The sequence below is a fragment of the Aeromonas sp. D3 genome, assembly GCF_027705025.1.
GTDB lineage: Bacteria > Pseudomonadota > Gammaproteobacteria > Enterobacterales > Aeromonadaceae > Aeromonas > Aeromonas salmonicida.
In genome coordinates this window covers 1-96,865 of sequence record NZ_JAPDBE010000015.1, presented here as the reverse complement: position 1 = coordinate 96,865, position 96,865 = coordinate 1, and the positions used below count along the sequence as shown (strand labels likewise).

The following is a 96,865-nucleotide window of genomic DNA, read 5'->3' as shown; positions in this document are numbered from 1 at the left end:
GAAAATCAACAAAATTGTTTGATGTTCGATGCTGTGAGTGCCCACACAGATTGCTTGATTCAAATTGTTAAAGAGCGACGCAACAGTGTGTTGCTGCGGGAGTGGAATTCTACTCAACCGCCTTCTCGAGTCAAGCCTTATTTTCAAAGGCTTTTCGAGGTTATCGACGAGGTTGTTTGCGTTGCCGCTTGCCCTGTCGATGTGGCGCATTATAGGGATCTGGATCACGCTTGCAAGGGGCGTTTCGAATTAAATTCGAATTATTATCTCAACAGCTCATCAATTCACCAAAAAGACTGTTTATCCCGCAACAACACACTCATATGGCGACATATGTCTATCTTCAATGATGTCTTGGCAGCGATAGATCAAACTTGTAGCGAATTGGCACCGCCCACTTCCATATGCATGGTGATCGAGGTCACGCCTTCGGGTAACATAGCGCCCCTTTGCGATTCACACACTCTTGGGCTTTGGAGAGTTTAATGCCTTTTGCACTTGGCCAGCGTTGGATTAGTGATACAGAGACGGATCTGGGGTTGGGGACTGTCGTTGCTGTTGAAGGACGCATGGTTACCCTGTTGTTTCCGGCTACCGGTGAAAACCGCATGTATGCCAAAGAAGAGGCTCCGGTAACCCGGGTCAGCTTCAATGTGGGCGATCAGATCGCCACTCACGAAGACTGGACCATGACGGTCGAAGAAGTGCAGGAAAAAGACGGTCTGCTTATATATGTAGGTGTACGCACCGACAATGATGAGCCCGTTGCCCTCAAGGAAGTGTTTCTCAGCAACTTTATCAAATTCAACAAGCCGCAGGATCGCCTGTTCGCCGGTCAGATTGACCGTATGTCCCGCTTTACCCTGCGTTACGAAGCGCTGATCAACCAGCATAAACGTCGCCTTAACCCGACTCGCGGTCTGGCCGGTGGCCGGGTCAGCCTGATCCCGCACCAACTCTATATCGCCCATGAAGTGGGTCACCGCTATGCTCCGCGCGTACTGCTGGCCGATGAAGTGGGCCTGGGCAAGACCATCGAAGCGGGCATGATCATCCATCAGCAGCTGCTCTCCGGTCGCGCCCATCGCGTGCTCATACTGCTGCCCGAGACTCTCCAGCACCAATGGCTGGTCGAGATGCTGCGCCGCTTCAACCTGCACTTCTCGCTGTTTGACGAGGAGCGATGTATCGAGGCCTTCGCCGATGCGGAGAACCCCTTCGAGACCGAGCAGCTGGTGATCTGCAGCCTAGACTTCCTGCGCAAGAAGCGTCGTCGTTTCGAGCAGGTGCTGGAAGCCGAGTGGGATCTGCTGGTTGTCGACGAGGCGCATCATCTTGAGTGGAGCATCGATGCCCCAAGCCGCGCCTACGAAATGGTGGAAGCGCTGGCCGAACAAGTGCCGGGTGTGCTGCTGCTGACCGCCACCCCGGATCAGTTGGGCCACCAGAGCCACTTTGCCCGTCTGCGCCTGCTCGACCCGGAGCGCTTCTACGATTACGAGGCCTTCCTCGCCGAGGAGCAAGCTTATGGCAAGGTCGCCAGCGCGGCGCAAGAACTGCTGGATGGCGAGACCCTGAGCGATGAAGCCAGGCAGATCCTTGCCAGCCAGCTGGAAGGGCTGGATATGAGCGATGCGGCTGCCCGCCAGCAGGCAGTTGCCAAGCTGCTGGATCAGCACGGCACCGGCCGGGTGCTGTTCCGTAACAGCCGCGCCAATATTCAGGGCTTCCCCGAGCGCCACCTCAACGTCTACCCCATGCCACTGCCGGAGCAGTACAAGACTGCTATCAAGGTGATGGGTATGATGGGTGGCAATGGCGGCGATCTGCAGACCCGCGCCCTGCGCTATCTCTATCCCGAGAAGATCTTCCAGCAGTTCGAAGGGGAAAACGCTACCTGGACCCAGTTCGATCCCCGCGTCGACTGGTTGCTGGAGCTGCTGCTCTCTGCTCGCCAGCAAAAGGTGCTGGTGATCTGCTCCGAAGCGGCCACCGCCATCGCGCTGGAAGAGGCGCTGCGCACCCGTGAAGGGATCCGCGGCACTGTATTCCATGAAGGGATGTCCATCCTCGAGCGGGATAAGGCCTCTGCCTATTTTGCGCAAGAGGATGGTGGCGCCCAGGTGCTGCTCTGCTCCGAGATTGGTTCAGAAGGTCGCAACTTCCAGTTTGCCAGTCATCTGGTGCTGTTCGATCTGCCCCTCAATCCGGATCTACTTGAACAGCGCATCGGTCGTCTGGACCGTATCGGTCAGCAGAATACCGTCGAGATCCACGTTCCTTATCTGGAAGGGACTGCCCAGCGCGCCCTGCAGCTCTGGTATCACGATGGTCTGGATGCGTTCGAGCAGACCTGCCCGACTGCCCGCCCGGTATTCGAAGCTGTGCGTGACGAGCTGTTCGAGCTGCTGGCCGCCAACACCGGCGAGCAGGCGACCCTCGACGCCCTGCTGATCAAGACCCGCGAGCTGCACGAGCCGCTCAAAGCCAGACTGGAGCAGGGTCGCGATCGCCTGCTGGAGATCCACTCCAGCGGTGGCGCCGCAGCCCAGCAACTGGTTGACAAGCTGGCCGCCGAAGATGATGACACCGGCATGGTCTCCTTCGCCCTCAAGATGTTCGACGAGATCGGCGTCAATCAGGATGACAGAGGCGAGAACGCGCTGGTGCTGACTCCGGGTGATCACATGCTGGTATCCAGCTTCCCGGGCCTGCCGCAGGATGGCATGACCATCACCTTCGATCGCCCGACCGCCTTGTCACGGGATGACATGGCGCTGCTCTCCTGGGATCACCCCATGATGCGCGGCGGTATCGACCTCATTCTGGGCTCCGAGATCGGCGCAACGTCTGTGGCCCTGCTCAAGAACAAGGCGCTGCCCATCGGCTCCATCCTGCTTGAGCTGATCTTCGTCGCCGAGTCTGCGGCCCATCCCCAGCTCTATCGCTTCATGCCGCCGACACCGATCCGCCTGCTGATGGACAAGAACGGCCAGAATCTGGGCGAGAAGGTGGCATTCGATGCCTTCAACCGCCAGCTGACCCCGGTCAACCGCCACCTTGGCAGCAAGTTGGTCACCGCCTCCCAGCCGGTGATTCACGGTCTGATTGGCAAGGGCCAGGTCATTGCCGAAGAGCTGAAAGCCGGGATTGTCGACAAGGCCCGTGCCCGGATGGCGCAGACCCTGCAGCAGGATCTGGATCGTCTGGAAGCGCTCAAGGCAGTCAATCCGAACGTGCGTGACAGCGAGCTGGATTATCTGCGCAATCTGCAGGCAGAATTGCACCACCTGATCGATCAGACCCAACTCAAGCTGGATGCAATCCGCTTTATCGTGGTCACCCATAACTGACGCGGCAATGAAGAGACATGACCTGATCCGGCTCAGGCTGGATGCCATGCACTTTATTATCGTGGTCATCCATAACTGACAAGTCAGTGAAGAGGCATGACCGGCTCCGGCTCACGCGGGATCCCATGCCCTTTATGATTGTGGTTACCCATAACTGATGGGGGGCTTGCCCCACCTTTTGATGCGAGACATTTATGTTTGAATACTCACCGCCTCTGGAACCCTGGCTCGATATCCTGTTCAAGGACAAGGACATCATGGTGGTCAACAAGCCCACCGGCCTGCTGAGCGTCCCCGGGCGCGGCCCCGAGAATGAAGACAGCGTCCTGCATCGGGTGAAGCAGCAGCACCCCAAGGCGGCAGCCGCCCATCGCCTCGACATGTCCACCACGGGCGTCATTGTCATTCCCCTCAATCCCAATTCTCATCGGGAGCTGAGTCGGCAATTTCGCGAGCGGGAGACCGAGAAGCACTACCTCGCCTGGGTGTGGGGCGAGCCAGAAGCAGACTCGGGTCAGGTCGACCTGCCGCTCTGCGTCGACTGGCCCAACCGCCCGAAACAGAAGGTGGATTTTGAGGAGGGACGCCACGCCCTGACCCTGTGGGAAAAACTGAAGGTGCAGAACGGCAACAGCCTGATCAAGCTGACCCCCATCACGGGTCGCTCCCACCAGCTGCGCGTCCATATGCTGGAGCTGGGGCACCCCATTCTGGGTGACAACCTCTATGCCCATCCGGATGCACTGGCGGCAGCGCCCCATCTTTACCTGCATGCGGCCATGCTGACCATCAGCCACCCCCGCAGTGGCGAGCGGATGACCTTCGAGGCGCCAGCGCCCTTCCCGCTCTGACCTGAAGGGATGCGAAGCAAATCGCAGATATAAAAAAGCCCCCATCGCGAGATGGGGGCTTTTTCATTAGGGTCAGACGCGAATATCGATCTTGCTTCCCAGCGAGCCGCTGGCCGATGTCGGTGCAACCGGCGCGGATTGGGCTGCATTTTGCAACAGCTTCAGCGCAGCTTCGCCCTCTTGAGTCTGCTGTTTTTTGGCCAGACTGGCCGTCATCAACGCAGAACCAAACGACGCATTAGCAGAACTAGATATATCCATGGTGTACCTCCTGCCCTAAGACTATCGGCCATCTTGCGCCAAACATGAACTGTTTTGGCTAAATTAAATACGCCTTACCCGGCTGGCTCCACTTCAACCACGCCTCCTCCATCTCCAGAAGAGTCTGATATATCTTCTCGGCCTGCTCGGGGCGGCTGAACAGATAACCTTGTCCATACAGATGCATATCAGTGAGTGTACGCAAAACATCGAGCTGCGCCTGAGTTTCAATCCCTTCGCACACCAGACTCTTGCCCAGCATGGAACCCATACGGCAAATGTTGGCGACCAGTTCAGATGCTTCTATCGAGGTATCGATCCCCTGGATGAAGGAGCGATCGATCTTCACCTTGCTGACCGGCAATTTCTGCAGATAGCTGAGAGATGAGTAGCCGGTACCGAAATCATCCAGCGCCAACTGCACCCCTTGTTGATTCAGATCCTGCATCAGCTGCAGGGAATTCTTCACCTCGCGCATTGTGGTGTCTTCCGTCACCTCCAACACCAGGCTGGCGGCCGGGATATGGTGATCCATCAACGCCTTGGCGACCAGTTTCAACAAATTGCGCTGGTACATGCCAGGCGAGATATTCACGCACATTTGCAAGTCGACCAGTCCAAGCTGCTGCCACTGATAGAGCTGCTCACAGGCGGTGTTCAGCACCCAGCTGCCCAGTTTCTCGGCCAGCTGGAACTCTTCCGCCACCTGGATCACCTCGTTGGGCGGAATGAACCCCAATTCAGGGTGACGCCAGCGCAGCAGCGCTTCGACAGCCTCGCAGCGACCGCTTTCAAGATTGACGATGGGCTGGTAATACAGTTCGAGTGCGTTGTGCTCCAGCGCCATGATCATGTCGCTTGCCAGATGCTTGCGCCGCGCCGTTTCATTGAGCAGCGAGTTGTCATAGATGACATAAGGGACATGAGTCTTGCGACTGTGGAACAGCGCCTGCTCGGCCCGACTGAGCAGCTCCAGGGTCAGCTTGCTGTCCATCGGGAAGAAGGCGATACCTATCCCCACCTCCAGCCGGAAGGGGTAGTTGTCGATGATGATGTCCTGCTTGAGCGCATGAAGCAGGCGTACAACCAGCTCTCTCACCTGCCGCAGGTCACTGCTCTCACGCTGGATAATGGCAAACTGATCTCCACCCAGACGCGCCACCCACTCACCGTTTTCACACAGGCCGCGGACCCGCTTTGCCATCTCCTGCAGCAAAAAGTCGCCGGTGTTGTAGCCAAATTTGCTGTTGATATCCCGAAAATCGTTGATATCGACCAGTACCAAACCAAATGGTATCTCCTTGGTTGCGTACGATTCCATCTTCTCCAGCAACGCCAGCCGATTGACCAGCCCGGTCAGGGGATCGACTCTTGCAGCCCGGAAATGGCGGCGCGCCTCGCGGATCAGCAGGCCACTGAGCAACATCACGGACAACACCAGACCGGAAACCATAAACAGCAAGGCGTTGCGCAGCTGGCCAAAGCGTTTGTCATTACCGGAATAGACATTGATGTTCTTTTGCATCACAGAGGCGAGAGAGTAGGAGAGAGGTTCTTGCAGAGGGGCCAATCGCATCATGATTTGTTGATAATCTGGCGTACCCGACTTCAGATTGGAGATATTGGACTCCATCTCGCGGATATTGCTTTCAATCAGCTGCACCAGACGCAGGGTCTTTTGCTTGTCTTTCATGCTCTGGCGCAACTGCCCGCTGAGCAGGATTGGCGTGCGGCTCCAGAGGATGTCGTAACGCAGCATCAGAGTGTCGTGATCGATGCCACCATAATGGTAGATCTCGACGGAGTTGAGGAAGCGCCCCAACTCCAGCTGCAACTGCATCAGCGCCCAGGAGACGTCATAGGTGTACTTTTCCATCACCCGGGTCGCATTCTGTATCTGCGCGAGGCAATACAGGGTACTTCCCGTAAACAACAGGATGGATAGGTAAAGAACGACAAGTAAAGGCCACGCCTTGGTCTTTGCTTTCACTCGCACTCCCGCACGCCGTTATATCAATGTTGAACGTCAACCGCATTCAACTGCCAGATCATCATGTCAGTGAACTCTGATCGTTTCAGCTCCGGATGCTGATCCAGCGGTAGGATAAACCAAAGCGGCCCCTTATTCCGTACCCGCATGGTCACACCGTCATCTTGCCAGGCCAGAATGGGATCGTATTTGCTGACCTTGTCCCAGTTGATCCGTATCTGAAAACTGTTCAGGGCGGTCAGGGTAATGGATTTGCCATCCGCTCCGACGGCAGCCAACACATCTGCCAGCTTGGGCCCCACATACTTGTGCGGTTTGTCGACCCAGGGATTTCCCGTCACTATCTCATGCTGGGGCAAGGCCTTGAGCATGGCCAGATCGAAAGCCACCTCCCCCTCTGTTGCCTCGGCAGGCTTCACATTGCCGGTCACCGTCAAGATGACGGGACCCTGCGGCGCCTCAAGGGCCATGACCGGCATCGCCAGAGAAAACAGTAATGGAATCAAACCCAGTGCACGCATACTCACCTCAGAAAAAGTCACCAACAATAGACTCAGTTTAGTCGCCATAAAAAAAACGGCCCGCAAAAGCGAGCCGTTTGGTAACCAGGACTGAATTACATCATGCCCATGCCACCCATGCCGCCCATGTCAGGCATGGCAGGGGTATCTTTCTTCGGCAGCTCGGTGATCATGCACTCTGTGGTGATCATCAGGCCGGCGATGGAAGAGGCGAACTGCAGAGCAGAACGGGTAACCTTGGTCGGATCCAGGATACCCATGGCCAGCATGTCACCGTACTGTTCGGTGTAAGCGTTATAGCCGAAGTTGCCTTCACCATTTTTCACGGCGTTGGCAATGACGGAGGCTTCTTCGCCAGCGTTGATGACGATTTGACGCAGCGGGGCTTCCATGGCGCGCAAGGCAACCTTGATACCCACATTCTGATCTTCGTTGTCACCACGCAGGCCGGCCAGTTTGGCGGCAACGCGTACCAGCGCCACACCACCACCAGCAACAACGCCTTCTTCTACAGCAGCGCGGGTTGCGTGCAGGGCATCGTCAACACGGGCTTTCTTCTCTTTCATCTCGACTTCGGTCGCAGCACCGACCTTGATCACGGCAACGCCACCAGCCAGTTTGGCTACGCGCTCTTGCAGCTTCTCACGGTCGTAATCGGAAGAGGTCTCTTCGATTTGCTGACGGATCTGGGCCACACGGCTTTCGATCAGGGCAGCATCACCCACGCCATCGATGATGGTGGTGTTCTCTTTGGTGATGACGATACGCTTGGCACGGCCCAGATCTTCCAGGGTCGCTTTTTCCAGCTCCATGCCTACTTCTTCGGAGATCACGGTACCACCGGTCAGCATGGCGATATCCTGCAGCATGGCCTTGCGACGGTCACCGAAGCCCGGCGCCTTGACGGCAGCCACTTTCACAATGCCACGCATGGTGTTGACCACCAGGGTAGCCAGCGCTTCGCCTTCCACGTCTTCGGCAACGATCAGCAGCGGCTTGCCTGCTTTGGCAACGCCTTCCAGCACCGGCAGCATTTCGCGGATGTTGGATACTTTCTTGTCCACCAGCAGGATGAAGGGATCATCCAGCTCAACGGCACCGGTTTCCGGCTTGTTGACGAAGTAGGGGGAGAGGTAGCCACGGTCGAACTGCATGCCTTCTACCACAGCCAGCTCGTCGTCCAGGCCCTGACCATCTTCAACCGTGATGACGCCATCACGGCCGACTTTGTCCATGGCTTCAGCAATCAGCCTGCCCACTTTCTCGTCGGAGTTGGCGGAGATGGTGCCTACCTGAGCGATGGCGTTGTTGTCAGCGCACGGCTGGGACAGCACTTGCAGCTCGGCAACGGCGGCGATCACGGCCTTGTCGATACCGCGCTTCAGATCCATGGGGTTCATGCCGGCAGCAACGGCCTTCAGACCTTCGTTGACGATGGCCTGAGCCAGTACGGTTGCTGTGGTGGTACCGTCACCGGCAGCATCGTTGGCCTTGGAAGCAACTTCCTTGACCATCTGGGCGCCCATGTTCTGGAACTTGTCTTCCAGTTCGATTTCACGCGCCACGGAGACGCCATCCTTGGTGATGGTCGGTGCACCGAAAGACTTGTCCAGTACCACGTTGCGGCCTTTCGGACCCAGGGTAACCTTGACGGCATCGGCCAGGATGTTTACGCCTTCCAGCATCTTGATGCGGGCTTCGTTGCCAAATTTGACTTCTTTAGCTGCCATTTTCTTCAATCCTTCAATCAATTCGCAGGGGAAAGGGTGGATTACGCTTCGACAATCGCCAGGATGTCGGTTTCAGACAGGATCAGTACATCCTGACCATCCAGCTTCTCGGTCTTCACACCGTAGCCTTCGTTGAAGATCACCTTGTCACCAACCTTGACGGCGAGGGCTTTGACATCGCCATTATCCAGAATTCGGCCAGTCCCCACGGCAAGTACTTCACCACGGGTGGACTTCTGGGCCGCAGTACCAGTCAAGACAATGCCGCCAGCGGATTTGGCTTCAGCTTCGATGCGCTTGATGATGACGCGGTCGTGCAGTGGACGAATTTTCATCGATAACTCTCCCAAAATGAGTCTCTGTGTTGCTTTGAGGAATGGCCATTCCTGGCCAAATTAGATATGTCTCTGATGTGGGGCGTTTTTGTTAACCCTTCAAGGGCAAATACAAAAAAAATATTTTCACGTACTATGAATATCTTCGATGGATCGCCCGTGTCCCGGTCAGGAAACCGGGTTTGTGCTGCCTGCAGCCAGAACTCACTTCGCCAGATGTATAGAGACGAGCTCGTGACCCGACCCAACCCCCTGCTGACCGCCCCCATGACGTCCGTGCTGCTGCGCATGACGGGCCCCATGATCCTCGGCATCATCGCCATACTGGCATTCAATCTGGTCGATACCTTCTTCATCGGCATGCTGGGCACCCAGGCACTCGCCGCCATCAGCTTCACCTTCCCGGTCACCTTCGTGGTCACCTCGCTAGCAATGGGGCTGGGGGCCGGGCTCTCCGCCGTCATCGGCCATGCCCTCGGTCAGGGCAAACATGACGAAGCCGCCTGCATCACCACCGACTGCCTGTTTCTGGCCGTGGTGCTGGTCACGCTCCTCTCGCTGCTGGGAGCATGCACCATACAGTCCCTGTTTCGGCTGCTCGGCGCCAGCGATCAGCTGATCCGCCTCATCTATGACTACATGCTTATCTGGTATCTGACCGTGCCCATGCTGGTGCTGCCCATGGTGGGCAATGCCGCCATTCGGGCCACCGGGGATACCAAAACGCCCAGCCTGGTGATGACGGTGGCGGGGCTGGTGAACGGCGTGCTGGATCCCCTGCTCATTTTTGGCATAGGCCCCTTTCCCGAATGGGGGATCCGCGGGGCGGCCATCGCCACGTCGATCTCCTGGTTGATGGCCATGCTGGTCAGCCTCTACATATTGCGCCATCGGGAAGGCTTGCTGCGATGGCGCCTGTCCCCTCGCCCACAATTGCTAGCCCACTGGCGCGCCCTGCTGCACGTGGCCGTGCCGGCCTCTTTCACCAACATGCTCAACCCCCTGGCCAATGCGGTGCTGATGATCATCTTCGCCGGTCTGGGCACCGAAGTGGTGGCCGCCTACGGCGCCGCCTCCCGGGTCGAGGCACTGCTGCTCATAGTGATGATGGCGCTCTCCTCCGTGCTGGCCCCCTTCATCTCGCAAAACTGCGGGGCTGGCAACCCGGCCCGCGCCAGGGCCGCACTGCAATTTTGCATGCGCTTCGCTTTGCTGTTCCAGCTCGGGGTATACGGGCTGACCTGGTTGCTGGCACCGCTTATCGCCAACCTGTTCAGCGATCATCCACAAGTAGTGCGCCTCATCATTCTGTATTTGCACCTGGTACCCATAGGGTATGGCTTCCAGGGCATGGTGATGCTGCTGGCCTCGGCACTCAACGGCGTCAGGGCATCGAGTATCTCGTTTCTGTTCAACGGATTGCGGCTGTTTGTCTTCTTGTTGCCAGGGGCCTGGCTGGGGGCGGAGCTGGGACGGGAACAGGGAGTCTATCTGGGGATACTGCTGGCAAATCTGGCAGCGGGCACTCTGGCATGGTGGTATGCCCGCCACCGTTTCGAGCGATTGTGCCATCAGGGCAAACCCTGACAGGCACAGCTTCGCTACAGAGGCTTACTCTTTACGCTCGAATTCGCCTTCGATGGTGGTCCCGCCACGATTGACTTGACCCGGTTGTTCCTCGCCTGGACGCGCCTCGAATGGGGGCTGCTGGGCATGAAAACCGCCCATCTGCATCCGGAACTGATTGCTGCCAATGAGTTTGTCAGCCAGCTTGTTGCGCAGCCAGGGCTGCAGCAACAGGATACCGAAGAAGTCGGTCACAAAGCCCGGGATGATCAGCAGCAAGCCGGCCAGCGCCAGCATCATGCCCCCCATCACCTCACGACCCGGCATCTCCCCTTGCTGCATTTTTTGCTGCGCATTGAGCAGGGTCTTGATGCCTTCACTGCGAACCAGCGATGACCCGAGCACGGCGGTCAGCACCAGCAAGCCTACGGTTGGCAAGGCGCCAATCACGGAGCCCACCTCGATCATCACGGTGAGCTCGAGCAGCACCAGACCGACCAACAACAGAAATAACTTGCCCATAACAACCTCAGTGCGAGTGAATTTGGATGAACCCGTGAACTCTGATGCAGCAAACGCATATTTCGCTGCCAACACGCTACAAAGCCGGTTCCTGAATATTAAAGTGGGGGTCGACACCCATTTTTCAAGTGTGAAGGGTGACAGAGCGCCAGATATTCAGAAAAACCGGCATGGCAGACTGTGATTGAAGTCCTTGTTCTGTCAAAGTTAATCGCTCAATTGCAATATCTGTTTAATGACCACAAGTTATTTGAGGTTGTCTCAAATTTAGTGATCCAGGTCTAATATCAGATACCTCAATTGAGGTAATATCGACGCTAGTAATTAAGGGAGCAAAACACGCTCCCAACTGCCCCACTCGATGTGTGGTGCTTCAGGATGAGCCGTGCGTAAGGAACTCGCGACCACTCGGTGAGGATCGTTTCCATTTATCTGATTTCTGAGGCATTACAATGAGCGACATCAAGAACGTCCGCATTGAAGAAGACCTGCTGGGCACCAAAGAAGTTTCCAATGAGCTCTACTACGGCGTGCATACCCAGCGCGCAGTCGAAAACTTCAAGCTGAGCACTCAGAAGATTTCTGACGTTCCGGAATTTGTCCGCGGCATGGTGCTGACCAAGAAGGCCGCCGCCCTGGCGAACGGCGAACTGGGCACCATCCGTCCTGAAATTGCTGACAAGATCGTAGAAGCCTGCGACCTGATGCTGAACACCGGCAAATGTTTCGACCAGTTCCCGGTCGACGTTTACCAGGGTGGTGCAGGCACCTCCGTCAACATGAACACCAACGAAGTACTGGCCAACATCGCCCTCGAGATCATGGGTCTGGAGAAGGGCCGTTACGACGTCATCAACCCCAATGACCACGTCAACAAGTGCCAATCCACCAACGACGCCTACCCTACCGGCTTCCGCGTTGCCGTGGTAAACAGCACAGACACCACACTGCATGCCCTGGAAGCACTGATCGCCGCCTTTGATGGCAAAGCCAAGGAGTTCAAAAGCATCCTGAAGATGGGTCGTACCCAGCTGCAGGACGCGGTGCCCATGACACTGGGTCAGGAGTTCCACGCCTTCGCCGTTACCCTGCGTGAAGAGATCAAGTCCATCAAGCGTTGCCAGGAGCTGCTGCTGGAAGTGAACCTGGGCGCCACCGCCATCGGTACCGGCCTGAACACCCCGCCCGAGTACTCTGCCCTGGCCATCAAGCGCCTGGCCGAGATCACCGGTCGTGCTTATGTTCCGGCAGAAGACCTGATCGAAGCAACCTCCGACTGCGGCGCCTATGTGATGCTGCACGGTGCCATCAAGCGTCTGGCCATGAAAATGTCCAAGATCTGTAATGACCTGCGTCTGCTCTCCTCAGGTCCACGCACTGCTCTCAAAGAGATCAACCTGCCGGAAATGCAGGCGGGTTCCTCCATCATGCCGGCCAAGGTCAACCCGGTTATCCCGGAAGTGGTCAACCAGACCTGCTTCAAGGTATTCGGCAACGATGTCACCATCACTTTCGCCGCCGAAGCCGGTCAGCTGCAGCTGAACGTCATGGAGCCGGTGATTGGTCAGGCCATGTTCGAATCCCTGAGCCTGATGGAAAAAGCCTGTATCTCCCTGCGCGAGAAGTGTGTGGAAGGGATCACCGCCAACCCGGAAATCTGCATGAACCACGTGCTGAACTCCATCGGCATCGTGACCTACCTGAACCCCTTCATCGGCCACCACGAAGGGGATATCGTCGGCAAGATCTGCGCCCAGACCGGCAAGAACGTCCGTGAGGTCGTGCTGGAACGCGGCCTGCTGACCGCCGAACAGCTGGACGAAATCCTCTCCATCGAGAACCTGATGAACCCGCAATACAAAGCCAAGCGCTACACCCGCGAAGCCACCGTATAAGCGAGAAAATGGGCCGGGTTTATCCCGGCCCATAAAGTCAGTTCCCGATCGGTCTCACCCAGTCCCATCGGGAATTGGCTTTTCTGCCAAATAAAACCTAAAAAAACTGGAAAATGGAGTGTTCGCTATGATTGTTATCGAGTTACTTGTCGTGCTCGCCGCTATCTATCTGGGTGCCCGGATAGGCAGTATCGGTATCGGCTTTGCCGGTGGTCTGGGTGTGCTGGTGCTGACCTGGGGCCTGGGGGTACAAATTCCGAGCGACCAGCTGGTCACCTTCATCCCCTGGGACGTGATCATGATCATCGCGTCCGTCATCTGTGCCATTGCCTGTATGCAACTGGCCGGTGGCATGGACTACCTGGTTTCGCTGGCAGAAAAGGCTCTGCGCAAGAATCCCAAGTACATCACCTTCGCCGCCCCCATCGTCACCTATCTGATGACAATGCTGGCCGGTACCGGTCACACCGCCTTCTCCACCCTGCCGGTAATCGCCGAAGTGGCCAAGGAGCAAGGCATTCGTCCTTCCCGTCCGCTCTCCATCGCGGTCGTCGCCTCCCAGATTGCCATCACCGCCTCCCCGATCTCGGCGGCCGTGGTTGCCTTCTCCGGCATGCTTGAGCCGTTCGGTGTCGACTACCTGACCCTGCTGGCCATCTGCATTCCGTCCACCTTCATCGCCTGTATCCTGGGCGCCTTCATAGCCAACATGATGGGCAAACCGCTGGATCAGGATGAAGTCTATCTGGAGCGTAAAGCCAAAGGGCTGATCAAGCTGCGCGGCACCACCAAGCTGGAGCTGAAGCCTTACGCCAAGGTGTCTGTCTGGATCTTCATCGCCGCCATCGTGGCCGTCATGGCCTATGCCACCGCCATCTCAGGCAAAGTGGGGCTGATCACCAACCCGCCAATTCCCCGTGACGGTGCCATCATGGGCATCATGCTGGCTGCTGCCACCATCATGACCCTGGTCTGCAAACTGGACGCCACTCAAATCACCAACATGCCGACCTTCAAGTCCGGTATGTCCGCCTGTATCTGTGTACTGGGTGTGGCCTGGCTGGGCAACGTCTTCGTGAAAGGCAACATGGACACCATTCAGCTGATCGCTGGTGATCTGCTGAACCAGTACTCCTGGCTGCTGGCCGTGGTGCTGTTCTTCGCCGCCATGTTGCTCTACTCACAAGGCGCCACCACCAAGGCCCTGATGCCGGCCGCGCTGGCACTGGGTGTCAGCCCGCTGACCGCCATCGCCTCCTTCGCCGCCGTGAGTGCCCTGTTCGTGCTGCCGACCTACCCGACCCTGCTGGCAGCGGTCGAAATGGACGACACCGGCTCGACCCGGATCGGCAAGGCCGTGTTCAACCACCCCTTCTTCATCCCTGGCACCGCGACCATAGCTTTCGCCGTAGCACTGGGCTTCTTCTTTGGCGGTATGATGCTCTAATCAGCATTTAATGCCATAAAAACTCAAACGGCCCTCATTGGGCCGTTTTTTATTCCTCGTTTTTCCCTTTCTCCGCCAATTAATCCTCGACCGCTTCAGTTCCTATCAAGGTTCACAGATCTACTCTGGGCCATCGGAACAGCAACCGATCCTGCAGGACCGAGCACAGGTCCGACATTGTTTACACAGAGGAAAAAACGATGAAGAAGACAGCATTGACTATGGCCATCTCCAGCGTGCTGCTGGCTGGCGGCGCCCAAGCCGCGACCGTCTATGACCAGAACGACACCAAACTCGAGATAGGTGGCCGTGCTCAAGGCATGTACTACGGTACCGACAACAAGGATTCCGAGGGTGATCAGAGCTACTTCCGTCTGCACATTGCCGGCGAAACCAAGATCGACAACGAGCTGACCGCTTTCGGCTTTGCCGAGTACAACCTGCCGGTATCCGGTTCTGACAACGACGAACTGCGTTATGCCTTCGCCGGTATCAAGCACGATCGTTTCGGTGCCTTCAGCTATGGTCGTCAGGATGGCCTGTTCACCAAGGCGGTGAACAACTACACGGACGTACTGCCGGAATGGGGTGGTGATGGCCTGGGTAAAGACACCGAAGTATTCGGCACCGGCCGCACCAACGGTCTGGCTCAGTACATCTACACCTATCAGGGTCTGACCCTGGGTGCCCAGTTCACCGGCAACAACGATCCGCAGAACGCTGGCCGTTCCGAGATGACCGGCCCGAACAGCACCTGGAATTCAGAAGGGTCTGCGGAAGGTTTCGCCCTGTCCGCCAACTATGACTTCGACATGGGTCTGAGTCTGGGTGCCGCCTACAACCAGGCTGGCAAGACCGACGAGCAGGCTGACAACGCTGCCTTCGGTGGCGACCGCGATGCCAAGCTGTACGGTGTGGGTGCCAAGTACGAAGCCGGTGACCTCTACCTGGCCGCTACTTACTCCCACGGTGAAGACCACCTGTTCGTCAACAACGGCTACGCCGAGAAGATGGATGGCTACGAAGCCGTGGCCCAGTACACCTTCGGCAAGTTCAAGCCGTCTCTGGCCTACCTGCGTACCGACGTGAAAGACAATGCCCGCGGCATTGACGATACCGCCACCGAATATGTTTCCATCGGTGCCTGGTACAACTTCACCGACAACTTCAATGCGTACGTTGATTACAAGATCAACTTGCTGGACAACGTCAACGGTACCCACACCAACTCGCTCGGCAAGAACACCGACGACGTGGTCGCCGTGGCCCTGCAGTACAACTTCTAAGTCTTCCCTGAATTGCCTACTGTATTTACCGGCCGCCCTGCGGCCGGTTTTTTATTGCCTGTCAGATGTTGACCCGCGCCAGACTCGGCTCGCGGTGAAAGCAGTTCACCAGCAGCAACAAGGTAGTCACGCCAACCGTTCCCAACACCAGCCAGGGTAACCAGGGCTGCCCCTGGACATTGGCGTAGTCATGCAGGGCCCCGCCCCCCACGTATCCCGTCATGCCGCCGAGCGCCAACCCCAGCCGGCTGAATCCCATGTAACTGCCACGAGCCCCCGGCTGTGCCAACCTGGTCATGAGCGTCTCTCGCGCCGGCTCGGCGATGACGATCCCCAGATAGAAGCAGGCCAGCAATACGAAGACGGCGGGCAGCGTAGTGGCAAACGCCACCAGCCCGATCCCGGTTGTCATCAGCAGTACGCCCGCCATCAGGCGGTTTTCCAGCTTGAAGTGCTTCTCCCCATAGCGGGCAAGCGGATAGAGCAGCGTCAGCGAGATGGCGGTCTCCAGGGTATACATCCAGCCCACCGCCGTGGTGGTGCCCGCCATCTGTTTGACCAGGATGGGGAAAATCAGCATCACCTGCACCCAGAGCGCGTAGTAGCCGCTCAGGATCAGCACCAACCGGCAGAAGGCCTTGTCCGCCAGCACCTGGCCGAGACCGGCCCGGATAGGCGTCGGCCGCTGCGAGAGCTTGTAGGGGGGCAGGATCAGCAGGTTGCACAGGGCCGCACAGACAAACAGACCCGCCCCCAGCAGGCAGACATACTCGAAGTCGAAGTTGAGCAGCCAGCTGCCAAGCAGGGCCCCCACCACGGCGCCGGCGCTCTCCAGCATCATCAGCAAGGAGATGTAACGGCCCCGCTGACGCGGGCGGGTAAACTTGATCACCAGGGCGGCACGGGGTGGATCGAACAGGCAACCGCCCAGCCCCGAGATGATGCAGGAGAGGATCAGCTCAAGCCCGCTCTGGGCATAGGCCAGACTGGCAAACCCCGCGGCCCGCAACAACATGCCCCCCACTATGAGTGGCCGGGCACCGAACTTGTCTGCCAGCGATCCCCCCAGCACCCCCAATCCCTGCTGGGTCAGCTGGCGCAACCCCAGCGCCAGACCGACGACTCCGGCCGCCCAGCCCAGCTGATCCACGAAGCGCAGACTGATCATGGGCATCACCACGAAAAATCCCAGGATCACCAAGAGGGAATCCAACGCCAAAAACCACCGCCCCAACCGCCTCGCCCGCTCCACCATGACTGCCTGACCCCTGCTTTGCTAATGACATCCAACTCGCTCGTCTCATCGCCCGGATGACACCGTCGTCAAATCGGGCAAAGGGTAACTGCAACCCTCTGACCCGACATGGCAATATGCCAATTCGCAACAATTGAGACTGCTATTCTGGAAGGGCGCCAGATATAGTGGTAGCCGACAACTGGCTATATTTCATATTGGATTACGTTATGGCTATGACCCTGGATGACTTGCAATTACTACTGGATGTGGTCAATCGCGGCAGCTTCAGCAAAGCGGCAGCCATTCGTGGCTGGTCGCAACCCATGGTCAGCCAGCGGATCGCCGTACTGGAGCAGGCGCTGGGGCAGCCCCTGTTTCGCCGCCACAGACGCGGAGCCACGCCCACTCCGGCTTGCGAGCAGTTTTTGCCTGCGGCGGCAGCCGCCCTGAGTGCACTGGAAGGGGGACGCCTGGCGATGCAGGGAGCACCAGCCCTGCCGCGCATCAAACTCTCCTGCCTGCCCTCCCTGACCACAGTGGTGTTTGGCCCCCTGCTGCTGGCATTGGTAGACGAAGCATTCGAGATCCGCTGCAACACGGATCACTCCGGCATCATAATGCAGGAACTGCTGACCGGGGAAACCGACGTCGGCTTCATCCTCAAGTGCCCCGCCATAGCCGGTATCCAGCTCGAGCTGCTCTACCGCTCCCCCATCATAGCGGTGGCCTGCGCCACCCATCCGCTGGCAGGAAGACAAAGTTTGACCCTGCAGGATATCGCCAACGAGCGGCTGGCACCCCAGCAGTGGGGCATCGGCTGTGACGAGCTGATCCTGCAACTGCGGCTGCTGCGCCAGGTAACGAGCCCGCTGCACGCCATTCAGCCCGCCAGCGCGGCGCGGGAACTAGCGCTGGAGCACGGCTTCATCACACTGATGCCGGCACTCGCCATCAGCCGGGATCTGGAGTTTGGCCGCCTGGTCCAGCTGGATGTAGTAGACCTGCCGCCGGATCACTGGGATGTCATGATGGCCTGGCGTAGCGGCAAGCGGCCCAATCCGGCCAAGGAGCGGGTGCTGGAGGCAGCCAGAGCCCTTGCCCGGCGCTGGTCGGGCAAGTCTGCATAAAAAAGCGCCGGACAAGTCCGGCGCCAAGCACTCGATCACATAGCTCAGGATCAGTAGCTTGCCTTGAGGGTCACTCCCGAAAAGGCGCTGTAACCACTCAGCTGTACATACCAGGTACCCGCCTGGGGCGAGTTCAGGGTACAGGTCTCTGCATTACCCCCCTTGTAAGGACGGCAGTCATAGCTGGTGCTGGTCGGAGCCGAACCAAACTTGACGTAGAGATCCGCATCCCCGGTGCCACCACTGCTGGCGACCACCAGCTGGCTCTTGCCGGCCGGCATATCGATAGTGAAGTTCACCTTGCCACCCTTGGCGGCCGAGAGCCCGGTCACAGGCACCCCGTTTTGCAGCACGCTGCCGCTCGGCGGCGTGGTACCGCAGGAGGCATTGACCCCGACAGTAGTAAAGGCTGCCGCCACGTCAGTCAGGCTGTAGCCCAGGTCGGTGGCCGCCCTGGTCACGCCACAGGCGCCTTGATCGAAGGTGGTATTAGCGCCCCAGTAAAGCCGGTTGGCCAGCACGAACACTTCGAATGCCTTGCGGGTGTTCCAGCCACTGGTGTTGGCCAGCAGGTAGAAGGCGCGGTTGTAGACACCCGAGCTGTGGTGAACATCCATTCCTGCCCGGTAGTCGGCGGCATGACCGATGGAGCGGCCATCCCGGGTCGGATCCTCGAAGTAGCGCAGGGAGCCGTTACCCTTGAAGATCTGGGCGCCCACCAGCCAGTCATTGCTGCCCTTCATGAAGTTCTCGGCCGCCTCCCCCGCCATGTCGGAGAAAGCCTCGTTGATGCCACCCGACTGACCGGAATAGACCAGCCCGGAGTTCTGTTCGGTAAAGCCGTGGCTCACCTCGTGGGCCGCCACGTCCAGGCTCACCAGGGGGTAGAAGGTGGTAGCACCATCCCCGAAGGTCATCTGGCTGCCGTCCCAGAAGGCATTCTCATAGTTGCGACTGTAGTGCACCCGCATCTTCAGCTTGAAGTTGAGCGGCGCCGTGTTGTACCAGTTGCGATACATGTTGAACACTACGTTACCGAAGTAGTGGGCATCGTTGAGCGGCGAGTAGGCGCCATTGATCTCCTTGACCGTGTTCTCCGGGCAAGTGAACTGATGCACGGCGCCACCCGAGGTAGCGTGATTGAGGTTGATGGTATCCACGTTCGGGCTGGTCATGCGGCAGTTGTCATCCACCAGCAGGGGGCCGAAGTCCGCGCCATAGAAGTACTTGCCGGTCTTGATGTTGCCACCCGGGCCTGTGGCATCCTTGTGGTTGATCCCCTCCCAACGCTTGAGCTCGGCGCCGCTCTGGGCATCGATCACCACGAAGGGGCGGCTCGGCTCTTCGCTTGCCGCCAGCCAGGAGACCAGATAGACCAGACGGGCCTGACCTGCCTCATCCTGCATCACGAACAGCTTGACCCGCTCGTTGCTGCCCTTGGCCCCGGCACGGGCCTTGCCAGCAGCGTCAGCCGGCGACAGGGCGGCGGTAGGGCTGGCCACGTCGGCATCAATCTGGCGCAACATCTGGCCGGAAACCTGGCTTATCTGCCCACCGAGAGACTGTTCGGCCACCAGCACCTGACCCCACACCGGAATGCCGCGCCAGGTTTGCTCATAGCGAACCCGCTGCTGGCCATTGGGCAACTTGACGACCCGTACCTGACGAAACTCGCCATCCCCGGCCAGTGCGCTGACACCGGCAGCGCCGCTCGGTGCCCCCTGAATACCCGCGACCTGATGCACTTCTACCTGTTCTGCAGCCAAGGCTGCGCTTCCCCAGCAGGCCAATACCACGGCCAAATACACTTTGTTCATCTCGTCTTTCCTTAGGTCGATGAAGGTTACACGCCGGATCCGTTGCCCGGCGTTCCTACACTAGTTGTCGAGATCAAAATTGCTGCCTGTCATATGTGACAGAGCAGCATGAACCCGCAGCAGGATCTGCTGTTACACCTGTTCAGTAGCGAAAACAAAACCAGAAGTAGTGAATCGCGCTGAAAAAGGGCGGAGAATGGCAAGGCCTCGAACAACCCCGCATATGGGCCCCTCCATATGGGGATAGCGGACGCAGGCGAGAGGATGAAAGTCCTTGGCGAACAAGGGGTTGATTGGCTACATTGGCTGTTTGGCGGCCAGCAAAGGCCTATTTTCGGGTGGGAGGTAAGGATGTTTTCATGGCAACTGGACGACGAGTTGGCACTGCTGTTTTTGCAGCCCGACATGGCCAGCGAACTTTTCGGCCTGTGCCGGGAGAACCGCGACTACCTCACCCAGTGGCTGCCCTGGCCCCCCTACATACAGCAGCCAGCTGACAGCGCCACCTTCATCCGCCACGCCATCGAGAAATTTGCCCGGGGCGAGGGGCTGACCACCGCCATCGAATATCAGGGGGAAGTGGTTGGCGTCATCGGCTACAACCAGATCGATCAGGCGCTGGCCAAGGTCACCATAGGCTACTGGCTGGCAGAGCGCTGGCAGGGCAACGGCATCATCACCCGCGCCTGTCAGGCATTGATCCATCACGTCTTTGAAGAGATGGGAATGGAAAAGGTCGAGATAAGCGCGGCGGTGGAGAACGAGCCGAGCCGGGCGGTGTGCGAGCGACTCGGCATGCAGCAGGAGGGGATCACACGGCGGGCCGAGCGGCTGGCAGATCGGGTGGTGGATCACGTCCACTACGGTCTGCTGCGCGATGACTGGCTAAGACAACGGGATCACTGATGGTCGCAGGTGCCCTGTCCCCAGCGGCCGCCACCATGCTCATGAATCCACAGAGGGAACCTTGATGGCACTACCACACCTCAGCACGGCCCGCACCCGAGTCACAGTCCTGCCGCCCGAACGGGCCGACCTGATGCTGGATTTCTATCTGCGCAACCGCGCTCACCTCACCCCCTGGGAACCCAGCCGTGACGAGAGCTTCTATACCCTGAGTCACTGGCATGGTCGATTGCGCGACAGCTATGGCCAGTTCTTCAACGGCAGCGCCGTCCATCTGGTGGCGCTCGACCCCAAGGGCGAGCAGGTGATCGCCACCTGCAACTTCACCAACATCATGATGGGCATGTTCAAGGCCTGTCACCTCGGTTATGCCGTCGATAAAGCCCATGAGGGTCAGGGTCTGATGCAAGAGGTGGTCGGTGCCGGAATAGCGTATCTGTTTCGGGAACACGGCCTGCACCGCGTCATGGCAAGCTATATGCCAGCCAATCTGCGTAGCGCCGCCCTGCTCGAGCGCCTTGGCTTTGAGCGGGAGGGCTATGCCCGGGATTACCTGATGATCAATGGCCGCTGGGAGGATCATGTTCTCACCGCCCGGCTCAACCCGGCTGTCTGACAGGCCATAAAAAAACGGGCCCGGAGTTGCCTCCGGGCCCGTCTTCAGATGAGGTGCAGGCTTAGTTGGCCTTGGCATCGCTCACTGCGGCTTCAGCCTTGGTGGCTACGTCAGCAGCAGCTTTCTCAACAGTTGCAGTCGCTTCGGAAGCAGCCTTCTCTACAGTAGCAGTGGCTTCGCTAGCGGCTTTCTCAACAGTTGCAGCAACGTCGGCGGCCGGAGTCGCAGCCGGAGCAGCGGCTTCTTCTTTCTGACCACAGGCGGTCAACATCAGACCCAGGATACCGGCTACCAGTACTTTGTTCATGTGCATACCCTCAAAAAAATATGGAGAGATGGTTCATTCAACCATCACAGTGCGTCCTTTCACCCGGTTAGAAACCCATTAGGCCGGGAGCCAAGAGGCGCGCGAAATATATCCCCATACGCGGCCAATGGAAACGAGTATCACAATGATATTTTCTCGTTGGCTAGATGAAAAGAACTACTACAACTAAAAACATTAACACAAAACACTCACCAAACTGCCGCTTCGTATAATAAATCACCAAGAATGGCACATTCACTGGCAGCAAGTGGTGATTGCATCTGGCCGAATGATACCCACGACAGAAGTATCAATCAGACAAAACCTGACAAACCAGCCGTTTCCCCTGCTGGTGGCTATCACGGGCCAGATCCAGCAGCGCCATCACGGCCAGTGCCTCGCGGGCCGGGACGGGATTCTCTCCCTCCCCCAGGATGGCAGCGCAAACACCGCGATAGTAGGCACCGTAATCCCCTGCCTCACCGGCCACTGTCTCTTGCTGCAACTGGCCCTCCCGGATACGGCTGAGCTGACCGGGCGCATCATCCAGCCCCCAGTCGGCCGCCGGGGGCCGCTTGCCAAGTTTGAGCTGATCTTCCTGCACGTCCATGCCGAATTTGATGAAGGATCCTTCACTGCCGTGAATGACGAAGCGAGGCATGGTGGCCGACACCAGACAGCTGCCGTGCAATATCACTCTCAATTCGCCATAGCCCAGCGTCACGTGGAAGTAGTCATCGCTCAATGCACCCGGCCGCTGAAGGGCCAAGTCCGCCTGCAACCAGTCGGGCTGGCCAAACAGTTGCAGCGCCTGATCCAGAATATGAGGACCAAGATCGAACCAGAGACCCGAGCCGGGGCCGCCAGCTTCGCGCCAGCGCTGGCGCACTTCGGGGCGATAGCGGTCGAAGTGGGATTCGAACTGGGCAATTTGCCCCAGGGCCCCCTCCGCCAGCAGACGGCGCACAGTAAGGAAATCCCCGTCCCAGCGCCGGTTGTGGAAGATGCTGAGCAGCCGCTGCTGCTTCCCGGCCAGCTCAACCAGCGCCTTCGCCTCGGCCAGATCCAGCGCGAACGGCTTGTCGATCACCACGTGCTTACCGGCCAGCAGCGCCTGGCGGGCAATGGGGGCATGGGTGTCGTTGGGGGTGGCTATCACCACCAGATCCACAGCGCTGTCGGCCAACACATCTTCCAGCGATCCAACCCGGCAACCGGGCAGATCGGCCTGCACCTTGGCCGCATCCCGGCTCACTACCCAACCGAGGGAGAGGCCCGGGGTGCTGGTCAGGAAGGGGGCGTGAAAGGTCTTGCCTGCGAAGCCATAGCCCACCAGGGCGGCGTTGAGAGTCTGGCTCATCCGGTTTTCTCCACGGGTCTGTGTGTCATGAGAGTCAGGCGAGATGTCGCCTGCAAAAAGAACAGGGGGCTCATGGCCCCCTGAGTGTGCCCATCAGAGCACAGGATTTATTGCAAACACAAGCGCCGGCCCTGACGAGTCAGCAGCAACAGCAATGGCGGCAACAGCAGCCACATGTGCAGCGCCAGCTGGTTGAGCGGATCCGGCATCAACCAGCCCGTGATCCCAACCAGGGCGCCGGAGCCACTCATCTGGAACAGGCCGAGCAGGGCTGCTGCCGTACCGGCACAGTGGCCGAACGGTGCCAGTGCCATGCCGGCCGCAGCCCCCAGCACCATGGCAAAGCCGATACTGGAGAAGAACACGGGCCCCATCATGGCCAGCGGGTGATCGATATGCTGCACCAGAGTCAGCGCCATGGCTGACAATGTGATCACCAGCAGACCGATGCGCAGTGTGCGTCTCGGCCCGACTCTGGCGATGAAACGGGGAGCCAGGAAGCAGGCGAGGATATTCAGCGCCGCATTGGCCGTGAACCAGTAGCTGAAACCGCTCATGTCCAGCCCCAGTTTCACCATCAACTGCACAGGGGCGGCCGTGACATAGGCCAGGATCACCGCCATCGCCAACATGCACAGACAGGCGTTGAACAGGAAGCTCGGGGAGCGCAGCACAGGGCTGTAGCGGGACCAGCTGATGAGCGGACCACTGCTGCTAGTCTCGCCCGGGCGGGTCTCCGGCATCCGCCACAGCAGCCAGCTGCCAACGATGGCCGCGTAACCTGCCATGAACCAGAAGTTGGCAGACCAGCCCGCCTTGGCGGTGAGCCAGCCCCCCAGCAGCGGCGCCAGCGCCGGAATAAAGCAGATGGCGCCATTGAGATATGAGATCATCTGGCCGCTCTTCTTGGGACCATAGCTGTCACGCACCACAGAAAAAGCGGCGACCGAGGTGGCACAGGCGCCGAAGCCTTGCAGCACCCGCGCCAGCATCAGCTCACCCAGGCTGGCGGCAAAGCCGGCTCCCAGGGCGCTCAGGCCATAGAGCAGCACACCACCCAGGGCGATGGGCTTGCGGCCATAACGGTCGGCGAGCGGCCCCACCAGCAGCTGACCCAGCCCCATGCTGAACAGGAACCAGGTGATGGTGCCCTGCATCAGTGTCACTTCGGCACCTAGCTGCTCGGCCATCTGCGGAATGGCCGGCAGGTAGATGTCGATGGCCAGCGGACTGAACAGCACCAGTAGTACAAGCAGAAGAATCAATGGCATCAGTCACCTCATGGCTTACGGAAAATCGATTGGGGCGCGAGTCTACTGACTCACAGTAATGAATTGAAATGGTATTTAATCACTTTGGTTATTCCTATACGGAAACATGTATGTTATTCGCACATCCACTGGGGTCAAGGTAGCGGCAAGCCTCGGAGGTATTGAGGGCAATTGGCGCTTTTACTCAAGGCGTGCCCCGCATAGAATGCGCAGATTATTTTGCGGAGGTGCTCGATGAACAAGCTTGTCCTGGCAACAGGGAACCAGAAAAAGGTGAAGGAATTGGCCACCATGCTGGCCGATATGAAGATCCAGGTGATCCCGCAGAGCGAGTTTGCTGTGCCTGATGCCGACGAGACCGGCACCACCTTCGTCGAGAATGCCATCATCAAGGCCCGTCACGCCGCCCGCATTACAGGTCTGCCCGCCGTCGCCGACGACTCGGGACTGGAAGTGGATCTGCTGCACGGTCGCCCCGGCGTCTACTCCGCCCGCTTTGCAGGCGCAGGTGCCAGCGACAAGGAGAACATCGACAAGCTGCTGGCCGAGCTCAAGGGTGCCCCCGACTATCTCAAGAGTGCCCGCTTCTGGTGCGTGCTGGTCTACATGCGTCACGCCGACGATCCCACCCCCATCATCTGCCAGGCGAGCTGGGAGGGGATGATCATCGACGAGCCCCGCGGCCAGCACGGCTTTGGCTATGATCCCGTGTTCTTTGTCCCCGACCATGACTGCACCTCGGCCCAGATGCCGAGCGAGCTGAAAAACCAGCTGAGTCATCGCGGCCAGGCGCTGGCCAAGCTGAAAGCCGCTCTGGCTGCGACTCACTGAGTTCGCCGCCTCTCGCCAATCAAGCATTGTCATCTACAATGGGGGCCGTCAGCCCCCGTTTTTATTTTTGATTATTGGAAGCCCCATGCTGCAACTGCCGCCCCTCTCCCTCTATATCCATGTGCCCTGGTGCGTCCAGAAGTGCCCCTACTGCGACTTCAACTCCCACGCCCAGAAAGGGGAGCTGCCCCACCTCGAGTATGTGGCCGCTCTGCTGGAGGATCTGGATCTGGATCTGAAGTGGGCCCAGGGGCGTCCGCTCTCCTCCATTTTTATCGGCGGTGGCACCCCCAGCCTGCTGACGGTAGAGGCCATGCAGACCCTGCTGGACGGGGTGCGCGCCCGCATCCCCCTGACGCCGGATTGCGAGATCACCATGGAGGCCAACCCGGGCACTGTGGAGGCGGACAAGTTCGCCGGCTTCAAGCAGGCGGGCATCAACCGCATCTCCATCGGGGTACAGAGCTTCCAGCAAGAAAAATTGACCCGGCTCGGTCGCATCCACGGCCCCGAAGAGGCACGCAAGGCCGCCGAACTGGCCCACGCCATCGCGCTTCCCACCTTCAACTTGGACCTGATGCACGGCCTGCCGGATCAGAGCCTGGACGACGCCCTCTATGATCTGCAACAGGCCATCGACTGCGCGCCGCCGCATCTCTCCTGGTATCAGCTCACCATAGAGCCGAACACGGCCTTTGCCTCCAAGCCACCACGGCTGCCGGAGGATGACACCCTGTGGGACATCTACGAGCAGGGGCACGCCATGCTCACCGCCCGGGGCTATCAGCAGTACGAGATCTCGGCCTATGCCAAAGCGGGCTATCAGTGCCGCCACAATCTCAACTACTGGCGTTTCGGCGATTATCTCGGGATAGGTTGCGGCGCCCACGGCAAGATGACGGATCTTGCCAGCGGCCAGATACTGCGCAGCGCCAAGGTGAAGCACCCGAAAGGCTATCTGGATCCCGCCCGCCCCTACCTGGACAAGCAGTGGCAGGTGACCGAGGACGAACTGCCGCTGGAGTACTTCATGAACCGGTTCAGATTATTCGAGCCGGCCCCCAAGGCGGAGTTCGAGGCTTACACCGGCTTGGGCCTGGAGCGGGTGGAGACTATGCTCGCGATTGCCCAGACCAAGGAGCTGATCGAAGATCTGGGGGATTGCTGGCAGCTCACCTCTCTCGGCCATCGCTACCTGAATGTGCTGCTGGAACTCTTTATGGACGAGTAAAAACTTGTTCACGATCTTGCTGCGAAACCGTGATCAAGGCTCATGCGCTGCTCGGAATCCTCACGTATGCCTATACGCTCCGGTTCCTGCGCTGCTCTTCACCTTGTTGACTGTCTCTCGCGACAGGTCGTGAGCCAAGTATTGGCTAGCCGTTTTCTCCATAAAACAATCAGGGCGCCATTGGTGCCCTGATTGTTTTGAATCCTGCCGATGGCAGAAACCCGCTCAGCAGCAGACGCGTCTCATCTGCTGTTGGCCGGGCTCCCACCGCTTGCCATATTTGGCCTTGCGCTGGTAACTCCCCTTGCCCTTCTTGTTTTGCTCGACCCGGCTGCGAAACAGCGGATCCGTGAGCAGGGCTTGCAAGTGGTTATCCTTTATCTCCCCGCGCCTGTGGGCATAGCCTGCCTGAGCGGCGATATCCTGCACGATGACGGGCTCATCAACCCTTCTCTTGGCCATAGTGGCTCCTTCTCTTCTCTCTCGTTATTGGCTGGATTGCGGTTTTCTCTGCAGGCCCTGTGGCCCAGGTCAAAAACGCAGCGATTTTGTCACCAAATCGCCGCTGTCACAATGGCATCCTGGCAAACTGATCAGCCCCCTTGCTTGCGCTGGTAACTCACCTGAACTATCCCGCTTGGCAGCGTCTTCACCTGAGCTGGATGCCAGTGACTCACCGGGATATCAGTTCCGAACAGCGGAATGCCTTTGCCAAGCAGCACCGGGACGCTGGACAGCGTCAGCGTATCGACCAGGTCGGCCTGCAGAGCCTGACGCACCAGGTTGCCGCCATCCAGATAGACATGACGGGCCCCTTCATCCCACAGCGCGGCCAGTACCTGCCTCAGTTCACCACTGACAAATTGTTCCTGATAGCGAGGCTCGACGGGATTGTACGTCATCACCCTGACTCTCAGTCCGTCATAGGGCCAGACGCCGAACCCCATGATGGCATCATAGGTATTGCGCCCCATCAGCAGCGTATCGCAGTGCTCCATCAGCGCATTGAACCCGGTTTCATCGGGGGGATCGGAAGAATAAGGCGTCAACCAGTCGAGTGAGTGGGCCTCCCCCGCGATGAAGCCATCAAGGGAAAGCGCCAGGAAGACGGTGACTTCGGGTCTTGTCATCATGATGCTTGTCTCTGTGCGCAAACGGCTGATAGGGCGCTATCTGGATGCTCGCCACCAGCAACCGCTGTCGGGTCAATGGGTTTATTCATGAGCGTGGGCATGATGCTCATGCTGGGCGGGGGCGCCGGATTCGAGCACCTCCAAGATGGCACAGTGCTCCGCCGAGCGTGGACCGCCGCAGCAGATGTTGGAGAGCTCGCGCAGATTCTCGCGAAAGCGGGTCAGCTCCACGATTTTCTGCTCCACCTGGGCCAGCTTGGTGTCGGCCACCGCCTTCACCTCCTGACAGGTCACCTTGGCCTTGTGGGTGTCGAGATCGAGCAGCTCACCTATGTCGGCAAGGGAGAAGCCCACCGACTTGGCACGTATGATGAACTCGAGTCGCCGCCTGTCCTGCTCGCCGTAGAGGCGGTAGCCGGACTCGTTGCGGATCCCCGGCGAGATGAGGCCGTTCTTCTCGTAAAAGCGCAGGGTATCCGCCTTTACCCCGCACGCCTTGGCCAGTTCACCGATCCGATACATGCCCTGTCTCCCTTCTGGTTTGCCACTCGAAAAAACCGGAACCTACTATCGCCCCTTTGCCCCTTGATTGCCAGCCAAGGGCAGGAAAGGGGCAAGCAAAAGGTGAGTCCGCCGCTTTTTTTCATCAAAACACTGAAAAGACAAACGTTTCACAAAAAACAACCAGAAAACGTTTAACACCGCACCAGGCAAGGCTTTGTCACTTTAAAAAATCCACCACAGGTCACATTTTTTGTGTAGAATACGCGCCCACAAGAGAGCGTCGCGTCAAGCGGGCATTTCCTAAAACGCTTTTGCCAGAAACGGGTCTTTCAGGCGAGAGTGGTTTGCGAAATCCCCCACTTACATTTATTTGGGGACTCTCTGTGTTTGGTGCGACCCAGTGCGCTTGCCTGCCATAGAAGTTCCCGCATGCTGAGGACGATAGTGTGATGGAACAAGCTCGACCCATTCGCCGTGCACTGCTGAGTGTGTCTGACAAGACTGGCATCCTGGAATTTGCCAAGGCACTCAACGAACGTGGCGTGGCCCTGCTCTCCACTGGCGGCACCGCCAAGCTGCTCGGCGACGCGGGTCTGCCGGTGACCGAGGTCTCCGACTACACGGGTTTCCCTGAAATGATGGACGGTCGGGTCAAGACCCTGCATCCCAAGGTTCATGGCGGCATTCTCGGCCGTCGGGATCAGGATGACGCCATCATGGCCCAGCACAATATCTCCCCCATCGACATGGTTGTCGTCAACCTCTACCCCTTTGCCGCTACCGTGGCCAAAGCCGGTTGTACCCTGGCCGATGCAGTCGAGAACATCGACATCGGCGGCCCGACCATGGTGCGCTCCGCCGCCAAGAACCACAAAGACGTGGCAATCGTGGTCAAGGCAGCCGACTACGCACGCGTGATCGCCGAGATGGATGCCAACGGCAACAGCCTCAAACTGGCTACCCGTTTTGACCTTGCCATCGCCGCCTTCGAGCACACTGCCGCCTACGACGGCATGATCGCCAACTACTTCGGTACCATGGTGCCGAGCTATGGTGACAACAAGGAGGGCGATGCCGAGTCCCGCTTCCCGCGCACCTTCAACAGCCAGTTCATCAAGAAGCAGGACATGCGCTACGGCGAGAACAGCCATCAGGCTGCCGCCTTCTATGCCGAGGAGCATGCCACCCCGGGTTCTGTCGCAAGCAGCCAACAGCTGCAGGGCAAGGCGCTCTCCTACAACAACATCGCCGATACCGACGCGGCGCTGGAGTGCGTGAAAGAGTTCAGTGAGCCCGCCTGCGTCATCGTCAAGCACGCCAACCCCTGTGGCGTGGCCATCGGCGATGACCTGCTGACTGCCTACGATCGCGCCTACCAGACCGACCCCACTTCCGCCTTTGGCGGCATCATCGCCTTCAACCGCGAACTGGACGGGGCCACCGCAGCCGCCATAGTCGCGCGCCAGTTCGTGGAAGTGATCATTGCCCCGAGCGTGAGCCAGGAGGCTCGCGATGTAGTCGCCGCCAAGCAGAACGTTCGTCTGCTCGAGTGCGGCCAGTGGACTGCACCGGCTCAGGGGTTTGACCTCAAACGGGTCAACGGCGGCCTGCTGGTGCAAGAGCGGGATCTCGGCATGGTGACCCAGGGCGACCTGAAAGTGGTCAGCAAGCGCCAGCCAACCGAAGCCGAACTGAAAGATCTGCTGTTTTGCTGGAAAGTGGCCAAGTTCGTCAAATCCAACGCCATCGTCTACGCCAAAGAGGGTCAGACCATAGGCGTCGGCGCCGGCCAGATGAGCCGGGTCTACTCCGCCAAGATCGCCGGCATCAAAGCCGAGGATGAAGGGCTGACGGTGGCAGGCTCCGTCATGGCCTCCGATGCCTTCTTCCCGTTCCGCGATGGCATAGATGCCGCCGCGGCCGCCGGTATCGCCTGCGTCATCCAGCCAGGCGGCTCGATGCGCGATCAGGAAGTGATCGATGCAGCCGACGAACACGGCATGACAATGGTGTTCACCAACATGCGCCATTTCCGTCACTGATGAGTCAGGGTCGCCCTGGCGACCCTTTTGTTGTCTCTTTTCAACTGACTATTTTCAACCGGCGACGCGCCATCTGCGGGCCGAGCCGGTTACCACAAATAGAAGCGAGCGATACGATGAAAGTACTGATCATTGGCAACGGCGGTCGTGAACACGCCCTGGCCTGGAAGGCCAAACACTCTCCACTGGTGCACCACGTCTTCGTGGCGCCGGGCAATGCGGGCACCCAGCTGGAGCCTGGCGTCGAGAACGTCGCCATCGAGGCGACCGATATCGAGGGGCTGCTGGCCTTTGCCAAAGAGAAACAGGTCGGTCTCACCATAGTCGGGCCTGAAGCCCCGCTGGTGAAGGGGGTGGTCGACGCCTTCCGCGCCGCCGGTCAGCCCATCTTCGGCCCAACCGCCGCCGCCGCCCAGCTGGAAGGCTCCAAGGCCTTCACCAAGGATTTCCTGGCCCGTCACGCCATTCCGACCGCCGACTACCAGAACTTCACCGAGGTGGAGCCTGCGCTCGCCTATCTGCGTGAGAAGGGTGCTCCCATCGTCATCAAGGCCGATGGTCTGGCGGCAGGTAAAGGCGTGATCGTCGCCATGACCCTGCAAGAAGCGGAAGACGCCGTGCGTGACATGCTCTCCGGCAATGCATTCGGCGATGCCGGTGCCCGTGTGGTGATCGAAGAGTTTCTGGACGGGGAAGAAGCGAGCTTCATCGTCATGGTGGATGGCGAGCATGTGCTGCCCATGGCCACCAGTCAGGATCACAAGCGGGTCGGCGATGGCGACACAGGTCCCAACACCGGCGGCATGGGCGCATACTCCCCCGCACCCGTGGTCACCGATGCGGTGCACAAGAAGGTGATGGAGCAGGTGATCATGCCAACCGTGCGTGGCATGGCGGCCGAAGGCAATGTCTACACCGGCTTCCTCTACGCCGGCCTGATGATCGATGACCAGGGCAACCCCAAGGTGATCGAGTTCAATTGCCGCTTCGGCGACCCCGAGACCCAGCCCATCATGCTGCGGATGCAGTCCGATCTGGTGGAACTCTGCCTGGCCGCCTGCGAAGGCAAGCTGGATCAGAAAGAGGCCATCTATGATCCTCGCGCCGCCATCGGTGTTGTGCTGGCAGCGGGTGGTTATCCTGGCGACTACAGCAGCAATCACCCCATCAGCGGCTTGCCGGTGGATGAAGTGGCCGGTGAGAAGGTGTTCCATGCCGGGACCCGACTGGAAGGGGATACCAGCCTGACCCAGGGTGGCCGTGTGCTGTGCGCCACCGCACTGGGCTACACGGTTGCCGAGGCGCAGCAACGCGCCTATCAGCTGGCTGGTCGCATCAAGTGGAATGGCATCTTCTACCGCAAGGACATCGGCTGGCGTGCCATAGAGCGCGAGCAGGAGCAGTAATTCCCGCCTTCGCCACCACCATGATCATCAGGGCCTGCGGGCCCTTTTTTCTGCCCGGCACAGCCCGACTACCAGCAACGGGATTGTGATGTCGCTATTCCTCCCCTCGCCAACGTCCATCGTCTGACAAACCAGGTGCCATTCGGCGTGCTACATGTGATCAGCACAATGGACACACTTGGTCACAATTGGTCGTACTTTCTTCATACAATTGCCCAATCTTCATGGCATCATGTTAAATTAACCGCACTCAAAAGAGTGCCATAAGAAACCGCAATGTCGTCCAATAAGGAAATTCCATGTTGAAAACTGTTCGCCCCCTGTTGCTGCCCCTGATGTTTGGCCTAATGACCCTGCCTGCCATGGCGGGTGATCTGGAACAGCCGATGAAGAAGATCGGCTTCAACTACAAGCAGGCTGTCAAAGCTGACGATGCAGCCACCATGGAGAAGCACATCAACGAGATGAAGGCTCAGCTCGACGTCGCCAAGCAGAAGAACATGCCCACCGCCAAGAAAGAGAAGTTCCTGGAAGGCATGAACGAGGTGCAGACCGAGCTGGATGCCAGCCTGGCCGCCCTCAAGGCAGGTGACGAGGCCAAGGCGCGCGAGCACCTGGCCAAGGTCAATGACCTGAAGAAGGAGTACCACAAATATGCCAAGCAAAAAGGCTGATCCCTTTCACTGGGATAGTCTGGTCCGCCTCACCCATTGGGGTGTGGCGGCTGCCTGTATCGGCAATCTCTGGCTCAACGAAGCCGGGGAGGAGTGGCATGAATGGCTGGGGTACGCAGCCATGGCACTGATTGTCCTGCGCCTGCTGTGGGGGCTCTCTTTCGCCAAAGACCATGCCCGGTTGCGAACCCTGATCCCGAGCCGGGAAGATTTTCGCCAGCAGGCCGTGGAGCTGCGAGAACGAGCTCCGGCCGCCCCCGGTCATCATGGCAGCGGCAAACTGGCGGTATGGGCGCTCTGGCTGACCGTACTGGCCACCGCTGGTAGCGGCTGGTTCCAGAACACGGAGACGGGGTTTGAGCTGGGTGCCGATGACTGGCACGTCTGGTGCACCTGGGCGTTGCAGGGGCTGATTGCTCTGCACCTGACGGCCCTGGCGTTCACCTCCTGGCGTCAGCGCAGCAATCTGGTAGCTCGCATGTTGCCGATGCGCCAGCGTACCGCAACAGTCCGGCAAGAGCCGCACTCTTGAGCCAGACGGGCATCCTCCCCGGGTGCCCGTATCCCGACACAATTTAGATGCAGCCATGCTGCATCGGCAAACCCGCACCTGCTACCCAGTCATCCTTTCCCTGCTTAACGTCAGCGTCTATACCGGATGACTCCGGCGCTGGAAAGCCCCATACCTTGTCATCGATAACCGTTCAAACAGCGCATGAAAGCATTTTCATTCACAATTATTAACTAAATAAAATTGTTTGATTTTCAACCATATCGATTTCATTGATGCTACTGAGCCGAACGAGGATTGTTCGTTGTCCGTTCGACATTCAGACAGTGATACATCAATAACAGCAAAATCGAAGGGAAAATCGTCATGCACAACACACTGTTTCGAACTGCCATGCTCACTGCGGTGCTGAGCTCATTCAGCCACACTGCCACCGCCGAAGGCGTCATGGTTCACCTGTTCCAATGGAAGTTCAACGACATCGCCAACGAGTGCGAGAATGTCCTCGGCCCCAAGGGATTCGGAAGCGTTCAGATCACGCCGCCTGCCGAGCACAAGCAAGGAAGCCAGGTCTGGTGGACCGTCTATCAACCTGTCAGCTTCAAAAATTTCAATAGCCATGGCGGCAACGAGGCGGAGCTCAAGAGCATGATCGCCCGATGTAACGCCGCCGGGGTCAAGATCTACGCCGATGCCGTCTTCAACCAGCTGGCATCGGGCACGGGAACCGCCACCGGCGGCGGCAGCTACAACTCGGGGCAATATCAGTATCCCCAGTTCGGCTACAACGACTTCCACCATAGCGGTGACATCACCAACTACGGCGACAGCAACAACGTCTGGAATGGCGCGCTTTACGGGATGCCGGACCTGAAAACCGAGTCGCCCTATGTGCAGGATCAGATTGCCACCTATATGAAGACCCTGCTCGGTTGGGGAGTTGCGGGTTTTCGGGTTGACGCGGCCAAACACATGGCCCCTGCCGATGTGAAGGCCATCCTCGTCAAGGCAGGCTCCCCAAAAGCCTATCTGGAAGTGATCGGTGCAGGTGGTGAATCCGCCGAGATCCAGCCCAATCGCTACACCCATATCGACACAGTCACCGAGTTCAAGTACGGCACCGATCTCGCTGCCAACTTCAACGGCAAGATCAAGAATCTTAAGACCCTGGGAGAGAGCTGGGGCCTGCTCCCTTCCGACAAGTCCTTCATCTTCGTGGTCAACCACGACCGCGAGCGCGGTCACGGTGGCGGCGGCATGCTCACTTTTATGAACGGTGCCCGCTATGAGCTGGCCAACGTCTTCATGATGGCCTGGCCCTATGGCTGGAAGCAGGTAATGTCGGGATATCGCTTCGAGAACATGGGTACCTACGAAACCGACAAGGGCGCCCCCGGCAGCACACCTTGCTCCGATACCCAGTGGAACTGTGAACAACGCCGTCCACAGATCATGAACATGGCCATGTTCCACAACCAGACCAAGGATCTGCCGGTCAACAACTGGTGGGATAACGGCAACAATCAGATTGCCTTCGGTCGGGGTGACAAAGGTTTCGTCGCCATCAACAACGAAAGCGGCAACCTGGTGGCCTCAGTCCAGACCGGACTGCCCGCTGGCGAGTACTGCAACATCCTGAGTGGCAATGATTACTGCAGCGGCGCCTACATCAAGGTCGACGGCAGCGGCAAGGCCAGCCTGAATCTCGTCGGCATGAAGGCCGCCGCCATCCTGGCCGGCTGTACCAAGGCAGCCCCTTGCGGTGGCGTCATTCCGGGTAACCGATTCAGCAGCCTGAACCTGCGCGGTACCCATAATACCTGGGGCAACACGGCGATGCAGGTGGATGCCAACCGCATCTGGTCGGCCATCGTCAACTTCACCGGCGCCGGTGACACCAGCGGTGCCCAGCGCTTCAAGTTCGATGTATTTGGCAACTGGACCGAGAACTACGGTGACAACGAAGGGGACGGCATTGCCGACAAAGGCAGCAGCAGGGATATCTACTTCAATGGTGCAGGCCAGTATCGCATCGCCCTCAAGGAGAGCGATCTCAGCTACACGGTCACAGCGTTGAACAATAACCAGGCACCAGTTGCGGTCATCTCGCCCAAAAACCCCAGCGTCAAGCTGGGTGAGAGCCTGGTGTTTGACGCCTCAGGTTCCGCCGATGATGCCGGTGTTGCGAGTTACAGCTGGTCCACCGGTGGCAGCGGCAAGACAGAGACTGTCCAGTTCGATACCCTGGGTTCCCGCACAGTGACAGTCACTGTCACCGATACAGAAGGGCTGACAGCCAGTGTCAGCGCGACCGTGAACGTGACCGACGGCAGTGGCGCCTACACCAGCGAGCTGCCGACCCTGCACTTTCGTGGTACCCCGAACGGCTGGGGTGTTCTTGCCATGACCCTGGTCGCCGACAATCAGTGGGAAGCACGAGTCACCTTCGATGGCCAGACCAACCAGCGCTTCAAGTTCGATATAAAGGGTGACTGGAGCCAGAACTACGGGGATACCAACAAGGATGGCGTCGCCGAGCTGACCGGTGCCGACATCACTACCCCGGTGGTGGGAGCCTATGTGGTCCGCTTCAACGATCAAACCCTGACCTACAGCCTGAACGCCCAGTAAACCCCAAGGGGTTGCGACGCTTTCAGGTTGCTACCAACCAGCAGGGCCTCCTTCCCATCCGGGCAGGAGGTCCTGTTCATGTGGGGCCATCTCAACTGCCCCTTGCCCCCACACGATAGCGCGCCCTCTGTCATTTCCCGGTCGCCGACTCGCAGGCATACTGAGTCGACATTCCCATGCAGGAGCACATATGGAACAGCTACAAAATCTGAAAGCCGAGGGACGGATCGAAGAGGCTCGTCAACACGGCCTGCTTCAGCTCGCAGAGCGTCCGCAAGACGCCAAGCTGCATTATGAAGTGGCTGGCTTGCACGATAACCTGGGGCGAGAGGCACAAGCGATCCCCCTCTATCAGCGGGCCATCGCACTGGGATTAACGGGTGATGCGCTGCGCGGAGCCTGGCTCGGCCTTGGCAGCTCCTTATCGCACCACAAGGCAGTACCTGGAGGCGCTGGCGGCCTTAGAGCAGGGTCTGGTCTGCTTCCCGAATGCCAATGAGTTGAAGGTATTTCGTGCCATGGTTTGCTACAACATGGGGCGCCACAAGGAGGGAATGGAGAGCCTGCTGGCGGTGCTGGCAGAGACGACAACCGCTCCCGATCTGATCCCTTATCGACGCGCCATGGCGCTCTACGCCACTGTTCTGGATCGGTGATGGTAAGCGCCAGAAACGACAACGCCGCTCATGATGAGCGGCGTTGTCTGGATTTGGTGGCCCCTGCCCGACTTGAACGGGCGACCAATCGATTATGAGTCGACTGCTCTAACCAACTGAGCTAAGGGGCCAGAATGTTGGTTTGCGGCGTGGATTATAGGGGATGTCTGCTAGTCAGTCCATAGGCAGATCAATCACTTGGCGACATTTTGTCCACTCGGCTATCAATATGTCTGTTCCCCCGGTCTCTTCGTCAAACCCGCATAAAACAAAGCCCCGCATGGCGGGGCTTTTGAGACGGCAACTCGGGCAGATACCTAGGGACTATTCGTCCAGGAAGCTGCGCAGCACTTCCGAGCGGCTCGGATGACGCAGTTTGCGCAGCGCCTTGGCTTCGATCTGGCGAATACGCTCGCGGGTAACGTCGAACTGTTTGCCCACTTCCTCAAGGGTGTGGTCAGTGTTCATGTCGATCCCGAAACGCATCCGCAGTACCTTGGCTTCACGAGCGGTCAGACCGGCCAGCACTTCGCGGGTAGCGTTGCGCAAACTCTCGCTGGTCGCAGCGTCAGCTGGCAAAGCAAGCGTATTATCTTCGATGAAGTCGCCCAGGTGGGAATCTTCATCATCACCAATGGGCGTCTCCATGGAGATGGGCTCTTTGGCAATTTTCAGTACCTTGCGGATCTTGTCTTCCGGCATGCCCATGCGCATGGCCAGCTCTTCCGGGTTCGGTTCACGACCCATCTCCTGCAGCATCTGACGGGAGATACGGTTGAGCTTGTTGATGGTCTCGATCATGTGCACCGGAATACGGATAGTACGGGCCTGATCCGCGATGGAGCGGGTAATGGCCTGACGGATCCACCAGGTGGCATAGGTCGAGAACTTGTAGCCGCGACGGTATTCAAACTTGTCTACCGCTTTCATCAAACCTATGTTGCCTTCCTGGATCAGATCCAGGAACTGCAGACCGCGGTTGGTGTACTTCTTGGCGATAGAGATAACCAGACGCAAGTTGGCCTCAACCATCTCTTTCTTCGCACGGCGGGCCTTGGCCTCACCAATGCTCATGCGACGGTTGATGTCTTTGATCTGGGCGATGGACAGCCCCGTCTCTTCTTCAATCTGCTGCAGTTTGCCGATGGAGCGCAGTACTTCTTCGTCCATCTCAAGCAGACGTGGAGACCAAGCCTTGCCAGCCTGTTTCTGGTATTCAAACCAGGCAGTTTCACACTCGTTGTTGGTGAAGGCCGCAACGAAGGTTTTCTTCGGCATTTTGGCCTGCTCAACGCAGAGTTTCATGATGATGCGTTCCTGCACGCGGACACGCTCCATCATTTCGCGCATGTTGTTGACCAGGCGATCGAACTGCTTGGGCATCAGGCGGAATTGACGGAACACATCGGCCAGCTGGGCAATCGCAGCCTGGGTATCTTCGTGAGCACGGCCATTCTTCTGAATGGAGAGACGAGTTACCTCATACTGGGCACGCAGATCACCAAACTTCTCGCGAGCAACTTCCGGATCAGGACCACCGTCACCTTCGTCATCCGAGCTGTCACCATCGTCGTCTTCATCTTCGTCTTCGTCTTCGTCTTCGTCGGCCAGATCATCTTCGCCGAGCTCGGAACCGATATGGGTAGCAGTCGGTGCTACATCATCGGCCTCGTTGGGATCGATAAAACCTGAGATGATGTCGGACAGACGCAGCTGTTCGGCTTCGTATTTATCATACTGCTCGAGCAGATAGGTAATCGCTTCCGGGTACTCTGCAACGGAGCTTTGTACCTGGTTGATACCGTCTTCGATCCGCTTGGCGATGTCGATTTCGCCTTCGCGGGTCAGCAGTTCGACGGTACCCATTTCCCGCATGTACATGCGGACGGGATCGGTCGTACGACCAATCTCAGATTCAACAGATGCCAGTGCCTGGGCCGCTGCTTCGGCAGCGTCCTCATCGGCGGTACCACCTTCAGCCATGATAAGGTCATCGGCATCCGGGGCGTTTTCAACCACCTGAATACCCATGTCGTTGATCATCTGGATGATGTCTTCGATCTGGTCAGAGTCGACAATGTCTTGCGGGAGGTGATCGTTCACCTCGGCATAGGTCAGGTAGCCCTGTTCTTTACCTTTGGCAACGAGGAGTTTAAGCTGAGACTGCGGGGTTTGCTCCATAGAACTCATCCGGTTGGTGATGCTAGGTTGCGCGTACAGTGCGCTGCTGCGCAAATAGCCAATTCTAATAGAAAACCGCCAGACATGCTATGTCTGGTTGCGGCGTCGGTCGTGAGAAACCCCTGCCCGCAGTATTGTCGGGGCCAGGCGGTCATAAAGTGTTTGCTTTTAATCCCGTCGATTCGGGCAACGCTATTTATATTGGGACTAATCACTCAATTATCAAGCCCCACTCTCATTTCTTTTCTCAGTCTGTACTTCTCTAATCAACATCATCAGCTCCTGTGTTTCCTCAGAGCTTAGCCCTTCCTGAGCCACTTTGGCCTGCAATTCTTCAATTCGTTGCTTCAGAAACTGGTTGATAAAGCCGACGAAGGTATCCTGCAATTCTCCCAGAATATCCGGATCCTGGTCGAGCTTTACCTCTTCAAACAAGTCGTGCATTGCCAGCTGGGCCAGGATCTCGCCTTCTTTGGTGCCACGCCAGTGTTCCAGCAAGATACCGGTAGTAATGCCGGATTGCGCCAGGATCTGCTGATGCAGCTGTAGCAGAAACTTGATGCCTTGTACCCGCAATCCAGCCAGCTCAGGCATGGCTGGCAGTTCGGCGGTGACCGACGGATACTGCACCATCAGCGCCAGTGCTCGGCGCAATGGTGTCAGCTTGGCCGCTTTGGGTTTGGTGAGTTCTGCCTTCGGTTGGCTATTGCGGGCGAACAATTCGGCAATACGCTGTTTATTCTCCCCCCAGCGCATCATGCTGGAGAGGCGGGTGATCAACCCTTCGCGGGTAAATCCTTCCGGTACGCGGCGAATAAGCTCGGCTACCTTGTTGGCCACCTCGAACTTGCCCGCCTCACCGGAGAGGGCCGCATCCCGCCCCAGACGCTCGAACATGAAGTCGGCGAAGGGTTGAGCTTGATCCAGCAAGGCCTCAAAACCTTCCTTGCCAATCTGACGCACCAGCGAATCCGGATCTTCTCCATCGGGCAGGAACACGAACTTGAGTTCACGTCCATCCTGCAGATGGGACAGTGCATTATCCAGCGCTCGCCAGGCCGCTTCACGACCGGCATTGTCACCGTCGTAGCAGCAAACCACCTCTGCCGTGGTGCGAAACAGGGTGTGAATATGGTCAGTGGTGGTAGCAGTACCCAGTGCAGCCACCGCATAATCGATGTCGTATTGACCGAGCGCCACCACATCCATGTAGCCTTCGACTACCAGGATCCTGCGAGGATCCTTGTGTGCCTGCTTTACCTCGTAGAGGCCGAACAGCTCTCGCCCCTTGTGGAAGATCGGGGTTTCCGGCGAGTTGAGGTACTTGGGCGTACCGTCGCCCAGCACCCGGCCACCAAAACCTATGACTCGACCGCGCTTGTCCCGGATCGGGAACATGATGCGATCGCGGAAACGATCATAGCTGCCGGCACCGCTGTCACGAGTGATCAACATGCCACCCGAGATGAGCAACTGCTCGTGATCGCGGCTGGCGCCAAAACGGCGTCTCACCTGATCCCAATCTGCTGGGGCATAACCAATATTGAAACGCTTGACCACTTCCCCGGTCAGCCCGCGCCCCTTCAAGTATTCCACCGCCTGGGGGGCACTCTTCAGGTTGCTTTCATAGAAGCGGGCGATCTGGCTCATCAGCTCATAGAGATCCTTGCTGACGGCGGGTTGGGAACTGGCGGAGCCACCCATGCTCTGCTCGCGAGGTACCTGCATGCCCTGCATGCTGGCGAGCTCTTCGATGGCATCGGGAAATTCGAGACCGTCGTACTCCATGACAAAACCGATGGCATTGCCGTGGGCACCACAACCGAAACAGTGATAGAACTGTTTTTCCTGGCTGACGGTAAAAGAAGGGCTTTTTTCGTTATGAAAAGGGCAGCAAGCCTGGTAGTTCTTACCGGCTTTTTTCAGCCGCACTCGCGAGTCGATCAGCTCGACTATGTCTGTGCGTACGAGCAGATCATCGATAAAGGATTGTGGGATCCTGCCTGCCATAACCGTCCTGTTTCACTGCGTAGAAAATAAAAAAGCCGCGCATTCCCAGGGAAGCACGGCTTCTTCGACCAAACAAGAGAGTTGCCTGTTACGCCAAGCGGGTTTTCACCTGAGCACTGACGGCGCCGACATCGGCACGCCCCTGAATTTTCGGCTTCAAGACAGCCATGACCTTGCCCATATCAGCCATGACGGCAGCACCACTTTCAGTGATGGCTTGCTCAATCAGTGCGGCAATTTCGTCTGCGGTCAGCTGTTGTGGCAGGAATTCCTGCAGCACAACGATCTCGGCGGACTCTTTGTCGGCGAGATCCTGGCGACCGGCAGCTTCAAATTGGCTGATGGAATCGCGGCGCTGTTTGACCATTTTGGTCACGACAGCGAGGATATCCTCATCATTGAGCTCGATACGGGAATCAACTTCACGTTGCTTGATTTCTGCCATCAACAAGCGGATCGCCCCCAAGCGAGCCTTATCTCTGGCAAGCATGGCAAGTTTTTGTTGATCCTTGAGTTGATCCTTCAGAGACACGGCATTATCTCCCGATTAGTACAGGCGGATACGACGTGCGTTTTCGCGAGACAGCTTCTTGGCGTGACGCTTTACAGCAGACGCTTTGGCGCGCTTACGAATGGTAGTCGGCTTCTCGTAGAACTCACGGCTACGAACTTCAGACAGGATACCGGCCTTTTCGCAAGAACGCTTGAAGCGACGCAGAGCAACGTCAAACGGCTCATTTTCACGGACTTTGATTACTGGCATGTGCCTTTCACCTCAGTGATATATTGTTCGCTGACCATCAGTCGATCAGCATGTCTTAAAATGGTGCGAAATTATACTCTGGACAGGGAATGAAAGTAAACCCGCAGAGATCGCTCTGGTTTAAAAAACCCGCGAAGGTTACCATAGCCGTCTCATTTTAGCAGTGAAATTTTTTAGCAATGCGTGTATTGGGCATAGAGACATCCTGTGACGAAACCGGGATCGCGATCTTCGACGATCAAAAAGGGATCCTTTCCCATCAGTTGTACAGCCAGGTCAAGCTGCATGCGGACTACGGTGGCGTTGTCCCCGAGCTCGCCAGCCGGGATCACGTTCGCAAGACGATCCCCTTGATCCAGGCCGCATTGCAAGAGGCGGGACTGGGGAAAGATGACATCGACGGCATCGCCTATACAGCGGGGCCGGGTCTGGTTGGCGCCATTCTGGTGGGGGCCACCATAGGCCGCTCGCTGGCCATGGCGTGGAACAAACCGGCCATCGCCGTACATCATATGGAAGGCCACCTGCTGGCCCCCATGCTGGAAGAGAGAGCCCCCGAGTTCCCCTTCGTGGCGCTGCTGGTCTCCGGTGGTCACTCTATGCTGGTGCGGGTCGATGGTATCGGCAGCTATCAGCTGTTGGGTGAATCCATCGACGATGCGGCTGGCGAAGCCTTTGACAAGACGGCAAAGCTGATGGGACTGGACTACCCGGGTGGCCCACTGCTTTCCAGGCTGGCAGAAAAGGGCACAACCGGACGTTTCCACTTCCCCCGTCCCATGACTGACCGCCCGGGGCTCGACATGAGCTTTTCCGGTCTCAAGACCTTTGCCGCCAACACCATAGCTGCTAACGGTGATGATGAGCAGACCCGTGCCGATATCGCCCGTGCGTTTGAAGATGCGGTGGTCGATACCTTGGCTATCAAGTGCCGCCGCGCGCTGAAAGAGACCGGCCTAAAACGGCTGGTGGTGGCCGGTGGCGTCAGTGCCAACCGTCACCTGCGTGCCCAGCTGGCCGAGCTGATGGAGAGCCTCAAGGGTGAGGTGTTCTATCCGCGCACCGAATATTGCACCGATAACGGCGCCATGATCGCCTATGCTGGCATGCAGCGCCTGAAGGCAGGTGTATTCGAGCCGCTGGCGGTCAAAGCAGTGCCACGCTGGCCACTGGACACTCTGGATCCCGTGTGATCCTGCGGATCCAGTTGCAATAGAAGAAGGGGCCCACGGCCCCTTCTTCATTTCTATCAGCAGTATCAGACTGCCTTGGTACTAACTAATTGGTACGAAACAGCGCCTCAATGGAGAGCCCCTGCCCCAGCAGGATCTCCCGCAGGCGACGTAGTCCTTCCACCTGGATCTGGCGTACCCGCTCCCGGGTCAAGCCTATCTCGGATCCTACATCTTCCAGCGTGGCCGGTTCATAACCGAGCAGACCGAAACGACGTGCCAGTACTTCGCGCTGCTTGGGATTAAGCTCTTCCAGCCAGTGCACTATGCTGGCACGCATGTCGTCATCCTGCGACTCCAGCTCGGGCCCCATGCCACGTTCATCAGAGAGCACATCCAGCAGCGCCTTGTCACGATCGCCACCGATGGGGGTATCCACCGAGGTGATCTTCTCGTTGAGCTTGAGCATACGATTTACGTCGTCTACCGAGCGATCCAGTGCAAAGGCGATGTCCTCTGCAGTCGGTTCATGATCGAGACGATGGGAGAGTTCACGAGCAGTACGCAGATAAACGTTCAGCTCTTTGACCACATGAATAGGCAGACGGATGGTGCGGGTCTGGTTCATGATGGCCCGCTCTATGGTCTGGCGGATCCACCAGGTGGCATAGGTGGAAAAACGAAAGCCGCGTTCCGGGTCGAACTTCTCTACCGCGCGGATGAGGCCAAGGTTGCCCTCTTCGATGAGATCCAGCAGCACCAGGCCGCGGTTGTTGTAGCGACGGGCGATCTTGACCACCAATCGCAGGTTGGACTCAATCATGCGCTTGCGAGCGGCTTTGTCGCCTCGCAACGCACGACGAGCGTAATAGACTTCTTCTTCGGCGGTGAGCAAGGGGGAGAAGCCAATCTCCCCCAAATAGAGCTGGGTAGCATCCATCACCTTGTTGACTTCCGGAGCCATCAGTTCATCGGAAATAGTCTCTTCAACTTCAGCGGCTACTTCCTGAACCTCTTCTTCCTCACGGGTCTCCAGCTCTTCGTCGAACTCTAACTCGGCATCCTGCATAACCAGTTGTTCTTGGCTCATGGTGTGTCTCCCTGACCTGAACCAGAGTAAGACTTAACTCTCTGGGGTTAACGCTTTGGCAAATAGCTCATCGGGTTTATCGACTTGCCTCGATACCGGATTTCAAAGTGCAAACGCACATCCGGCGCGTCCGTGCTACCCATGTTGGCAATGACCGCTCCGCCTTTGACGCTATCCCCTTCCTTCACTCGCAACTCGTCGTTGTGAGCATAAGCCGAGAGGTAGTCATCATCATGCTTGAGGATGATCAGCTTGCCATAACCCCTTAGTGCGCTACCCGCATAGACGACTTTTCCGCCACTCGCTGCGTAGACGGGTTGCCCCTTCTGGCCAGCGATATCTATGCCTTTGTTTCCCTGTTCTGCAACGGAGAAACCCTCAACTATCCGGCCTTGCGTCGGCCAGTGCCAAGAAAGTCTCGACTGAGGTTTATTGTTGTTTTTTTGTTCTCTTATCTGAGCGTATTCTTTTGAAGATGGCTGAGCAATCGTTTTCTGTTTGATAAATGGTGTGGTCGTACCTGATGGTGCCATTGCCAGCGGTTTGGGGCCGCTACTTTGCGGTGTGACAGGACGCGTCACGGCAACCATCTGGCCACCGCCCATAGCGGCAGACTGCACGTTCAGCACCTGACCAACATGGAGCCCATAGGGTGCCTGCAGGTTGTTGCGCTGTGCAAGTGTTTGATTCGACATGCCAAACTGACGGCCAATACTGCTTAACGTGTCGCCACGACGCACCTGATAGGTGCTGGCGCTGCGATTGGCAGTCAGGGTATTGCTACCGGATGCATCGAGCCTGAGTTGCTGTCCCGGGTAGATGTTATAGGGAGGGCTGATACCGTTGAGGCTGGCCAGTGATGGCACATCGTTACCCGAATTGAAGGCGATGGAGTAGAGGGTATCCCCTTTTTTCACCGTGTAGCTGTTGCCCTGAATAGCAGGTTGGGCCGCCCCATGACGAGCCGGTATGGTGGAAACAAGGCGATCATTGCCCAATCCCTGTACCGGAGCAGCAGTCTTGCTGGAAGAGCAAGCGAGCAGCAGCCATGACAACACGACGATACTGCTTCCTTGCCAGACACGCGAACGCATAGTGGATCCTTAACGACTAAACCAGAAATAGGCCGCAACGGCCAAACCAATACAGAGCCAGCCCAGCACATCCACATAGTGCATCAGCTTGCGCTCCATTTTCTCACCGCCCCAGCGCATCAGGCCTGCCACCAGGAAGAAGCGCATGCCACGGCCGATCAACGAGGTCACAATGAAGGGCAACAGTGCCATATGCAGCAAGCCCGCCGTGACGGTAAACACCTTGTAGGGGATTGGCGTGAAGCTGGCAATAAAAATCACCCAGATGCCCCACTGCTCGAACCACTGCTGTGCCAGGGCAATCTTGCCTTCATACCCCACAGAGACCACCAACGGCTGCACCAGCGGCTCCCACAGGGCATAGCCGAGCGCATAGCCGAACACGGCCCCCAATACGGAGAAGATCGTCGCCAGGGTAGCGTAGTCCCACGCCTTGTGCGGCTTGGCCAGCGCCATGGGCGCCAGCATGACGTCAACCGGGATAGGCCAGAACACCGACTCGATGAAAGCAGTGATCGCCAGATAATAAGGGGCATACCTGTGACGAGCCCACTGCATCACCAGCACATACAGACGAGAAAACAGCTTCACTCAACATCTCCATCAATTAGGGGAACAAAGCGCACAGGCTCCAGGATCCGGCTGGTCAGCTGGGAACCAGCCCGTTCGATTAGCTGCAAAGTCTGATGACTATCACCCACCGGCAGTACCAGACGGCCACCATCGGCCAGTTGATCGGTGAGAGCAGTAGGCACCTCACTGGCCGCTGCCGTCACCAGGATTGCATCGAACGGCCCTTTATTGGGCCACCCCAGCCAGCCGTTGCCGTGCTTGGCCGAGACGTTGTGCAGATCAAGCTGGCGCAGTCGGCGCCGGGCCTGGAACTGCAGCGACTTGATCCGCTCCACCGTATAGACGTGCTCCACCAGATGTGCCAGCACGGCGGTCTGGTAACCGGAACCAGTACCAATCTCCAGCACGTGGGCCGGATCATTCTGGATCAGCAGCTCGGTCATCCGCGCCACCATGTAAGGCTGGGAGATGGTCTGACCATTACCGATGGGCAACGCCGTGTTATCCCATGCCTTGTGGGCCATGGCTTCATCCACAAACAGCTGACGCGGCACTTTCGCAATCGCCGCGAGTACGCGGAAATCACGAATGTCCTGTGCGATCAGCTGGTTCAACAGGCGCTGTACTATCACACCTTCATCCCTGCAGGTCTAACCAAGCCCCCAGACCCGCCAGACTGCTGTATGCAGTCATATCGATGGTCAGGGGGGTGATCGAGACATAGCCCTGCTCGATGGCGGCGAAATCCGTGCCTTCTCCCGCATCTTGCTGGTTGCCGGGGGGACCAATCCAGTAGATCGGCTGACCACGGGGATCCTCGGTACAGATCACCGACTCCGCCCGATGTCGATTGCCAAGGCGTGTCACCTTGATCCCCTTTACCTGATCAAGGGGCAGGTCGGGCACGTTCACATTGAGGATCTGATCGGCAGGCAGCGGATGCACCATCACCCCCCTCACCAGTTGAGCTGCATAATGGGCCGCCGTGGCGAAGTGGGTCCGTCCTACCAGTGAGATAGCAAGGGAGGGGAAACCGAGATGGCGTCCTTCGGTCGCCGCCGCGACCGTGCCTGAGTAGATGACATCATCTCCCAGGTTGGCGCCATGATTGATGCCTGCAACGACCATGTCCGGCTCGGGGCGCACCAGTTCGTTGACCGCCAGATGCACACAGTCGGTCGGGGTGCCCTTCACCGCATAGTAACCGTTTTCGCTGATACGGGAGACCCGCAGCGGTACTTCCAGCGTCAGGGAGTGACTCGCGCCGCTGCGATTGCGATCCGGCGCAACTACTGTGACCTCGCCACACGCCCTCAGTGCATCGCTGAGCGCGCGAATACCCTCGGCATGCACACCATCGTCATTACTGACCAGAATTCGCATCGGACTGATTCCTGAAACCATGATCGGCCTCTTCGGCCTGCATTAATTCACGTACCACGCTGGTCGCAAAGGCGCCGGCCGGCAAGAAGAAGGACAAGGTCAACACCTCGCCGTCCAGCTGCCAGCTCATCTGCTCCGGCTTGAGCAGCAGCGGGCGGCGATCCTGATCCAGTCCTGCTTTTTCCAGCCCATCACACCACTCGGCATAAGGAGCCAGCACCGCCTGCTCAAACTCGGCGGCAGCGCCCTGGCTTGCCAGGCGGCCGCGTCCCCACTGGGGGGCGGTCAGCTGCACGTCACCGGAAGCCAGCCGTGCCGCCAGCTCAGGGGTCAGCATCTCTTCACTGAAGATGGAATGGCTGCCTTTTAGCATCACGCAGTCGCCAGCCAGCAGCTGATGGGCCAACCCCTGCTCGATACGGGCACTGACGATGGCATTGAACAGCATGCTGCGGGCGGCGGAGAGATAGAGAGAGCGCTTGTTGCGATCCTTGATCCGCTTGCCGGCAAACATCGCCTTGGCCGCTTCCAGGTTGTTGCCACCCCGGCCGAAACGCTGCTCGCCATAGTAATTGGGCACCCCTTGAGTGGCGATGGCTTGCAGGCGGGCCTCCAGCCCGTCGGCCTGCGCCAGACCGGTGAGGCGCAAGGTGAAATGGTTGCCCTTGAGGTAGCCAACCCGCAATTTGCGGTTGTGACGCCTGGCTTGCAAAATCTGGATGCTGTCGCTCTCGACCACCGACAAGTCCGGCTCGGTTTTGCCCGGCAAGTGGATGCCGAACCACTGCTCGGTCACAGCGTGGCGATCTTTGAGGCCAGCCCACGTCACCGCATTGCGGTTAACCCCGGCTGCATCGGCCAGCAGGCCCGCAACCCAGGCAGTGTTCTCGCCGGTTTTGCGAACCCGGACGAAGATGTGCTCACCTTCACCACAAGGCTCGAAGCCCAGATCTTCAACCACCACAAAATCGCTGGCCTCGGCCTTGAGAATGCCCTTGGCGGCAGGCACACCATGCAAATAACTGAGCTGTTCCAACATTATTGTTTCACCAGTAAGACGACGGCTTCGGTGGCGATCCCTTCCTTGCGCCCCGTAAAGCCGAGTTGTTCTGTGGTAGTCGCCTTGACATTCACTCGGTTCAAATCACATTGCAGGTCGGCGGCCAGTACGGCGCACATGGCGTCGATATGGGGCGCCATCTTGGGGGCCTGGGCTATGATGGTCACATCCAGATTGCCGATGGCATAGCCCGCGGTTTTTACCCGGACAAAAACGTCTCGCAGCAGGATACGACTGTCGATCCCCTTGAATTGCGCAGCGGTATCGGGAAAGTGGCGGCCTATGTCACCGGCGCCGATGGCGCCCAGCAAGGCATCGCTCACAGCGTGCAGCACCACATCACCGTCGGAGTGAGCAAGCAGTCCTTGCTCGTACGGAACCGCAACCCCGCCCAGCATGCAAGGCCCAACTCCACCAAACTTGTGTACATCAAAACCATGACCAATTCGCATCATGCTTGGCGTCCTCTCAACATACAGGGACCTACCTCGTCAATTTTGTGCACGTCAAAACCACGTCCAATCCGGATCATGCCTGCTCCTTTAAGTCACTTTCATCGCCAGTGGACACATCCGTCGCAAAAACGGCTTATCTCTGCTGGCTTAAAAACAGCCCAGCCAGAGAGAGATCCTCAGGCCGGGTTACCTTGATATTGTCAGCACGTCCTTCCACCATCCGCACCGTGAAACCGGCACGCTCCATGGCAGAGGCCTCGTCAGTGATGGTGGCCCCCAGTGCCAGTCCCTCCTCCAGCGCTCGCTTCAGGGTGCGAGCGGGGAACATCTGCGGCGTCAGCGCATGCCAGAGCTGCTCGCGATCGACGGTACCAATGATGTTGCCTGCAGCATCAGAGCGCTTCATGGTATCGCGCACCCGGCTGCCGAGAATGGCGCCCCCACACTGGATGGCGGCGGCGATCAGGGCATCGAGATCGCCATGGGTCAGACAGGGACGGGCGGCATCGTGAACCAACACCCAGTCACTGTCGGCCGCATGTAACGCATTGAGAACGGAAAAGGCGCGCTCGGCGCCCCCCTCTACCCGCAGGATACGCGAGTCGGCCGCCACTGGCAGGGTTTCAAACCCGCGATCATGAGGCGCCAGCGCCACTATCACCTGCGCTATCGCCGGGTGAGAGAGCAGCCGCTCCAGGGTATGTTCGAGAATGGTCTTGCCCGCCAGGTGCAGGTACTGCTTGGGACAATCGGCCCCCATCCGGCTGCCGATGCCAGCGGCCGGGACGATAGCGATCACGCCAGTGATTTTCGCATCAGTCATCGTAGGGCTCATCGTCCGGCGCCGTCTCCTGATCTTTATCCTTGGGGATAATCCGGTAGAAGGTCTCGCCCTGCTTGATGTAGCCAAGATCGTTGCGCGACAACTCCTCGATGGCCTCAAGGCCCGAGGTTAAATCATCAATCTCGCGATAAATCAGGTTATTACGATCCTTGAGTACCAGATTATCCTGCTGCTGCCGGGAGATGGCATCAGACAATTCGTGATAATCGGACAGGCCATTCTTCCCCAGCCAGAGATCGTATTGAAGCCCTCCCAACAGGAAGAGCAGGATAAGAGTGAGTAGCCGCATGCACTGAGTCTCCTTCAAGCGGCCTAGTTTCCCATATTCGCAGGCAAGACAAAAGGAAGCCTGTGCCCCGTATGGGTTGGGCCGGAATAAAAAATGCAGAAACCGCAAGCGGCTGAGCCAGATACGAAAAAGCCCCGCCAGATTGGCGGGGCTTTGAGCAGATTAAGGGCGGGCTGGAATTAAGCCTGGCCTTTCACTTCTTTCAGACCGTTGAAAGGAGCTTTGGCACCCAGAGCTTCTTCGATACGGATCAGCTGGTTGTACTTGGCAACACGGTCAGAACGGCTCATGGAACCGGTCTTGATCTGGCCAGCAGCGGTACCCACAGCCAGGTCGGCGATGGTCGCGTCTTCGGTCTCACCGGAACGGTGGGAGATGACGGCAGTGTAACCAGCGTCTTTGGCCATCTTGATGGCAGCCAGAGTTTCGGTCAGGGAACCGATCTGGTTGAACTTGATCAGGATGGAGTTGGCGATGCCGTTGTCGATGCCGCGCTTCAGGATCTTGGTGTTGGTTACGAACAGGTCGTCACCCACGATCTGGATCTTTTTGCCCAGCTCTTTGGTCTGGTAAGCGAAACCGTCCCAGTCAGATTCGTCCAGGCCATCTTCGATGGAGACGATCGGGAACTTGGTGGTCAGGTCAGCCAGGTAGTCAGAGAACTCGTTGGAGGTGAAGATACGACCTTCGCCTTTCAGGTTGTACTCTTTCTTCTCGGCGTCGTAGAACTCGGAAGCAGCGCAGTCCATGGCCAGGGTGATATCTTTACCCAGGACATAGCCAGCAGCAGCAACGGCTTCTGCGATCACTTCCAGCGCTTCGGCGTTGGATTTCAGGTTGGGAGCGAAACCACCTTCGTCACCCACTGCAGTGTTGTAGCCCTTGGACTTCAGCACTTTGGCCAGGTTGTGGAACACTTCAGCACCCATGCGAACGGCTTCTTTCAGGGTCTTGGCGCCAACCGGCTGGATCATGAACTCCTGGATGTCGACGTTGTTGTCGGCGTGCTCACCACCATTGATGATGTTCATCATCGGCAGCGGCATGGAGTAAACACCCGCAGTGCCGTTCAGTTCGGCGATGTGAGCATACAGCGGCATGCCTTTGGCAGCAGCAGCGGCCTTGGCGTTGGCCAGGGAAACAGCCAGGATGGCGTTAGCGCCAAACTTGGATTTGTTCTCGGTGCCGTCGAGGTCGATCATGATCTGGTCGATAGCAGCCTGGTCCTTGGCATCTTTACCCAGCAGAGCTTGAGCGATCGGGCCGTTTACGGCTTCGAGGGCTTTCAGCACGCCTTTACCCAGGAAACGGCTCTTGTCGCCGTCACGCAGTTCCAGCGCTTCGCGGGAACCAGTGGACGCGCCAGACGGAGCAGCTGCCATACCAACAAAACCACCTTCCAGGTGAACTTCGGCCTCAACGGTCGGGTTACCACGGGAGTCGATGATTTCACGACCGATCACTTTAACGATCTTGGACATGTGTATTTCCTCAGGTTTCGTAAAAAAACAACAAAAATATGCCAAAAAAAGCGGCTGTGGCACAGAGCCTCAACCGCATTTATTTTCAATTACTTCAGATTACGCTTCTGATACTCGCCTGCCGCCTTCACAAAACCGGCAAACAGGGCGTGGCCATCACGGGGAGTTGAGGTGAACTCCGGGTGGAACTGCGCCGCCACAAACCAGGGGTGATCCGGGATCTCGATAATTTCCACCAGTTTCTTGTCGGCGGAGAGACCGGTCACTTTCAGACCTGCCGCTTCAATCTGCGGCAGCAGCTTGTTGTTCACTTCGTAACGGTGACGGTGGCGCTCGTAAATGGTCGGGCTGCCGTACATCTGACGCACCTTGGAATCCTCGACCAAGTGGCAGAGCTGGGAGCCCAGACGCATGGTGCCACCCAGATCGGACTTCTCGGTACGGGTCTCGACGTTGCCTTCGTCATCCACCCACTCAGTGATGAGACCGACAACCGGATAGGCGCAATCTTTCTTGAATTCAGAGGAGTGAGCACCTGTCATGCCAGCGACGTTGCGCGCGAATTCGATCATAGCAACCTGCATGCCGAGACAGATACCCAGGTAAGGGATCTTGTTCTCACGGGCATACTGGGCAGCCAGGATCTTGCCTTCCACACCACGCTCACCGAAACCACCCGGAACCAAGATCGCATCTAGGCCTTCCAGCAGCTCGAAGCCGCGGGTCTCGATGTCTTGAGAGTCGATGTACTTGATGGTGACGGAGAGACGGGTCTTCAGGCCACCGTGCTTGAGCGCCTCGTTGACAGACTTGTAAGCATCCGGCAGAGAAACATACTTGCCGACCATGCCGATGGTCACTTCCGCAGTCGAGTTGGCCTCTTCGAAGACAACCTGTTCCCACTCGGACAAGTCGGCTTCCTTGCACTCCAGACCGAAACGCTCGGTGAAGTAGGAGTCCAGATTCTGGGACTTGAGCAGTGCCGGGATCTTGTAGATGGAGTCGACGTCTTTCATGGAGATGACGGCGCGCTCCGGCACGTTGCAGAACAGACCGATCTTGGCACGCTCGTTGGCCGGAATGGTGCGATCGGAACGGCAGATCAGTACATCCGGCTGAATACCGATGGAGAGCAACTCTTTCACGGAGTGCTGGGTCGGCTTGGTCTTCAGTTCACCGGCAGCCGCCAGGTAAGGAACCAGAGTCAGGTGCATGAACATGGCGCTGTTGCGGCCCACTTCAGCCGCCAGCTGACGAATGGCTTCGAGGAACGGCAGGGACTCGATGTCACCCACGGTACCGCCCACTTCGACGATGGCAACCTGATGGCCTTCGGCACCGGCAATCACCCGCTCCTTGATGGCGTTGGTGATGTGCGGGATAACCTGAATAGTGGCGCCCAGATAGTCGCCACGGCGCTCTTTGCGCAGCACGTCAGCGTAGATGCGGCCAGTGGTAAAGTTGTTGCGGCGAGTCATCTTGGTGCGGATGAAACGCTCGTAGTGGCCCAGATCCAGATCGGTCTCGGCCCCGTCCTCGGTTACGAACACTTCACCGTGCTGGGTCGGGCTCATTGTGCCCGGATCCACGTTGATATAGGGGTCCAGTTTCATGATGGTCACATCCAGACCACGGGCTTCCAGAATGGCTGCCAGAGAAGCTGCGGCAATGCCTTTGCCGAGGGATGAAACAACGCCACCAGTTACAAAAATATATTTTGTCGTCATGCTGAACCTGAAAGAAGTTTAGGGAATTTTAAGGGGTGCTTCGGGGATGAAGCAGGACGGGGAAACAGTATACCAAAACCCCCACTCCCAAACAATGAACAAAAATCTATCAGGCTCACAGCGCCATCGTCTTGCGCCAAATCAACTTTGTTCGGTTTCCTTGGCCTTGTCCCAGGCGGAGTCCAGCTTTTCGAGCGAACAATCGGTCATTTTCAAGCCTTCCGCAGCGATAAATTGCTCAACCTGCCGAAAGCGACGCTCGAACTTGGCGTTGGCGCCCCGCAGCACCTGCTCCGGATCCTTGCCCAAGTGACGCACCAGATTGACGGTGGCAAACAAGAGATCGCCGAGCTCATCGCTCACCCGCGCCTCGTCCACGTCGGCCATCAGTGCCTCTTCCATCACCTCGTCGATCTCTTCGTGGATCTTGTCCACCACAGGTCCCAAGGTTTTCCAGTCAAAGCCGACGGTGGCGCAGCGCTTCTGGATCTTGGCGGCGCGAGTCAGGGCCGGCAGCGAGAGCGGAATATCATCCAGCACGCTCTCTTTATCGAGTGCCGCCCGCTCTTTGGCTTTTTCCGCCTCCCAGTTCACCTTGACCGCCTGCTCATCGCCAAGATCCGCATCGGAAAACACATGGGGATGACGGCGAATGAGCTTCTCGCTCACCGCATCGACGATATCGGCGAAATCGAACAGCCCCTGCTCCTTGCCAAGCTGGGCGTAGAAGACCACTTGGAACAGCAGATCGCCGAGTTCCCCCTTCAACCCCTGCCAATCGCGGGTTTCGATGGCATCGGCAACCTCATAGGCCTCTTCCAGGGTGTGAGGCACTATGGTCTGGAAGCTCTGCTTGAGATCCCAGGGGCAACCCCCTTGCGGGTCACGCAGACGAGACATGATATCGAGCAGTTGGGGCAGATCGTAACGTTGGGACATGGGATGTTAGCTTTCCATTCGTGGTTGCAGGGGGCGTGATCAGGAGGGAAACAGTGACCGACCTTGCGGTCGGTCACGGCTGCGGGCGGGTCACCATCAGAGGCGCTTGGCGCTGATCACGTCATTGAGCTGGCTCAACTTGGCCAAGGCCCGGTTGAAGGCGTTGATGTTGTAGATCTCCAGCTCCATGTCGATCTCGGCAGTCTGCTCGCGCACGTTGGAGCGCGAACGCACCCCCATAACGTTGATCTTCTCGTTGGCCAGCACTGTGGTGATGTCCCGCAGCAGACCCGAGCGATCATTGGAGAGGATACGGATGGTAAGGCCATAGCCACCTGAGTAGTTCTCTCCCCACACGGCATCGATCAACCGCTCCGGGTTGCGGCGGGAGAGCTCCTTGAGCTGCTCGCAATCATCTCTGTGGATGGAGACCCCGCGCCCCATGGTGATGAAACCCTGTATGGTGTCGCCCGGAATGGGCTGACAGCAACGGGCTATGTGGGTCATCAGATTGCCGACCCCTTCCACCACTATGTGATCCTTGGGCTTGGGCCTGAACGGGGTATTGGCCTTCTGCTCCAGTTTTTCCAGCACCCGGCGATCTTCTTCCTCCGCCGTCGGCTTGTTGTAACGAGTGTCCAGGTAGTTGAGCAGCTGGTTGATGCGAATGTCGCCGCTGCCAATGCCGGCCAACAGGTCTTCCAGCTCCTCGGCGTGGAAACGCTCCAGCACCACCTTGTCGACCTTGGAAAGGGTCAGGTTGTGTCTGTCCAGCTCTTTTTCCAGCAGTTCCTTGCCGGCGGCAATGTTCTTGTCCTTGTCCAGTTTTCTGAACCAGGTGGCCACCTTGGCCCGTGCCCGGCTGGAGCGCAGGAAGCCGGAGTTGGGGTTCATCCAGTCGCGGCTCGGGTTAGGCTCCTTCTGGGTGATCACCTCCACCTGATCGCCGGTCTGCAGTGCATAGGTGAACGGCACTATGCGGCCGTCAATCTTGGCACCGATGCAGCGGTGGCCGATCATGCTGTGGACGTGATAGGCAAAATCGAGTGGGGTGGCCCCCGCCGGCAGGTCGATGACATCCCCTTTCGGGGTGAACACATAGACCCTGTCCTCGAATACCTGACTGCGCAGATCTTCGAGCAGGGATCCGCTCTCGGAGAGATCCTCCTGCCAGGCGAGCAGCTTGCGCAGCCACTCGATCTTGTCTTCAAAGTTGTTGGCTTTGTTGGCAGCCTGCGCCCCTTCCTTGTAACGCCAATGCGCGGCAACGCCGAGCTCGGCATCCTGATGCATCTGGTCGGTACGGATCTGGATCTCCACCGTCTTGCCCTCTGGCCCCACCACGACAGTGTGGATGGACTGGTAACCATTGGGTTTGGGGTTGGCGACATAGTCGTCAAACTCGCGGGGAATATGGTGGAAATGGGTATGAACGATACCGAGTGCCGCATAGCAATCCTGCAGCCGCTTGGTCACCACCCGCACGGCACGTACATCGAACAGCTCGTTGAATTCGAGGTGCTTCTTCTGCATCTTGCGCCAGATGCTGTAGATGTGTTTCGGGCGGCCATAAACCTCCGCTTCCACTCCGGCCTCTTTGAGCCCGTCGCGCAGGGACTGCACAAACTCGCGAATGTAGCGCTCACGGTCGAGCCGCTTCTCGTCGAGCTGCTTGGCGATCTGCTTGTAAGTGTCCGGGTGCAGGTAACGGAAGGCGAGATCTTCCAGCTCCCATTTGAGCTGACCAATGCCAAGCCGGTTGGCCAGCGGCGCATAGATGTTGGTGATCTCCTGGGCCATCAGCACCCGGGTCTCTTCATCCGCCTTCTTGGCTTCCCGCAGGCAGGCGATCCGCTCCGCCAGCTTGATGACAACGGCGCGCACATCCTCGACCATCGCGAGCAACATGCGTCGCACATTGTCGACCTGCTCCGGTGAGGTTTCGCTGCGGTGCAGAGTCTGCAGGGAGCGGATGGCTTCCATCTCCAGCACCCCTTCAACCAGCTTGGCGATCTTGGGGCCGAAGTCTTCGTCCATCCGCTCCTGGCTGATGAGGCCGGCTTCGACGAAGGGGTAGATGATGGCGGCCTTGAGAGTGCCGAGATCCATGCTGAGCATCAGCAGAATGCCCGCCATCTCGACACCACGCACCAGCAGACGGTTGGTGATCGCCTCGTCACCGAGCGTCAGACAGTACTGATAGACGGTTCGCAGTTGATCCTTGTCACTGTCACTCAGGTTGAGCGAGCTGACCCACTCTTCCAGGGTGAAGTTGTCTTTCAAATGAATATCGCGAACCGCAACCATGGTATCAATCCTTTAAATTATTGGGCCGAAAGCTGCCGCTTCCTCCCCCTCACCTGATGAGACTGCCTCAAATGGGGATATTTGGAGAACTTTTCAAGGCATATTGTCAATAAAGACAATAGAGTTCTCCAACAGGCCCTGCCGATTTACGAGGGTCTAGATTACCTCAATCATTACTGCTCAAACAGCGCTATGGCGTCCAGATGGCCGCAGCGACGGAACATCCGGACATCCTCTGCTTAGCCCCGCTCAAACAGCGCCATTGACTCGAGATGGCCCGTGTGCGGGAACATGTCGAGCATCCCCAGGCGCACCAGTCGGTAGCCCCCTTTCACCAGCACCTGACTGTCACGGGCCAGGGTGACCGGGTTACAGGAAACGTAGACCACTCGCTTGGGTGAAAGTTTCACGACGTGACCCATCACCTCCAGCGCACCGGGGCGGGCCGGATCCAGCAGCACCAGATCGAACCCTTCCCGCGCCCAGGACATGCCGACTATGTCGCCGCTCAAGTCCGCCTTGTAGAAACGGGCGTTGTCGATGCCGTTGCGACGGGCGTTCTCCTCGGCGCGGGCCACCATGGCCAGATCCCCTTCCACTCCCACCACTTCACGGGCCTGACGGGCCAGTGGCAGGGTGAAGTTGCCGATGCCGCAGAACAGATCCAGTACCTTGTCATCCTTGCTCGCCCCGAGCCACGCCAGCGCCTGGGCCACCATGCTCTGGTTGATGGGGCCATTGACCTGAATGAAGTCACCGGGAGCGAATGCAAGAGACAGGCCATCCAGTGAGTAGGATGGCTGGAATACTTGGTGCAGTGGCTCGATGCGTTCATCAGCGGCCTGCAGATAGAGGTCTATCCCCTGCGACTTCGCAAACGCCACCAGCAGGGCGCAATCCGCCTCGTTGGGACGACCGGTGTGGCGCAGCAGCATCATGATCCCCTGCTCTGCCTGGATAAGCTCCGCATGGCCCAGCTCACGCTGGCTCTTGAGGCGATTGAGGCATTCGCGCAGCGGCACTATGAGGGCAGAGAGCGGCTCGGCCAGCACGGGGCAACCCTCAATCTCCACCAGATCGTTGGACTGACGGCGACGAAAACCGACCCGGGTACAGCGGCCATTCTTGTCAAACTTGATGGCCAGCCGGCAGACCCGGCGGTAGGCGCGGGACTCCCCAGTCAGCACGGGCTCCAGCACTGGCGCCTTGATCTGCCCCAGTCGTTCGAACAGGCTGACCAGCCCGGCCTCTTTGGTAGCCTGCTGATCCGCTTCGCCAAGGTGCTGGGCATTGCAGCCGCCGCACTCGCGGTAGTGGTTGCAGAAGGGGGCGATGCGGTTCGCCGCCGGGGTCACTACCTGTTGCAAGGCGGCGTGAGCATACTGCTTCTTGTCGTCGAGGATGCGGGCCTTGACCTGCTCGCCGGGCAGAGCCCCTTCGATGAAGATCGCCTTGCCCTGATGACGGCCGATACCGACGCAGTGGTGATCCAGACTGTCTACCGTAAATTCAATACGTTGGGGCTGGGTGGATTTCTTTTGGGGCTTGAAAAACTGGGCCATAAAACTTGGTGCCTATAGGTGGCTATGTCATGATTGTGGAATCTGCAGCAGGCTATTGTCCCACAAGAATAATAGTATGACCAAATCCGGCCTGCGGGCCCGCCCACTGTCGTTGACCCTATTGCCAACCCGGATGATCGGGGGACTATCCGCATGACCAAGTACGGCCTTCGAGCCCGTGTACTGGCCTTTACCATATTGCCGACCCTGATCATTGGCGGCCTGATGGCAGGTTATTTTACTTTCCACCGCTACCAGCAGCTGGAAAACAACCTGATCGATCAGGGCATCAACATCATAGAGCCCCTGGCCATCGCCAGTGAGTACGGCATGACCCAGCACAGTCGCGAGTCGCTCAAGCGGCTGATTGGCCTGACCCACCGCAAAAACTCGCCGCTCATCAAGTCCATCGCTGTCTTCACCCAGGACAACCAGCTGTTCGTAACGTCCAACTATCACAGGGACTTCACCCGACTGCGGCTGCCCGATGGCAGCCAGATCCCCGAGCTGACCAGCGTCACCCTGTACGGTGACGACATCATATTGCGCACCCCGATCCAGGCCGAAACCAGCATGGATGGCTTCCCGCTGCCCAGCGACGTGGAGCCGCCGATGATCGGCTACATCTCCATGCAGATGACCACGGACAGGGCCATGATCCTGCAGTATCGCGACACCTTCTTCGCGGTGATCATGGTGCTCATCGGCATCGCCTTCAGTACCCTGTTTGGCTTCAGGCTGGTCAAGAGCGTGACCCAGCCCATCACCGATATGGTGCAGGCGGTGCACAAGATCAGGGAGGGGCGGCTCGATACCCGGGTCAGCGGCCAGCTCACCGGCGAGCTGGACATGCTGAAAAACGGCATCAACGCCATGGCCAAGGCGCTCTCCGAATATCACGAGGAGATGCAGCAGAATATCGATCAGGCGACCTCGGATCTGCGGGAAACACTTGAACAGATAGAGATCCAGAACGTCGAGCTCGACATGGCCAAGAAGCGGGCGCAGGAGGCTGCGCGGGTCAAATCCGAGTTCCTGGCCAACATGTCCCATGAACTGCGCACCCCGCTCAATGGCGTCATCGGCTTCACCCGCCAGCTGCTCAAGACGGCGCTGACCCCGAGCCAGACCGACTACATGCAGACCATAGAGAAGTCGGCCCGCAACCTGCTAGGCATCATCAACGACATCCTCGACTTCTCCAAGCTGGAGGCAGGCAAGCTACAGCTGGAGCATATCCCGTTCAGCCTGCGCGACACCCTCAACGAGACCATGCACCTGCTCGGCCCCAGTGCTCACGACAAGCAGCTCGAACTCTCCCTGCAGGTAGATGCCGAGGTGCCGGACTATCTCACTGGCGATCCCATGCGCCTGCAGCAGGTGCTGACCAACCTCGCCGGCAACGCCATCAAGTTCACCGAGCGTGGCAACGTGGATGTGCACATAGAGCAGACCGGCGGCAGCAACGGCAACAAGGTGCGGCTCAACGTACTGATCCGCGATACCGGTATCGGCATCTCGGAAGAGCAGCAGCGCCAGTTGTTCCAGGCCTTCAATCAGGCCGACTCCTCCATCTCGCGCCGTTATGGCGGCACCGGTCTCGGTCTGGTCATCACCCAGAAGCTGGTACAGCAGATGGGAGGCCAGATCCGTTTTGAATCCGAGCTGGGCAAGGGGTCCATCTTCTCCTTCAGCCTGGATATGGACGTCTCTCCCCTGCCCCAGACCGACAAGCTGCCGCTGGATCGCATTCAGGGCAAGCGGGTCTGGCTGCTGGAGCCGGATCCCTTCAGCCACTCTTCCCTGTGTGCCCTGCTGGCTGAATGGCAGCTGGATGTGCAATCTCTCGCCATCGACACCATCTGGCCCGAGATGAGCAATCAGGACATGGTGATCATCGGCAGCAGCACACTGCACACTCCGCAGCAGGTGATAGCTCGCCTCGATGCGCTGGACGGCCAGCAGAACACCATAGTGTTGCTCAGCAGCCACGAGCCATCGCTCTATGAGGCCATGCTGGCCCACGGCGCCCAGCACTGTCTCTCCAAGCCCACCAACCACCGCAAGCTGCTGCACGCCCTGCTCTCCCCCGAGGCGACCAAGAGCGCGCCGCTGCCCACCCCCTCCCCACGCAGCGTGCAGGCGATCAAGGTGCTGGCGGTGGACGACAATGCGGCCAATCTCAAGCTGATCGCCGCCATGCTCAAGGAGATGGTGAGCCAGGTGGTTGTGTGCAAGAACGGCAAGGAGGCGGTCAGACTGGCCCAGAGTCAGCCGTTCGACATCATTTTCATGGATATACAGATGCCGATCATGGATGGCATCAGTGCCACCCAGGCGATCCGCAGCCAGTCCCTCAACACTGAGACACCCATAGTGGCGGTCACTGCCCACGCAATTCCCGGCGAGCGGGAACGGCTGATCCGGCAGGGGATGGATGACTATCTGGCCAAGCCCATCGACGAGAGCATGCTGGCCCAGCTGATCACCGACTTCGCCCACCGTCGCCACCAGAACCACGGGGATCAGCAGATCGACTGGTCACTGGCGGTGCGTCAGGCGGCCGGCAAGCTGGATCTCGCCAAAGAGATGCTGACCATGCTGATGGCCAGTTTCGATGAGGTGGACCCGGTTCTGGAGGCAGCGTTCGCCGGTCATGTGGAGGATGCCGAGGTGCTGGCACAGCTGCATCGCCTCAATGGCGGCTGTGCCTATTCCGGGGTGCCCGGCCTGCAACGATTGCTCTCCCAGCTGGAGCAACAGCTGCGCGACGGGGTGCCGGTCAGCGAGCTGGAGCCCGAGTTGCTGGAGTTGCAGGATGCGATGGAACAGGTGCGTCGGGAGGCGCCCCTTTACCTCGCCTGAATGCAGTGGATGCAGCGTGGCGCCGGTTGGCAGCCGCTATCAGCCTCCGTTAATGAACAGAGTCGGCCCTGCTTTTTCTGACGCGGGTCGCGCCAGATGATAAAGTTGCGCCGTTTCTACAGGAGTCAACATGACCAACAACGATATTCTGCGCCGTCTGCGCTACGCCCTCACCATCAGCAACGACCAGATGGTCGAGATGTTTGCCAAAGGCAATCTGACGGTCACTCACGCCCAGTTGCACAGCTGGCTGATGAAAGAAGCGGCTGAAGGGGAAGAGCAGGAAGCGGGCTATGTCGCCTGTCCCGATGCCGCCCTGAGCCAGTTCCTCGACGGCTTCATCATAGCGCGCCGCGGTGTGCGGGAAGATGCCCCGGCCCAGGTGATCCCGAACCGGATCAACAACAACATGATACTGCGCAAGCTGCGCATCGGCCTGAACTACAAAGAAGAGGACATGCTCGGTACCCTCAAGCTCGCCGACTTCAACCTCTCCAAGTCCGAACTGAGTGCCCTGTTCCGCTCCAAGGATCACAAGCACTATCAGGATTGCGGGGATCAGATCCTGCGCAACTTCCTCATCGGCCTCACCGCCAAGTACCGCGCCTGAGTCATGGGCCAGCGTATCTGCTCACTGTCAGCCCTTTTCCCGCTGGCCAGTGGGCGGCGCTGGCCGTCGCGCCTTCCCGATCCGGGCTCGAACAGGGCTATCTGGCTGCGGTTATGGTCACTCTGCCTCATACTGCTGCTGAGCGCCTGCCAGCCTGCCCCCTATCAGCTCTCTTCCCGTTACCCCAGCGCCAGCCAGAATGAACGCATCGCCTTCCTGATCCTGCACTACACCGATGAAGATGATGCAAACTCACTGCGCCTGCTGACCGAACCGGCCCATCAGGTGAGCGCTCACTACCTGATCCCCCGCGACACCGACCAGACACCGCTGCCCGTCTACCAACTGGTGCCAGACAGCCAGCGCGCCTGGCATGCGGGCCGCAGTCGCTGGCACCAGTATACGGGGCTCAACGCCAGCTCCCTCGGCATCGAAATCGTCAACCTGGGCTATCCGCCGGAAGATGCGCTGCTACCCGCCCACCAGCGGCGCTGGCAGCCCTACACCCAGGCGCAGATCGCCGCCATTGGCGCCCTTACTCAGAAGCTGGTGCAACGCTACCGGATTCCGCCAACCCAGGTGCTAGCCCACAGCGATGTCGCCCCCGAACGCAAGCAGGATCCCGGCCCCCACTTCCCCTGGCGCGAGCTCGCCCTGCACTACGGGGTCGGCGCCTGGCCTGATGAAGCCAGGGTCACAGCACTGCGCCAGCAGCCAGCACCCGCCTGGAATGCCCTCACCTGGCAACAGCAACTCGCCCGTTACGGTTATGGGATCGCCCCCAGCGGCACCTGGGATGAACAGAGCCGCGCCGCCCTGCGCGCCTTCCAGCTCCATTTCCGCCCGGCCCTGGTCAGCGGCGAGCCCGACGAGCAGAGCCAGGCCATCCTCACCGCCCTGCTGGAACGTTACTTCCCCTAAGCGCCAGAAATAATAAAGGGACGCCGCAGCGTCCCTTTATTATTTCATGCAACCAGTTCGTCTATGGCCGCTAGCTTATCAGACGGTCAGATCCCCTGACGGGCTTCCTGCATCAGCAGGCGCATGTCGCTGACCGCCTTGGTCAGGCCGTCGAAGGCGGCGCGGCCTATGATGGCGTGGCCTATGTTGAGCTCATAGAGCTCGGGGATGGCGGCGATGGCCTTGACGTTGTGGTAGTGCAGGCCATGACCTGCATTGACCTTGAGCCCCTTGCCGGCAGCATAGGAAGCGCCGGCGGCGATGCGCTTGAACTCGGCGTTGCGATCGGCATCCGTGGTGGCGTCGGCGTAGCGGCCTGTGTGGATCTCGATGAAGGGGGCGCCACTGTCGGCGGCCGCATCGATCTGCAGCGGGTCGGCATCGATAAACAGCGACACCTTGGCGCCGATGGCCGACAGGCGAGTCACCGCATCCGTGATTTTGTCTAGCTGACCAGCCACGTCCAGACCACCCTCTGTGGTTACCTCGGTACGCTTCTCCGGCACCAGGCAGACGAAGTGGGGCTTGATGCGACAGGCGATGCCGATCATCTCCTCGGTCACCGCCATCTCCAGGTTCATCCTGGTTTGTATGGTCTGGCGCAGTATCTCCACATCGCGGTCCGTGATGTGGCGGCGGTCTTCCCGCAGGTGGACGGTAATGCCGTCGGCACCGGCCTGCTCGGCCACGAAGGCAGCTTGTACCGGATCCGGATACTGGGTGCCACGGGCATTGCGCAGGGTGGCGATATGATCGATGTTCACACCCAGATAGATTTCGCTCATTGATGACTCCTTGAAACACTTCATCTGTTAACTGTGCGGCTGCCGCCTTGGCGCCAGCGCGGATATCCATATGTCACTGTGTGCTGGCTTTGCGCTTTAAAAACAGCTCCCGGCTCTTTAACTGGCGCCTGCCCAGATAGGGTTGCAGCGCCAGCCGGCTGAAACGTTTGGCCGCCTGCAGCAAAGGAGGGGTATCGAAACGTCCCTCGGCGAAGGCCAGCAGGTGGGCACCGAGAAACAGGGTACGGGGATCCGGCGCTCGCTCGCAAGCGACAAAGCCCAATTCGCGCTCGAAGCCGTAGAGCAGCTCGGGCTGGATCGCGGACTCGTCGTCGGCGGCGTATTCGAAGTCCACCGCATAGCCAAGCGCCTGCAACAGCAGGAACTCGAAGCGGCGCAGCGGCAACTCGGGCGTCTCGCCATCTGCCAGCGCCATCAGGGCACGGGCATAGGCGTCAAACACCTCTGGAAAAGGGGTATGGGCTTCCAGCAGGTAGTAGACCAGCTCGTTGAGGTAGAGGCCGTAGAAGAGGCGATCGCCACCGAGTCGCAATGAGTGATCCGGACATTCAACCTGGGCGAGATTCTTGAGATCCCCCTTGCCACGCCAGCTGATGGTGAGCAGGGAAAAAGGTTGAAGCAGCCCCTTCAGAGCGGAGCGTGGCCCGCGAGAACCGCGAGCCACCAGAGTAAATCGGCCACTATCCTGGGTAAACACCTCGACCAGCTGACTGGTCTCCCGATAGGGCCGACTGTGGATGACGAAGGCTGGACTCAGCAATCAGTCATCGCCATAACCGAGACTGCGCAGAGCGCGCTCGTCATCGGCCCAGCCTGCCTTGACCTTGACCCACAGCTCAAGGAACACCTTGTTCTGGAACAGGCGTTCCATGTCGATGCGAGCCTCTGTGCCTATGGTCTTGATCTTCTCACCCTTGTTGCCGATGACCATCTTCTTCTGGCCATCGCGCTCCACCAGGATCAGGGCATTGATGTGATAGATACCGCTCTCTTCCACCTTGAAGCGCTCGATCTCCACGGTCACAGAGTAAGGCAGCTCCTCACCGGTGAAACGCATCAGCTTCTCGCGGATGATCTCGGAGGCCATGAAGCGGGAAGAGCGGTCGGTCACGTAATCTTCCGGGAAGAAGAAGTTGTTCTCTGGCAGCAGATCCTTGGACCACTCGCGGATCTTCTCCACGTTGGTGCCCTTCTCGGCACTGATGGGCAGGATATGGGAGAACTTCATCTGCTGGCCCAGCCACTCCAGGTGGGGCAGCAGGTCTTCCTTGTCCTTGACGTTGTCGATCTTGTTGACCGCCAGCACAACGGGACAGGGCAGATGGCGCAACTTGCCGAGCACCATCTCGTCATCCTTGGTCCAGTGGGTACCGTCAACCACGAACACCACCATGGCCACATCACCCAGCGAACTGGTGGCGGCGCGGTTCATCAGGCGGTTGATGGCCCGCTTCTCTTCGATGTGCAGACCCGGGGTATCCACATAGATGGTCTGATGGTTGTCCTCGGTGTCGATCCCCAGGATCCGGTGACGGGTAGTCTGGGGTTTCTTCGAGGTGATGCTGACCTTCTGGCCAAGCAGCTTGTTGAGCAGGGTGGACTTGCCCACGTTGGGGCGGCCCACGATGGCGACAAAGCCGCAGTAAGTCGTATCTGTCATGACAGTTTTTCCAATACCTGTTGTGTTGAAAGACCGCGGCTTCTTGCATCAATAGCAGTCATGACAGTCTTTCCAATGCTTGCTGCGCCGCAGCCTGTTCGGCCTTGCGACGGCTGGTGCCGACCCCGACCAGCGGACCATCCAGCCCTTCCACGTCGCACTGGACGGTGAACTCCTGGTTGTGGGCCTCGCCCTTGACGTTGGTCACTGTGTAGGTCGGCAGGGATTTGCGGCTTCCCTGCAAAATTTCCTGCAGGCGGGTCTTGGGATCCTTCTGCTCTATGCCTGGTTTGATCTCATCCAGACGGCTGGCATACCAGCTCAGCAGCAGCACCCGCACCGCCTCAAGATCAGTATCCAGATAGACGGCGCCGATCACCGCCTCGACCGTGTCGGCCAGAATGGATTCGCGGCGAAAACCGCCACTCTTGAGTTCGCCTGGCCCGAGGATCAGGTCATCCCCAAGGTCAAACTCCCGGCCCAGTTCGGCCAGGGTCTTCTCGCGCACCAGAGTGGCGCGCATCCGGCTGAGATCTCCTTCCGCCGCTTGCGGGAAGCGGTGGAACAGAGCATCGGCAATCACCAGACTCAGGATGGAGTCACCCAGAAATTCCAGTCGCTCATTATGACGGGAACCGGCACTGCGGTGAGTCAGCGCCCGGGTCAACAGCTCTTTATCGTGAAAGACATGCCCGAGACGGGACTGCAGTCTGTTCATTTTGATATTCATTTACTTGATTCCGCCAATGCGGTTGAAGCGCACACCTGTCGGTACCCAGCTTGGCAGCAGGGAGCCTTCTTCACGCTCAAATTCAAAACTTATCCAGATGGCAACCGCCTTGCCCACCAGATTCTGCTCGGGCACAAAGCCCCAGAAACGGCTGTCGGTACTGTTGTCACGGTTGTCACCCATCACGAAGTACTGACCTTCCGGTACCACCCACTCGTCGGGGTAAGTACCGGGCTGGCGATAATAGCGGCCGACCATATCGGGCATCAGCGGGTTACGCAGGGTCTCGTGAGACACCTCACCCAGCTGCTCGGTATAGCGATCAAGCGGGATCCCCATCTGGGTAAATTCACCCCTTTGTTCAAACTTGACGTCGAGCTTCTTGAAGCCCGGGCACGTTTTCCCTTCCTGCTCCTCGCACTTGGGCCGGATCATCAGCTCCTTGTTGCGATAGATGACCCTGTCCCCCGGCATGCCGACCACTCGCTTGATGTAGTCCACCCGGGTATCCAGCGGATACTTGAACACCACCACATCGCCGCGTTTGGGTTCGCCAGTCTCGAGGAATCGGGTGTTGGTCACCGGATCCTTGAGGCCATAGGCAAACTTCTGCACCAGGATGAAGTCCCCCACCAGCAGGGTCGGCATCATGGAACCTGACGGGATCTGGAACGGCTCAAACAGGAAGGAGCGCAGTATCAGCACCAGGGTAATGACCGGAAACACACCTGCGGTCTGTTCAATCCAGACCGGCATGGGGGCAACCTTGGCCAGGGTTTTCTCATCCAGATGAGCACCGCCGTGGGCACGGGCCACGGCAATCTTGGCGGCCCGCTGCTTGGACCAGATCATCTTGTCCAGACACCAGATAATACCGGTGATCACGCAGACCACCACCAGGATCAGGGAAAACGTGCTTGCCATCGATTAATCCTTTCCTACATGGAGAATTGCGAGGAAGGCTTCCTGCGGCACGTCGACACGGCCCAGGGACTTCATCCGCTTCTTGCCTTCTTTCTGCTTGTTCAGCAGCTTTTTCTTCCGGCTCACGTCACCGCCATAACACTTGGCGGTCACGTCTTTACGCAGGGCCTTGACCGTGCTGCGCGCGATGATCTGGTTGCCAATGGATGCCTGAATGGCGATATCAAACATCTGGCGCGGGATCAGCTCACGCATCTTCTCCACCACCTGGCGACCGCGATACTGGGCGTTCTCCTTGTGGGTGATGATGGCCAGCGCATCGACACGCTCACCGTTGATCATGATATCCAGACGGACCATCTCGGAGGTTTCGAAGCGCTTGAAGCCGTAATCCAGCGAGGCGTAACCACGGCTGGTGGATTTCAGGCGGTCGAAGAAATCGAGCACCACTTCCGCCATCGGGATTTCGTAGGTCAGTGCAACCTGATTGCCGTGATAGACCATGTTGGTCTGCACGCCACGCTTCTCGATACAGAGAGTGATGACGTTGCCCATGTACTCCTGCGGCAGCAATATGTTGCACTCGGCGATCGGCTCACGCATCTCTTTGATGTTGTTGACCGGCGGCATCGCAGACGGGCTGTCGATGTGGATGGTTGAGCCATCATTGAGCTCAATCTCGTAGACCACGGTCGGGGCCGTGGTGATGAGATCCAGATCGTATTCCCGCTCCAGACGCTCCTGGATGATCTCCATGTGCAGCATACCGAGGAAGCCACAACGGAAACCGAAGCCCAGCGCGGTGGAACTCTCAGGTTCGAAGAACAGGGAGGCATCGTTCAGGGACAGTTTGTCGAGGGCATCACGGAATGACTCATAGTCATCGCTGGAGATGGGGAACAGGCCCGCATACACCTGCGGCTTCACCTTCTTGAAACCCGCCAGCGCTTTTTCGGCACCGTTCTTGGCTTGAGTCAGGGTATCGCCCACAGGGGCACCGTGGATGTCCTTGATGCCGCAGACGACCCAACCTACCTCGCCACAGCCCAGACCCTGGGTATCCACCTGCTTGGGCGTGAAGATACCGATACGATCGACACCCCACACCTGACCGGTGCTCATCACCTTGATCTTGTCGTTTTTCTTGAGGGAGCCGTTCTTGATCCGCACCAGAGAGACGACGCCCAGATAGGAGTCAAACCAGGAGTCGATGATCAGCGCTTGCAGCGGTGCATCGGGATCACCGACCGGCGCCGGGATGCGAGCCACTATCTCTTCCAGCACAAGGTCAACGCCCAGGCCGGTCTTGGCGGAGCAACGGACAGCATCGATGGCGTCGATGCCGACTATGTCTTCGATCTCCTCGGCAACCCGCTCGGGCTCTGCGGCCGGCAGGTCAATCTTGTTCAGCACCGGCACCACTTCCAGCTCCATTTCCATGGCGGTGTAGCAGTTGGCCAGAGTCTGTGCCTCAACCCCCTGGCCGGCATCTACCACCAGCAGCGCCCCTTCACAGGCCGCCAATGAGCGGGAGACTTCGTAGGAGAAATCTACGTGGCCCGGGGTGTCGATAAAGTTCAGCTGGTAGGTGTTACCGTCTTGTGCCTGGTAGTTCAGGGTCACACTCTGTGCTTTGATGGTAATGCCGCGCTCGCGCTCCAGGTCCATGGAGTCAAGCACCTGAGCCTGCATCTCGCGGGAGGAAAGGCCGCCGCAAGTCTGGATCAGACGGTCCGACAGGGTCGATTTACCGTGGTCGATGTGCGCAATAATCGAAAAGTTACGAATGTGTTTCATCGAGCAAGAATCACTCAAAATTAGGTTAGGGCCGGATATGGAGGCAGGATTTTACTGGATAACCCGGTCGACGGCCAATCTTTAGTCGACGGAGCACCAGAAATACAGGCCTGCACGCTCAGGAGAGGTTGCGGGTATGGAGTACCACACCCAGCATACGGGGGCCGTATGACCCCCGCTCGAGTCGAGTGGAAAAGTAACGAACCAGTGAAAATCCGATGACGCCACCCAGCAGGCAACTGAGGATGGTGATCCCCTCCCCGCCCGCCAGCAAGGGAACCAACCAGAGCTGACCGAGCAGGGCGCCCGCCAGCAGGCAGAACAGCGGCAATACATACACCAGTGCTGCGCCCCGCAGGATACTCGCCTTGGGAATACCGAGTCTCACTTGCTGACCAACGCTCACCTCGGCGGTGAGGGCAATCCGCAGTCGTTGCTGCTTCATCACAAACGCCTTGGCAACCGTGCCGGTACCGCAGTTGGATTGTTGATGGCAACTGCTGCAGGCGGAGCGCCGTTCGCACTCCACCCAGGCATGCTGTCCATCAATGGCCACCACGGTTGCCAGCTCTTCGCTCATTTCACTCACAAGACGGTTCCACAATAACGAGGGAAAGATTGACCCCATCTGAACATGACTGACCCGCTCGGGCAAGCGAGCATGTGCAGGCGACTACTGTACAGTCTCATTGCGAGCCAACGGTTGCACCGACTCGGCGATACGTTTCGCTGTGTCGGCCGGTACTTCGCCGACGACTGTGATCTCGACCCCCACATCGTTGACGTAGCTCACCAGCGAAGTAGCGCCCTGGCGGATCAGCTGCTGACGCACCGCCTGCTTGGGATCAACCCTGGCCACATAGACGGAGAGATCCACCAGCCCATCGGAGAGCATCATGTAATCGACCGGCAAACTGGTGGTCACCAGTTGATGCCTGTCCTGAGACAATACCTTGAACCCATCCGGCAACCAAGTCAGGTGCCAGTTAAGCGTCTGCTGCGGCGCCGGATAGGCATCCTCCAGCGCCAGCGCCTCGGGCAGCTTGCTGCCGGCCAGCTTCACCAGCCAGGGCGCAGGCGCGCTCAGCCTGTCCAGATCCACTCCCAGCACCTGCTCGACCAGATTGCCTTCCCGATCCACCATGTCCACCCGCAGCAAGAGGCTGCTCTGTTCATCGATCCAGAGCATGAAGCCATACTTGTCTGCCTCTTTGGGGACCAGCCTGACCACTTGCGCCACCAGACCGGCTACCCGACTGCGGCCGGCCAGCACGGGATCATAACTTTCCAGCACACGGGACAGCGGCATATTCACCAGCGTCGCCCAGACACCGGGGAAGCGGGCGCCTTTGAGGGTGTAGGGTTCGTGGGTATTTTCGAAGAAGGTGAATTCGTCCTGGCGCTGCAGGTACTCTATGGTCTTGCCGTCGAGATAGCTCAGATGAGCCACCTCCTTGCCATCGATCACCCCATGGCTGAAACGTATGGGTTCGAGGCGTCCCTGACGGGCCTTGACCATGGATAATTCGAAATTTTGTTGCGAAACGGCACTCTGCATCTGCTGCAACAAGGCCTCGGCCGACTTATCGTCGGCCGAGGCCTTGGCACAAATCAGCAGGAGAGAGGCCAGCAAAATACGGCTGGACTGGCGCACGGTCTGATCCCTAAAAATGCGTTATTCCTGAATCTGCTTGTCTTGCAGCAGACGCTGTTGCAACTGGTGGTCACGCAGGAAGGCATTGATACGCTCACGCTGCTCCTGCATCTGTTGCTCGCTCAACCCTTGCTGGCGGGTGGAAGCCCGGTTGCCATCTTGCGGGTAGTGCACACTCACTGGCGAGGCACTGCCACCGACAGGAATGGTGTTGAGCACAGGGTTGGTCGGTATGCCGTCCTGACCCTGATACTGCTGCACCCCGAAGATGACGGCAGCGGCGACCGACGCGGCGATGGCGTATTGCCCCACCTGTTGACCGACCCGGCGAAACAGCGGAACCACCTTGGCTGCAGTGTGAACCTGCGGTGCAGTTGGCTTGCTCTCCACCGGCTTGGGCGCCAGTATGGTGGGCTCGTCTTCCAGTGCAGCTATGATGCTGTCACTGAGATCCAGTTGCAGATTGACCGGCAGGTCGCCCCGCATGGCATCACCGATCAAGTGGTAACGAGACCAGGTATCTTGCAGCGCCGGATCCATTCCCAGCTCGCCAAGAACCTCAACATCGCTCAAGTCACCATCCATCAGGGCCGAGAGTTGCTCTTTAGTTGCCATAGTTAACCTGTCTTTCCCCAGTTAATTCTCGATCAGAGGTTTCAGCTTTTTATCGATTGCTTCCCTCGCCCGGAAGATGCGGGATCTCACCGTACCCACCGGACAATCCATGATTTCGGCAATCTCTTCGTAGCTCAGCCCTTCCATTTCGCGAAGGGTGATGGCTGTCCTCAAGTCTTCAGGCAAAGCTTCTATGGCGGAAAACACGGTACGCTTGATCTCGTCGGTCAGCGCCAGGTTTTCCGGTGTGGCAACCTCTTGCAAGGCTTCGCCACCACCATAGTATTCTGCCTCGTCCGCCTCTACATCACTGCTGGGCGGCCTGCGCCCCTGAGAGGTCAGATAATTTTTGGCCGTATTCACGGCGATTCGGTACAACCAGGTGTAAAACGCGCTCTCGCCACGGAATGTCGGCAACGCCCGGTAGGCTTTGATAAACGCCTCCTGCGCCACATCCGGCACATCGCCCGGATTGTTGACATACCTGGCAACCAGGTTGACCACTTTATGCTGGTATTTTTTTACCAACAGGTTGAATGCATTTTTATCGCCACGCTGGACCCGTTCAACCAGCTGTTCGTCCAGTAGATTCTGGTCGCTCATCAGAGCCGTAAAACCCCCATCAGGTTATCGTTTTTCTTTTCCGGCCCTTCCTAAGCGCACAAGTTCAGACAGGAGGAATCAGGGAAAGTTCGGTTGCATTGAAAAAAATGTGACGCAGGCTGCATCACCGCCCTCGCTTGGGCTACCATGGTGCCAGTTCTTAATCCAGGCCAATGATACTTATGAAAGCAAGTGTTGAATACCTTTGCGATGTACTGATCATTGGCAGCGGTGCCGCTGGTCTGTCCCTCGCGTTGCGGTTGGCAGACCAGGCCAAAGTCCTGGTTCTGAGCAAGGGGCCCATCAGTGAGGGGGCCACTCTCTATGCGCAAGGAGGCATCGCTGCCGTTTTCGACGAAACCGACAGCATCGAATCCCACGTGAGCGACACGCTCAACGCCGGGGCAGGGTTGTGTGACCCTGCCGTGGTGGAGTTCACCGCCCGCAACGCCCGCGAGTCCATCCAGTGGCTGATCAAGCAGGGGGTTCCCTTCGATCAGGAGGAGGACGCCGAGGGCGAATCCCACTATCACCTGACCCGTGAAGGGGGCCACAGCCATCGCCGCATCTTCCACGCGGCCGATGCCACCGGCAAGGCGGTGCAGCTCACCCTGATCGATCAGGTGCGCTCCCACCCCAACATCCAGTTGATGGAGCGCTTCAACGCGGTCGACCTTATCACCACCCGCAAGCTGAACCTGCCGGGCAACAAGGTGCTGGGCGCCTACGTCTGGAACCGCAACGCCGAGCAGGTCGAAGTGATCCGCGCCCGCTTCGTGGCGCTGGCCACCGGCGGTGCCTCCAAGGTGTATCAGTACACCTCCAACCCGGACGTGAGTTCGGGTGACGGTATTGCCATGGCGTGGCGCGCCGGCTGCCGGGTGGCGAACCTGGAGTTCAACCAGTTCCACCCCACCAGCCTGTTCCACCCCGATGATCCCAACTTCCTGCTGACCGAAGCCCTGCGCGGGGAAGGTGCCTATCTACGCCGTCCCGACGGCAGCCGCTTCATGCTGGAGTTCGATGAACGGGCCGAGCTGGCCCCGCGGGACATAGTCGCCCGCGCCATCGACCACGAGATGAAACGCCTCGGTGCCGACTGCATGTATCTGGACATCAGCCACAAGCCGGCTGATTTCATCATCAAGCACTTCCCGACAATTCACGAGCGCTGCATGGCGGTCGGCATCGACATCACCAGGGAGCCGATGCCCATAGTTCCGGCGGCCCACTACACCTGTGGTGGCGTGATGATCGACAACAATGGCCAGACCGACATTCCCGGTCTCTATGCCATTGGCGAAGTGACCTACACGGGTCTGCACGGTGCCAACCGCATGGCCTCCAACTCCCTGCTCGAGTGCGTGGTCTATGCCCATCAGGCGGGAGCCGACATTATGGCCAAGCTGCCCATGAGCGTGGAACCGCCCCATCTGCCCGCCTGGGATGAGAGCAAGGTGGACGATTCGGACGAACAGGTCGTTATCCAGCACAACTGGCACGAGCTGCGGCTGATGATGTGGGACTATGTGGGGATAGTGCGTACCAACAAACGCCTGGCCCGTGCCAAGCGCCGTATCGACATGCTCAAGCAGGAAGTGCAGGAGTACTACGCCAACTTCCGCGTTTCCAACAACCTGCTGGAACTGCGCAACCTGCTGCAGGTGGCCGAGCTCATCGTCAACTGCGCGCTGCAGCGCAAGGAGTCACGCGGCCTGCACTACAACCTGGATTATCCGGACATGCAGCCAGACTCCAAACCCACTGTGCTGACCCCGGAGCGGGACTGATCCTGCACCCCACATCCCGGACTACCCGGACATGCAGCCTAACTCCAGGCCCACAGTACTGGCGCAGGATCGGGAGTAATGACCCGCTAGCAGTCACCCAAATGACCTCGCCCCGGCGGGGTCATTTGCTATGAGGGAGAAGTGTTGAAACAGGCAGGATGATTAACGGGCGGGTGGCGTTAGCCTGATGGCGCGGGCCAGCGCCCTGTAATGTTCCGGTGCGAGTGCGTCGGAGAAGAGCCAGAGACGGGCATCCGGCCTGTCGCTTGCCGCCAGTTGCAGCCAGAGTACACCGGGCAGGACGCGACTGCGCGCCCCCAGCTGGTAGCGATAACCCTGCCACACCAGCCACTGCCCATCCCATTCCAGCAAACCGGCCATACGGCTGGCACCCTGCCAGGCAAGCCAGAGCCCCGCCAACCAGCAGGGGAGCAGCAGTGCCCACTGCCAACCATGGATCAGGCTGGCAACCGGCCACAACAGCAGCAGAAACAGGATCAGCAGCAGTACACGCTGCTGCCGGGAGGGAATGACGGGCATGTAAACCCGCATACGGGATCAGCTCAGGCTATCGTGGCGAGCCTGATTGCGTTCCAGGATCAGGGCGATCATGGCGGCAAACGCGGGATCGGCAGGAACGCCGTGGCCCATGCACCACTTGAACAGGTCAGGGTCATCGCTCTCCAGCAAGCGGATGAAGGTCTGCTGCTGCTCGTCACTCAAGCTGTCGAACTCGTGTTCAAAGAACGGCATAAAGATCACATCCAGCTCGAGCATGCCACGACGGCAGGCCCACTTCAGGCGGGATTTTTCAATTGGGCTCAACATGGAACTCTCCTTACAAAGACCCGAGGATGGTAACAGCTGGATTTTCCGGCTGACAAACATTCCTTACGTCTTTACCATGCAGGTCACATACTTTCTGTCTCTGGAATACCATCGTGAGCCTGCAAACGCCTGTTTTTCCTGCCGAGCCAACCCTTTTCCCCCTGACCGATCTCGCCATCACCAGCCTGACCGGTGCAGATCGCGTCAAGTATCTGCAAGGCCAGGTCACCTGCGATGTCAATGCACTGCAACCGGGCCAAAGCACGCTGGGCGGCCACTGCGATGCCAAAGGCAAGCTGTGGAGCGACTTTCGTCTGCTCTGCCTGAACGATCGCCTGCTGATGCTGACCAAGCCCTCTGTGCTGGCGCGTCAGTTGCCCGAACTCAAGAAGTTTGCGGTGTTTGCCAAGGTCGAGATCGCCGAGAACCATGGTCAGGCAGTTGGCGTGGCTGGCCAGGGCACGGATGAGTGGATGGCGGCCCGATTTGCCGTGTCACAAACCGGCCTGATCGACGATGGCATGGCAGTGCAAATCGAAGCGGATCGCTGGCTGCTGGTGAGCGAGCAACCACTGACCATAGACTTGCCTGCCGGTAGCGAATCACTCTGGTGGGGCCTGGATATCAAGGCCGGCATCCCCCATCTGGAAGCCGTGCATCAGGGGGAGTACATACCCCAGATGTTGAACCTGCAGGCACTGGATGGCATCAGCTTCACCAAGGGCTGCTACATGGGACAGGAGACTGTCGCCCGCGCCAAGTATCGCGGGGCCAACAATCGCGCCCTGTTCGTGCTGGCCGGGACTGCCAGCGAGCCCGTCGCCTGTGGCGATGCCCTGGAGATCCAGCTCGGTGACAACTGGCGACGCAGCGGCATGGTGCTCAACGTCTGGCAACAGGCAGATCAGGTGTGGATCACGGCCGTGCTGCCCAAGGATACAGAGGCCGATGCCCATTTTCGTTTCAAGCAGGAGGAGGCCTCCAGCCTTGCTCTGCAAGCCCTGCCCTACTCGCTGACCGAGTAAGGTCGGCTAACGAGGCACTCGCGCCAGCAGTGCCTCCTTGAGCCAGCGCCCCGCCTGTCCGAGCGGGGGGGCGCGATACCATTGCAGCTCAAGTGCCAGCTCTGCCAGCGCAATAAAGTCCGGATTGAGCACCACTACCTCCCCTCGCGCCAGCGGCCGATGCAACAGAAAATCCGGCACTGATGCCCAACCCAACCCCAGCTTGACCAACTCCAAAATGCCGAGATCCCCCTCCACCCACCACACCTGCGCCGAGAGGCGGAAGCGGTGGCGCTCCGTGCCTTCCCGTCGCCCCGTCACCATCAGCTGACGGGCCCCTTGCAAGTCGCTCTCTCGCAGTGGCGTCTTGCGGGCCAGCGGATGATCGGGGGAGACCACCAACGGCATCTTGACGGAGCCCAGTGAACAGGAGGCGAGTTCCCGCTCAGGCCGCTCCTTCTGATAGCTGATGCCAAGCTGGGCCCGGCCGCTTTTGAGCAGTTCGGTCACATCCTCCATCAGCGGAAACAGCAACTCCAGCTCGACGCCGGGGTAGCGGGTGGCGAACTCCTCCAACAGGGAGCCAAGCCAGGGCAGATGGGAGTCATCATCAATGGCCAGGGTGAGCCTCGACTCTACGCCTGCGGCCAGCTCACCAGCGATCGCCTGCAAGCGCTCGCTTTGGGCCAGCAAGATACTGGCCTCCTGATGGATGCGGGTGCCCGCCTCCGTCAGCACGGGATAGCGGGCAGAGCGATCAAACAGCTCCAGCCCCAGATCTATCTCCAGGTTGGAGATGGCCGTACTGACCACAGACTGCGCCTTGCCCAGCTTGCGGGCAGCCGCCGAGAAGGAGCCCGTCTCTGCTGCCGCCAGCAGCGCCTTGAGTTGTTCCAGCGAGGGGTTCATCCGGTTGCTCCTGTCATGACCTGGTTGTGCGCCAACCTATCTATTTTAGCGATAGATACCAACGTGAACCTATCATAAATTCGCGATAAATTGGCCACCATAGATACTCAGACACAGATAGATAGAGAGACAGATCATGCGTAATACCCGTGACCGCCTGCGCCATGCCATTGGCTTCGAACTGATTGGCCTGCTGATCGCCGCCCCCCTGGCAAGCTGGATCACTGGCGTAGGACTCAACCATATGGGGCCGCTGGCGTTGTTCTTTTCGGTGCTCGCCACCGTCTGGAACTACGTCTACAACATCGGCGTGGACAAACTGCTGCTCAAGTATCAGGGTCACACCCACAAGACGCTCTGGCAGCGGGTATGGCATGCCATGGGCTTCGAGGGTGGATTGCTGTTTGTCGCCTTGCCAGTGATGGCCTGGTGGCTCGAAATCAGCATGATGGAGGCGCTGGTGCTGGATCTGGGCTTCGTGCTGTTCTACCTGGTCTATGCCTTCATCTACAACTGGAGCTATGACAAGGTCTTCCCGATACCGGGCCAGGTACAGCAGAACGCACTGGGCTAAACGGCAGGAAAATAAAGCGGGGAACACTAGGCACCATCATGCAACTGGCATGATGGTGCTGGAGGAAGACAAGCCCGCAAGGCCTGCCGCAGCGTTCAGGCTTGCGCCTTCAGCTCTTCGGTCGGGGCATCCACCTCGGCCGACTCCTGGGTCAGCATGGCCTCGAGGTCGCTCTGGTACTGGTTCAGCAGGCGCTGGGCCGCCACCATGTCACCCTTGTGCAGACGCTCGAACAGATGGTGTTGCACCACGCCGTTGAGATACTCCACCGTGACGGGTTGCTCCAGGGTAGCCAGCAGCTCCTCTTTTTCCAGCTCGGCATTGATTTCATCGGCACTGGTACGCAGCAGACCGGCCAGTTGCACCAACATACGGCGCTCACCTTCGCGCAACAGGCTCAACATGCGGTTTCTCTGCTGCTCATTCTGTTGGGTCATACATTTCCTTACGTCGAATGGGAACAAGCCCGCTCATTCTGCCTTGTCCCTTTGACAGCGTCTATCTCATGCCCCCCACTTATTTTCATGTCGAGCCGATAAAGCCCGTCAGATGCTATTTACCCCATCGCTAGGTATAGTAGCCGCTGGTTTAAAGGCGCCGTGCCGCCTCGAACGGACGAGAAATTTCACCATGACAGATGCCATTCTGGTGCTTTGCACCTGCCCGGATGAGGCGAGCGCCGACCTCATCAGCGAACAACTGCTGAACCAGCGGCTGGCGGCCTGCATCAATCAGCTGCCCGGCCTCACCTCCGTCTATCGCTGGCAGGGGCAGATCGAACGGGCACGGGAGATCCAGCTCATCATCAAGTCGCGGGCCTCGCTGTTCGAACTCTTGCGCCTATGCATCCTCAACCATCACCCCTATGAGGTGCCGGAGATCCTGGCACTCCCGACAAGCCAGGGCCATCAGACCTATCTCGACTGGTTAACACAGGAAACCTCATGACACTGTCTCGCCTGCTCTCCCCCCTGCTTGTGCTCTTCGCCCTGCTGCTGTCCACCCTGAGTGTGACGCCGGTTCAGGCCAGCAGTGACAGTCTGCTGAGCGCTCTTGGCATCGAGGCCAACGCCCAGCCCAAGTTTCTGAAAGTCGACGACGCCTTCGTGCTCGAGAGTGAACAGCAAGGCAACCAGCTGTTGCTGACCCTGCGCATCGCCGATGATTACTACCTCTACCGCCACAGCTTCCGCTTCAAGGGCGAGAACCTCGCCTTCAATGAGCCCGTCTTGCCCGCCGGGGCAGAGCATGAGGATGACTTCTTCGGCAAGACCCGGGTCTACTACCGGGAGGTGCAGATCCCCGTCACCCTGACCGAGGCGGGCCAGCAGGCCAGCCTCACCGTCAGCTATCAGGGCTGTACCGACGGCCTCTGCTACCCGCCCACCGACAAGCAGATTGCTGTGCAGCCTGTCGTCGCTAACGATACAGATCCGGCCGCCACCGATGACATGACCCGCGCCCCAGCCAGCAGTCAGCAGGATCAACTGGCCGCGGCCCTCGGCAGCCAGGGCTTCTGGCTCAGCATCGCCGCCTTCTTCACGCTGGGACTGGGGCTCGCCTTCACCCCCTGCGTCTTCCCCATGTACCCCATTTTGACCGGCATCATAGCTGGAGCGGGTCATAGGCTCTCCACCCGCCGCGCCTTCCTGCTCTCCTTCGTCTATGTGCAGGGGATGGCGGTGACCTACACCCTGCTCGGGCTGGTGGTGGCGTCGGCGGGCTTGAAATTCCAGGCGGCGCTGCAGCACCCCTATGTGCTGATCGGGCTCTCCGTCATGTTCGTGCTGCTGGCGCTCTCCATGTTCGGGCTCTACACCCTGCAACTGCCGAGCAGCCTGCAAACCCGCTTGAGCGGCCTCTCCAACCGCCAGCAGGGAGGCTCTGTACTCGGGGTCGGCATCATGGGGATGATCTCAGGCCTGGTTTGTTCCCCCTGCACCACGGCACCGCTCTCCGGCGCCCTGATTTACGTGGCTCAAAGCGGCGATCTCTGGCTCGGCGGTGCGGCCCTCTATGCCCTGTCGCTCGGGATGGGACTGCCGTTGCTGCTGCTCGGCACCTCAGGGGGCAAGTTGCTGCCCAGAGCGGGCGCCTGGATGGACGTGATCAAGCAACTCTTTGGTTTTGCGCTGCTGGCGGTGCCCATACTGTTGCTGTCACGGCTGTGGAGCGATCAGATGGCTACCCTTGCCTGGCTCGGCTGGGGGCTGCTGCTGTGCGGCTACCTCTATCACCACAACCAGCATCGCGCCCACTCGATCGGCAAGAGTCTCGGCGGCTTCGTGTTGTTGCTGGCGATGATGAGCCTGGTGGTAATAAGCAAGGATCTGCTGCTGCCCGTGCCCGGCGTCAAAGCCAGCGCCGAGACACAGGCGCCCCAATTTATCCGCATCAAGACTCTGGATGACCTCAAGACGCAACTCGCCGCCGCCCGCGGCAAACCTGTGCTGCTGGACCTCTACGCCGACTGGTGCGTGGCCTGCAAGGAGTTCGAGCACAAGACCTTCAGCGATCCCGATGTGCGAGCGCGCTTCGATGACATGGTACTGCTGCAAGCGGACGTCACCGCCAACGACGATGCCGATGTGGAGCTGCTCAACGGCCTGAACGTGCTGGGGCTGCCGACCCTGATCTTCTTCGACAGTGCCGGCCAGGAAGTGAGTGGCCAGCGGGTGACCGGCTTTATGGGGCCGGAAGCATTTGCCGGACACCTCGATAGGGTGCGCGATGCAAACTGAGTTGCGTCGGCTGCTGGCAACCGATGGTCCAGCCTTGCAGCGTCTGTTCGAACTTGCCCCTGCCTATCAGGCGGCCGTGAGTCATGAGCCCCTCTCCGCGCGAGCTGCGGAGGAAGCGCTAGTGGCATGTCCGCCCAACCTGTCGCTCTCTGACAAACATCTCATCGGTCGCTGGGAAGATGGGGAACTCACCGCAGTGGCCGATCTGCTGCGCGGCTATCCCGATCCTGCCACCGCTTATCTGGGTCTGTTGCTGGTGGGCGAACCCTGGCAAGGTAACGGCCGGGGTCAGGCGTTTTATCTCCACGCCTGCATGATGGCGCGCACCTGGGGGGCAACCCGGCTGCGCCTGTCGGTGATTGCCAGCAATGAGGCCGCCTTATCCTTTTGGCTGCGCAGAGGGTTCACCGAGTGCTATCGCCGCGAGCTAGCTGTCTATCGGGCCGAGGCCATAGTGCTGGAACGCACTCTGGAACCGTGAGCCGAGGTTTGCCACCGCACGTTGGCGTGGCACAATCTGCCCTCCCGTTTTGCACTTGTCCGGAGTTTTGATGAAAAAGTGGTTCATCCCCCTGCTGGCCCTCTGGCTATATGGTTGTTACGCAGGACCCGGTGAAGAGGCAATCCAGCATCAGGTCACCGCCAAACTCCAGTCTGACACAGACGACAATCTGTTCGAGATCAGTGACTTCGCCATTCTCGGTAAAGAAGAGCGGATGGAGGGCGTCTATCTGATCAAGGTGAGCTACCAGCTCCATTTCAAGCTGGGGCTGGATCAGTTGCAGGTACTGCACGACGAGGACCTGGTCTATGACAGGGTTGGTCCCTTCCAGCAAGAGATGGGACTGATGGAGCTGGAGCGCAAATATGGCGAATTCGAGGCCGGTCAGGTGCTGCAGCAAGAAACCGACGTCTGGATGATGAAAACCGAACAGGGCTGGCGTCTGGCCGAACCTGCTCAATAACGCCTCCCCACCCGCCCCCTTCGGGCTGCTTGCGCTCGCCCTTTACAACAGATCCTTCATCCGGTGCCACAGCATGCCGAGCGCCAGCAGGGGGGAGCGCAACGCCGGGCCACCGGGGAAGGTCATATGGGGCACGCTACTGAACAGATCGAAGCCCCGGCTCTCGCCGCGGATCGCTTCTGCCACCAGCTTGGCCGCCATGTGCGTGGCGTTGAGGCCATGACCGGAATAGGCCTGGGCATAGAAGACGTTGGGATGAGCCTGCAAGCGGCCGATCTGCGGCAAGCGATTGGCCCCTATCCCTATCATGCCGCCCCACTGAAACTCGATGGCCGTCCCCGCCAACTCGGGAAAGACTCTCAGCAGCTTGGGCAACATGAAAGCCTTGATGTCTCGCGGGTCCCTTCCCGAGTAGTTGCAGGCACCACCAAACAACAGGCGACCATCGGCGGAGAGGCGATAGTAGTCGAGCGCCACGTTCTGATCGCACACCGCCATATTCTGCGGCAACAAGCGCTGGCGCAGCCGCTTCTCCAGCACCTCAGTGGCGAGAATGTAAGAGCCCGCCGGTAGCACCCTGCCCCCCAGTTCGGGATTGAGATCATTGAGGTAGGCGTTGCAACCTATCACCAGATAATCGGCACTCACCCGGCCACGGGCCGTGGTGATCTGCACCCGCTTGCCATAGTCGATATGGGCCACTCGGGAGTGCTCGAACAGAGCAACACCCAGGCTGGCGGCGGCGCGCGCTTCACCCAGTGCCAGATTGAGGGGATGCAGGTGACCCGAGCCCATGTCGATCATGCCGCCGATATAGCGATCCGACCCCACCACTGAGTGGATCTCCTCCCGTGGCACCAACTTGATCTCGTGCTGATAACCCAGGCTGGCCAGATGTGCCGCCTCTTCCTCAAATCCGGCAAGATGGCGCTGACGGGTAGCGAGGTCGCAGTAACCCCAGGTGAGATCGCAGTCGATGTTGAAGTGCTCGATGCGCTCTCGCACCAGCTGTACCGCCTCCAACCCCATCAGATCCAGCTCCCGTACTCCCTGCTCGCCGATACAGCGGGCGAACTGCCCGGTATCGTGGCCTATGCCACGAATGAGTTGGCCGCCGTTGCGACCGGACGCCCCCCAGCCGATGCGGTTTGCCTCCAGCAGGGCCACCTTGTAGCCCGCCTGTGCCAGGTTGATGGCGGTATTGAGGCCGGTAAAGCCGCCACCAATGATGCAGACATCGACATTCAGCTCACCGCCAAGTTCTGGCCACTGCTGATTGTCGTTGCGGGTGGCCGCATAATAGGAGGCCACATGTTCCTGATATCCGTTGAACTTTCCTGCCTGCATACTCAGCATCCCGCCTTGGTGACCATGTGTTTACTAAAATAAACGACCTATCATCGATAATACCCAGCCCCCCGCTACCAATCCAGTCCATGAGGATCACAGAAATGCAAAAGGCATCCCGGGGGATACCTTTTGCTTCGGTCACGCCGTGGGGCTGATGACCGCAACCCACAAATACAAAAGGCGCCCCGAAGGGCGCCTTTGCATGCAATCAAGATACGGTAACGAATTACAGTACGTTGATGGCGTTCAGGTCGGAGAAGGCTTTCTCCAGACGGGCGATCATGGAAGTCTGACCGGCACGCAGCCATACGCGCGGATCGTAGAACTTCTTGTTCGGCTTGTCAGCGCCTTCCGGGTTGCCCAGCTGACCTTGCAGGTAAGCTTCGTTGGTCTTGTAGAAGTGCAGCAGACCTTCCCAAGTTGCCCACTGGGTGTCGGTGTCGATGTTCATCTTCACTACACCGTAGGAGATGGACTCGCGGATCTCTTCCAGAGTGGAACCTGAACCACCGTGGAATACGAAGTCCAGAGACTTGGCAGGCAGACCAAACTTCTCGGAAACGAATTTCTGGGAAGCGTCCAGGATGGACGGGGTCAGCTTGACGTTACCCGGCTTGTATACGCCGTGCACGTTGCCGAAGGAGGCAGCGATGGTGAAACGCGGGCTGATCTTGGACAGACGCTCATAGGCGTAAGCCACGTCTTCCGGCTGGGTGTACAGAGCGGATTGATCCATGTGGCTGTTGTCCACACCGTCTTCTTCGCCACCGGTGCAACCCAGTTCCAGCTCCAGAGTCATGTTCATCTTGGCCATGCGGGTCAGGTACTCGCAGCAGATGTCGATGTTCTCTTCCAGAGACTCTTCGGACAGATCCAGCATGTGGGAGGAGAACAGCGGCTTGCCGGTTTCAGCAAAGTGCTTCTCGCCCGCTTCCAGCAGACCGTCGATCCACGGCAGCAGCTTCTTGGCAGCGTGGTCGGTGTGCAGGATGACAGGTACACCGTAGGCTTCGGCAACGGCGTGAACATGCTTGGCACCAGAGATGGCACCGATGATGGCGGCTTGCTGGCCTTCCAGCTTCAGACCCTTGCCGGCGGTGAACACGGCACCACCGTTGGAGAACTGAACGATAACCGGCGCTTTGACCTTGGCAGCAGCTTCCAGTACGGCGTTGACGGAGTCGGTACCAACGCAGTTTACAGCTGGCAGAGCGAAGCCGTTCTCTTTGGCGATGGCGAACACTTTCTGAACGTCATCACCAGTGATCACGCCGGGTTTTACGAAGTCGAAAATTTTCTTAGACATGTTTAATCGTCCTGTTCTCGTATGCCGTTAATAAAAAATGGGGGGTTCATCATGAACCGGCACAGCGGCCACATGATAAACGAAACGGGAGGCTTTTGCCCCCCGTCCCGGGTCAATTAGGCTTTGGCGCGCTGTTCCAGCATCGCAACAGCCGGCAGTACCTTGCCTTCTACAAACTCCAGGAAGGCGCCGCCGCCAGTGGAGATGTAGGAGACTTTGTCGGCGATGCCGAACTTGTCGATGGCAGCCAGGGTGTCACCACCGCCAGCGATGGAGAAGGCCGGAGAAGCAGCGATGGCTTCGGCGATCACCTTGGTGCCTGCGGAGAACTGGTCGAACTCGAACACGCCGACCGGGCCGTTCCACAGAATAGTCTTGGCGTTCATGATGATGTCGGCCAGGGCCTTGGCAGAGTCAGGGCCGATGTCGAAGATCATGTCGCCGTCGGTCACGTCAGAGACGGACTTGATGGTGGCCGGAGTGCTTTCTGAGAACTCGGTACCCACGACCACGTCTGTGGTGACCGGAATGTTGGTCTCGGCAGCCAGTTTCTTGGCGGTGTCGAGCAGGTCGTGTTCACACAGGGACTTGCCGACGTTGTGACCGGCAGCAGCGATGAAGGTGTTGGCGATGCCACCACCGACCACCAGCTGATCAGCGATCTTGGAGAGGGATTCCAGCACGGTCAGCTTGGTGGAGACCTTGGAACCGCCAACGATGGCAACCATGGGGCGCTCGGGCTTGAGCATGGCTTTGCCCAGGGCTTCCAGTTCACCGGCCAGCAGCGGGCCTGCACAGGCGATCGGGGCAAATTGAGCCACACCGTAGGTAGAACCTTCGGCGCGGTGAGCAGTACCGAACGCATCCATTACAAAGACGTCACACAGGGCGGCGTATTTTTTGGCCAGCTCTTCGGTGTTCTTCTTCTCGCCTTTGTTGAAACGGCAGTTTTCCAGCACGACCAGCTCACCGGCAGCGACTTCTACGCCATCCAGGTAATCCTTGGCCAGGCGGACCGGGCAGGACAGAGCGTCTTTCAGATAGTTGACAACCGGAGCCAGGGAGAACTCTTCGTTGTATTCACCCTCGGTCGGGCGACCCAGGTGGGAGGTGATCATCAGCTTGGCGCCCTTTTCCAGAGCCAGCTTGATGGTCGGCAGCGTCGCCACGATACGTGCGTCGGAAGTGACCTTGCCGTCTTTTACCGGTACGTTCAGGTCAGCACGGATCAGAACGCGTTTACCCGCCAGATCCAGGTCGGTCATCTTGATAACAGACATATTCAGTCCTCTATATTTTCAGGTAATGTTAAAAACAGTAACCTTGCGCCCGTTCAGGCTCTCAGCCTGCGGCCATCATGGCCCGGGTGGTATCCAGCATACGGTTGGCGAAGCCCCATTCGTTATCGCACCACATCAACATCTTGACGAGGTTGGCATCGCTTACCCGTGTCTGGGTACCATCGATGATGCAGGAGTGTGCATCATGATTGAAGTCTACGGAGACCAATGGCTCCTCCGTGTAATCCAGAATACCGCTTAATGTACCTCTGGATGCCCGTTGCAGGGCTTGATTTACGTCAGTAACCGTCACTTTTTTACGAACAGTAATACTGAGATCCATTGCCGTTACGTTGATGGTCGGCACCCGTACCGCGATCGCCTCGAACTTGCCGGCGAAGTGGGGGAGGATTCGCTCCAACCCCTTTGCCAGCTTGGTATCCACCGGAATGATGGACTGGCTGGCAGCACGGGTTCGACGCAAGTCGCTGTGGTAGGCATCGATGACTTGCTGATCATGCATGGCCGAATGAATTGTCGTAATAGTACCACAATTTATCTCGAATTCTCGATGCAATGTTTCGATGACGGGCACCACGCAATTGGTGGTGCAGGAAGCGTTGGAGACGATCCGCTCTCTTCCCGTCAGCACCTGATGGTTCACTCCGTAGACGATGGTGGCATCCACATCCGCATCCGCCGGATGGGAGAAGAGCACCTTGCCCGCCCCCGCGCCCAGATGCAGTTCGGCGTCGGCCCGCGAGCCGAATACACCGGTGCAATCGAGCACCACGTCCACCCCCAGCGCCCGCCAGGGCAGATTGGCGGGATCCTGCTCGGCAAACAGGGAAATGAGATCCTCCCCCACCAGCATGCTGTGACCCGCCAGTTGTACCGGATAGCGGAAACGACCGTGGCTGGTGTCAAAACGAGTGAGGTGCACCATGGCTTCAGGCGCCGCCAGCTCGTTGATGGCAACTATCTTGATGTTCTTGTCGCGCCCGCTTTCATAAAGAGCACGTAGCACGTTGCGGCCGATCCGCCCGTACCCATTGATGGCAATCTTGATCATGAAAAAAGTGTGTCCTTACCTGCGACAAAGGGACGAACGGATGGATGATTCACGACAGCAGGGCGTCATGGAATACGCCACGGGCCAGCAGTGCGGCCCCGAACACACCGGCGCTGTCTCCCAGGGCTGGAGCAATAATGGGGGTAGCGAAGCGGGGATTAAAGAGGAATGGCAAAATTGTCTGGCGCCCTGCGCTGTAGAGGCTCTGCACATTGCCGACGCCACCACCGATGACGATGACATCCGGATCGAGAATATTGACCACGTTGGCCAGCGCCTGACCGAACAGCAAGTGCAAACGATCGATAGTGAGTTTGGCCACATGATCATAAGCCGTCGCCGCCGCAATCTGGGCCAGCGACAGATGACGCTTGGTCTTGGCCTGATACCAGGCCTCCAGCGCCGGGCCGCTGATGAGGGTCTCGACGCAGCCACGCTTGCCACAGTAGCACTCGGGCCCATCGGGGGAGAGCACATTGTGGCCCCACTCACCGGCGATGCCGTGGTGGCCATTCAAGATACTGCCATTGATGACGATACCGGAGCCAACACCGGTGCCCATTATGATGCCGAACACCACCTTCGCATCGGGATGGTGCTGGCGCACCGCACCGAGATGGGTTTCCGCCAGGGCGAAGCAGTTGGCGTCGTTGGCGATGAGCACGGGAACACCGAGCCTGCGTTCCAGATCTTCCTTGAACGGCTTGCCGTTGAGCTCGGTGGTATTGCAGTTCTTCATCACCCCTGTCTGGGGATCACGTGCGCCGGGCGTGCCCATGCCTATGATGGTTGGGCGCTGACCCAGTTTGACCGCGCACTCCGCTACCAGTTTCGCGATCTGGCCGATCATATGCTGATAACCGCCCTGACGCTCAGTGGGGATGCGATGACGCAGCAGCACCTCGTCGCCATCCAGCACCACACACTCGCACTTGGTACCACCGAGATCGATACCCCAATCCAACGATTTCTTGCTCATCCTGTCTCCTGCCATGGCCAAGGATACTGCCGTGAGGACGCCGCTTGTCCGGCCTCCTCAGGGTCGCTCATCTTGCTTTTTCTGCGCCCAACGATGGCACAGTGTAACCCGAGCCAGAGCCATGATGCAGCCCCAAACAAGGGCGTCTCCAGTCACCCCAAAGAGGTCAGGCGCCAAAGCGCCAATAGCGCCTTTGCTTCATTTATAGGTTGAACAAGAGGTGGAAATGGTTGAGGTGATATCCCTTGGCCGAGAGATAGCAACACGAGCATTGAAGAGGTATGACGGCACCGCCATCGATGCCTTGATGCCGTTCAGATAAAGCAGAATATCTGCCCAGTCTTGACTGAACGGCACTGGCCTCAGGGCGCCTTCTTCATTGGATGCGACGGAGGCTGACCCGGCGTCACACCGGCTGGATCGCCCTGGATGTAAATCTCCCGTCCATCCTGCTGATAGGGCCGGTAATGGTTGCTGCCACAGCGATAACCACCGCCCGGTTGACTCATCAACTCACAATTGACCGGCAATACTTCCAGCCACTTGATGGCCTGCTGGAAACGCAGCCACTCCTGCCATTCATGCTCCCGCGCCAGCTTGTCTCGCAGCGCGAATGTGTCCTCAATGGACATGCCCTTGTTGACGATCACTTGGCCCGCCGCCGCAGGCAAGGCGGCCAACAGCAGCAAGAGTATGGGAATTCGCTTCATGGCAGTTTCCTGTATGACTTATTTCGAGAATTAAATTTAAAGCCTTATCAGACTGTTACCCAGATCACAAAAACTAAACCAATCCAAATCCGGTCGGCTCACCTAGTTGTTTAGTATCACCCCGAGCAGGATGCACCATCATGAAACTGGCACAAGGTCTGTTGTTGAGTCTAGTGGTCGCATCGACGGTCGGGGCAAGCGAGGTCAACCTGAGCTGGCAGTGGCAATCTGCCGACGGGCAACAGAAGCGACTGCAACTGAATACCAACGAACGCATCATGTCGGTCAGCCGCCACGAAATGACCCTGCTCGATGCCGCCCTCAACTATCCGCTGGAGACACTCTACTCCTACATAAGCCCCCGCCTTTACAACAGCATTAATCTCATCAATCAGAACAGTCCCGAGACCGCCACCAAGTTTCGCAATCTGGAGCAGGCCTTCACCCTGCGCGACGACAGCATGGAGTCGACCCTGTTCTGGCAGGCTTACCAGCAATATCAGGACGACGCCTTCTACCAGATGCGGGTCGTGCCCTGCGTTCACCCATCCAACCGCAAGCTGCCCTGCGTGCGCCCCAATTACTCCCAGTTGTTCTACCAGTTCAAGGGGGATCTCAAACCCCTGGCAAAACAATTTTCCGCCAAGGATCTGGCTACCAGCGTCGGCCTGTTGCAGGAGTGGCTGAGCGGGATACCCACGCCACCGGAACAGATGGATCACTTCGCCCCGCCCCTGCAGGCATTGCAGAACAACAAGGCAGACAGCGATGAGAAGGCACTGCTGATGGCAAGCCTGCTGGCAGAGCTGGCACCGCAATACATGCTCAGCATCATCTACCCGAATATCAGCATCGGCAGCGTCTCGCCAGCCTGGCTGGCCATCACGGCCGACAGTGGATTGAAAGGGGATACGGTGGTGATCGGCAATCAGCGCCACGTCTTGCTGACAGGTTCGCCCCTGCTGGCCGAGCAGATGACCATGGCCAAGATCCCGCTGGTCAGCGAACCCTTGTACTAGGTTCAACACTCATCAAACCAGTTGATAACCAATTGATTTTTATCGACTGCGTGCCATCCTTACCGCCTTTGTCAGCCGAGCTCAGCGCTGACGGGCGGCACCTTCGATGTTCTTGCGAGTTTATTTAACACTTTTTAAACAGATCCGATCAGTTTAGGATGAGTTCTGCCCCATTCCCTCAAGTGAAAAATCGTTATAACATAACAAAAGGAGTGTCATCAGGATGAAACATCTCGTACTTACTCTGGCGCTGCTGCCGACCCTGGCCATGGCTCACAACATCAAGGAGTCTGCCCAGGTGCCGCTGGTCAATATCAGCGACAAGGGTGAACTGGTGCTGAAAGAGAAAGAGGTCAGCTACCAACCCTGGCAAAGCAAGGTACTGACTGGCAAAGTTTTTCTGATCCAGCACATAGCGGGTCGCTCCAGTGCCAAGGAACTGAATGCCCCCATGATCGAGGCGATCAAAGCGGCCAAGCTACCCCACGACAAGTACCAGACCGTCACCATCATCAACAGCAATGACGCCATCTGGGGTACTTCCGGCTTTGTGAAGAGCAGTGCCGAAGACAGCAAGAAAGAGTTCCCCTGGTCCGCCATGGTACTGGATGCCAAAGGCATGGCTCGCAACGCCTGGGATCTCGCGCCGGAAAGTTCGGCCATCATACTGCTGGATAAAGAGGGCAAGGTGCTGTTCGCCAAAGACGGCCAGCTCGATGCCACCAATATTGCTACCGTGATGGGGCTCATCCAGTCCCATCTCTGAATCAGAGAGAAGGGGCGCTGACGGCGCCCTTTCATAAGGGTCTATGGGTCGTTCCAAGCTGAAAATCGGGTTGTTGCTGCTGGGCTGGTTGTGGATACAACCGGCGCTGGCACAACACCCGCTGGAAGCGGACCTGCCGGACCACAATCACAGCTGCCTTCTCTGCGCCCTCCATCTGGATGGCAAGCTTGCTCTGACGCCGACACTGCCAGTCCCACTGCCACTCTTTGTCGCAGGTCATCTCGCCCCCATCGCTTTCCCTACCCCGCAGTACAGAACCACAGGTCATTGCCGCATCCGCGCGCCTCCACCCCTCATCACTTTTCCCTCTGAACATTCCTCTTATTAATTGTTTCGCAAGGATTAACGATGAAAGCAGTCACCTTATTACTGGCAGCCGCCGCCTTTGGCGTGCAAGCAAACCACGACGAACATGAAAGCCACGGCCACGGTGCCCACGAGCACGGTCACGCTCACCTCAATCTGGTGCTCGATGGCAACCAGCTGATGATAGAGTTGCAGGCACCCGGCGCCGATCTGGTCGGGTTCGAGCACGCAGCCAAGAGCGATGCGGACAAGGCGCAATACGCCAAGGCCATGGCTCAGCTCAAGCAGCCGGATGCTCTGTTCCGTTTAGACCCGGCAGCTGGCTGCACCTTGACTCACCAGGAGTTGCGGGCGGCCAAAGAAGATCACGACCATGACCATGACCATGACCATGACCATGACCATGACCATGACAAGGCTGCCAGCGACAAACATGAAGACCACCATGGTCATGACGAAGCAGGTCACGCCGATATGGGCGCCATGTACACCTACACCTGCGCCACGCCGGCCAAACTCACCAGCCTTGAGGCGACCCTGTTCAGCGTCTATCCAAGCCTTGAGAAGCTGAGCGTGCAGGGGATCCTGCCCGGCGGTCAAACCGCAGCCGAGCTGACCCCGTCCGCCAACAAGCTGAGCTGGTAACGCCATGAAAAAAGCCGTGGTTGAGATCCGCGATCTGGCCTTTGCCTGGCCAGGTGGCGATGCTGTACTCGATCTGCCCGCCCTCACCATCAGCGAAGGTGAACGGGTCTTTATCAAGGGCCCATCGGGCTCCGGCAAATCGACCCTGCTCGGGTTGCTGGCCGGGATCCAGAGCGCCAACCACGGCACCCTGGAGGTGCTGGGCCAACCATTGGCCCAGCTATCCGGCCGTGCCCGTGACCACTTCCGGGCGGCCAATCTGGGTTATATCTTCCAGCAATTCAATCTGCTGCCGTTTTTATCCGTGCTGGACAACGTCACCGCCGCCCTCACCTTTTCGCCCACCAAACGGGCTCGTCTGCAGGGGAGCCCCGAACAGGAGGCGCGCCGCCTGCTGGGAGAGCTGCAACTGCCGGCCGAGGCACTGCATCGTCCCGTTCACGCCCTCAGTATCGGCCAGCAGCAGCGGGTAGCCGCCGCACGGGCGCTGATCGGTTCGCCGCCGCTGGTGATCGCCGATGAACCCACCTCGGCCCTGGATACCGACAACCGGGCCGCCTTTATCAAGCTCTTGTTCGAAGAGTGTGACAAGCAGGGGTCGACCCTCATCTTCGTCAGTCACGATCCCTACCTCGAACCTCTCTTCCCGAGGGTTGAAAACCTGCAACAGCTCAACCGGAGGGCCATATGCTGACCATTCATCACCACGGCACCCGTCCGGCCAGGTCCGCATGCGCGGATGCATCGCAACAACAAAACCGGAGGCTATCGTGCTGAAACTTGCCCTGCAAAGTCTCTGGGCCCGTCGTCTCACCGCCGGGCTGACCCTGCTGGCCGTGGCCATCAGCGTCACCCTGCTGCTCGGGGTGGAGCGGGTTCGCACCCAGGCCCGCGAGAGCTTTTCCAATACGGTATCGGGCACAGACCTTATCGTCGGCGCCCGCTCCGGCCAGGTCAACCTGCTGCTCTACTCGGTATTTCGCATCGGCAATCCCACCAACAACGTAGGCTGGGATGCCTATCAAGCCATCAAGCAGAAACCCGGCGTGGCCTGGACCATTCCCCTCTCCCTCGGTGATTCCCACAAGGGATTTCGGGTACTTGGTACCAATGGCGACTACTTCACTCATCTGAAGTACGGCCAGCAGCAGTCGCTGCAACTGCGGGAGGGGCGGCCGTTCGACACGCCATTCGAGGCGGTGCTCGGCGCCCAGGTGGCAGAGAAGCTGGGCTACCGGCTGGATCAATCCATCATCATCGCCCACGGCGCCGGCAATACCTCCTTCAGCCAGCATGACAACCTGCCGTTCAAAGTGGTGGGAATACTGGCACCGACCGGCACCCCCATCGATCGCACCATTCATGTGCCGCTGGCCGGTATCGAGGCAATCCACCTCGGCTGGGATACGGGTCGTCACAGCAAGAACGTGACCGCCGAGCAGGCACTGGCGCAGGATCTGACACCTAAGACCATTACCGCCTTCATGGTGGGGCTGAGCAATCGCATCCTGGCGTTCCAGCTCCAGCGCAGCGTCAACACCTACAGAGGCGAGCCACTGATGGCGATCCTGCCGGGGGCGGCCCTGCAGGAGTTGTGGAGCCTGATGAGCGTGGCAGAAACCGCGCTCTCGGTGATCGCCGGATTTGTGGTGGTGGCGGGCCTCATCGGCATGCTGACCACACTGCTGGCGGGGCTCAACGAGCGGCGGCGCGAGCTGGCCATATTGAGATCCCTCGGCGCGGGTCCGGCCCACCTCTTCCTGCTGCTGGCGCTGGAGGCGATGGCCCTCACCACAGCGGGCATAGCCGTCGGGGTAGCCGCGCTCTATCTGGGGCAAGGGCTTGCCACTCCCTGGTTGCTCAGCCACTATGGCCTGCAATTGAGCCTGGGGCTGCCCAGCGCCTATGAATGGCAACTGCTGGGGCTGGTGTGGCTGGCTGGTATGGTGATAGGCCTGCTGCCGGCGGCCCGTGCCTACCGTTACAGCCTGAGCGATGGCATGAGCATCCGGGTCTAGTGAGCGACAAACAGAAGGACAGATGATGAAGTGGAAAATAATGGCGCTGCTGGCCAGCCTGCTGGTACTGCCGGCGGTGGCCGCTGATTACAAGACCATCGACTGGGATGTGCTGATCCCGGAAGGGGAAAGGCTGCTGCCGCCGCCCCAGGTCAACCATGAAGATCCCATGTCGGTTCCTCAACCCGTGGGGGGCGTCAATCAGAAGCTGGATCAGCAGGACGTGCGCATTCCGGGGTTCGTGGTACCGCTGGAGGGAGATGCCAAGAAGATCACCGCCTTCCTGCTGGTGCCCTACTTCGGCGCCTGTATCCATGTGCCGCCACCCCCGACCAATCAGGTGATCTATGTGAGCTATCCCAAGGGCGCCCCCGTGGATGATCTCTGGGACGCCATCTGGGTGAAGGGCAAGATGCGCACCATCAGTTCAAGCCATGAAATGGCGACTGCCTCCTACTCCATGGAAGGGGTCGAGGTCAGCGTCTACGAAGAGTGATCCTGGCCATGAAAGGTGTTCGGGCACTGGCCACCATGACGCACGCCCCGGCCCTGCAATAACGCCAGCCACGAGATGGCCTCCATTCGGAGGCCATTTTTTGTCCCGTAACGGGCAAAAATCCAGACATAGTCCCTGCCTGAGGGATTGCCCGCCATGCCGGTTGGAGTAACATTCAAGGCCAAACCTTGCGATCACGGAGCCAGCATGGCTGACCTGCCCCCGCCCAAGAAAGAGAGTGCCATCCTGAGCAGCCAGGAGCAGACCCTGCGCCTGGCCCGCAGCCGCGGCATCGATGGCATGCTCACTCGCAACAGCGACAGCACCTTCGAGCAACGCGCCACCTTTCGCCATCTGGCGGATCAGGCCGCTCGCCAGCGCAACCTGGAAGCCATCATGGTGATGGCCTCCCGTCACTGTGAGGAGACGGCTGCCGGCGGCGAGATGGACAGCGACTGGCTGACCCGCTTCCTGCAACTGGCGGAAGACATCAGCATGGTGCCCATGCAGCAGCTGTGGGGCCGCATCTTCGCCATCGAGGTCGCCACTCCCGGCCGCTTCTCCATCCGCGCCCTGACCACCCTCAAAGAGATGACCCAGCGCGAAGCCATGCTGTTTCAGCGGGTCTGCGCCCTCTCCTGCCACTATGCGGGCAGCGATGAACAGCGTCTGCTGCTGGGGCTGCACAAGGGTGCCAGCCTGCTCACCCGCGCCAAGGTGACCCGTCTTGGCCTTGGCAAATACCGGCTCCCCTACAACGCCATGTTGCAACTGTTCGAACTGGGCTTGCTGCACAGAGGGGAGCTGGAATCCGGTCCGCTGCCCGCCGATGGGGTCGAGCTGGCCTTCGGCAACCAGCACTGGCGCCTGCAACGCAAGCAGGCCAACATCACCCTGCTTTACTACCGCCTGACGCCTGTGGGCAATGAACTCGCCCATCTGCTGCAAGAGTCACCGCTGGAGGAGTATCTGCAGGACTTGAAAACCGTGCTGGTGCAGGGGCTGCAGATAGAGACCATGACGCTGCCCCCGCCGCCCGAACAAGATCCCCTCTCGCCGGCACCGACTGTCTGAATCCAGGGGAGCCCGTGGCGGGCTCCCCTGTCATGACACGCCTGTCCCCCCATCTTGCGAAATTCTCCCTGTTGCTCCCAAATCGGTTCTCGAAATGCGAATCGATCTGCTTGATCACCCCCCCATGATCCGGACTCCCGGCAAAGTCTGACCATTTTGGTCGGATAAAGCCTCTATTTACAAAATTATCACCAAAGGTGTCGCCTTGGTGCGCCACTTGCACTGGCAATACGTCTTTCCTAACAACCCCATTCTGGAGCAGCTCCATGAGAGTCAACCAACCCGTTACTCAGCGCGAACGCCTCTATCCGGACCACCAGAACCTGATATCCACCACGGATCTGGAAAGTCGCATTACCTATGCCAACGATGAATTCTGTGACATCGCAGGATTCACACCTGACGAGTTACGAGGCCAACATCACAATCTGGTGCGCCATCCGGATATGCCCAAACAGGCCTTTGCAGATATGTGGCACCACATCAAGGAGGGAAAGAGCTGGATGGGGCCGGTCAAGAACCGCTGCAAGAATGGCGACCACTACTGGGTCAGCGCCTTTGTCACCCCGATCAAAGACACAAATGGACGGATAGCCGAATTTCAATCGGTACGTACTGCGCCGAGCGAAGCGCTCAAACAGCGTGCCGAGGGCGTCTATGCCGACCTGCGTAATGACAAGGTTCCACTGGCTCTCAGACTGCCCACCTTCTCCCATACCCTGACCATCAACCTCTGCCTGTTGCTAAGTCTGGCGACCATGCTCGGCCTGGGTTACAGCCAGGGCATTAACTGGCAACTGACGCTGGCAGCCCTCCCGCTGGCACTCGCGGCTGTGGTTATCCATGCCCTCTCCCGCCGTCTGGGCAAGCTTAACAAGATGGCTCGCAGCCGCTTCGACAACCCGCTGATGCAGCTGCTCTATACCAACAAGGTCGACAACATCGCCGCCATCGAGCTCGCCATGCTGATGAATCAGGCCGAGTTCAATGCCGTACTGGCCCGCCCCCAGCAAACCTGCACTCAGATACTGCAGGCCGCAGAGGGGGATCTGCGCAACGCCGAATCCATCACCGACAACCTGCAACAGCAGCAGGCCGAGACCAATCAGGTGGCCACCGCCATCACAGAGATGTCGGAGTCCATCCGCGAGGTATCGCAAAGCTCCAGCGACGCCTCCAGCCTGCTGGACGAGACGACCGACCTGTTCAGGAACGGCAACAGCAGCGTTGCCGAGACAGTGGCGGCCGTGGCAGGCATGAACAGCGAGCTGACTACCTCAAAGACGGTGATCAGCGAACTGGTGGGCCATTGCCGCGATATCGACGGCATCCTCGATGTGATCAACAACATCGCCAATCAGACCAACCTGCTGGCGCTCAATGCGGCAATTGAAGCGGCCCGCGCCGGTGAAGCGGGTCGGGGATTCTCGGTGGTGGCCGACGAAATCCGCTCGCTCGCCATCAAGACCCAAGCCTCCACCAGCGAAATCCAGAAGATGATCACCGAGCTGCAAACCAGTGCCGGGGATGCAGAGCAGGCAATGGAGAAAGGGTGCCAGCTCTCCGAGAGCTGCCAGCAGAAGGCGTCGGCGACCGGCACCATACTGCAGCAGATCAACAGCATGTTGCAGCAGGTTGCCTCAGGCAGCGGTCAGATTGCCCAGGCGGTACAGGAACAATCTCATGTGACTGCCGAGATCAATCGCAACGTGCTCAGCATCAAGACCCTGGCCGATGACTCCAGCACAGGCAGCCAGCACGCCGTGCACGGCATCACCCAGCTGGTGAGTCAGTTGAGCGACCTCGATCGGCTGGTTCGTCAGTTCCAGAAGCCGGCACCGACAACCCAAAACCACCATGCACATGCAGCAGCGGTCCCAAACGCCATGCCGGTACGCCAAGCCAGATAGCACTCCGCTGGCAATTGCCGCAAAACCCTATGGGCCCGCAGGCCCATATGGTTTTTTAATGCCCGCCAACGAGCTGGTGACACTCCGGGTTTCCCCTTCCAATTTCCCCTGCTTTGGTGGGCCGTCACGGTTGGGCGGTCATATCGCAGTCCGTTATTTATTAATTTATTGATCTTGCTCAGAAAACTGCCCGCTTCCACTTTCCTGCCCAGCCCCGTTCGGTAACATAGCCGCTTGGCAACCTCTCGTAGGGGTCAGGCATGAGCCAAACCATTGCCATATTGCAGGTAACAAGCAGCAAACTGGAGGCTGGAATTCAGGGGCGGTAGCGTGTTTTTGGCAGGTTAACGCAAAGCCAAGCGAAGCCCAACAGACGAGCGTCATCACGTCAACCAGAGCGTGATACACATGGATGGGGTCGTTCGGTAAGAAAATTTGCAGATACGTTGCGCAGGAAACGTTTGGCTTCACTTCGTTCAGCACCGACCTACGATTTTTAGCCCAACATACGATATGTTGGGAAGAAGCAAAAATTCTGTTGGCTTTTTCGCTTCGCTCAAGATGATAGCCAACTAAATTTTGCTCATTAACAGGGTGTTATGCATCCTAAATGGAAGTTTTAGTATGAAATTGAATAGCCTTAGCGATATTTTCGAACGGCGGTTATTGCGTATTCCTGATTATCAGCGCGGATATGCATGGAAGGAGCACCAAGTTGAAGACTTTTGGGAAGATATTCTTCAGCTAGAACCTGATCGGATTCACTATACTGGTGTAATCACTCTTGAACCAGTGAAGTCCAGTTTATATCAGCGCTGGGAAAAAGACCTATGGCTAATCGAAGGTATAGGGTTTCGCCCATTTTATGTAGTGGATGGTCAGCAGCGTTTAACCACGTCAATGATCCTTTTGCAAGCGATCCTTGAATCAGTCGATAACGGTGCAGAACTGAACTATCAATCTATTGCTTCTATTCGTAAGCAGTTCATATTTTTTGAAGCGGACAATAAATTGCAGCAGAGTTTCATTTTTGGGTATGTGAAAGATAATCCCAGCGATGAATACATGAAAACCAAGATCTTTGGTGAGTATTCCAGCTCAAATCAGTTTGTGGAAACACTCTATACACGCAATCTCAGCTTTGCTAAAAGCTACTTTATGGAGCGGTTAGCTGTAATGCCAATTGATGAGATAGCCATAATCTATAAGAAACTAACGCAGAAAATTAAATTTAATCTATACGAAATTGATGAAGAGATTGATGTTTTTGTTACTTTCGAAACAATGAATAATCGGGGTAAACCACTGACCAGTTTGGAGTTGCTTAAGAATAGATTAATCTATCTTTCTACATTATTTAAAGACAATGATGGTCGGGAGCAACTAAGGGCTAATATTAATGATGCATGGAAAACTATGTATGAGTACCTAGGTAAAAACCCCTATATCCCCCTCAGTGACGACCTCTTTTTACGTAACCATTGGACAATGTTTTTCAAATATACTCGCAAGAAAGGGGATGATTACATCAATTTTCTACTGGATGAGAAGTTTAATGCACGAAATATTACTCACTCCAAAAAAGTAGAAGATGAACTTAAGATTGAAGAGATCTCTGACTATGTGAAAAGTCTTCAGCAGTCTGTTGTCTACTGGTTCTTTATGCATGTTCCATATTATACGCAAGGCAACCAGCTTAACGATTCTCAGAAACTGTGGCTGGATCGCTTGGAGCGTTTGAGCTTTCGGTCTTTTAAGCCTCTGATCTTGTCGGCATTTGTATCCGAGCAAGCTCCCGAAATGATTAGTAAGCTGCTGGCCGCGGCTGAACGCTATAATTTCACATTGTTCAATCTAAGCCAGCGCCGTGCTAATACCGGTGACACAGAGTTCTTTAGTATGTCGCGGGATTTATTAACTGGGGTTAGATCGATTAAAGAGGTAGTTGAGTCCATAAATGCTTGGATTGATCGCTACTATGATTCTGAGAAATTTCTAGCTCACATTGAAGAGAAGTACGAGTTGGACAGGAACGGATTTTACCACTGGGATGGTATTCGCTACTTTCTATATGAACATGAGTACTGGCTCAAGGAGAAAGGTAAACAGGCAGCCAGTAAACTCACTTGGGATGTACTGAAAACCAGTAAAAAAGATCATGTGACTTTGGAGCATATCTTTCCACAAACTCCTGACGATCCCTATTGGTGTGAGCGTTTCGGTCACCTGAATGAGCAGGAACGGCGCTATTTAACCCACTCATTAGGCAATTTGTTACCTCTTTCTCGCTCCAAAAACTCGGCATTGCAAAATGATAGTTTTCCTCAAAAGGTCAATAATGGCACAGGTGTTGGTTATTACAACGGCTCCGTTTCCGAGAATGAGGTTGCTCAAAATACAGACTGGACACCGAATAAAATCTTAGAGCGAGGATTAGAGCTACTTAGATTTATGGAACACCGATGGAATATACCCCTTGGTGATTCCGAGTTTAAAATCAGATTATTACACGCAGATAAATTTGAGCTTAAATCAAATTAAGGGAACCCACCATTCTGAGCGCCGTATAGTAGTCCACAGAACCAAAATGGTGACTGTCCCATTTTTATTTAGCAAAGACCAACGGATGAGCATGATCACCTCAACCAGAGCGGAATAAACATGGATTGGGTCGATCGGTAAAAAATTTTCAGATACGTTTCGCGGTAAACGTTAGGCTTCACTTCGTTCAGCACCAATCTACGATTTTTAGCCCAACATACGAGATGAGAATAATAGCCATGATGGAGTATTAAAATGACAGCGTTTGTTGGTGCGGAATTAAAAATAGTCAGAGCAAAAAGCCATATTCGAGAACTAGGGAAGGTGCGAACAAGTCCCTGATATGAGATCATGTTTGTCATCTGGAGCCATGGAACAGGGTTCATCATG

General features: G+C 58.3%; 92 protein-coding genes and 1 tRNA gene. 40 read left to right on the top strand and 53 right to left on the bottom strand.

The genetic code is table 11. The features are described 5' to 3' along the window. The 3 genes from OKC28_RS11140 to rluA all read left to right on the top strand — a co-directional run. The coding region (locus OKC28_RS11140) for a hypothetical protein (protein WP_270689223.1) at window positions 1-486 on the top strand (486 nt) is incomplete at its 5' end. Then, the gene (gene rapA, locus OKC28_RS11135; protein WP_256687436.1) at window positions 486-3,353 is read left to right on the top strand and encodes an RNA polymerase-associated protein RapA; all 2,868 of its coding nucleotides are present in this window, start codon (window positions 486-488) and stop codon (window positions 3,351-3,353) included. The genes OKC28_RS11140 and rapA, both read left to right, overlap by 1 nt. Before the next feature lie 194 nt (window positions 3,354-3,547). Next, entirely contained in the window at window positions 3,548-4,204 is a 657-nt protein-coding gene (gene rluA, locus OKC28_RS11130; RefSeq protein WP_270689221.1) for a bifunctional tRNA pseudouridine(32) synthase/23S rRNA pseudouridine(746) synthase RluA, read from the top strand. 72 nt (window positions 4,205-4,276) lie between these two features. On the opposite strand, the gene OKC28_RS11125 is transcribed toward rluA, so the two are convergent. From OKC28_RS11125 to OKC28_RS11105, 5 genes are all read right to left on the bottom strand, one after another. After that, window positions 4,277-4,465 (bottom strand): hypothetical protein, encoded by a 189-nt coding sequence (locus OKC28_RS11125; RefSeq protein WP_021140099.1) that lies wholly within the window; start codon window positions 4,463-4,465, stop codon window positions 4,277-4,279. Window positions 4,466-4,523: 58 nt separating this feature from the next. Beyond that, window positions 4,524-6,455, bottom strand: a complete 1,932-nt coding sequence (locus OKC28_RS11120) for a putative bifunctional diguanylate cyclase/phosphodiesterase (protein WP_256687431.1) — start codon at window positions 6,453-6,455, stop codon at window positions 4,524-4,526. Window positions 6,456-6,478: 23 nt separating this feature from the next. Further along, window positions 6,479-6,976 (bottom strand): hypothetical protein, encoded by a 498-nt coding sequence (locus OKC28_RS11115; RefSeq protein WP_005318977.1) that lies wholly within the window; start codon window positions 6,974-6,976, stop codon window positions 6,479-6,481. 95 nt (window positions 6,977-7,071) lie between these two features. Then, window positions 7,072-8,706: a chaperonin GroEL gene (gene groL, locus OKC28_RS11110; RefSeq protein WP_005318975.1), complete on the bottom strand. Its 1,635-nt coding sequence runs from the start codon at window positions 8,704-8,706 to the stop codon at window positions 7,072-7,074. A gap of 41 nt (window positions 8,707-8,747) precedes the next feature. Continuing rightward, complete coding sequence (locus OKC28_RS11105) at window positions 8,748-9,041, bottom strand: co-chaperone GroES (RefSeq protein WP_005318973.1); 294 nt, start codon at window positions 9,039-9,041, stop codon at window positions 8,748-8,750. A gap of 216 nt (window positions 9,042-9,257) precedes the next feature. On the opposite strand from OKC28_RS11105, the gene OKC28_RS11100 reads away from it, so the two are divergent. Further along, window positions 9,258-10,628 (top strand): MATE family efflux transporter, encoded by a 1,371-nt coding sequence (locus OKC28_RS11100; protein WP_256687426.1) that lies wholly within the window; start codon window positions 9,258-9,260, stop codon window positions 10,626-10,628. A 24-nt stretch (window positions 10,629-10,652) separates the two neighbouring features. Here the strand turns inward: OKC28_RS11100 and OKC28_RS11095 are convergent, their stop codons facing one another. Beyond that, entirely contained in the window at window positions 10,653-11,129 is a 477-nt protein-coding gene (locus OKC28_RS11095; protein ID WP_005318970.1) for an FxsA family protein, read from the bottom strand. Window positions 11,130-11,581: 452 nt separating this feature from the next. On the opposite strand from OKC28_RS11095, the gene aspA reads away from it, so the two are divergent. The 3 genes from aspA (at window position 11,582) to OKC28_RS11080 (ending at window position 15,757) form a co-directional block, all read left to right on the top strand. Then, the gene (gene aspA / locus OKC28_RS11090) at window positions 11,582-13,024 is read left to right on the top strand and encodes an aspartate ammonia-lyase (protein WP_021140094.1); all 1,443 of its coding nucleotides are present in this window, start codon (window positions 11,582-11,584) and stop codon (window positions 13,022-13,024) included. A gap of 127 nt (window positions 13,025-13,151) precedes the next feature. Continuing rightward, on the top strand, window positions 13,152-14,471 hold the full coding sequence (locus tag OKC28_RS11085; protein ID WP_021140093.1) for an anaerobic C4-dicarboxylate transporter: 1,320 nt from the start codon (window positions 13,152-13,154) through the stop codon (window positions 14,469-14,471). Between the two features lie 200 nt (window positions 14,472-14,671). Then, window positions 14,672-15,757 (top strand): porin, encoded by a 1,086-nt coding sequence (locus tag OKC28_RS11080; RefSeq protein ID WP_058395192.1) that lies wholly within the window; start codon window positions 14,672-14,674, stop codon window positions 15,755-15,757. Window positions 15,758-15,818: 61 nt separating this feature from the next. Here OKC28_RS11080 and mdtH read toward each other — a convergent pair whose 3' ends face one another. Continuing rightward, on the bottom strand, window positions 15,819-17,012 hold the full coding sequence (gene mdtH / locus OKC28_RS11075) for a multidrug efflux MFS transporter MdtH (protein ID WP_256687422.1): 1,194 nt from the start codon (window positions 17,010-17,012) through the stop codon (window positions 15,819-15,821). 209 nt (window positions 17,013-17,221) lie between these two features. Between mdtH and OKC28_RS11070 the strand changes: the two genes are divergently transcribed. Next, on the top strand, window positions 17,222-18,121 hold the full coding sequence (locus OKC28_RS11070; RefSeq protein ID WP_270689216.1) for a LysR family transcriptional regulator: 900 nt from the start codon (window positions 17,222-17,224) through the stop codon (window positions 18,119-18,121). A gap of 50 nt (window positions 18,122-18,171) precedes the next feature. Here the strand turns inward: OKC28_RS11070 and OKC28_RS11065 are convergent, their stop codons facing one another. After that, entirely contained in the window at window positions 18,172-19,938 is a 1,767-nt protein-coding gene (locus OKC28_RS11065) for a M4 family metallopeptidase (RefSeq protein ID WP_256687418.1), read from the bottom strand. Between the two features lie 351 nt (window positions 19,939-20,289). Between OKC28_RS11065 and OKC28_RS11060 the strand changes: the two genes are divergently transcribed. Both OKC28_RS11060 and OKC28_RS11055 read left to right on the top strand, forming a co-directional pair. Next, a complete protein-coding gene (locus OKC28_RS11060) occupies window positions 20,290-20,844 on the top strand; it encodes a GNAT family N-acetyltransferase (protein ID WP_256687416.1) in 555 nt (184 codons plus the stop codon). 64 nt (window positions 20,845-20,908) lie between these two features. Continuing rightward, entirely contained in the window at window positions 20,909-21,460 is a 552-nt protein-coding gene (locus OKC28_RS11055) for a GNAT family N-acetyltransferase (protein ID WP_270689213.1), read from the top strand. A gap of 61 nt (window positions 21,461-21,521) precedes the next feature. Here the strand turns inward: OKC28_RS11055 and OKC28_RS11050 are convergent, their stop codons facing one another. The 3 genes from OKC28_RS11050 to OKC28_RS11040 all read right to left on the bottom strand — a co-directional run bounded on the left by OKC28_RS11050 (window position 21,522) and on the right by OKC28_RS11040 (window position 24,398). Further along, window positions 21,522-21,767, bottom strand: a complete 246-nt coding sequence (locus tag OKC28_RS11050) for a hypothetical protein (RefSeq protein ID WP_005318949.1) — start codon at window positions 21,765-21,767, stop codon at window positions 21,522-21,524. 310 nt (window positions 21,768-22,077) lie between these two features. Next, a complete protein-coding gene (locus OKC28_RS11045) occupies window positions 22,078-23,127 on the bottom strand; it encodes an oxidoreductase (RefSeq protein ID WP_256687413.1) in 1,050 nt (349 codons plus the stop codon). 107 nt (window positions 23,128-23,234) lie between these two features. Then, on the bottom strand, window positions 23,235-24,398 hold the full coding sequence (locus tag OKC28_RS11040) for a multidrug effflux MFS transporter (RefSeq protein WP_234595489.1): 1,164 nt from the start codon (window positions 24,396-24,398) through the stop codon (window positions 23,235-23,237). 234 nt (window positions 24,399-24,632) lie between these two features. Between OKC28_RS11040 and rdgB the strand changes: the two genes are divergently transcribed. Further along, a complete protein-coding gene (gene rdgB, locus OKC28_RS11035) occupies window positions 24,633-25,229 on the top strand; it encodes an RdgB/HAM1 family non-canonical purine NTP pyrophosphatase (protein ID WP_021140084.1) in 597 nt (198 codons plus the stop codon). Window positions 25,230-25,314: 85 nt separating this feature from the next. Further along, entirely contained in the window at window positions 25,315-26,460 is a 1,146-nt protein-coding gene (gene hemW / locus OKC28_RS11030) for a radical SAM family heme chaperone HemW (protein ID WP_234595487.1), read from the top strand. Window positions 26,461-26,685: 225 nt separating this feature from the next. Here hemW and OKC28_RS11025 read toward each other — a convergent pair whose 3' ends face one another. The 3 genes from OKC28_RS11025 to zntR all read right to left on the bottom strand — a co-directional run bounded on the left by OKC28_RS11025 (window position 26,686) and on the right by zntR (window position 28,115). After that, entirely contained in the window at window positions 26,686-26,922 is a 237-nt protein-coding gene (locus OKC28_RS11025) for an alternative ribosome-rescue factor A (protein WP_005318940.1), read from the bottom strand. A 131-nt stretch (window positions 26,923-27,053) separates the two neighbouring features. After that, window positions 27,054-27,593 (bottom strand): dihydrofolate reductase family protein, encoded by a 540-nt coding sequence (locus OKC28_RS11020; RefSeq protein ID WP_256687408.1) that lies wholly within the window; start codon window positions 27,591-27,593, stop codon window positions 27,054-27,056. A gap of 81 nt (window positions 27,594-27,674) precedes the next feature. Continuing rightward, window positions 27,675-28,115 (bottom strand): Zn(2+)-responsive transcriptional regulator, encoded by a 441-nt coding sequence (gene zntR, locus OKC28_RS11015; protein WP_059113499.1) that lies wholly within the window; start codon window positions 28,113-28,115, stop codon window positions 27,675-27,677. A 431-nt stretch (window positions 28,116-28,546) separates the two neighbouring features. Here zntR and purH point away from each other — a divergent pair, with 431 nt between their 5' ends. The 7 genes from purH to OKC28_RS10980 all read left to right on the top strand — a co-directional run bounded on the left by purH (window position 28,547) and on the right by OKC28_RS10980 (window position 36,017). Then, the gene (purH, locus tag OKC28_RS11010; RefSeq protein ID WP_021140079.1) at window positions 28,547-30,139 is read left to right on the top strand and encodes a bifunctional phosphoribosylaminoimidazolecarboxamide formyltransferase/IMP cyclohydrolase; all 1,593 of its coding nucleotides are present in this window, start codon (window positions 28,547-28,549) and stop codon (window positions 30,137-30,139) included. 116 nt (window positions 30,140-30,255) lie between these two features. Next, a complete protein-coding gene (gene purD, locus OKC28_RS11005) occupies window positions 30,256-31,545 on the top strand; it encodes a phosphoribosylamine--glycine ligase (protein WP_256687404.1) in 1,290 nt (429 codons plus the stop codon). Window positions 31,546-31,844: 299 nt separating this feature from the next. Next, window positions 31,845-32,219, top strand: coding sequence for a cytochrome b562 (locus OKC28_RS11000; protein WP_058395205.1), 375 nt, complete (start codon window positions 31,845-31,847; stop codon window positions 32,217-32,219). Continuing rightward, window positions 32,200-32,751 (top strand): cytochrome b/b6 domain-containing protein, encoded by a 552-nt coding sequence (locus OKC28_RS10995; RefSeq protein ID WP_256687400.1) that lies wholly within the window; start codon window positions 32,200-32,202, stop codon window positions 32,749-32,751. Before OKC28_RS11000 ends, OKC28_RS10995 begins: the two co-directional genes overlap by 20 nt. Window positions 32,752-33,096: 345 nt before the next feature. Next, window positions 33,097-35,361: an alpha amylase C-terminal domain-containing protein gene (locus OKC28_RS10990; RefSeq protein ID WP_256687398.1), complete on the top strand. Its 2,265-nt coding sequence runs from the start codon at window positions 33,097-33,099 to the stop codon at window positions 35,359-35,361. A 190-nt stretch (window positions 35,362-35,551) separates the two neighbouring features. Beyond that, complete coding sequence (locus OKC28_RS10985; protein ID WP_256687396.1) at window positions 35,552-35,860, top strand: tetratricopeptide repeat protein; 309 nt, start codon at window positions 35,552-35,554, stop codon at window positions 35,858-35,860. Window positions 35,861-35,879: 19 nt separating this feature from the next. After that, the gene (locus OKC28_RS10980; protein ID WP_270689203.1) at window positions 35,880-36,017 is read left to right on the top strand and encodes a hypothetical protein; all 138 of its coding nucleotides are present in this window, start codon (window positions 35,880-35,882) and stop codon (window positions 36,015-36,017) included. A gap of 54 nt (window positions 36,018-36,071) precedes the next feature. Here OKC28_RS10980 and OKC28_RS10975 read toward each other — a convergent pair. The 5 genes from OKC28_RS10975 to rpsU all read right to left on the bottom strand — a co-directional run bounded on the left by OKC28_RS10975 (window position 36,072) and on the right by rpsU (window position 40,971). Continuing rightward, window positions 36,072-36,148: transfer RNA gene (locus tag OKC28_RS10975), tRNA-Ile, on the bottom strand. 193 nt (window positions 36,149-36,341) lie between these two features. After that, window positions 36,342-38,207: an RNA polymerase sigma factor RpoD gene (gene rpoD / locus OKC28_RS10970; RefSeq protein WP_081100716.1), complete on the bottom strand. Its 1,866-nt coding sequence runs from the start codon at window positions 38,205-38,207 to the stop codon at window positions 36,342-36,344. 213 nt (window positions 38,208-38,420) lie between these two features. Next, window positions 38,421-40,208: a DNA primase gene (gene dnaG / locus OKC28_RS10965; RefSeq protein WP_256687385.1), complete on the bottom strand. Its 1,788-nt coding sequence runs from the start codon at window positions 40,206-40,208 to the stop codon at window positions 38,421-38,423. A gap of 88 nt (window positions 40,209-40,296) precedes the next feature. Next, window positions 40,297-40,740 carry a GatB/YqeY domain-containing protein gene (locus OKC28_RS10960; protein WP_021139213.1) on the bottom strand — a complete coding sequence of 148 codons (444 nt, stop codon included), beginning with the start codon at window positions 40,738-40,740 and terminating at the stop codon, window positions 40,297-40,299. 15 nt (window positions 40,741-40,755) lie between these two features. Then, entirely contained in the window at window positions 40,756-40,971 is a 216-nt protein-coding gene (gene rpsU, locus OKC28_RS10955) for a 30S ribosomal protein S21 (RefSeq protein WP_005309452.1), read from the bottom strand. A 179-nt stretch (window positions 40,972-41,150) separates the two neighbouring features. Between rpsU and tsaD the strand changes: the two genes are divergently transcribed. Beyond that, window positions 41,151-42,164: a tRNA (adenosine(37)-N6)-threonylcarbamoyltransferase complex transferase subunit TsaD gene (tsaD, locus tag OKC28_RS10950; protein ID WP_033136007.1), complete on the top strand. Its 1,014-nt coding sequence runs from the start codon at window positions 41,151-41,153 to the stop codon at window positions 42,162-42,164. An 85-nt stretch (window positions 42,165-42,249) separates the two neighbouring features. On the opposite strand, the gene rpoS is transcribed toward tsaD, so the two are convergent. The 14 genes from rpoS to rlmD form a co-directional block, all read right to left on the bottom strand. Continuing rightward, the gene (gene rpoS, locus OKC28_RS10945; protein WP_017411567.1) at window positions 42,250-43,233 is read right to left on the bottom strand and encodes an RNA polymerase sigma factor RpoS; all 984 of its coding nucleotides are present in this window, start codon (window positions 43,231-43,233) and stop codon (window positions 42,250-42,252) included. A 47-nt stretch (window positions 43,234-43,280) separates the two neighbouring features. Beyond that, the gene (locus tag OKC28_RS10940; protein ID WP_058395211.1) at window positions 43,281-44,327 is read right to left on the bottom strand and encodes a LysM peptidoglycan-binding domain-containing protein; all 1,047 of its coding nucleotides are present in this window, start codon (window positions 44,325-44,327) and stop codon (window positions 43,281-43,283) included. A gap of 9 nt (window positions 44,328-44,336) precedes the next feature. Then, entirely contained in the window at window positions 44,337-44,918 is a 582-nt protein-coding gene (locus OKC28_RS10935; RefSeq protein WP_256687378.1) for a YqaA family protein, read from the bottom strand. Beyond that, entirely contained in the window at window positions 44,915-45,532 is a 618-nt protein-coding gene (locus OKC28_RS10930; RefSeq protein WP_005318888.1) for a protein-L-isoaspartate(D-aspartate) O-methyltransferase, read from the bottom strand. The genes OKC28_RS10935 and OKC28_RS10930 overlap by 4 nt, the downstream gene beginning before the upstream one ends. Before the next feature lie 4 nt (window positions 45,533-45,536). After that, window positions 45,537-46,283 (bottom strand): 5'/3'-nucleotidase SurE, encoded by a 747-nt coding sequence (surE, locus tag OKC28_RS10925; RefSeq protein WP_021139209.1) that lies wholly within the window; start codon window positions 46,281-46,283, stop codon window positions 45,537-45,539. Continuing rightward, the gene (truD, locus tag OKC28_RS10920; RefSeq protein ID WP_256687375.1) at window positions 46,264-47,322 is read right to left on the bottom strand and encodes a tRNA pseudouridine(13) synthase TruD; all 1,059 of its coding nucleotides are present in this window, start codon (window positions 47,320-47,322) and stop codon (window positions 46,264-46,266) included. Before truD ends, surE begins: the two co-directional genes overlap by 20 nt. Next, complete coding sequence (gene ispF, locus OKC28_RS10915; RefSeq protein WP_219592971.1) at window positions 47,322-47,798, bottom strand: 2-C-methyl-D-erythritol 2,4-cyclodiphosphate synthase; 477 nt, start codon at window positions 47,796-47,798, stop codon at window positions 47,322-47,324. Before ispF ends, truD begins: the two co-directional genes overlap by 1 nt. Before the next feature lie 133 nt (window positions 47,799-47,931). Beyond that, window positions 47,932-48,621, bottom strand: coding sequence for a 2-C-methyl-D-erythritol 4-phosphate cytidylyltransferase (gene ispD, locus OKC28_RS10910; protein ID WP_059113507.1), 690 nt, complete (start codon window positions 48,619-48,621; stop codon window positions 47,932-47,934). Further along, window positions 48,614-48,931 (bottom strand): cell division protein FtsB, encoded by a 318-nt coding sequence (ftsB, locus tag OKC28_RS10905; RefSeq protein WP_005318876.1) that lies wholly within the window; start codon window positions 48,929-48,931, stop codon window positions 48,614-48,616. The genes ispD and ftsB overlap by 8 nt, the downstream gene beginning before the upstream one ends. A gap of 179 nt (window positions 48,932-49,110) precedes the next feature. After that, window positions 49,111-50,412 carry a phosphopyruvate hydratase gene (gene eno, locus OKC28_RS10900; protein ID WP_005318874.1) on the bottom strand — a complete coding sequence of 434 codons (1,302 nt, stop codon included), beginning with the start codon at window positions 50,410-50,412 and terminating at the stop codon, window positions 49,111-49,113. A gap of 89 nt (window positions 50,413-50,501) precedes the next feature. Further along, window positions 50,502-52,139 (bottom strand): glutamine hydrolyzing CTP synthase, encoded by a 1,638-nt coding sequence (pyrG, locus tag OKC28_RS10895; RefSeq protein ID WP_005318871.1) that lies wholly within the window; start codon window positions 52,137-52,139, stop codon window positions 50,502-50,504. A gap of 141 nt (window positions 52,140-52,280) precedes the next feature. After that, on the bottom strand, window positions 52,281-53,078 hold the full coding sequence (gene mazG / locus OKC28_RS10890; protein ID WP_256687370.1) for a nucleoside triphosphate pyrophosphohydrolase: 798 nt from the start codon (window positions 53,076-53,078) through the stop codon (window positions 52,281-52,283). A 96-nt stretch (window positions 53,079-53,174) separates the two neighbouring features. After that, window positions 53,175-55,385, bottom strand: a complete 2,211-nt coding sequence (gene relA / locus OKC28_RS10885) for a GTP diphosphokinase (RefSeq protein ID WP_021139204.1) — start codon at window positions 55,383-55,385, stop codon at window positions 53,175-53,177. 239 nt (window positions 55,386-55,624) lie between these two features. After that, window positions 55,625-56,947 carry a 23S rRNA (uracil(1939)-C(5))-methyltransferase RlmD gene (rlmD, locus tag OKC28_RS10880; RefSeq protein ID WP_256687366.1) on the bottom strand — a complete coding sequence of 441 codons (1,323 nt, stop codon included), beginning with the start codon at window positions 56,945-56,947 and terminating at the stop codon, window positions 55,625-55,627. 153 nt (window positions 56,948-57,100) lie between these two features. Here rlmD and barA point away from each other — a divergent pair, with 153 nt between their 5' ends. From barA to OKC28_RS10865, 3 genes are all read left to right on the top strand, one after another. Continuing rightward, the gene (gene barA, locus OKC28_RS10875) at window positions 57,101-59,812 is read left to right on the top strand and encodes a two-component sensor histidine kinase BarA (RefSeq protein WP_270689189.1); all 2,712 of its coding nucleotides are present in this window, start codon (window positions 57,101-57,103) and stop codon (window positions 59,810-59,812) included. Between the two features lie 130 nt (window positions 59,813-59,942). Continuing rightward, complete coding sequence (locus OKC28_RS10870) at window positions 59,943-60,422, top strand: DUF1456 family protein (RefSeq protein ID WP_005318863.1); 480 nt, start codon at window positions 59,943-59,945, stop codon at window positions 60,420-60,422. Window positions 60,423-60,425: 3 nt separating this feature from the next. Continuing rightward, a complete protein-coding gene (locus OKC28_RS10865; RefSeq protein WP_442865753.1) occupies window positions 60,426-61,343 on the top strand; it encodes an N-acetylmuramoyl-L-alanine amidase in 918 nt (305 codons plus the stop codon). 86 nt (window positions 61,344-61,429) lie between these two features. Here the strand turns inward: OKC28_RS10865 and pdxJ are convergent, their stop codons facing one another. The 10 genes from pdxJ to rpoE all read right to left on the bottom strand — a co-directional run bounded on the left by pdxJ (window position 61,430) and on the right by rpoE (window position 70,171). Next, a complete protein-coding gene (gene pdxJ / locus OKC28_RS10860; RefSeq protein ID WP_021139200.1) occupies window positions 61,430-62,167 on the bottom strand; it encodes a pyridoxine 5'-phosphate synthase in 738 nt (245 codons plus the stop codon). Between the two features lie 73 nt (window positions 62,168-62,240). Continuing rightward, window positions 62,241-62,948: a DNA repair protein RecO gene (gene recO, locus OKC28_RS10855; protein WP_256687361.1), complete on the bottom strand. Its 708-nt coding sequence runs from the start codon at window positions 62,946-62,948 to the stop codon at window positions 62,241-62,243. Further along, on the bottom strand, window positions 62,949-63,848 hold the full coding sequence (gene era, locus OKC28_RS10850; RefSeq protein ID WP_005318854.1) for a GTPase Era: 900 nt from the start codon (window positions 63,846-63,848) through the stop codon (window positions 62,949-62,951). It abuts the gene before it with no gap. Window positions 63,849-63,906: 58 nt separating this feature from the next. Next, on the bottom strand, window positions 63,907-64,578 hold the full coding sequence (gene rnc / locus OKC28_RS10845) for a ribonuclease III (RefSeq protein ID WP_005318852.1): 672 nt from the start codon (window positions 64,576-64,578) through the stop codon (window positions 63,907-63,909). Next, window positions 64,579-65,502, bottom strand: coding sequence for a signal peptidase I (lepB, locus tag OKC28_RS10840; RefSeq protein WP_005318850.1), 924 nt, complete (start codon window positions 65,500-65,502; stop codon window positions 64,579-64,581). A 3-nt stretch (window positions 65,503-65,505) separates the two neighbouring features. Then, window positions 65,506-67,299 (bottom strand): translation elongation factor 4, encoded by a 1,794-nt coding sequence (gene lepA / locus OKC28_RS10835; protein ID WP_005318848.1) that lies wholly within the window; start codon window positions 67,297-67,299, stop codon window positions 65,506-65,508. A 118-nt stretch (window positions 67,300-67,417) separates the two neighbouring features. Beyond that, window positions 67,418-67,879, bottom strand: a complete 462-nt coding sequence (locus OKC28_RS10830) for a SoxR reducing system RseC family protein (protein WP_256688368.1) — start codon at window positions 67,877-67,879, stop codon at window positions 67,418-67,420. Window positions 67,880-67,972: 93 nt separating this feature from the next. Next, complete coding sequence (locus tag OKC28_RS10825) at window positions 67,973-68,953, bottom strand: MucB/RseB C-terminal domain-containing protein (RefSeq protein ID WP_256687358.1); 981 nt, start codon at window positions 68,951-68,953, stop codon at window positions 67,973-67,975. 21 nt (window positions 68,954-68,974) lie between these two features. Continuing rightward, a complete protein-coding gene (locus OKC28_RS10820; RefSeq protein ID WP_256687356.1) occupies window positions 68,975-69,568 on the bottom strand; it encodes an RseA family anti-sigma factor in 594 nt (197 codons plus the stop codon). 21 nt (window positions 69,569-69,589) lie between these two features. Continuing rightward, on the bottom strand, window positions 69,590-70,171 hold the full coding sequence (gene rpoE, locus OKC28_RS10815; protein ID WP_021139196.1) for an RNA polymerase sigma factor RpoE: 582 nt from the start codon (window positions 70,169-70,171) through the stop codon (window positions 69,590-69,592). 182 nt (window positions 70,172-70,353) lie between these two features. Here rpoE and nadB point away from each other — a divergent pair, with 182 nt between their 5' ends. Further along, window positions 70,354-71,961, top strand: a complete 1,608-nt coding sequence (nadB, locus tag OKC28_RS10810; protein ID WP_099994296.1) for an L-aspartate oxidase — start codon at window positions 70,354-70,356, stop codon at window positions 71,959-71,961. A 162-nt stretch (window positions 71,962-72,123) separates the two neighbouring features. Here the strand turns inward: nadB and OKC28_RS10805 are convergent, their stop codons facing one another. Next, window positions 72,124-72,501, bottom strand: coding sequence for a porin (locus OKC28_RS10805; RefSeq protein WP_256687352.1), 378 nt, complete (start codon window positions 72,499-72,501; stop codon window positions 72,124-72,126). Between the two features lie 18 nt (window positions 72,502-72,519). Next, complete coding sequence (gene sdhE / locus OKC28_RS10800) at window positions 72,520-72,789, bottom strand: FAD assembly factor SdhE (RefSeq protein ID WP_005318829.1); 270 nt, start codon at window positions 72,787-72,789, stop codon at window positions 72,520-72,522. A 113-nt stretch (window positions 72,790-72,902) separates the two neighbouring features. On the opposite strand from sdhE, the gene ygfZ reads away from it, so the two are divergent. Beyond that, window positions 72,903-73,814, top strand: coding sequence for a tRNA-modifying protein YgfZ (gene ygfZ / locus OKC28_RS10795; protein WP_270689179.1), 912 nt, complete (start codon window positions 72,903-72,905; stop codon window positions 73,812-73,814). Window positions 73,815-73,820: 6 nt separating this feature from the next. Here the strand turns inward: ygfZ and OKC28_RS10790 are convergent, their stop codons facing one another. Further along, window positions 73,821-74,702 carry a LysR family transcriptional regulator gene (locus OKC28_RS10790; RefSeq protein ID WP_270689177.1) on the bottom strand — a complete coding sequence of 294 codons (882 nt, stop codon included), beginning with the start codon at window positions 74,700-74,702 and terminating at the stop codon, window positions 73,821-73,823. A 136-nt stretch (window positions 74,703-74,838) separates the two neighbouring features. On the opposite strand from OKC28_RS10790, the gene OKC28_RS10785 reads away from it, so the two are divergent. Next, a complete protein-coding gene (locus OKC28_RS10785) occupies window positions 74,839-75,276 on the top strand; it encodes a PACE efflux transporter (RefSeq protein WP_021139191.1) in 438 nt (145 codons plus the stop codon). 95 nt (window positions 75,277-75,371) lie between these two features. On the opposite strand, the gene OKC28_RS10780 is transcribed toward OKC28_RS10785, so the two are convergent. After that, window positions 75,372-75,713: a hypothetical protein gene (locus OKC28_RS10780; RefSeq protein WP_256687347.1), complete on the bottom strand. Its 342-nt coding sequence runs from the start codon at window positions 75,711-75,713 to the stop codon at window positions 75,372-75,374. Between the two features lie 193 nt (window positions 75,714-75,906). On the opposite strand from OKC28_RS10780, the gene cutA reads away from it, so the two are divergent. From cutA to OKC28_RS10760, 4 genes are all read left to right on the top strand, one after another. Beyond that, the gene (gene cutA, locus OKC28_RS10775) at window positions 75,907-76,224 is read left to right on the top strand and encodes a divalent-cation tolerance protein CutA (protein ID WP_270689174.1); all 318 of its coding nucleotides are present in this window, start codon (window positions 75,907-75,909) and stop codon (window positions 76,222-76,224) included. Continuing rightward, entirely contained in the window at window positions 76,221-78,017 is a 1,797-nt protein-coding gene (locus tag OKC28_RS10770; RefSeq protein ID WP_256687344.1) for a protein-disulfide reductase DsbD, read from the top strand. Before cutA ends, OKC28_RS10770 begins: the two co-directional genes overlap by 4 nt. Then, on the top strand, window positions 78,007-78,498 hold the full coding sequence (locus tag OKC28_RS10765; protein WP_256687342.1) for a GNAT family N-acetyltransferase: 492 nt from the start codon (window positions 78,007-78,009) through the stop codon (window positions 78,496-78,498). Before OKC28_RS10770 ends, OKC28_RS10765 begins: the two co-directional genes overlap by 11 nt. 70 nt (window positions 78,499-78,568) lie before the next feature. Beyond that, on the top strand, window positions 78,569-78,982 hold the full coding sequence (locus OKC28_RS10760; RefSeq protein ID WP_059112841.1) for a hypothetical protein: 414 nt from the start codon (window positions 78,569-78,571) through the stop codon (window positions 78,980-78,982). A 42-nt stretch (window positions 78,983-79,024) separates the two neighbouring features. On the opposite strand, the gene OKC28_RS10755 is transcribed toward OKC28_RS10760, so the two are convergent. From OKC28_RS10755 to OKC28_RS10730, 6 genes are all read right to left on the bottom strand, one after another. Then, window positions 79,025-80,329 (bottom strand): NAD(P)/FAD-dependent oxidoreductase, encoded by a 1,305-nt coding sequence (locus OKC28_RS10755; RefSeq protein ID WP_270689169.1) that lies wholly within the window; start codon window positions 80,327-80,329, stop codon window positions 79,025-79,027. 229 nt (window positions 80,330-80,558) lie between these two features. After that, entirely contained in the window at window positions 80,559-81,638 is a 1,080-nt protein-coding gene (fbaA, locus tag OKC28_RS10750) for a class II fructose-bisphosphate aldolase (protein WP_005318811.1), read from the bottom strand. 116 nt (window positions 81,639-81,754) lie between these two features. Next, the gene (locus tag OKC28_RS10745; RefSeq protein WP_021139186.1) at window positions 81,755-82,918 is read right to left on the bottom strand and encodes a phosphoglycerate kinase; all 1,164 of its coding nucleotides are present in this window, start codon (window positions 82,916-82,918) and stop codon (window positions 81,755-81,757) included. A gap of 61 nt (window positions 82,919-82,979) precedes the next feature. Further along, complete coding sequence (gene epd, locus OKC28_RS10740; RefSeq protein WP_005318807.1) at window positions 82,980-83,990, bottom strand: erythrose-4-phosphate dehydrogenase; 1,011 nt, start codon at window positions 83,988-83,990, stop codon at window positions 82,980-82,982. A gap of 49 nt (window positions 83,991-84,039) precedes the next feature. Continuing rightward, window positions 84,040-84,969 carry an ROK family protein gene (locus OKC28_RS10735; protein WP_256687334.1) on the bottom strand — a complete coding sequence of 310 codons (930 nt, stop codon included), beginning with the start codon at window positions 84,967-84,969 and terminating at the stop codon, window positions 84,040-84,042. 362 nt (window positions 84,970-85,331) lie between these two features. Continuing rightward, entirely contained in the window at window positions 85,332-85,679 is a 348-nt protein-coding gene (locus OKC28_RS10730) for a hypothetical protein (RefSeq protein ID WP_256687332.1), read from the bottom strand. A gap of 140 nt (window positions 85,680-85,819) precedes the next feature. Here OKC28_RS10730 and OKC28_RS10725 point away from each other — a divergent pair, with 140 nt between their 5' ends. From OKC28_RS10725 to OKC28_RS10680, 10 genes are all read left to right on the top strand, one after another. Further along, window positions 85,820-86,698 (top strand): hypothetical protein, encoded by an 879-nt coding sequence (locus OKC28_RS10725; RefSeq protein WP_021139182.1) that lies wholly within the window; start codon window positions 85,820-85,822, stop codon window positions 86,696-86,698. Window positions 86,699-86,921: 223 nt separating this feature from the next. Then, on the top strand, window positions 86,922-87,464 hold the full coding sequence (locus tag OKC28_RS10720) for a YtfJ family protein (RefSeq protein ID WP_005318797.1): 543 nt from the start codon (window positions 86,922-86,924) through the stop codon (window positions 87,462-87,464). A gap of 43 nt (window positions 87,465-87,507) precedes the next feature. Next, entirely contained in the window at window positions 87,508-87,813 is a 306-nt protein-coding gene (locus tag OKC28_RS10715) for a hypothetical protein (RefSeq protein ID WP_256687330.1), read from the top strand. A 20-nt stretch (window positions 87,814-87,833) separates the two neighbouring features. Beyond that, window positions 87,834-88,436, top strand: a complete 603-nt coding sequence (locus OKC28_RS10710) for a DUF2796 domain-containing protein (protein WP_270689163.1) — start codon at window positions 87,834-87,836, stop codon at window positions 88,434-88,436. A gap of 4 nt (window positions 88,437-88,440) precedes the next feature. Next, the gene (locus OKC28_RS10705; RefSeq protein WP_270689161.1) at window positions 88,441-89,130 is read left to right on the top strand and encodes an ABC transporter ATP-binding protein; all 690 of its coding nucleotides are present in this window, start codon (window positions 88,441-88,443) and stop codon (window positions 89,128-89,130) included. 76 nt (window positions 89,131-89,206) lie between these two features. Beyond that, the gene (locus OKC28_RS10700) at window positions 89,207-90,454 is read left to right on the top strand and encodes an ABC transporter permease (protein ID WP_005318791.1); all 1,248 of its coding nucleotides are present in this window, start codon (window positions 89,207-89,209) and stop codon (window positions 90,452-90,454) included. 22 nt (window positions 90,455-90,476) lie between these two features. Continuing rightward, complete coding sequence (locus OKC28_RS10695; RefSeq protein WP_011899071.1) at window positions 90,477-90,950, top strand: DUF3299 domain-containing protein; 474 nt, start codon at window positions 90,477-90,479, stop codon at window positions 90,948-90,950. Window positions 90,951-91,157: 207 nt separating this feature from the next. Next, a complete protein-coding gene (locus OKC28_RS10690) occupies window positions 91,158-92,024 on the top strand; it encodes a TIGR03899 family protein (protein ID WP_059112851.1) in 867 nt (288 codons plus the stop codon). 266 nt (window positions 92,025-92,290) lie between these two features. Beyond that, on the top strand, window positions 92,291-93,934 hold the full coding sequence (locus OKC28_RS10685) for a methyl-accepting chemotaxis protein (RefSeq protein WP_256687325.1): 1,644 nt from the start codon (window positions 92,291-92,293) through the stop codon (window positions 93,932-93,934). A gap of 624 nt (window positions 93,935-94,558) precedes the next feature. Beyond that, entirely contained in the window at window positions 94,559-96,475 is a 1,917-nt protein-coding gene (locus OKC28_RS10680; protein ID WP_270689155.1) for a DUF262 domain-containing protein, read from the top strand. Window positions 96,476-96,865: the final 390 nt, after the last annotated feature.

Excerpts from the sequence above, each read along its gene's own strand:
- OKC28_RS11000 (WP_058395205.1), top strand. The coding sequence starts at position 31,845 with ATGTTGAAAACTGTTCGCCCCCTGTTGCTGCCCCTGATGTTTGGCCTA.
- rpoD (WP_081100716.1), bottom strand. The coding sequence starts at position 38,207 with ATGAGTTCTATGGAGCAAACCCCGCAGTCTCAGCTTAAACTCCTCGTT.
- epd (WP_005318807.1), bottom strand. The coding sequence starts at position 83,990 with ATGATCAAGATTGCCATCAATGGGTACGGGCGGATCGGCCGCAACGTG.
- ispD (WP_059113507.1), bottom strand. The coding sequence starts at position 48,621 with ATGACTGATGCGAAAATCACTGGCGTGATCGCTATCGTCCCGGCCGCT.
- mazG (WP_256687370.1), bottom strand. The coding sequence starts at position 53,078 with ATGTCCCAACGTTACGATCTGCCCCAACTGCTCGATATCATGTCTCGT.
- rlmD (WP_256687366.1), bottom strand. The coding sequence starts at position 56,947 with ATGGCCCAGTTTTTCAAGCCCCAAAAGAAATCCACCCAGCCCCAACGT.
- OKC28_RS10720 (WP_005318797.1), top strand. The coding sequence starts at position 86,922 with ATGAAACATCTCGTACTTACTCTGGCGCTGCTGCCGACCCTGGCCATG.
- OKC28_RS10780 (WP_256687347.1), bottom strand. The coding sequence starts at position 75,713 with ATGACCCAACAGAATGAGCAGCAGAGAAACCGCATGTTGAGCCTGTTG.
- truD (WP_256687375.1), bottom strand. The coding sequence starts at position 47,322 with ATGTTGGAACAGCTCAGTTATTTGCATGGTGTGCCTGCCGCCAAGGGC.
- OKC28_RS10760 (WP_059112841.1), top strand. The coding sequence starts at position 78,569 with ATGAAAAAGTGGTTCATCCCCCTGCTGGCCCTCTGGCTATATGGTTGT.
- rdgB (WP_021140084.1), top strand. The coding sequence starts at position 24,633 with ATGAACAAGCTTGTCCTGGCAACAGGGAACCAGAAAAAGGTGAAGGAA.
- era (WP_005318854.1), bottom strand. The coding sequence starts at position 63,848 with ATGACAGATACGACTTACTGCGGCTTTGTCGCCATCGTGGGCCGCCCC.
- rpsU (WP_005309452.1), bottom strand. The coding sequence starts at position 40,971 with ATGCCAGTAATCAAAGTCCGTGAAAATGAGCCGTTTGACGTTGCTCTG.
- fbaA (WP_005318811.1), bottom strand. The coding sequence starts at position 81,638 with ATGTCTAAGAAAATTTTCGACTTCGTAAAACCCGGCGTGATCACTGGT.
- OKC28_RS11085 (WP_021140093.1), top strand. The coding sequence starts at position 13,152 with ATGATTGTTATCGAGTTACTTGTCGTGCTCGCCGCTATCTATCTGGGT.
- sdhE (WP_005318829.1), bottom strand. The coding sequence starts at position 72,789 with ATGTTGAGCCCAATTGAAAAATCCCGCCTGAAGTGGGCCTGCCGTCGT.
- OKC28_RS10730 (WP_256687332.1), bottom strand. The coding sequence starts at position 85,679 with ATGAAGCGAATTCCCATACTCTTGCTGCTGTTGGCCGCCTTGCCTGCG.
- rpoS (WP_017411567.1), bottom strand. The coding sequence starts at position 43,233 with ATGAGCCAAGAACAACTGGTTATGCAGGATGCCGAGTTAGAGTTCGAC.
- nadB (WP_099994296.1), top strand. The coding sequence starts at position 70,354 with ATGAAAGCAAGTGTTGAATACCTTTGCGATGTACTGATCATTGGCAGC.
- OKC28_RS10770 (WP_256687344.1), top strand. The coding sequence starts at position 76,221 with ATGACACTGTCTCGCCTGCTCTCCCCCCTGCTTGTGCTCTTCGCCCTG.
- ispF (WP_219592971.1), bottom strand. The coding sequence starts at position 47,798 with ATGATGCGAATTGGTCATGGTTTTGATGTACACAAGTTTGGTGGAGTT.
- OKC28_RS10995 (WP_256687400.1), top strand. The coding sequence starts at position 32,200 with ATGCCAAGCAAAAAGGCTGATCCCTTTCACTGGGATAGTCTGGTCCGC.
- OKC28_RS10725 (WP_021139182.1), top strand. The coding sequence starts at position 85,820 with ATGAAACTGGCACAAGGTCTGTTGTTGAGTCTAGTGGTCGCATCGACG.
- OKC28_RS10735 (WP_256687334.1), bottom strand. The coding sequence starts at position 84,969 with ATGAGCAAGAAATCGTTGGATTGGGGTATCGATCTCGGTGGTACCAAG.
- OKC28_RS10690 (WP_059112851.1), top strand. The coding sequence starts at position 91,158 with ATGGCTGACCTGCCCCCGCCCAAGAAAGAGAGTGCCATCCTGAGCAGC.
- OKC28_RS11125 (WP_021140099.1), bottom strand. The coding sequence starts at position 4,465 with ATGGATATATCTAGTTCTGCTAATGCGTCGTTTGGTTCTGCGTTGATG.
- OKC28_RS11040 (WP_234595489.1), bottom strand. The coding sequence starts at position 24,398 with ATGCCATTGATTCTTCTGCTTGTACTACTGGTGCTGTTCAGTCCGCTG.
- OKC28_RS10710 (WP_270689163.1), top strand. The coding sequence starts at position 87,834 with ATGAAAGCAGTCACCTTATTACTGGCAGCCGCCGCCTTTGGCGTGCAA.
- mdtH (WP_256687422.1), bottom strand. The coding sequence starts at position 17,012 with ATGGTGGAGCGGGCGAGGCGGTTGGGGCGGTGGTTTTTGGCGTTGGAT.
- OKC28_RS10755 (WP_270689169.1), bottom strand. The coding sequence starts at position 80,329 with ATGCAGGCAGGAAAGTTCAACGGATATCAGGAACATGTGGCCTCCTAT.
- OKC28_RS10820 (WP_256687356.1), bottom strand. The coding sequence starts at position 69,568 with ATGGCAACTAAAGAGCAACTCTCGGCCCTGATGGATGGTGACTTGAGC.
- OKC28_RS10715 (WP_256687330.1), top strand. The coding sequence starts at position 87,508 with ATGGGTCGTTCCAAGCTGAAAATCGGGTTGTTGCTGCTGGGCTGGTTG.
- OKC28_RS10980 (WP_270689203.1), top strand. The coding sequence starts at position 35,880 with ATGGTTTGCTACAACATGGGGCGCCACAAGGAGGGAATGGAGAGCCTG.
- OKC28_RS11055 (WP_270689213.1), top strand. The coding sequence starts at position 20,909 with ATGGCACTACCACACCTCAGCACGGCCCGCACCCGAGTCACAGTCCTG.
- OKC28_RS11080 (WP_058395192.1), top strand. The coding sequence starts at position 14,672 with ATGAAGAAGACAGCATTGACTATGGCCATCTCCAGCGTGCTGCTGGCT.
- OKC28_RS10870 (WP_005318863.1), top strand. The coding sequence starts at position 59,943 with ATGACCAACAACGATATTCTGCGCCGTCTGCGCTACGCCCTCACCATC.
- OKC28_RS11100 (WP_256687426.1), top strand. The coding sequence starts at position 9,258 with ATGTATAGAGACGAGCTCGTGACCCGACCCAACCCCCTGCTGACCGCC.
- eno (WP_005318874.1), bottom strand. The coding sequence starts at position 50,412 with ATGTCCAAGATCGTTAAAGTGATCGGTCGTGAAATCATCGACTCCCGT.
- OKC28_RS10940 (WP_058395211.1), bottom strand. The coding sequence starts at position 44,327 with ATGCGTTCGCGTGTCTGGCAAGGAAGCAGTATCGTCGTGTTGTCATGG.
- OKC28_RS10695 (WP_011899071.1), top strand. The coding sequence starts at position 90,477 with ATGATGAAGTGGAAAATAATGGCGCTGCTGGCCAGCCTGCTGGTACTG.
- lepB (WP_005318850.1), bottom strand. The coding sequence starts at position 65,502 with ATGGCAAGCACGTTTTCCCTGATCCTGGTGGTGGTCTGCGTGATCACC.
- rnc (WP_005318852.1), bottom strand. The coding sequence starts at position 64,578 with ATGAATATCAAAATGAACAGACTGCAGTCCCGTCTCGGGCATGTCTTT.
- OKC28_RS10785 (WP_021139191.1), top strand. The coding sequence starts at position 74,839 with ATGCGTAATACCCGTGACCGCCTGCGCCATGCCATTGGCTTCGAACTG.
- zntR (WP_059113499.1), bottom strand. The coding sequence starts at position 28,115 with ATGTATCGGATCGGTGAACTGGCCAAGGCGTGCGGGGTAAAGGCGGAT.
- OKC28_RS11060 (WP_256687416.1), top strand. The coding sequence starts at position 20,290 with ATGTTTTCATGGCAACTGGACGACGAGTTGGCACTGCTGTTTTTGCAG.
- dnaG (WP_256687385.1), bottom strand. The coding sequence starts at position 40,208 with ATGGCAGGCAGGATCCCACAATCCTTTATCGATGATCTGCTCGTACGC.
- rapA (WP_256687436.1), top strand. The coding sequence starts at position 486 with ATGCCTTTTGCACTTGGCCAGCGTTGGATTAGTGATACAGAGACGGAT.
- rluA (WP_270689221.1), top strand. The coding sequence starts at position 3,548 with ATGTTTGAATACTCACCGCCTCTGGAACCCTGGCTCGATATCCTGTTC.
- OKC28_RS10685 (WP_256687325.1), top strand. The coding sequence starts at position 92,291 with ATGAGAGTCAACCAACCCGTTACTCAGCGCGAACGCCTCTATCCGGAC.
- OKC28_RS11115 (WP_005318977.1), bottom strand. The coding sequence starts at position 6,976 with ATGCGTGCACTGGGTTTGATTCCATTACTGTTTTCTCTGGCGATGCCG.
- OKC28_RS10990 (WP_256687398.1), top strand. The coding sequence starts at position 33,097 with ATGCACAACACACTGTTTCGAACTGCCATGCTCACTGCGGTGCTGAGC.
- OKC28_RS10705 (WP_270689161.1), top strand. The coding sequence starts at position 88,441 with ATGAAAAAAGCCGTGGTTGAGATCCGCGATCTGGCCTTTGCCTGGCCA.
- surE (WP_021139209.1), bottom strand. The coding sequence starts at position 46,283 with ATGCGAATTCTGGTCAGTAATGACGATGGTGTGCATGCCGAGGGTATT.
- aspA (WP_021140094.1), top strand. The coding sequence starts at position 11,582 with ATGAGCGACATCAAGAACGTCCGCATTGAAGAAGACCTGCTGGGCACC.
- OKC28_RS10680 (WP_270689155.1), top strand. The coding sequence starts at position 94,559 with ATGAAATTGAATAGCCTTAGCGATATTTTCGAACGGCGGTTATTGCGT.
- OKC28_RS11020 (WP_256687408.1), bottom strand. The coding sequence starts at position 27,593 with ATGATGACAAGACCCGAAGTCACCGTCTTCCTGGCGCTTTCCCTTGAT.
- lepA (WP_005318848.1), bottom strand. The coding sequence starts at position 67,299 with ATGAAACACATTCGTAACTTTTCGATTATTGCGCACATCGACCACGGT.
- OKC28_RS10765 (WP_256687342.1), top strand. The coding sequence starts at position 78,007 with ATGCAAACTGAGTTGCGTCGGCTGCTGGCAACCGATGGTCCAGCCTTG.
- OKC28_RS11065 (WP_256687418.1), bottom strand. The coding sequence starts at position 19,938 with ATGAACAAAGTGTATTTGGCCGTGGTATTGGCCTGCTGGGGAAGCGCA.
- OKC28_RS10790 (WP_270689177.1), bottom strand. The coding sequence starts at position 74,702 with ATGAACCCCTCGCTGGAACAACTCAAGGCGCTGCTGGCGGCAGCAGAG.
- OKC28_RS10745 (WP_021139186.1), bottom strand. The coding sequence starts at position 82,918 with ATGTCTGTTATCAAGATGACCGACCTGGATCTGGCGGGTAAACGCGTT.
- OKC28_RS10865 (WP_442865753.1), top strand. The coding sequence starts at position 60,426 with ATGGGCCAGCGTATCTGCTCACTGTCAGCCCTTTTCCCGCTGGCCAGT.
- cutA (WP_270689174.1), top strand. The coding sequence starts at position 75,907 with ATGACAGATGCCATTCTGGTGCTTTGCACCTGCCCGGATGAGGCGAGC.
- barA (WP_270689189.1), top strand. The coding sequence starts at position 57,101 with ATGACCAAGTACGGCCTTCGAGCCCGTGTACTGGCCTTTACCATATTG.
- relA (WP_021139204.1), bottom strand. The coding sequence starts at position 55,385 with ATGGTTGCGGTTCGCGATATTCATTTGAAAGACAACTTCACCCTGGAA.
- OKC28_RS10830 (WP_256688368.1), bottom strand. The coding sequence starts at position 67,879 with ATGAGCGAAGAGCTGGCAACCGTGGTGGCCATTGATGGACAGCATGCC.
- hemW (WP_234595487.1), top strand. The coding sequence starts at position 25,315 with ATGCTGCAACTGCCGCCCCTCTCCCTCTATATCCATGTGCCCTGGTGC.
- pdxJ (WP_021139200.1), bottom strand. The coding sequence starts at position 62,167 with ATGAGCGAAATCTATCTGGGTGTGAACATCGATCATATCGCCACCCTG.
- OKC28_RS11095 (WP_005318970.1), bottom strand. The coding sequence starts at position 11,129 with ATGGGCAAGTTATTTCTGTTGTTGGTCGGTCTGGTGCTGCTCGAGCTC.
- ftsB (WP_005318876.1), bottom strand. The coding sequence starts at position 48,931 with ATGCGGCTACTCACTCTTATCCTGCTCTTCCTGTTGGGAGGGCTTCAA.
- OKC28_RS10805 (WP_256687352.1), bottom strand. The coding sequence starts at position 72,501 with ATGCCCGTCATTCCCTCCCGGCAGCAGCGTGTACTGCTGCTGATCCTG.
- OKC28_RS11070 (WP_270689216.1), top strand. The coding sequence starts at position 17,222 with ATGGCTATGACCCTGGATGACTTGCAATTACTACTGGATGTGGTCAAT.
- rpoE (WP_021139196.1), bottom strand. The coding sequence starts at position 70,171 with ATGAGCGACCAGAATCTACTGGACGAACAGCTGGTTGAACGGGTCCAG.
- pyrG (WP_005318871.1), bottom strand. The coding sequence starts at position 52,139 with ATGACGACAAAATATATTTTTGTAACTGGTGGCGTTGTTTCATCCCTC.
- OKC28_RS11105 (WP_005318973.1), bottom strand. The coding sequence starts at position 9,041 with ATGAAAATTCGTCCACTGCACGACCGCGTCATCATCAAGCGCATCGAA.
- OKC28_RS11025 (WP_005318940.1), bottom strand. The coding sequence starts at position 26,922 with ATGGCCAAGAGAAGGGTTGATGAGCCCGTCATCGTGCAGGATATCGCC.
- OKC28_RS10985 (WP_256687396.1), top strand. The coding sequence starts at position 35,552 with ATGGAACAGCTACAAAATCTGAAAGCCGAGGGACGGATCGAAGAGGCT.
- purH (WP_021140079.1), top strand. The coding sequence starts at position 28,547 with ATGGAACAAGCTCGACCCATTCGCCGTGCACTGCTGAGTGTGTCTGAC.
- groL (WP_005318975.1), bottom strand. The coding sequence starts at position 8,706 with ATGGCAGCTAAAGAAGTCAAATTTGGCAACGAAGCCCGCATCAAGATG.
- purD (WP_256687404.1), top strand. The coding sequence starts at position 30,256 with ATGAAAGTACTGATCATTGGCAACGGCGGTCGTGAACACGCCCTGGCC.
- tsaD (WP_033136007.1), top strand. The coding sequence starts at position 41,151 with ATGCGTGTATTGGGCATAGAGACATCCTGTGACGAAACCGGGATCGCG.
- OKC28_RS11050 (WP_005318949.1), bottom strand. The coding sequence starts at position 21,767 with ATGAACAAAGTACTGGTAGCCGGTATCCTGGGTCTGATGTTGACCGCC.
- OKC28_RS11045 (WP_256687413.1), bottom strand. The coding sequence starts at position 23,127 with ATGAGCCAGACTCTCAACGCCGCCCTGGTGGGCTATGGCTTCGCAGGC.